We start from the raw sequence: 112,805 nt of genomic DNA, 5'->3' as shown, positions 1-112,805 counted from the left end.
CCCAGCAGGCCATAGGCCGGGCCCGTCAGGGTGATAAAGAGGTGGATCAGACCATAGACGCCATCCAGCAGGTGGCGGGCACCCTGATCGATACCCAGCAACTGGTGGACAGCCTGCATCAGGATACCGAGTCGGTCGGCGAGGCGCTCAACCTCATCAAGCAGATCTCGGATCGCACCAATTTGCTGGCCCTCAACGCCGCCATCGAAGCGGCCCGTGCCGGTGAGTCAGGCCGCGGTTTTGCGGTGGTGGCCGAAGAGGTGAGGGCGCTGGCGTCGCGCACCCAGCAGGCGGCGGATGACATAGCGCGTATGCTGGTCCGTTTGCGCCAGGGCGCCAATCAGGCGGTCACCGCCATGCACCTGGGCACAGAGCAGGCGGGCCTGAGTGTGACCGAGGCCAAGCGGGCGGGCAGTGAGCTGACCGACATAGTCAACGAGGTGCGCAAGGTGAGCGACATGACGGCCCAGGTGGCGACGGCCACCGAGGAGCAGCGCTACGTCACCGACGACATACAGCACAACGTGATGACCATACGCGAGGTGTACGAGGCCCATCGCCTGCACTCGGAAACCTTGCAGCAGAACAGCGCCGAGCTGGATCTGCTGGCTCGCGAGCTGGCGGGCCGCATCGCCAGTTTCAAGCTGATGGAGCGTCCTGCACCCCACTGAGTGGTTTGCCCTAAAGCTTGTCCTGCCCTTGCCGATACCTAACGTGAGATCGTGTGGAGGGCAGGCAGTTGAACGCTTGGATGTTAGGGTTGGTCAGCATATCCGTGAGTATGCAGTTACAGGCGGGCGTCACCGAGTTTGGTGCCGGCCTGGATCAATCCGTCTGGCGCCTGACCTCGGACACGCAAGTGGAGTGTCGCCTCGAACACCCTATTCCCAACTGGGGTACGGGGGCCTTCGTCAGCCGGGCCGGCCGCAAGATCAATCTGGATTTTGAACTCAAGGGGCTGCGCCAGCAGGCCCAGACCCAGACGGTCAGTCTGGGGATCATGCCACCAGTCTGGCGCCCCGGCATCGCCGGACGGGAAGTGAGCCAGCTGCGTTTCTATCAGCAGTTCGATGGCCTGGTGGAGGGACAGACCGCCTGGACCATGCTGGACGAGCTGGAGGGGGGGCGCATGCCGACCTTCCAGTACCGCGACTGGTATCGCCAGAACCGGCCGGTGCGGGTGTCGCTCTCCTCGGTCAACTTCCGGGTCAAGTATCAGGCTTTCGTGGATTGCCTGAACGGCCTGCTGCCATACAGCTTCAACGACATCGCCTTCAGCGTGCTCACCTATGACAAGAACAGCGACCAGCTGTCGCTCGCTTCCAAACGGCGGCTGGCGATGATCGGTGAGTATGTGAAGGTCGACAAGAGTATCGATGTGGTGGTGATCGACGCCTACAGCGACAGCTATGGTGGTCGCTGGCCGAACCAGAAACTCTCCGAGAAACGGGCCGATGCCATCAAGAAGGTGTTCGTGGATCTGGGTATTGAACCCGGCAAGGTCTCGGTCGAGGGGCATGGTGAGAAGCAGCACGTCGCCTCCAACGAAACCGAAGATGGCCGCGCCAGGAACCGGCGTGTGGTGATCAACATGGGCCGTAATGGCGCCATCTGATGGTCGGTTATCATTCAATGAAAAAGAGCGCCTTGGCGCTCTTTTTTTATGGGGATCTTGTCCTGACCATGCCTTAGAAGCTGTCACCCAGGCCTGTGCCTGCATCTTTCTTGGCGATCAGTTCAATCTTGTAACCATCCGGATCTTCCACGAAGGCGATGACCGTCTTGCCACCCTTGACCGGGCCCGGCTCGCGGGTGATCTTGGCGCCGGCGGCACGCAGCGCATCGCAGGTGCCATAGATGTCGTCCGCTTCCAGCGCGATGTGGCCGTAGGCCGATCCCAGCGCATACTCGCTCACGCCCCAGTTGTAGGTGAGCTCGATGACGGCCTCATCCTTCTCGTCGCCGTAACCGACGAAGGCCAGGGTGTACTTGTATTCGCTGTTCTCGCTCTTGCGCAGCAGCTTCATCCCCAGCACCCGGGTGTAGAAGTCGATGGAGCGTTGCAGATCGCCGACGCGCAGCATGGTGTGCAGAATTCTCATGGCTTAATTCTCCCCTTGGTATTCACGATTCTGTAATCAGGCAGGAGGAGGCAATGGTTGCCTAGCTCTCCGGGTAGATCTTCTCTTTGTACTCGCAAAGGTCCTCGATGATACAGGAACCACAGCGGGGTTTGCGAGCCAGACAGGTGTAGCGTCCATGCAGGATCAACCAGTGGTGCACGTCCAGCTTGAACTCGGCGGGCACCACCTTCAGCAGTTTCTCTTCCACCTGATCCACGTTCTTGCCCACCGCGAAGCCGGTGCGATTCGACACCCGAAAGATGTGGGTATCGACGGCTATGGTAGGCCAGCCGAAGGCGGTGTTGAGCACCACGTTGGCGGTCTTGCGACCGACGCCGGGCAGGGCTTCCAGTGCCTCGCGGTTCTCCGGCACCTCGCCACCGTGGCGCTCCAGCAGGATGGCGCAGGTCTTGATGACGTTCTCGGCCTTGGTGTTGAACAGGCCTATGGTCTTGATGTACTGCTTCACCCCGTCCACCCCGAGCGCCAGCATGGCCTGGGGCGTGTTGGCCACCGGATAGAGCTTGTCGGTGGCCTTGTTGACGCTCACGTCTGTGGCCTGGGCCGACAACAGCACGGCGATCAGCAGCTCGAACGGTGTCTTGAAGTTGAGCTCTGTGGTCGGGTGGGGATTGTCGTCCCGCAGCCGCTCCAGGATCTGCCTGCGTTTCTGGTTGTTCATGGCTCCCTCTTGTCTCAGAGCTGGGTCGCGCGGGCACCCGCCGCCGGCACGGCGCAGTGGGCCTTCTCGGCGGCCTGCTTGCGGCCCAGCCGGTCGTTGATGGCGTTCTTGCCGGCGATCATCAGGCCCAGACCGATGAAGCCGCCGGGAGGCAGGATCGCCAGCAGCAGGCTGGCGTCGGCGTGGAACAGCTCGATGCGCAAGGACTTGGCCCAGTCTCCCAGCAGCAGGTCGGCGCCGTCGAACAGGGTGCCCATGCCGATGATCTCCCGCAGCCCCCCCAGCACCAGCAGCACCAGAGTGAAGCCCAGCCCCATCATGAAGCCGTCGAGGGCCGCCAGCAGAGGCGGGTTCTTGGAGGCATAGGCCTCGGCCCGGCCTATGATGACGCAGTTGGTGACGATCAGGGCGATGAAGATGCCGAGCGCCTGATAGAGGCCATAGGTGTAGGCGTTCATCAGAAGCTGCACGCTGGTCACCAGGGCGGCGATGATCATCACGTAGACCGGGATGCGGATATCCTTGGGCACCAGGTTGCGCACCAGGGAGATGGCGAGGTTGGAGCTGACCAGTACCACCATGGTGGCCAATCCCAGCCCCAGCGCATTGGTGAAGGTGGAGGAGACCGCCAGGGTGGGGCAGAGCCCCAGCACCTGTACCAGGGAGGGGTTGTTCTTCCACAGCCCCTGCAGCATCAGCTCCTTGAGCTCTTCGCGGCGGCCATTGCCTTCGTTGGCGAGGCTCTGGCCGTCAATCACATCAACTTGTTCCATGGCTTGTGCTCCGGCGTTATGGGGTGGCGTCACAGGAGGGGGCATCCCGCAGCAATTCAGGGTGTTCCTGCTGCAACAGCAGCAGGTTCTTCACCGCCTTGACCACGGCGCGGGGTGTGATGGTGGCGCCGGTGAAGGCATCGAATTCACCACCGTCCTTCTTCACCGCCCAGTTGGCCTCGTTGTCGCGGTTGAGGAACTTGCCGACAAAACTGTTGATCCAGCTCGATTTCTTCAACTCTATCTTGTCACCCAGGCCCGGTGTCTCATTGTGGGCCAGCACCCGCACCGCACTGACGTTGCCCTTGGCATCTGTGCCGACGATGAGGCGGATGGCCCCACTGTAGCCGTCGGGGGCCACGGTTTCCAGCGCATAGCCTGTGGTCTCGCCCTGCAGGGTCGCGGTGTAGAGCGGCATGGCCTGATCGCTGCCCAGATAGGTCTTGCTCTGCACCAGCTTGCAGCTGGCCACCAGATCATTGTCATAGCTCCCCTCCGGCAACAGGGCCGAGAGGGTGCGCAGCTTCTCCAGCTGCTGCTGATGGGCGATCCTGTCGCGGGTCAGCTCATTGGTCAGCACCACGACGGCGGTGCAGGCCAGGGCAAACAGCGCCAGGGTGACGCCGTTCTTGCGCATGCTCTTTAACATTGAATCTTTCCTGAGAGTGAGGTGTGCGCCGGGGTCATTTGCGGCGTGCTCCATAGACCTTGGGACGTGTCAGGCTGTCGATCAGCGGTACACACAAGTTGGCCAGCAGCACGGCGAAGGCGAAGGCATCCGGGTAGCCGCCAAAGCGGCGGATGAGGTAGACCAGCACGCCGATCAGTACGCCATAGACCAGACGGCCACGGGGTGTGGTGCTGGCACTCACCGGATCGGTGGCGATGAAGAAGGCCCCCAGCATGGTGGCGCCGCTGAACAGGTGGAACATGGGGGTGGCGGTGGCATCCGGCGTCATCAGATAACCCAGGGTGGCCGCCAGCAGCAAGGCGCCCAGGATGGCTCCCGGAATGCGCCAGTTGATCACCTTCTGTTGCAGCAGGAACAGGCCGCCCAGCAGGTAGCCGAGGTTGACCCAGCTCCAGCCTATGCCGCCCCAGCCCTCGAACACGGCGTGGGTCATCACCTCGCCGGCGGTGAGGCCCTGGGTCAGCCCTGTTTTCAGGGTGTCGAGTGGGGTGGCCATGGTGAGGCCATCCACCCCCTGCTTGAGCTGCGCCATGCTGTAGCCGTCCAGGCTGAAGCCGGTGAAGATGACGGACGCCGCATCGCCAAAGCCGATGTCATAGGCGGCTATGCTCGACGGCGGCAGCCAGCTGGTCATCTGTACCGGGAAGGAGACCAGCAGCAGCACATAGGCCACCATGGCCGGGTTGAACAGGTTCTGGCCCAGCCCGCCGTAGAGGTGCTTGGCGATGATGATGGCAAAGGCGGTGCCGAGTACCAGCATCCACCAGGGCAGCAGGGGCGGCAGGGAGAGGCCGATCAGCACGGCGGTCAGCGCCGCGCTGCCATCCATCAGGGCGGGTTTGATGGGGCGGTGGCGCAACTTGAGTACCAAGGCTTCCGCCCCCAGCGCCGTCACCAGCGCCAGCAGGATCTGGATCAGGGTGCCCCAGCCGAAGAACCAGGTCTGCGCCAGAAAACCGGGCAGACATGCCAGGATCACCAGCAACATCAGGGTCTGGGTCTGTTTGCGGTTATGGGCAAACGGCGCACTCGCGATATTGAACATGGATCAGTGGCTCTTGTCAGTCGATGGAGAAGGGGAAGCCAGGGCAGCCGCCTCGGCCGCCAGTTTCCGGGCCTTGGCACGGGCCACGGCGGCGGCAATGGCTGCTTTCTTGGGGTCGGCGTCGGCAACGACTTGTACCGGTTCTGTGCTCTGCCGGGCATCCGCGTCAGCGACGACACCGGCGTCAGGTTCGGCGATGTTTCCATCCGCTGTTGCTTGCGCTGCCTTTTTGGCTTTGGCCCGGGCAATGGCGGCGGCAATGGCTGCCTTTTTGGGGTCGACCTCGGCGGCAGCCGGGGCGGATCCAACGGCCGGCTCGGCTTCGACAGCGGTAGTCTCGGGCTCGGCGACCTTGTCATCTGCCGCGTGCGCCGCCTTTTTGGCCTTGGCACGGGCGATGGCGGCGGCAATGGCCGCCTTTTTGGGGTCGACCTCGGCGGCAGCCGGGGCGGATCCGACGGTCGGCTCTGCTTCGACTGCGGTAGTCTCGGGCTCGGCGACCTTGTCATCCGCCGCGTGCGCCGCCTTTTTGGCCTTGGCACGGGCGATGGCGGCGGCAATGGCTGCCTTTTTGGGATCGGCCTCGGCGCTGGGCGTCGCTTCCGTCACAGGTGCCGCCGCTGCGGCTGATGTGTCAGCCGCTGCTTCGTCAGGGGCGGTTTGCGCCGCCTTCTTGGCCTTGGCTCGGGCCAAGGCAGCAGCGATGGCCGCTTTTTTCGGATCCTGTGCCGCGGATGTGGGTGCAATATCGGCTTGCTCATCGCTACCGGCCGTCTTGGCGGCGCGGCGGGCGATGGCCTCCTGCTTGCGCGCCTCGCGGGCGGCAATCATGGCGCTGTTGTCCGGCGCGAGTTCGCTGGCGCCGACCGGCGCAGCGTCCTGCTTGGCCTTGATGCGGGCCAGGGCGGCGGCGACCGGATCTTCGCCACCGGCGGCCGTCATGGCCTGGCGGCGCTGGGCCGCTGCTTCGGCGTGGCGAGCCTCGCGGGCCGCTTTTTCCCGCTCGAAGCGGGCCTGCTTGGCCTCGAAACGCTGCTTGGCACGCTCGGCCTTCTCGGCCTCGGCGCGGGCCTCGCGGATGTCATCCTTGGCAATCTTGTAGTACTGCACCAGGGGGATCTCGCTCGGGCAGACCCAGGCGCAGGCACCGCACTCGATGCAATCGAACAGGTTGAACCCTTCGGCCTTGTCGTACTCCTTGGCCCGGCTGTACCAGTAGAGCTCCTGGGGCAGCAGGTTGGCCGGGCAGGCGTCGGCGCAGGCGCTGCAGCGAATGCAGGCCTGTTCCGGGCCGGGGGGCGGCAGCTCGGCCCGGGTGGGGGAGAGCAGGCAGTTGGTGGCCTTGACCACGGGCACCATGGCATGGGGCAGGGTGAAGCCCATCATGGGGCCGCCCATTATCACCCGCTGATCCGCCTCGGGCTGCAGCTCGAAACGCTGCAACAACCAGCGCACCGGGGTGCCCAGCAGTACCCAGGCGTTGCCCGGTTTCTTGAAGGCGTCGCCGGTGAGGGTGACAATGCGGGAGATGAGCGGCTCGCCGTCTATGATGGCGCGCTTGATGGCAAACACTGTGGCCACGTTGAGCACCATGATGCCCATGTCCACGGCGCGGCCTCCCTTGGGGACCTGACGGCCGGTGAGCAGCTCTATGGTCTGCTTGGCGCCGCCCGAGGGGTACTTGGTCGGCACCGTCTTGACCAGCACGTCTTCGTCTGTGGCGTGACGGGTCAGCTCGCCGATGGCGGCCGGCTTGTTGTCTTCCACCCCGATCAGGGTCAGCTTGGGCTTGAGCAGATGCTTGAGCACCCGGATGCCGTCCATGATCTCGTCGGCATACTCCTGCATCAGCCGGTCATCGGTGCTGATGTAGGGCTCGCACTCCAGTCCGTTGACGATCAGGATCTCGGTCAACTGACCGCGACCGTCCAGCTTGCTGTGGGTCGGGAACACGGCGCCGCCGAGGCCCGCGATGCCCGCCTGCTGGATGCGTTCCAGCAGCTCGCCCCGCTCCAGGTTCCAGTAGTCGCTGCGGCCCAGGCGCTCACCCCAGGCATCTTCCCCATCCGGGGTGAGGGTAATGCAGAGATCATCGAGGCCGGAGGGGTGGGCCACCGTGTGGTGGCCGATGGCGGTGATGGTACCCGAGGTGGAGGCGTGCACCGGCACTATGCGACCCTTGTCGTAGCGGGTCAGCGGCTGACCCTTCTTGACCTTGTCGCCGACCTGCACCAGCAGATCGCCGGCCGGGCCCGCGTGCTGGCGCACCGGTATGATGAGCTGGGGCGGCAGGCCCGCGTCTACCACAGGGGTGAGGCTGGATTGATCTTTGTTCTCGGGAGGGTGAATGCCGCCGTGAAAATCCCACAGGGTGCCGGCTTTGATGCGTTCGAGTAAGGACTGCATGGTTACTCCACTATCTTGACCGGAATGGCGACGCTGGCCAGATCCCACTTCCAGTTGTCGACCGTGGTCGGCACAGGGATCATTTCGATACAGTCGGTTGGGCAGGGATCGACACAGAGATCGCAGCCGGTGCACTCGTCTTTGATCACGGTGTGCATCGCCTTGGTGGCACCGACGATGGCATCGACCGGACAGGCCTGGATGCACTTGGTGCAGCCAATGCATTGATCTTCATGGATGAAGGCGACTCTCTTTACCGGGACGGCGGCTTCACCACCGCCCAGCGGCTGGGGTTCTACCCCCATGAGGTCGGCAATCTTGCGCATGGTGGCGTCGCCACCGGGCACGCACTTGTTGATCTGATCGCCGTTGGCCAGGGCTTCGGCATAAGGCTTGCAGCCCGGGTAGCCGCATTGGCCGCACTGGGTCTGCGGCAGCAGGGCATCGAGCTGATCGACGATGGGATCGGCTTCCACATGAAACTTGACGGCGGCAAAGCCCAGAATGATGCCGAAGGCCAGGGCCAGCAAAGCCAACACCAGAACGGCAAAGAGTATGTGAGTCATAGCGCTATATCTTGATGAGGCCGGTAAAGCCCATAAAGGCCAGCGACATCAGGCCGGCGGTGATCATGGCGATGGAGACGCCGCGAAACGGAGTGGGGACGTCGGCCGCCACCAGGCGCTCACGCATGGCGGCAAACAGGATCAGCACCAGCGAGAAGCCACAGGCAGCCCCGAAGCCATAAATGATGCTCTGGATGAAGTTGTGGCGCTCGTTGATGCTCAGCAGCGCCACCCCCAGCACGGCACAGTTGGTGGTGATGAGCGGCAGGAAGATGCCCAGCAGGCGATAGAGGGTCGGGCTGCTCTTGCGGATAACCATCTCGGTGAACTGAACCACGACGGCGATCACAAGAATGAAGGCGAGCGTGCGCAGGTAGGCGATGTTCAACGGGATCAGGATATAGTGTTCCATCAGATAGGAACAGGCGCTGGCCAGCGTCATCACGAAGGTGGTGGCCAGCCCCATGCCGATGGCGGTCTCCAGCTTGCCAGAGACGCCCATGAAGGGGCACAGGCCGAGAAACTTCACCAGCACGAAGTTGTTAATCAGCACTGTGCCGACCAATAAAAGCAGGTACTCAGTCATTGAAGGTTGGTTATCCGGTTTGAGGGCGGCAGTATTATCTGATTTTAGGTGCCTTTAAACAACCGCAAGGCCGCATGGTTATTATTCAAATGGCCAATTTCATGGAGGAAATGTGCGCCCTTTACCTATCTTTACCCTCACCCTGGCGATGCTGCTCTGGTCCAGCTCCTTCATCGCGCTCAAGCACGTGCTGGGGATCTGGGGCTTCGGCCAGGTGCTCTTCATGCGCATGAGCGTGGCCGCGCTCTGCTGGCTGCTCTGCTACCGCTACCTGGGCAATTTTTGCTATCAAAAGGGAGACTGGCGCTGGCTGGCGCTGATGGGGGGACTGGAGCCCTGCCTCTATTTCCTGCTGGAGGTGAATGCTCTGCGCTACACCAGTGCCGGCCAGGCGGGCATGGTCTGCGCCTTGTTGCCGCTCATCGTGGCGCTGGTGGCTTTTGTGCTGCTCAGGGAGCGGGTGAGTCGCCGCCAGTTGCTCGGGTTTGCCATCGCCATCTTCGGCATAGCCCTGTTGGGGCTGGGCAGCGGGGTGGACGAGTTTGCCCCCAACGCCCTGCTCGGCAACAGCCTGGAGATGGCGGCCATGCTGTGCGCCGCCACCTATTCGGTGGTATTCAAGAAGCTCTCCAGTCGCTACAGCGTGCTCACCCTGACCGCCCTGCAGGCCTTCGTCGGCACCCTCTTCTTTGCCCCCTTCGCCGTCAGCGAACCCTGGCCGACGGCCTGGGCCTGGCAAGACATGGCGGTCATCGCCTTCCTCGGTGCTTTCGTGACGCTCGGGGCCTATTTGCTCTACAACTGGTCGGTGACCCAGGTCAAGGTGACGCTGGCGGCGGCCTATGTGAACCTCATTCCTGTCTTTACCCTGTTGCTGGCTTATCTGCTGTTGGGGGAAACCCTGACGTCGCTGCAGTGGCTCGCCTGTTGCGCCGTGCTGCTCGGCATAGTGGTGGGACAACTGCCCGCGCGGCGCAAGGTTCGCGCGCCTGTCATCGCCGACAGCTGATCTGTCCTGCACTACGCTGGCAGCATGGCTGGCGCCGAGCGGCTTATCGGCTACAGTCTGCACAGACAGGTCAGGCAGGATCCGGGAGCTCACAGATGAACGGCATGATGTTATTGACCAGGGCGCAGGCCCTGCTGGTGCACAATCCCTTTACCCTGGCTGATGCCAGGGCGCTGGAGGCTTTGGAGGAAGCGGCCGTGGGAGAGGAAGGACTCTTGATCGCCGAGCTGTGGGAAACGGCCCTGGTACTGGCCGATGAGGAGGCTCGCCGCTATATGGGCGAGGCCTGATGGCCGGGCTATGCCCGTGCTTAGCGCAATCTTGATGACGCCAGCTTCCTGCCCGCCATCTCCGCTGCCACTCCTTTTTGCTCCTCGCATTTATTTCCTTCACATCACGGCAGGCTGCAAGGCTGGCCGCGCTTTCACATCGGCAGAATGAAACAAGCGACGGACTGGGCCGTCGCTTGTTTCCTTGGTGCGCCCCTTCACTCCGAGTCAGATGGAGAGGCCCTTGACGGTGTCGGAGACCGAGTTGGCGTCTTCGATGATCTCCTTGATGACGGTGGCTATGATGCTGGCCTGCTCCTGTCCCGCCATCGCCTTGTCGGAGACCACGGAGACGGTCTGGGTGATCCTGGAGGTGATGTCGGAGTTGAGCTTGATGACGGAGACGATTTCCCCCGTGGAGGTGGAGGTTCTGGCGGCCAGTTGCCGTACTTCGTCCGCCACCACGGCAAAGCCGCGCCCCTGCTCGCCGGCCCGGGCTGCCTCTATGGCGGCATTGAGCGCCAGCAGATTGGTCTGATCCGCTATGCCACTGATGGTGGAGATGATGGACTCTATGTTCTTCGACTGCAGATTGAGATTTTCAATCTGCCGGGTCACCTCGTTGACCGAGCTGTTGATGTGGGACGAGGTCTCCAGCACCTTGTCGATCACCTCGCGTCCCTTGGCGGCGCTCGACACGGTTTCACCTGCGATGGCGCAGGCCTTTTGTGCCGCCTCGCGCACCGAGATGGATTTCTCGACCCGTTCAGTGATGTCGCTCGCCAGCTTGATGATTTTGATCACCTTGCCTTCGTGGTTGAAGATGGGGTTGTAGGTGGCCTCCAGCCAGATCTTTTCACCGTGGCGTATGGAGAGGCTGGACTTACCGATCTATGAGATAGAGGTTTAATGCTGGTTTAACGGGCTTATCAAACTCGGCGGTTCCTGTGCCACCAAGTTTGATAAAAGTACCAAGGGCACAGTTTTTCGTTTTAGGCAGAAAGATTTTTCATTTTTCGCGGCGGGCTACACCACGCCCTGCGGCGTGAACTGGATATAGGGCACCCGGGACTGAATGGCATGCTCGAAGGCGCCCAGTTCCGCCAGTGCAGCCTCTTGCTCATGTTTCTCATTGTCGTTTGCACGTTTCCAAAACATGGTGGAACTCCTCTTTGAGACCCTTGTGAGACTTCTCGTGGCAATAGTCGACCGGCTGAATACTAGTACAGAATATTTGGCCAATCGCGAAGATATGGGGGTAATTGTCTGTTTTTATTTTATTTATTCTGGCTGCCCCCTGGGGGACCAGACTCGGGTGTGCGGCTGGCACCTGCTTCATGCCCAGGCTTTTCCAACCGTCATTCCCCTGGCGCCGGCCCGGTTTTGGCGGTGCGGATACCGTGAATCTGTTCGTTTTCCCCGCAGTTCAACACATCAGAGCACCCTAGGGCGGCAAGATGAGGTATCTTATGCCCCGATTTCATCCATTTAACGGATCCGAGACCCCCATATGATTATCAAACCCAAGGTTCGCGGCTTTATCTGCACCACCACTCACCCGGTTGGCTGTGAGGCCAATGTTCGTCGCCAGATCGCTTACACCCAGGAGCAGGGCATGATTGCCAATGGCCCCAAGCGGGTGCTGGTGATCGGCGCTTCCACCGGTTATGGTCTGGCTTCCCGGATTGCCACTGCCTTCGGTAGCGGCGCTGCCACCATAGGCGTCTTCTTCGAGAAAGCCGGCAGCGAAACCAAGACGGCGACTGCGGGCTGGTACAACTCCGCCGCCTTCGACAAGGCTGCCAAAGAGGCGGGTCTGTATGCGAAAAGCGTCAACGGCGATGCCTTCTCCAACGAGTGCCGCGCCAAGGTCATCGAGCTCATCAAGGCCGATCTGGGCCAGATCGATCTGGTGGTCTACTCCCTGGCCTCGCCGGTACGTAAGATGCCGGAGACAGGTGAAGTGGTGCGCTCTGTCCTGAAACCCATCGGCGAGACCTACACCACCACCGCCATCGATACCAACAAGGATCAGATCATCACCGCCACCGTCGAGCCGGCGAACGAGGAAGAGATCCAGAACACCATCACCGTCATGGGCGGCCAGGATTGGGAACTGTGGATGGCTGCCCTGCGTGATGCGGGCGTGCTGGCTGACGGCGCCAAGTCCGTGGCTTACTCCTATATCGGCACCGACCTGACCTGGCCCATCTACTGGCATGGCACCCTGGGCCGCGCCAAGGAAGATCTGGACCGCGCCGCCACCGCCATCCGTGGCGATTTGGCTGCCAAGGGCGGCACCGCTCACGTGGCCGTGCTCAAATCCGTGGTGACCCAGGCCTCTTCTGCCATTCCTGTGATGCCGCTCTACATCTCCATGGCCTTCAAGATCATGAAGGAGAAGGGGATTCACGAAGGTTGCATGGAGCAGGTCTATCGTATGATGCGCACCCGCCTCTATGGCGAGGAGCTGGCGCTGGACGAGCAGGCCCGCATCCGCATGGACGACTGGGAACTGCGTGAAGACGTGCAGCAGACCTGCCGCGATCTCTGGCCTTCCATCACTACCGAGAACCTCTCCGAGTTGACCGACTACACCGGCTACAAGCAGGAGTTCCTGCGCCTGTTCGGTTTCGGTCTGGCTGAGGTGGATTACGAGGCGGATGTGAACCCGGACGTGAAATTCGACGTGGTCGAGCTCTGATCCTGACTCAAGTGAAAACAGGGCCCCGCGGGGCCCTGTTTTTTTATCAAAAACTCCGCCAAGTTGCGGAATTTTATTATCCGCGATCACCTTTTTCCCATATCAAACCCGCTAGTCTTGCGCTGATCGGATCACAGACGGCATTGCCGAGGAACGGAAGCTATGACCACTCCAAACGAGGCGCCCAAGAAGCGCCAACTCCCCACTGTCTATACCCTGCTTTTCATCATCATCGCCCTGATGGCTGCTCTCACCTGGGTGCTGCCGGCGGGCAAATACAACTATGTGACGGCCAAGACCCAGCAGCCTGTCGCGGCGGCGGCCGTGGCCGACTACAGCGGCGATGAGCGATTGCTGCCTGTGCCCGGCAGCTACACCGAGCTGCCCTCCCACCCGCAGGGGGTGTTCGAGGTGCTCAAGGCCCCCATCCAGGGCTTCCACAAGGCGGCTGACGTGGCGCTGTTCGTGCTCATCATAGGCGGCTTTCTGGCGGTGACCATGCACAGCGGGGCACTCGATGCCGGGGTCGGGGCCATAGTGCGCGCCTTCGCCGGCCGCGAGAGGCTGCTTATTCCCGTGTTGATCGCCCTGTTTGCCCTCGGAGGCTCCACCTTCGGCATGGCGGAGGAGACGGTGGCCTTCTGGGCGCTGATCGTGCCTGTCATGATGGCAGCGGGCTTCGATCGCATGGTGGCGGCGGGGATCATCCTGCTCGGCTCCGGCGTCGGTGTGCTCGCCTCCACCGTCAACCCCTTTGCCACCGGCATCGCCTCCGGTTTTGCCGGCATTCCCATCGGCGAGGGGATAGGTCTGCGGGTCATCCAGTGGCTGCTGCTGGTGATCTTCGCCTCCTGGTTCGTGATGCGTTATGCCAAGCAGGTGCAGCAGGACAAGTCCCGCTCCGTGCTGGCGGACATCGCCTATGACGACGAGTTCTCCCAGATGAAGCGCAGCGACTCGGCCTTCACTGGCAAGCAGAAGCTAACCATGCTGGTGTTCTTCGGCACCTTCCTGCTGATGATCTATGCGGTGGTGCCCTGGTCTGATCTGGGTATCGATTTTCTGCCAACCCTGGGCTGGTGGTTTGACGAGCTCTCCACCCTGTTCTTCAGCGCCTCCATCCTGATCGCGCTGATCAACCGGATGCCGGAGTCCAACTACGTAGCGACCTTCCTGAGCGGGGCGCGGGATCTCATCGGCGTGGCGCTGGTGGTGGCGGTGGCGCGCGGCATCTATGTGGTGATGGAGCATGGCGTCATCATAGACACCATCTTGCACTGGGCCGAGGGGCTGGTGACCGGCCTCTCCTCGTCGGTCTTCATCCTGATGGCCTATCTGGTGCACATCATCCTGAGCTTTTTTATTCCCTCCACCTCGGGGCTGGCGACCGTTTCCATGCCGCTGATGGGGCCACTGGCGGACTTCTCCGGCATCTCCCGGGATCTGGTGATCACCGCCTATCAATCCGCCTCCGGCTGGATCAACCTGTTCGCTCCCACCGCCGCCCATCTGGTGGCGGGGCTGGCGCTGGCCAGGATCCCTTACGACCGCTTCGTGCGCTGGGTGCTGCCCTTCATCGTCGGGGTGGCCCTCATCACCATGGCTGTGCTGGTGGCTGGAACCCTGTTGCACGGCTGATGGCTTAAGTACCAAACGACAGACAGCAAAAAGGCTCCCGAGGGAGCCTTTTTCATGAGCCGTGCTTACTGTTTGTAGCCCTTGAGGAAGCGGGCGAGACGACCTATGGCCTCTTCCAGCTCCTCTTCACGGGGCAGGAACACCAGCCGGAAGTGATCCGGCGCCGGCCAGTTGAAGCCTGTGCCCTGCACCAGCAGCAGTTTCTCTTGCTGCAACAGGTCGAACACCATCTTCTGGTCGTCGCGAATGTCGTACACCTTGGGATCCAGGCGCGGGAACATGTAGAGCGCCCCCTTGGGCTTGACGCAGGAGACGCCGGGGATCTCGTTCAAGAGCTCCCATGCCTTGTCCCGCTGCTTGCGCAGGCGGCCGCCCGGCAGGATCAGCTCGTTGATGCTCTGGTAACCGCCCAGCGCAGTCTGGATGGCGTGCTGCATCGGCACGTTGGCACACAGTCGCATGGAGGCCAGCATCTCCAGCCCCTCGATGTACCCCTTGGCGCGTCCCTTGGGCCCGGTGATGACCATCCAGCCCTGGCGGAAGCCGCAGGCGCGGTAGGCCTTTGAGAGGCCGTTGAAGGTCACCACCATCACATCGTCGCACAGGGTGCAGACGCTGGTGTGGGAGATGTCGTCGTAGAGGATCTTGTCGTAGATCTCGTCGGCGAAGATGATGAGGTTGTGCTGGCGGGCTATCTCGATCACCTCCAGCAGGAACTCGCTGCCGTAGACGGCGCCGGTCGGGTTGTTGGGGTTGATCAGCACCAGGCCGCGGGTGCGCGGTGTGATGCGGGCACGGATGTCGTCCAGATCCGGATACCAGTCGGCCCCTTCGTCGCAGCGATAGTGCACCGCATGGCCACCGGAGAGGGTGACGGCGGCGGTCCAGAGCGGATAGTCGGGGGAGGGCACCAGCATCTCGTCGCCGTTGTTGAGCAGCGCCTGCATGGCCATCACGATGAGCTCGCTGGCGCCATTGCCGATGTAGATGTCGTCGATGTCGACCTTGCGCATCCCTTTCTGCTGGTAATACTGCATCACCGCCTTGCGGGCCGAGAAGAGCCCCTTGGAGTCGCAGTAGCCCTGGCTCAGCGGCATGTTGAGGATCACGTCCTTGATGATCTCTTCCGGCGCATCGAAGCCGAACGGGGCCGGGTTGCCGATGTTGAGCTTGATGATGCGGTGGCCTTCGTCTTCGAGACGGCGAGCTTCTTTATGCACCGGGCCGCGGATGTCATAGCAGACATCGTCGAGCTTGTGCGACTTGTCGATAGTGAACATGGTGAGTGTGCTTCCTTCCCCGTGGGGACGCGTTGGCGAAAAAGGCGATTTTTAGTATCAAATTTCTTTTCCCCTATTCTTCACAGAATTGAATGCTATAACAATCTTCTTTTTAGTAGAATTCCCTGATTTTTAGCCCTAAAACAGGGTTGCTGAAACGTTAAATTCAGCACGATCGTTTGTGTGAACCGAGGTTCACCAGTGAAAGATGAGGGGCTGATTAACAAAGCTACCCGACTGTGTTGAAATATTCGCATCCAATGGCACGATTGGCTTGCGTAAAAAATCCTGGCCTGTCCCCCTTGCGGGGCCTTGGCACATCGTCGCCGGGCCCATTTTCATCATCTGTCGAGGTATCTCCATGCACGCACCCGCGCCCGGCCGTTATCGCCACTTCAAGGGAGGCTATTATCAGGTGCTCACCCTGGCCCTGCACACCGAAACCCAGGAGCAGCTGGTGATCTATCAATCCGAGCAGGATGGAGCCGTTTATGCCCGCCCTGTGGCCATGTTCATGGAGTGGATCGAGCATCAGGGCCAGGTGGTGAGCCGCTTCACCCCGACCGCGGGCTGAGCGGCGGTTTGCACCATAAAAAAAGGCGCCATCAGGCGCCTTTTTTCCATGCTAGGGAGCTTACTGGTAGAGACCCAGGTTCTCTTTGGCATAGGCTTCGAAATCGGTGCAGCCACCGATGTGCTGCTCGTCCAGGAAGATTTGCGGCACTGTGTTGACCGGCTTGCCGGCGCTCTTGGCCAGATCTTCCTTGGTGATGCCTTCGGCGTGGATGTCCACGTAGCGGAATTTGAAATCGTCACGCTGCTCAACCAGCTGCTCGGCGATCTGCTTGGCACGGACACAATAGGGGCAACCGGGACGACCAAAAATCACTGCAAACATGTTCTCTCTCCGTTGATATGAAGCAGGGCACAGCATAGCCCCGCCTCGTGGCTAGTCAAAGTGGAAATTGTCGATACGGCCGTTCGCCATATCCGATAAGCCACCTTGCTGGCAACGTGGCTCCCCACATTACTGCTCGATGATCTGGATGGGTTGTTGCTGGTAGATACTCTCCAGCACGCCCTTTTCGAACACTGTCCAGGGCCAGACAGCCTTGCTGGCACGGTAGCGCTCATGGGTGGCGGGATCCTGCGACAGGCCGCGCTGGAACATCACGAAGGCCTTGCGCTGCCCCCCGGCGGTATCGATGAAGCCGGCCAGGTTGGAGGTGCCCGTGATGGTACCTGTCTTGGCGTGCACCTTGTTTTTCATCATGGGGGCGGTGACGCTGCGCCGCCATGCCAGGGTGCCATCCACCTGAGAGCTGGGCAGCAGCTTGATGAAGCCGAGTTCGGCGTCGTTTTTCTGGATGAAGGTGAGCACAGACAGCATCTGGCGGGCACTGATGAGGTTGTGGGCCGAGAGACCCGAGCCATCGGCCAGGGTGGCGTTGCCCAAGTCTATGCCGTTCTTGGTCAGGATGGCGCGCACCGCCATGGTGCCGCTGCGATAGCTGCCCGGCTTGTTGTAGTAGTGGCGGCCCACCGTCTTCAGGAAGGTGTCGGCGTAGAGATTGTCGGATTTTTTGAGCATCTTGGAGAGCATGATGGGCAATGAGACTGAATAGTGGGTGCCCAGGGTCTCGGCCCCTTCCGGTGCCTTGTGGGTCACGCGCAGCAATCCCTCATGCTTGATGCCGGCTCTGTCCATGGCCCAGCGAATGTTGTCCCAGCCCCAGGCTTCCACGTCGTGAATGGCAAAACGCAGACCCTGCGGCTCCTTGTTCGGGGTGATACAGCCCTTGAGCTCGTAGAAGTTGCCCTTGGCCATGTCCACTTCCAGGGCGCAGAACTGGCGGGCCATGTCGCCATAGCTGATCACTTCCACGTTGTCGGCGCCGATGCCAATGGGCACGCCTGTGGCCACGTTGCCGGTGGCGGGTTTGCCAATCTGGGTGGCCGTGATGGTGCCATAGGCGCAGTTCTTGTCGATGATGACGGAGGAGACGGGGGCGGCGAAGCAGAGAGTCTGATCCCCCCACGACCAGCCGTTGCCGCGCTCATAGCCGTTGTAGGCGCCTGTGTTGACGTAGACGTTGCCCTGGATGCGGTTGACCCCGAGCTGCTTGAACAGGGCCAGCAGATCCATCCGTGACAGGGTGGGATCGCCGACGAAGTTGATCCAGATGTCGCCCTTGATGGCGTCACCCTGCTTGGCGCCAGGCTGGGCCTGGATGTCGGTAGCGAAGCGGAAGTCGGCGCCGAGCTCGAGGCGGGCGGCGAGCGCGGTCAGCACCTTCATGGTGGAGGCGGGCGCTATCATGTCATCGGCGTGGCGGGCAAACTCCACCCCGCCATTGCCCTGCACTATGATGGCGTACTGGCCCCCCTTGGGTGGGGTCAGCGGGGCAGCCTGAGCCACCATGGAAAACAGAGCACAAAAACCAATCAACAGCCGCTGCATAGAATCCTCTAACTTGACGAAGGGTGTCGGCAGTGCGATACCGACCCTGATAACAAACCATTCTCTCTTTCACCAACCGACCGCAGGGCCTGCCTCTAGCCAGAGGCGTTGGCGGTGCGATACCGGCCGTCATAATCAAAAATTTTCTCTTTCACCTGCCAAAAGCGCCCCGACTTGCGGGCGATGACAAAATCCGGGTGACGAAACTGGCTTGATACGGCCAGTACGCTCGCCAGAGTGGCAAATTCGGGCTCCAGGCCCGGGGCGGGCCAATGATGACGCACAAAGACCTGTTGAAACAAGCGCCGTGCGCCCTGGGAGTGAAAGCCGAAGTACTCCATCAGGGTGAGTCCGTCCTCGTCGTGGTAGGTCACCTCCAGCCGTTCCCCTTGTTTGCCACGACCCGGAGCCAGGGTGAGGCCGGCGCAGCGGATCACCATGCAATCCTTGAGATTGAGCGCCTCCTTGAGCTTGTCGTCCGGATCCACCAGCAGCTGATCGCAGCTCTGGCAGCGGCGGGCGGCGATGTCGTTTTCGGCGCCGCAGGCGGGGCAGATTTTTGACCGAAAGCGATAGTCACACTCCTCGCGGTTGCCCTCGTCATCTTCAAACAAGCCCTGACAGCGGCGACCGTAGTGCTCGATCACCTTGCCATCCTCGTCGGTCTTGCCCCAGAAGGTGTTGGCAAAGCCGCAGGCGGGGCAGGGCACCTGCACCGGCTCTGTGCCTGCGTGGGGTCTGGGTTCCCCCACCTCGGGAGCAAACAGATTGAAGTTGTTGCCCGCATAGTCGAGCACCAGACAATCGGCCTTGCCCGGCGAGAGGCGCAGGCCGCGGCCGACGATCTGCTGATAGAGGGAGACCGACTCGGTGGGGCGCAGCATGACGATGAGATCCACGTGGGGGGCGTCAAAGCCTGTGGTGAGCACGGCCACGTTGACCAGGAACTTGAGCTCCCGCGCCTTGAAGGCGCTGATAAGGGCATCGCGCTCCGGCCCCGGCGTCTCGCCCGTGATCAGGGCCGCCTTCTCTCCTTTGGCGCCGAGCAGGCCGTGGATCTCGCGGGCATGCTCGACTGTGGCGGCGAAGATCATCACTCCTTGCCGATCGGCGGCGTACTCCAGTACCTGGCTCAGGATATGGGGGGTGACCCTCTGCTGACGCTTGAGCTCGCCGTTGAGATCCGCCTCGCTGAACAGGCCGTTTTCGCGCGGCACCAGCTTGCTGAAGTCGTAGTGGACTATGGGGGCATCCACCAGCCTGGGCGGCGTCAGGTAGCCGTTCTTGACCATGAAGCGCAGCGGCAGCTCGAACACGCAGTCGCCAAACAGCCGCTCCCCGTGGCTCTTCACCATGCCGTGGTAGTGGCGCCGGTAGATCCAGCCAAGGCCCAGCCGATAGGGGGTGGCGGTGAGACCGAGGATCTTGAGCGCTGGATTGGCGGCCTTGAGGTGGGCTATTACCTGATGGTACTGGCTGTCATCCTCAAGCGACACTCGATGACACTCGTCTATGATGAGCAGCGAGAAGGCGCCATCAAAGGCGGCCAGATTGCGGGCCACCGATTGTACCGAGCCGAACACCACCTGGGCATTGGCCTCCTTGCGGGCAAGGCCGGCGGCGAAGATGTCCGCCTTGAGATCCCAGGCCTCGTACTTGGCGTGGTTCTGCTCCACCAGCTCCTTGACGTGAGCCAGCACCAGCACGCGGCCACGGGCCTTGCGGGCCAGCTCGGCGATCACCAGGCTCTTGCCGGCGCCGGTGGGCAGCACCACCACGGCGGGATCCGGGTGTTGGCGAAAGTGGCTGATCACGGCATTGACGGCGTCGGTTTGATAGGGTCTGAGAACGAACATGGGGAACGGCTGTGGTGCAGGATGGCGCCATTATAGGGATCTTGGTGCCACAAAAACAGCGGGCCGGCATGATGCCGGCCCGCTGGGACTCTTGCGTTGATTAATGGAAGGGGAAGACGTAGTTCATCCAGCTCGCCATGCGCAGCAGCACTTTGCGCATCACTGAGACGTGGTGGAAATGCTGGGTATAGATGGCAGCCTGGCCGCTGGCACCGGCGATCACCTGATATTTGGGCCACTCGGGATCCGTGATGGAGATGAGTACCGGCAGGCGACCCGGCCGCACGGCACTGGTCTGATCCAGCAAACCGGCGTTGGCCTGCACGTTGCCTGCGGCGATGGCCGGGATCACGGCGCTCACCTTGCCCTGGAAGATCTTGCCGGGGATGCCGTCGATCACCACTTCGGCCTCATCACCCACCGCCAGGCGCTGCATGCTGTTTTGCCAGAACCAGCCCACATAAGCGGTCTCATCCTCGTGAATGAAGGTCATCACCGGACGATACATGTAGGGAGTGGCTATCATGCCGGGACGCAGGGCCAGCTGCACCACATGACCGTCACTCGGGGCATAGACCACGGTCTGCTCGACCTGATACTTGGCCTCATCGAGCTGGGCCTGCAGATCTTCCAGCGTTGCATGTTGCTGCTCGAGCTGGGCCACGATGTCGTCCACATTGGCCTGGGTGACGTCTAGGTCGCGCTGCTTGCCGACGCCACGACGCATCAGATCGCTGGCGCGATCCCGGTCCAGCTTGGCAGAGCGCAACCTGGCCTCGATCGACTTGAGGTAGTTGCGGTTGGATTCAACCCGCGCCGCCAGGCTGTCCGCCTTCAGCTGGAAAGGGGCTGCATCGAGTCGAAACAGCACGTCGCCCTTTTTCACCGGCTGGTTGGCCTGTACCGGCACCTCGACCACGCGACCCTTCACCAGCGGCACTATCGGGGTGGAGATATAGTAGTTGCGCGCCATCTCGGAGTAGGGGTGGTTGTAGTTCATCAGCATGATCAGGGTACCTATGATGAGCACGCCGCCCAGCGCCGCCGTGGGCACTGTCCATTTGTTGAGAGGAATGCGGAAAATCTTGAACACGGCCACGCACAGTGCCGTGTAGGTCAGGATCAGTAGCAGGTCCATGAGTTATCCCTGTTGTTCAGTCTGTTCGATGGTATTGATGCGCGTCTTGAGGTCGGCGAGCTCCTGCTTGAGCAGTTGTATCTCGTCCTCATCCTGCTGCAGGCGCTGGTTGAAACCCCATCCCCGCTCGGGGCGATAGAGGGTGGCCCAGATCCAGAGGAAGGGCCAGAGCACGTGCAGGGTAAACAGACTGACCCATCCCGCCACGTGAATAGCGTCCTGATGGGGGTGCTGGCGGTGCTTGGCTATTTCATAAGGAATGTCATGGATCACTATGATCCCGTAGAACATGACCAGCCCGACGAAGAAGAGCAGGCCAAGGGCAAAATAATCAAGGAACATGGGGGTCTCCAGCGGTTTGATGTACAACCAATCATTGAGTTCAATTTTCTATAAAGCAATTGGGAATCACACATTTATCGTTTTTTAGCACGGCATCTTAAGCGATATTCTTGTACCGGAGCTTAAGTCAGCCTGAAGTCGTCAAAAATGATGGTATGCCATTCGTCACCAGTCCGAAAAGTCGTATCGATGACAAGGACTTACGGGGGAAGTATGGCATCACTGGCGTGAAATGAGCAGAGAAAAGGGAGCCGATGAGGCTCCCTTTTTCAATTTCTTGAGCAGATCAACTCTCGCTGGTGCTGCTCACCAGTGCCGGTCTGAATTTCACCAGGAAGGCCACCGTCGTCACCAGGGTGCAGGTGAGGCCTATGATGGTGGAGATGCCCATCTCCAACCCGAAACCTATGGGGGCGTTGGCGAGATAGGTGAACACCACGGCTGTCATGAAGATGGCGGGAATGGTGCAGACCCAGTGCAGCTTGCCCTCTTTGGCCAGATAGGCCGCTGCAGCCCACAGCATGATGACGGCCGTGGTCTGGTTGGCCCAGCCAAAATAGCGCCAGATGATGCCAAATTCCGCCTTGGAGATGAGGAAGCCGAGGATGAACATGGGCACGGCGATCAGCAGGCGTTTGGCCATGGGTTTCTGGGTCAGGTGCAGGAAGTCAGCCACGATCAGGCGGGCACTGCGAAACGCCGTATCACCGGAGGTGATGGGCAGGATCACCACGCCGAGAATGGCCAGTATGCCGCCGACCGTGCCGAGCAGGCTGGTGGAGACTTCGTGCACCACGGCCGCCGGCCCGCCGCTGGCCATGGTGGCGTTGAGCGCTTCCGTGCTGTCGTAGAAGGAGAGCCCCAGGGTGCACCAGATGAGGGCGATGACACCTTCACCTATCATGGCGCCGTAGAAGATGAAGCGACCGGACTTCTCGTTTTGCATGCAGCGCGCCATCAGCGGGGACTGGGTGGCGTGAAAACCCGACACTGCGCCACAGGCGATGGTGATGAACAAGAGCGGCCAGAGCGGCAGCTCGGTCGGGTGCAGGTTGGAGAAATCCATCCCCGTGTTGTAGAAGCCCTTGCCGGAGACGATGAGCCCTATGATGAGGCCGACCGACATGAATACCAGCAGGGCGCCGAAGATGGGGTAGAAACGGCCGATGATCTTGTCGATGGGCACTATGGTGGCGAGTATGTAGTAGGCAAAGATGGCCACTATCCAGTAGACCAGATCGATGGAGGTGAGGTTGGCCAAGAGGCCCGCCGGGCTCAGCACGAACACCACGCCCACCAGCATCAAGAGCACCACGGCGAACAGGTTCATGAAGTGTTTGGCGGCTGTGCCCAGGTGCTCGCCGACCACGGTCGGCACCGAGGCGCCCTTGGCGCGCACCGACAGCATGCCGGAGAAGTAGTCGTGTACTGCACCGGCGAAGATGCAGCCGAACACGATCCAGAGCATGGCGACCGGGCCGTAGAGGGCACCCAGTATGGGGCCGAAGATGGGGCCGACGCCGGCGATGTTGAGCAGTTGCACCAGGTAGACTTTCTTGTCCGACATGGGCACATAGTCCACCCCGTCAGCCATGGTGATGGCGGGGGTGGCGCGCTCGGGTTTCGGGCCGAATATCCGCTCGATGAACTTGCCGTAGATAAAGTAGCCGGCGATCAGCAAGCCGACACAGAGGAAGAACCAGATCATTGTTACGCTCCATCATTGTTATTTTATGGTGTGCGTAGCGAGTCTAGAGGGGGGGCCCCCGAAGGGCAGGTGAAACGTGGCGAGCGGCGCCATGGCGACCCGAGCGGTCGCCGGCTGTGATCCCGCGCACAATCTCGCGCCGTTATTCGAGCCCCAGTTCGTCTTTGAGCTCCTTGAGGTAGCGGCGGCTGACCGGCAACCGGGCATCGCTTGGCGTCACTATCTCCGCCAGCTGGTTTTCCAGCAGCTGGATCTCGAAGATGGCCCCCGGCGCCACCAGATATTGGCGGTGGCAGCGCAGCAGGGGCGTCTTCTCCTCCAATGATTTCAGGGTGAGCTGGGTGTGAAACAGCTCGCCCTGGCAGGCAACGTGCACCCCGCCGAGATCGGAGAAGGCGTACTCCACCTGCTCGATGGGCAGTAGCCGCACCCGGTTGTGCAGATAGCCGGGAATGTGGCGGATGGCCGGCGCCAGCGAGGCGATGGGCTGTGGGGTGAGATCCTGCTTGAGGCGAGCCAGCGTCTTGGCGAGGCGTGCCGGCTCCACCGGTTTGAGCAGGTAGTCGAAGGCGTTCTCCTCGAATGCCTGAATGGCGTAGTCGTCGAAGGCGGTGACAAACACGATGCGGGGCAGGGGATCGAGCATGGCCACCAGTTCCATGCCGCTCAGCTTGGGCATCTGGATATCGAGGAACACCACGTCCGGTTTGAGCCGCTGGATCAGAGGCAGCGCCTCGATGGCGTTGGCCGCCAGCCCCAGGATCTCGATGTCGGGATCGCCCACCAGGTGCTGGGCCAGCTCCTCGCGGGCATAGGGTTCGTCATCGACTATGAGTGTGCGGATCATGCGCTCTCCTGAATATCGTGATGGTGCGTGAACGGCGCGGAATGGGGATGCAAGGGGTCGGGCGGGCGGATCATCCGGGGCGAGGGGGCGCTTCTGGTCATGACGCCTCCCGGGGCAGGGTGAACGCGACCCGGGTCCAGCATTCGGGCTCGCAGCTGACGCGGATGCCATACCGGCTGCCGAAGGCGCTCTTGAGGCGCCGATCCACTATGGTCATGCCGAGCCCATCCCCCGCCGGTCCCTCCTGCCAGGTGCCGGCATTGTCCTCCACGCAGATGGTCACGCTCTCCTGGCTCTCTTCGGCATAAAGACGGATACGGCCCTGCTCCAGCAGGGTGGAGATGCCGTGCTTGATGGCATTCTCGATGAGGGGTTGCAGGGTAAAACTCGGCAGCGTCAGGCCGGCCAGATGGGGCGGGATATCGTTGATGACGGTCAGCCGATCGCCAAAGCGGGCCAGCTCTATCTCGAGATAGGATTGGCAGTGTTCCTGCTCCTCCTGCAGGCTGGCCAACCCGCTCTGGCGCTTGAGGTTCTTGCGAAAGAACAAGGAGAGGTGCAGCAGCAGCTGACGTGCCCGCTCGGGCTCCCGTCGGGTGATGGCGCTGATGGTGTTGAGGGTATTGAACAGGAAATGGGGGTTGATCTGGGCCTGGATGAGTTTGAGCTCGGATTGCACCAGCAGGCGCTGCTGCTGTTCCAGCCGGCCGGTCAGCAATTGCTGTGACAGCAGGTTGGCTATCCCTTCCCCCAGGGTGTGGTTGATCTTGAGGAACAAGCGCTTCTTGGGTTCATACAGCTTGATGGTGCCGATCACCCCCTCGTCGCCGTGCAGCGGGATCACCAGCACCGAGCCCAGCTGGCACTGGGGCGAGATGCTGCAGCGATAGGGCTGGCTGTTGCCATCGGCAAACAGCACCTTGTTGCGGGCGATGGCCCGCAGGGTGATGGCCGAGGTGATGGGGGTACCCGGCTTGTGGTGATCTTCTCCGGTGCCGATGAAGGCGAGGATCTTGTCGGTATCCGTGATGGCGACGGCGCCGACCCCCGTCTCTTCCTGAATGATGTGGGCAATCTTGTTGCTGGCCTCGGGGGTGAAGCCCTGGCTCATGATGCCGACGGTACGATTGGCGATGGTGAGCGCCTTGGCGGAGAAGACCCGGGAGAACTTCTCATACATCTGCTGCTGATCGCGGATCATGCTGATGAACAGGGCCGCGCCGCAGGAGTTGGCCAGGATCATGGGGGTGGCTATGGTGCGCACCAGCAGCAGGGACTGATCGAACGGGGTCGCCACCAGCAGTATGATGATCATCTGCAATATCTCGGCGTAGAGGGTGGTGAAGAAGGCGATCCTGGGTTCGAACAGGGCGTTCATTCTGCCAGAGCGCATCAGGCGCCAGTGCACCAGCCCACCCAGCAGCCCCTCGCAGGTGGTCGAGATGGCGCAGGCCAGATCGGTGAATCCCCCCAGGCTGTAGCGGTGCACACCACCGGTCAGTCCCACCAGAAATCCCACCAGCGGCCCCCCCAGCAGTCCCCCCAGCACGGCCCCGACGGCCCGGGTATTGGCGATGGCATCGTCGATATCCAGCCCCACGTAGGTACCCAGGATGCAAAAACAAGAAAAAATGATGTATATCAGTATCTTGTGAGGAAGTCTGACGGAGTAGTTGGCCAGGGGGCGCAGCAGCGGACTCTTGGAGAAGAGATAGGCGATCACCAGACTGACGCTCATCTGTTGAAGCAGAGAGAGGACCAACTGCATAAAAAACGTTCCTCAGAGTCCGAGCCGAAAAAAGCGGCAGCCATGAATAAGTGTGATCAGGATCTTGTTCTGTGAGCGACGTGCGCTCGATTGCGGGCGAAGTTTGCCAGAAACGCGCCATAAAACCATATCAAATCAGCATGTTAAATTGATATTTGTGTAATCGCCCAAGGGTTGGTATTGCTGGATGGAGCATGAATGTATCCGCTGGATACGCCACACGGAGGTGGCATGCTCCGCCCAGCCCCCTGGCTGGGCGTTTTTTATCCATGGTCGGCAGTGGACCGTTTTGAGGGTAATTGGACAATTATTCAGGTTTGTCCAATGAGTTATCCCCAGCTTCTGGGGATAACTCAGAAGGCAAAATAGTAACAGAAGCGCCGGGTCAGGTTGAAAAACAGCCGCTGTCCCTCATCCAGGTCTTCTTGCTTGATAAATGACTTGATGGTGCGCTCATCCTCCCGCAGATCCAGCATGGCCACCCCTTCCGGTCGCTGTGCCTTGATGTAGGGCAGCACCTTGGGTTTGAGGGGCATGGTGGGCTCGGTGGAGAGCACCAGCGCCACGGAGTCGTCGGAGAGCTGCACCAGGGAACCGGGGGGATAGACACCCAGGACCTTTATCAGCAGCTTGACCAGATCCTGATCGAACTTCTTCTGGGACAGCTTGTAGAGCTGGCTGATGGCCTGGCTCGGTGCGGCCGGGGTCGCGCTGCTGCGCGGGTGCAGCAGCTCGTCATAGTAGTCCACCAGTCCGATGATCCGTGCCAGTGGCGGGATCTCGCCGCCCTTGATGCCGAGGGGAAAGCCGCTGCCATCGAGCCGCTCGTGGTGCAGATGGGCCACTTGGCGGATCTTGGGCTCAAATGCCTGCAACTGGGTCAGCATCTCCAGCCCGTACTGGGGATGCATTTTGAGAAAGTTCTGCTCTGACTTGTTGAGATCCCCCCGTTTCTGGGTGATCTGGCTCGGGATCTTCAGCTCTCCGATATCGTGTACCAGGCCTGCCAGTCCCGTCTCCTCGATCTCGATGGGGTTCATGCCGAGTTCCCGGGCCATCAGCATGGCGATGAAGGCCACGTTCAGGCTGTGCTGCAGCAGGATGTCGGTGTGCGGGCTGCGAATGAGATGCAGGCCGAGCGGCCCCTCATGCTCACTGATGCGGGCGGCGGCGTTGCGCACTATCTGCGCCGTGTTGGCCAGCCCCTCGTCAGGCTTGAGGTTGAGGGCCCCCAGCGCATCGCGCAGCTCGGACATGGATTGACCAAAGGCCTTGTCGGCGGCGCGCAGGGAGCGGCGGAAGGCTTTCTCGTCGAAGGGGGTCGGGCCCGTGTCTATGACCTCGTCGATGATCGACAGATCGGGGCCGGCGGAGGGAATATCGCCGCGCAAGATGGGCTCTATGGGCAGGTCGCTCTTGTCCGGATCCACCATCAACAGATTGAGGTCGAGATGGCGAATGATGTCGAGTTGCTGCTGATCCTTGATCTTGAAGGCATTGAACATAAAAGGGTGACTGGTCCATCCCGTGGGGAGATGGATGTAGTGGCCGATCCGTAACTGCTCTATCGAGGCTTGTATCAGCGCCATGTGCTAACTCGCATTTCATGAATGCCTACCAACAAGCTAGCAAAATTAGAGAGATAGACAAACAAAAAAGCCCGCGCATGTGCGCGGGCTCTCTACTTCAAGTCCGATTATCAGGCCTTGGATTTTTTCTTGTTGTCCACCTTGGTCTCAACCTTGGCTTCCACCTTGGTTGCTACTCGGGCTTCCTCAGTAAAGGGGCGGCCGTAGTAGGTGTCCATCAGTATGGCTTTGAGCTCGGTGATCAGCGGGTAGCGCGGGTTGGCGCCGGTGCACTGGTCATCGAAGGCTTCCAGCGCCAGCTGGTCAACCTTGGCCAGGAAGTCGGCTTCGTTCACGCCGGCTTCACGGATGGAGGCCGGGATGCCCAGAGTGGCTTTCAGCTCGTCCAGCCAGGTAAGCAGCTTCTCGATCTTGGCTGCGGTACGGTCACCGGCAGCGCTCAGGCCCAGGTGGTCAGCCACTTCCGCATAACGACGGCGAGCTTGCGGACGGTCGTACTGGGAGAACGCAGTCTGCTTGGTCGGGTTGTCGTTGGCGTTGTAGCGGATCACGTTGCTGATCAGCAGGGCGTTGGCCAGACCGTGCGGAATGTGGAATTCAGCACCCAGTTTGTGCGCCATGGAGTGGCACACACCCAGGAAGGCGTTGGCGAACGCGATACCGGCGATGGTGGCCGCGTTGTGTACTTTCTCACGAGCAACCGGGTCGTTGGCACCGTTCTGGTAGCTGGACGGCAGGTACTCTTTCAGCAGTTTCAGGGCTTGCAGCGCCTGACCGTCGGAGTACTCGTTGGCCAGTACGGAAACGTAGGCTTCCATGGCGTGAGTGACCGCATCCACACCACCGAAGGCGCACAGGGACTTGGGCATGTTCATGACCAGGTTGGCATCGACGATGGCCATGTTCGGGGTCAGCTCGTAGTCGGCCAGCGGGTACTTCATGCCGGTGGCGTCGTCGGTCACGACCGCAAACGGGGTGACTTCAGAACCGGTACCGGACGTGGTGGTGATACAGACCAGTTCGGCCTTCACACCCATTTTCGGGAACTTGTAGATACGCTTGCGGATGTCCATGAAGCGCATGGCCAGGTCTTCGAACGCAGTATCCGGGTGCTCGTACATGACCCACATGATCTTGGCCGCATCCATGGGTGAACCACCACCCAGCGCGATGATGACATCAGGCTTGAAGGAGTTCGCCATCTCGGCGCCCTTGCGGACGATGGACAGAGTCGGGTCAGCTTCTACTTCGTAGAATACTTCCACTTCCATGTTCAGCTTCTTGAGCAGACGAACCACGTCGTCGGCATAGCCGTTGTTGAACAGGAAGCGGTCGGTGACGACCATTGCACGCTTTTTACCTTCCAGATCACCGAGGGCGATCGGCAGGGAGCCACGACGGAAATAGATGGATTTCGGAAGTTTGTGCCACAGCATATTTTCTGCCCGTTTTGCGACTGTCTTCTTGTTGATCAGGTGCTTGGGACCGACGTTCTCGGAGATGGAGTTACCACTCCAGGAGCCGCAACCCAGGGTCAGGGAAGGAGCAAGAGCGAAGTTGTACAGGTCACCGATACCACCCTGGGTGGAGGGGGTGTTGATCAGGATACGGGCGGTCTTCATCTTGTCGCCGAAGTATCTGATACGGTCCTGGTTGCGATCCTGGTCGGTGTACAGACCAGAGGTGTGACCAATACCACCGATGTTGACCATGGTGCAGGCCATCTCGACGGCTTCTTCGAAGTTCTTGGCACGGAACATACCCAGAGTCGGAGAGAGCTTCTCGTGAGCGAACTCATCTTCAGCGCACAGTTCCAGACCTTCACCGATCAGGATCTTGGTGGTGGCAGGCACAGTCACGCCAGCCATGGCGGCGATCTTGGTGGCCGGCTGGCCAACGATATCTGCGTTCAGCGCGCCGTTGATCAGCAGCACTTTACGTACCTTGTCCGCTTCATCTTTGGACAGGATGTAGCCATCGTGGTTGGAGAAACGCTCTTTCACCTGGTTGTAGATGGCGTCAACGACGATGACGGCTTGCTCGGAAGCACAGACTACACCGTTGTCGAAGGTCTTGGACATCAGAATGGAGGCAACGGCACGTTTCACATCGGCGGTTTCGTCGATGACGATAGGCACGTTACCAGCACCTACACCGATGGCAGGCTTGCCGGAGGAGTAAGCGGCTTTCACCATGCCCGGGCCACCGGTGGCCAGGATCAGGTTGATGTCGTTGTGTTTCATCAGCGCGTTGGACAGCTCAACGGACGGTTGATCGATCCAGCCGATGATGTCTTTCGGTGCACCGGCGGCAACGGCGGCATCCAGTACCAGCTTGGCAGCGGTATTGGTGGAGTTCTTGGCGCGTGGGTGCGGGGAGAAGATGATGGCGTTGCGGGTCTTCAGGGAGATCAACGATTTGAAGATCGCGGTAGCGGTCGGGTTGGTGGTCGGAACGATACCGCAAATGATACCAACCGGCTCGGCGATGATCATGGTGCCCATCTCGTCATCCTGGCTCAGGACGCCGCAGGTCTTCTCGTCTTTGTATGCGTTGTAGATGTATTCGGAGGCGAAGTGGTTCTTGATAACCTTGTCTTCGATGATACCCATGCCTGACTCTTCCACGGCCATCTGGGCCAGGGGGATACGGGCATTGCTGGCGGCCAGGGCGGCGGCACGGAAAACCTTGTCTACCTGCTCTTGCGAGAAGCTGGCGAATTCACGCTGTGCTTCTTTGACGCGGGCGACCAGTGCATCCAGTTCAGCCAAATTGGTTACTGCCATGTTTATCTCCTGATGATTTGAAAACTGTTTAGTAAGAGTTTGGCAATGCCCGGCAATTATAGTCGCCCTGTCAAGGCGAGAATCACTACAAGGGGGTATTTACATGCCTTACTAAATTGCTTTCTGAGTCGATTATAGAGCGGGGCTGACTCAGAAAAACTTGATCTGGATCATGTGTAACAAAAGAACAAAAGAAATTTTGTTTCACAATACATGTTTTCCGGATGTTACACGAATGTAGAGTGGAGCAAAAGCGGGCTGAATAGTGCGTGAACAGGGCGCCACGCACCATTTTTCAAGCAGTTAGCACTATCACGTCCCAGTGTCCCCGTGTCGGGGCCAGGGGCAGTATGGGGGCCGCATTGTGATAGAAACGACGATCATCCAGGATCAGATACCCACCAGCGTTTAATTCTTGTTGAAAAAATGGTTGTTCTTTTAATCCATGATAGAGCTGAAGTGCGCCGCCACTGACGCCCTCGCTGCCGCAAAAGAACACGCCGATGAAGTCGAAACCATCCTGATGGACGCCTTCCGGTGCGGGGGGCACGCTCTCGCCCTGGCTCGTGGTGATCCGCATCTGGTGAATGCCGATCGCCTTGCCATCCGCCAACCGGATATGGCGGGCAAAGCGGGTCAGCATCAGCTGGAAGGCGGGGTGGGCGACGAAGGCGGGGTCCAGCTCGGCATAGGTTCTGGGCACATCCCCGAGGAACTTGTTGATGGCGGCGGCCTGAAAGAAGACGCCATTGTCGAGAGGGAAGAAGCGTGCACCCTCTTTCTCTACGCGGCCATAGCGACGCTCCCGAAAGGTGCCCTGGATATAGGGATCGAGCGGCAGCCGGTCAAAAAAGCCGAGCAGGGGGTCGACCGTGCCTGCCGGCAGCGAATCCAGGTGCCATTGCAGTTTGATGTCCGTATCAATCATTACAAAATCCTTGTTTGCTGAGAGGAAATGTTGCGCCCAAACTCCGTGGCCGCATAAAACTCGAAGCGATTTTACCAGAGTGTTAAATCGTGACAATGTTTATTAACAAATCAATGTGTTGAATTTTGGCGATACATTAGAGGAACTAACTGAAAAGCCACGGAAAGGGTGAGATTATTTGATTGGTGAAGGTTGAGGGCATGGTGTAAATTTACGCTCGGTTAATCGGGGTGGCCCGTGTGGCCTTGCTTACTTCTGGATGGCGCCTATGGCAGCAATTGACGTCTCTTTATATCTGAAGTTTTTCATCGGTTTGTTCGCGATCATCAATCCGTTGGGATTGCTGCCGGTTTTTGTCAGTCTGACCGGCCATCAAACGCCGGAAGAGCGGATGAAAACCAACACCACTGCCAATATTGCGGTGATGATCATCCTGCTGGTCTCCATGTACATGGGGCAGCTGATCCTAGACGGTTTTGGCATCTCGCTGGCGTCGTTTCGCATCGCCGGCGGCTCGCTCATCACCCTGATCGCCTGGTCCATGCTGCAGGGCAAGCTGGGGGAGGTGAAGCATAACAAGCAGGAGAAAGGGGAACTGGCCGCGCGGGAATCTGTCGCTGTGGTGCCGCTGGCACTGCCGCTGATGGCGGGCCCGGGAGCCATCTCTTCTTCTATTGTCTACGCCAGCCAGAGCACCTGGTCCCAGATGCTGGGCATGTCGCTGGTGGTGATGGTGTTTGCCTTCTGCTCCTGGCTCATCTTCCGCGCCGCCCCCTTGCTGTTCAAGCTGATGGGCAATACCGGCATCAACGTGGTCACCCGGATCATGGGTCTCATCATGATGTCGCTCGGCATCGAGATCATGGTGGCGGGGATCAAGGGGGTCTTCCCCGGATTGATGTGATTCAGGTCTGTTTTGTCGGAGCCGGTCCTCGTGACCGGCTTTTTATTGTTTCTTTTTTGTTGGTCATTTCCTAGAATCGAGCGGGTTTGTATAAAAAACGTCCGCAACGCTATATTTAAATGCTGAATAATTGGCTAAAAGCTGTTTTTTTAACCATGAAGCCCAGCCTCGCCTGACAATATCTATTGCATTATCAGAAATGTCAGGGAATTATGCTGGCAGCGGGGTACTTATCTCGTTGATGGACAAATGCATGGAATGTTCTTGTTGGAGTATGGAAATGACTCATAAAAAAACAATGATTAATACCCTCTTGGTGGCAGCTCTGTTTGGCGGTGTCAATGTGGCGCAAGCCGCTGATGTTCCCGCAGGCACCAAGCTGGCTGATGTTCAGCAGTTGGTGAAAGGCAATGGCTCCGAGCCGGCAACGCTCGATCCCCACAAAACCGAAGGAACGGTTGAATCCAATATTCTGCGTGACCTGTTCGAAGGTCTCGTGAGTTCAGGTCCCAAGGGGGAAGTGCTCCCTGCCGTGGCCGAGTCTTGGGAAACCAAGGACAACAAACACTTCGTGTTCCACCTGCGCAAAGATGCCAAGTGGTCCAACGGGGATCCCGTGACAGCCCACGATTTCGAGTTCGCCTTCAAGCGGGCCGTGGATCCCAAGACTGCGTCGCCCTACTCCTGGTATCTGGAGATCCCGACCATAGTCAATGCCAGCGAGATCATCGCCGGTAAGAAGCCGTCTGACACCCTGGGTGTGAAGGCGGTCGACGACTACACCTTCGAAGTGCAGCTGGAAAAAGCGATCCCTTACTTCGTCAGCATGCTCTCCCACACCACCACCTACCCTGTGCCCAAGAAAGTGGTAGAGAAGTTTGGTGACAAGTGGACCCAGCCCGGCAACATGGTATCCAACGGTGCCTATCAGCTGAAAGACTGGGTGGTGAACGAGCGCGTCGACATCGAGCGCAACCCCAACTACTGGAACAACGCCAAGACGGTGATCAATACCGTCACCTACCTGCCGATCCAGTCCACCAACGCCGAGCTGAACCGCTATCTGGCGGGCGAAGTGGATCTCACCTACAACATGCCCATCGAACGCTTCAAGCAGATGAAGAAAGAGAAGCCCGATGAGCTGAAGGTGAGTGGTTACGTCGGTACCTACTACTACCAGTACAACTTCAAGAAGAAGCCGTTTGATGACGTGCGCGTGCGGACCGCACTCTCCTACGCCATCGACCGCAACGTGATCGCCGAGAAGGTGATGGGCAAGGGTGAGCTGCCAGGCTACACGCTCGTGCCTGACTTCGTGGACGGTTTCAAGCCGGTTGCCCCCGAGTGGTCCAAGATGACCCAGGCGGAGCGTGACACCAAGGCCAAAGCCCTGTTGGAAGAGGCCGGTTTCGATGCCAGCAAGCCGCTGAAATTCGAGCTGCTCTACAACACAGATGACAACCACAAGAAGGTGGCGGTCGCCGTTGCTTCCATGTGGAAGAAGCTGGGCGTGCAGGTGAGCCTGGTAAACCAGGAGTGGAAAACCTACCTGGAAACCAAGAAGCAGGGTCAGTTTGACGTGGGCCGTGCCGGCTGGATCGCCGACTACAACGAAGCCTCTTCCATGCTGGATCTGATGCAGACCACTCACGGCAACAACGACGGCAAGTACTCCAACCCGGTGTTTGACAAGCTGATGACAGAGTCTCGCGATCAGGTGGATGAAGCCTCCCGCAACAAGCTCTATGTCCAGGCCGAAGAGATCCTGGCCAAGGACATGCCGATTGCCCCCATCTACCAGTACGTGACCTCCCGCATGGTCAAGTCCTACGTGGGCGGCTACCCGGCCAACCCGCTGGACAACCTCTACAGCAAAGACATGTATATCATTGCTCACTGAGTAAAATAACAAGTCGCATAACAAGCAGGCCCGCCGGACGGCGGGCCTTTATTACAACCGCGACCCTTTGGAAGCAGTACAGGACAGGAATTGTCTATGTTGAAATTCATTCTTAAACGTCTACTGGAAGCGATCCCGACTCTGCTGGTCTTGATCACAGTCTCCTTCTTCATGATGCGTTTCGCACCGGGTAACCCCTTCACCAGCGAACGTTCCCTGCCGCCGGAAGTGTTGGCCAACATCGAGGCCAAGTACGGCCTGGACAAGCCCATCGGCGTGCAATACCTCACCTATCTTGGCAACCTGGTGCAGGGCGATCTGGGGCCTTCCTTCAAATACAAGGACTTCAGCGTCAATGATCTGGTGAGCCAGGCGTTGCCTGTTTCCGCCAAGATCGGGAGCGCGGCTTTCGTCTTTGCCGTCTTGCTGGGGGTGACCTTTGGCACCATAGCGGCCTTGAAACAGAACACCCTCATCGACTATCTCTTGATGTCGTCGGCCATGGCCGGGGTGGTGATCCCGGGCTTTGTGCTGGCACCCTTGCTGGTGCTCTTCTTCAGCATCTATCTGGGCTGGTTCCCGGCCGGTGGCTGGCAGGGGGGCGGGGTGCAATTCATGGTACTGCCGGTATTTGGCATGATGATGTATTACATCTCCGCCATCTCGCGCATCATGCGCGGCAGCATGATCGAGACCATGAACTCCAACTTCATCCGTACCGCCCGCGCCAAGGGCCTGCCGCTGCGTCACATCATTCTCAAGCACGCGCTGCGCCCGGCCATGCTGCCGGTGGTCTCCTATCTGGGCCCGGCCTTCGTCGGCATCATCACGGGGTCCGTGGTGATCGAGACCATCTTCGGCCTGCCGGGGATAGGCCAGCTGTTCGTCAACGGTGCCCTCAACCGTGATTACTCCATGGTGCTCGGGCTGACCATTCTGGTCGGCGCCCTCACCATCACCTTTAACGCCGTGGTCGATATTCTCTATGCCTTTATCGATCCCAAGATCCGTTACTAAGTCGGGAGTACATCATGGTTGTCACAACTGAGAAACGCGAAGCCATAGCGGCGTTCGCACAGCAAGTGGAAGTGGTGGAAGGACGCTCCCTGTGGAAGGATGCCCGTCGCCGTTTCCTGCGCAACAAGGCGGCGCTGACCAGCCTCATCATACTGACCATTATCGGTCTGGCGGTGATAGTGGGGCCGCACCTGTCCCAATACACCTTCGACGATCCGGACTGGGGCGCCATGCAGGCTGCGCCTGACATGGAAACCGGCCACTGGTTCGGCACCGACAGCCTGGGGCGCGATCTGTTCGTGCGCACCCTGCTGGGCGGCCGCATCTCGCTGATGGTCGGCATCATGGGTGCCATGGTGGCCGTGGTCATCGGCACCCTCTACGGCGCAGCCTCCGGCTTCATCGGCGGGCGGATCGACAGCCTGATGATGCGCGTGCTGGAGATCCTCAACGCCTTCCCCTTCATGTTCTTCGTGATCATGCTGGTGACCTTCTTCGGCCGCAATCTGGCGCTCATCTTCATCGCCATCGGTGCGGTGAGCTGGCTCGACATGGCGCGGATCGTGCGAGGCCAGACCCTGAGCCTCAAGAGCAAGGAGTTTATCGAGGCGGCCCACGTCTGTGGCGTCTCCAAGTGGAAGATCATCACCCGTCACATAGTACCGAACGTGCTCGGTATCGTGGCCGTCTACGCCACCTTGCTGGTGCCGGGCATGATCATGTTTGAATCCTTCCTGAGTTTTCTGGGCCTCGGCGTCCAGGAACCCATGACCAGCTGGGGTGCCCTGCTGGATGAAGGCTCCAAGTCGATGGAAGTGGCCATCTGGCAACTCTTGTTCCCCGCCGGTTTCATGGTGGTGACCCTGTTTTGCTTCAACTTCCTCGGGGATGGTCTGCGTGACGCACTCGATCCGAAGGATCGATAACAAGAGCGGCTAAGGATCGATAAGGAGTTTTTATGAAATTACTGGATGTAAAAGATCTGCGGGTCGAGTTCAAGACCCCGGACGGCAATGTGGTGGCGGTCAACGACCTCAACTTCTCTCTCGCTGCTGGCGAGACCCTGGGGATCGTCGGCGAGTCCGGCTCCGGCAAGTCCCAGACGGCCTTTGCCATTATGGGGCTGCTGGCCAAGAACGGCATCATCACGGGCTCGGCCAAGTTTCAGGGCGACGAGATCCTGAATCTGCCGGAGCACAAGCTCAACAAGATCCGCTCCGAGAAGATCGCCATGATCTTCCAGGACCCCATGACGTCGCTGAACCCCTACATGAAGGTGAAGGATCAGCTGATGGAAGTGCTGATGCTGCACAAGGGGGTGAGCAAGGCCGAGGCGTTCGAAGAGTCGGTGCGCATGCTGGATGCGGTCAAGATCCCCGAGTCGCGCAAGCGGATGAACATGTACCCCCACGAGTTCTCCGGTGGCATGCGTCAGCGGGTGATGATCGCCATGGCCCTCTTGTGCCGGCCACAGCTGCTCATCGCCGATGAGCCGACCACGGCGCTGGACGTGACGGTGCAGGCCCAGATCATGACGCTGATGAGCGAGCTCAAGCGCGAGTTCAACACCTCCATCATCATGATCACCCACGACTTGGGCGTGGTGGCTGGCATCTGTGACAAGGTGCTGGTGATGTACGCCGGTCGGACCATGGAGTACGGCCGGGTGAACGACATCTTCTATCGTCCGAGCCATCCCTATACCGAAGGCTTGCTGCGCGCCATTCCCCGCCTCGACACCGAAGGGGAAGAGCTGCCCACCATTCCGGGCAATCCGCCCAACCTGCTGCGTCTGCCCACCGGCTGCCCCTTCCAGGAGCGCTGCCACCGGGTACACGAGATTTGCGGCCAGCAGTCACCTGTTCTGACGCCGTTCAACGATGGCCGTGAGCGGGCTTGTCATTGGGTATCTGATGCCATCAATGCCAAGGAGGTGAGCGTATGAATGCTGTTATATGCGGCCAGCAATCCTCCATGCTCCTGACGCCGTTCAACGACGGCCGTGAGCGGGCTTGCCATTGGGTATCGGATGCCATGATCAAGGGGGCGAATTAAATGGGTACTGACAAGAAACTGCTGCTGGAAGTGTCCGACCTCAAGGTCCACTTCAGCATCAAGAGTGACAGGGCCTGGCCCTGGGCCAAGCCCTCGGCGTTGAAGGCGGTAGACGGTGTGACCCTGCGTCTGTATGAAGGGGAGACCCTGGGTGTGGTGGGGGAGTCCGGCTGTGGCAAGTCCACCTTCGCCCGTGCCCTCATCGGCCTGGTGCCTGCCACCGACGGCAAGGTGGTGTGGCTTGGCAACGATCTGACCAAGCTCGACCAGAAGGCGCTGCGGGAGAAACGCAAGGAGATCCAGATGATCTTCCAGGATCCGCTGGCCTCCCTGAATCCGCGCATGACCATAGGCGACATCATCGCCGAGCCGCTCATCACCTTCTATCCGAACCTCTCCAAAGAGCAGGTGAAGGAGAAGGTGCGCACCATGATGACCAAGGTGGGCCTCTTGCCCAACCTGGTGAACCGCTACCCGCACGAGTTTTCCGGCGGTCAGTGCCAGCGTATCGGCATCGCCCGGGCGCTGATCCTGGAGCCCAAGATGATCATCTGCGACGAGCCTGTCTCGGCGCTGGATGTCTCCATCCAGGCTCAGGTGGTGAACCTGCTCAAGGCTATCCAGAAGGAGATGGGGCTGTCGCTCATCTTCATCGCCCACGACTTGTCCGTGGTCAAGCACATCTCGGATCGGGTGCTGGTGATGTATCTGGGCAACGCGGTGGAGCTGGGCACGCGCAAGGAGATCTTTGCGAATCCCCTGCATCCCTATACCAAGGCGCTGATGTCGGCCGTGCCCATTCCGGATCCGGATCTGGAGCGCAGCAAGGTCATCCAGATCCTGGAAGGGGACTTGCCATCGCCGATGAACCCGCCGTCCGGCTGCGTGTTTCGCACCCGCTGCCCGGTGGCAGGCCCCGAGTGTGCCAAGACCCGTCCCATGCTTGAGGGCAACTTCGACCATGCGGTCTCCTGCCTCAAGGCCGATCCGCTTTGATGCCGGTTTGTTGAATGCGTTTGCGGGGCACCCTGATGGTGCCCCGATTAATTTGGGCCAGAGGTGAAGATGTCTCTTGGCGTTATCTTTGGCCGCTGTTACTATCCGCCCAACAAGGGGAGTAACTTCTCGCTGGTTTGTCGTCATTACGGTGCACCCATATCCTGCAGTGCACCCGGCAGCCGGGCAGTTGATGCAAATCAGCTGTAAGTGAGACCTTGCCGAGAGGCAAGGTGTATCTGCTCCAAACGCAAACCCACGCCTCTCGGTCGTGGGTTTTGTCGTTTTTGGGAGAAGTGAAAATGGGTGAATGGTGGATGTGGACCGGTTTCTTCAGCATAGTGCTGGTCCTGTTATGGATTGACATACGCTTTGTCGGGGGGGGCAAGGCGCACAAGGTGTCCCTCAAAGAGGCGGGCATCTGGTCCCTTATCTGGATCAGCGTGGCGCTCTTGTTCAACCTGGCCATCTGGTTCTGGCTGGATCACAGCGCAGGCCGCGAGATCGCCAACCAGAAGGGACTGGAGTTCCTCACCGGCTACCTCATCGAGAAGGCGCTGGCGGTGGACAACGTCTTCGTCTGGCTGATGCTGTTCGGCTACTTTGCCATACCGGCCGAGTTGCAGCGCCGGGTGCTGCTGTACGGGGTGCTGGGTGCCATCGTCATGCGTGCCGGCATGGTGTTCGCGGGCAGCTGGCTCATCGAGCAGTTCCACTGGATCCTCTACCTGTTCGGCGCCTTCCTGTTGCTGACCGGGGTCAAGATGCTGTGGGCGGCCGACAAGGAGCCGGATCTGGCCAACAACCCGCTGCTGGGCTGGATGCGTCGTCGCTTCAAGGTGACGGAGACCCTGGAGGGGGAGAAGTTCTTCGTCTGGCGTGACGGTGTGCGCTATGCCACCCCGCTGCTGCTCATTCTGGTGCTGGTGGAGGTGAGCGATCTCATCTTCGCGGTGGACAGTATCCCGGCCATCTTCGCGGTGACCACGGATCCCTTCATAGTGCTGACCTCCAACATCTTCGCCATCATGGGTCTGCGCGCCATGTACTTCCTGCTGGCGGGGGTGGCCGAGCGCTTCGCCCTGCTGAAATACGGTCTGGCGCTGATCCTGATGTTCATCGGGGTCAAGATGCTGTTGCTGGATGTGTTCAAGATCCCGACCGGCATTGCATTGGGCGTCGTAGCGCTGATCCTGCTGGCGTCCATGGGGCTGAGCCTCTGGGTGACCCGCAAAAAAGCCGTTTGAAGGCGCTGTAAATAATCTCGGCGGGATCTGTTCAAGAACCCCCTGAGTGACATAGCGCTGGGTGTGGTGGCGCTGATCCTGCTGGCCTCCATGAGGCTGAGCCTCTGGGTGACCCGTAAAAAGGCCGCTTGAACGCGGCAGACCATAAAGCACTGACAACAAGGGCTCCCGCGGGAGCCCTTTTTCATAGCAGAGATTTGCTTAGCGCTTGATCTTCTTGGGGTTGGTGTAGCCCCAGATGGTGTACATGTCCGCCAGCAGGGCGCCGTTGTACTCCTCCAGATCCGCCTGCTTCACCTCGGCCTCACCCTGACGGCCAAACAGCACCACCTCGTCGCCGGGTTTCACCCCTTTCAGATCGGTCACGTCCACCATGATGGTGTTCATGGAGGTCTTGCCGACCACGGGCACCTTCTGGCCCTGGATCAGCACATAGGCCTTGTTGCTGAGCGCACGGCGGTAGCCGTCGGAGTAACCCAGCGGCAGGTTGGCGAGCCAGGAGTCGCGCTTGAGGGTGAAGGTGCGGTCATAGCCGACCGTATTGCCGGCCGGGTAGTGGTTGACCGAGGCCACCTGGGTCTTGAACGCCATGACCCGCTTGTATTCGGTGTAGGAGGGGATGGAGTCGCCGTAGAGCAGGCCACCCGGACGCACCATGTCGAAGTAGGCGTCCGGCACTTCCAGGGTGGCGAAGGAGTTGGCGGCGTGGATGGTGAGCTTGCTGCGATCCAGCTTGCCCGCCTCGATCAGCCACTGGGAGTCCAGCTTGAACTGGGCCAGCCCCAGCTTCACGTCCTCTTTCTCTTCCACCGGGAAGTGGGTCATGATGCCGACCGGGGTGATCCCCTTGAGCTTGAGCATGGCCAGTGCATCGGCCTTGGAGTCCGCCAGACGCAGGTCTATGCCGTTGCGGCTCATGCCGGCGGAGTTGAGACCTATGTGCACCGGGATATTGGTATGGTGACGCTGGGCGATGTCGGCTATGCCCTGGGCGCTCACCAGGCTGCCGATCAGCTCTTCCATCTTGTAGGGCAGGGCCTGTTCGACTTCGTCCGGGGTGGCCGAGCGCACCCGCATCAGGCGGCCGGTAAAGCCCTTCTCGCGGGCCACGCGGGCCTCTTCGTTGCTGGCGATGCCGATGCAGGGGATGTTGGCCTTGACCACGGAGGGCACCAGCAGGTCGATGCCGTGCCCATAGGCGTCCGCCTTCATGATGGCGCAGATCTGCGGGCCCTTGTCACCGAGGCGATCCTTGAGGGTCTGGATGTTGTGCTCGAAGGCGCCGAGATCGACTTCCAGCCAGGCATTGCTGGCGGTCTGCACTTCGCCGTTGCGATGATCGCTGGCCAGCGGCAGGTAAGGGGCCGCGACGGCCTGACCGGCCAGCAGGCCCAGGATCAGCGTGGCCAGCAGTGTCTTCTTGTGCATGGGGTGGTTCCTTTTTTATTGTTTGGGTTGAGGTGCATGACGGCCGCTAGGGGGCCGTTTTCACGCAGATGGGATAGAGTGTAGCCAAGGCATTGTTATTGTTATGAACTTTGACAATTTTCCAGGGCGCTATTCCCGTCGGGAAGTGTAACGCAAGGTGTCGATTGTGGCACCTGTCATGGGAGTCAATAGATGATAGATCTAGAGTGTCGTGTGCCGCCCGTGCTGTTGTTCGGCATAGTGGCGCTGGGCATGATGGCGTGGGGCGGAACCGGGGAGGGGTGGCCCGTCCCGGCGCTGTTGCTGGTGCTGCTGGGAGGAGTGTTCGGGTTTGGCGCCCTGCTGCGTTTTCGCCGCCAGGGCACCACCGTCAATCCGATGCGGCCCGAGCAGGCCAGTGCGCTGGTGACGGGCGGGCTATACCGTCTCAGCCGCAACCCCATGTACCTGGGGCTGGTCTGCTGGATGATGGCGCTGGCCTGCTATCTGGGGGGATCGGGCGTCTGGCTTGGGCCACTGCTGCTGTGGGGCTGGCTGGATCGCTTCCAAATCGTGCCGGAAGAGCGGGCACTGCGGGCCCGTTTCGGCGAGGCGTATGCAGAGTACTGCCGGCGGGTACGCCGCTGGTGCTGAACTCGTCCTAAGGGGCAGGCACAAGCCAAAAAAATGGCCCGCATCTGCGGGCCGTTTTGTATCTTGCTGGCGGGATAAATCACGCCTTGGCGGTATCCGCCTCACCCAGCGGCTCGGTTTCACCCAGGCTGTCTTCGGTCTTGGCCACCACGCTGGCGGCGATGGCGTTGCCCAGCACGTTGGTGGCGGAGCGACCCATGTCGAGGAAGTGGTCTATGCCGAGCAGCAGCAGGATGCCGGCTTCCGGAATATGGAACTGGTTCAGGGTGGCGGCTATGACCACCAGAGAGGCGCGCGGCACGCCGGCCATCCCCTTGGAGGTGACCATGAGCAACAGCAGCATGGTGATCTGCTGGGCCAGGGAGAGCTCTATGCCATAGGCCTGGGCGATGAACATGACCGCGAAGGTGCAGTACATCATGGAGCCGTCCAGGTTGAAGGAGTAGCCCATGGGCAGCACGAAGCTGGCGATGCGCTTGTCACAGCCGAACTTCTCCAGCCGATCCAGGGTCTTGGGATAGGCGGCCTCGGAGCTGGCGGTGGAGAAGGCCAGCAGTATGGGCTCGCGGATCATGGCCAGCAGGGTCAGCACGCGGCGGCGAATGAACAGGCTGCCCATGGCGATGAGCAGCAGCCAGAGGCAGGCCAGGGCCAGATAGAACTGGGCCATGAAGGTGCCGTAGGTGGCGAGTATGCCGAGCCCTTCCTTGGCTACCATGGCGGCGATGGCACCGAACACGGCGAACGGCGCGAAGTTCATCACGTAGCCGGTCACCTTCAGCATGATCTCGGCGGCGCTTGCCATCAGCTTGACCACGGGTTTGGCGGCATCGCCCAGCGCGGCGGCGGCCAGCCCGAAGAAGAGGGAGAACACCACTATCTGCAGGATCTCGTTGGTGGCCATGGCCTCAACCACGCTTTTCGGAATGGCGTGGGTGACGAAGTCCTTGAGGGAGATGGCACCGGCGACCACGCCAGAACTGGCGGCATCATCCGGCAGGGAGAGGGAGAGTCCCACGCCCGGTTGCATCAGGGTGACCATCACCAGACCCAGGGTCAGGGAGAGCAGGGAGGCCAGCATGAACCAGCCCAGGGTCTTGGCACCGATGCGGCCCACGGTGCGGGTATCGCCCATCTTGGCGATGCCGACCACCAGGGTGGTGAAGACAAGGGGAGCGATGATCATCTTGATCAGGCGCAGGAAGATGTCGGTCAGTATGGTGATGTCACTGGCAAAGCCAGCGGCCTGATCCGGGGCAAACATGCGATAGCCCTGACCAGTCAGGATGCCAACCAGCATCGCGATGAGGATGGCAGCCGTCAATTTATTCATTTTCATGGGGGGGGTCCCAGTTTTGATAAGTGCAAAGCGTTTAGGGTGGCAGGGGTGCCACTTCAGTCCGTTTTTGTGATCCGGGCCGTAGATTCCTGACAGCCGGTGTGCTGGCAGCATGCCTAATCCGGGGGGGTAAATCCAGAGCCTTGTAGCAGAATTTTATGTTGTCATTAGTTGTATGTGATATGGATCTTGCATTTAACCTATATTAATCGCCGTTTATTTTAATGTTTGCAAGATAATCAGCTTTCATGGTTCGGTCGTTTTTTGCGCTGCGGGTGAGGGTAAATATGAGCAATGCCGAGATGCGATGCTCCACGGTGTGCTGATCCAGAAAGGGATCGGGCTCGTCGTCATCGAACCCGAACAGGGGGCGGCTTGGGGTCACCCTGACCGCATCCCGCTGCAGGGTCAATTCATTGACCTCAAGCCACTGATAACCTTCGGTTTGCGCCACTTCGCCCGCCCGTTTCAGCACATACTTGCGGGCGGTTTCCCGGCTCACCAGATCGTTGCCAATAAATTCCAGCTGCCATTTGTCGGGCGCAAGCCGGGTCTGGGAGAAGCCGGTCTGGCCGTTCCAGAAGGATGGCTTGCTGTGATAGGGGGTGGCGCAGCCGAGCAGCAGGGCTGCGCCGAGGCCGAGCAACAGCAGACGATGGCAAAAGACGCGGGGAGGGGGCATCTCGAACACCGGTTGGCAAAACACGGCATCACTACAGCACAAACAGATCGGCGACACAATGCGAGCAGCGTTGTGCCGCGGCGCGCCAAAAAGAAAAGGCCTTGTCGTTTGACAAGGCCTTTCTCGGGGAATTTGGTCGGTGTGAGAGGATTCGAACCTCCGACCCTCTACACCCCATGCAGATGCGCTACCTGGCTGCGCTACACACCGACGGAGTCAGCTCGGCTGACGGGGGCTGAGTTTATGGAGATGCCCCGACCCTGTCAACAGGGGAAATCCCACTCTGAGACTGTTTGCCTGCTTTGCGAGCAATTGGCGCTCAAAGTACCGCCAAAGCGGCTAAATCAGGCCAGCGAGGGCCCATGTCAGGGGCCTTTTTCAACCTACTGTTCAACCCACCATGCAAACGGCCGCCCGGAGGCGGCCGTTTGCATCGGCGATGAAGCGATCAGCGGTTGAAGGTCAGCCGCTTGCCCAGCACCTGATCGGTGACCTGACCGTTTTGCCAGGCGATCTGGCCGTTGACCAGGGTCATCTCCACAGTGCTGTGGAAGCGGTAGCCGTTGAAGGGTGACCAGCCGCACAGGTAGAGCAGGTTGCTGTCGTTGACCACATAGGGCTTGCCCAGGTCCAGCAGCACCAGATCCGCGAAGTAGCCCTCGCGAATGTAGCCGCGATCCTGCACCTGGAAGCGCTCGGCCACCGCGTGGGAGGTTTTCTTGACGATGGTTTCCAGGCTGAAAACGCCGTTGTGGTAGAGCTCCAGCAGGGCCAGCATGGAGTGCTGCACCAGCGGGATGCCGGACGGCGCCTTGAAGTAGCTGTTCTGCTTCTCCTCCCAGGTGTGGGGGGCGTGGTCTGTGGCTATGATGTCCAGCACGTCGTTGCGTACCGCATCCAGCAGGGCGTGCTGGTCGGCGGCTGTCTTCACCGCCGGGTTGCACTTGATCTGGCTGCCCAGGGTGTCGTAATCCGCCTCGTTGAAGAAGAGGTGGTGGACGCATACCTCGGCGGTGATGTTCTTGTCTTTCAGCTCGCTGAGATCATGGCTGGCGGTAAACAGCGACAGCTCCTTGGCGGAGGTGAGGTGCAGCACGTGCAGCTTGGCACCGTACTTTTTCGCCAGACCCACCGCCATGCTGGAGGACTTGTAGCAGGCCTCGTCATTGCGAATGCGGCCGTGCTCGCGCATCGGCACATCCTCGCCCCACTTGGCGCGGGCCTCGTCTTCCAGCACCTTGATGGAGGGGGTGTCCTCGCAGTGGGTCACTATCATCACCGGGCTCTCGCGGAAAATCGCCGCCAGAGTCTCCTGGTTGTCCACCAGCATGTTGCCGGTAGAGGAACCCATGAACACCTTGACCCCGCAGGACTGCTTGGGATCGAGGCGCTTGATCTCGTCGAGGTTGTCGTTGGTGGCGCCGAGATAGAAGCTGTAGTTGGCGGCGGAGGAGTTGGCGGCTATCTGGTATTTGGCTTCGAGGGCATCGAGGGTGGTGGTCTGGGGATTGACGTTGGGCATTTCCATGAAGCTGGTGGTGCCTCCTGCCACGGCGGCCCGGGATTCACTGGCGATGGTCCCCTTGTGGGTCAGGCCGGGTTCCCGGAAATGGACCTGATCATCGATCATTCCCGGGATGAGGTGACGACCTGCTGCATCTATCACCACGGCATCGGGCGCCTCTATGTGAGGGGCGATCCGGGCGATCCGTTCCCCTTCAATCAATACATCCGAGGCATAGATGCGGCCTTCATTGACCAGGGTGGCATTCTTGATTAGCAATTTGTTCATGGGGGAGTCCGGTTCCTTTGTCAGTGATCGCGGGTCATAATATCGCAAACTGCACTTTCTCTGTAGCAAGGCCTGACTGATGAAGTTATTTGTAAGAGATTTGACCGTGATCGATTCCAGCTACCTGTGTGAACGCCGTGGCATGGTGGGGGAGAGCTGGCTGGTGGATGTCGAGATGAGCGGCGAGCTCAACGAGATGAGCATGCTGCTGGACTTTGGTCGGGTGAAAAAACTGATCAAGTCGATCATCGATGAAGAGGTGGATCACAAGCTGCTGGTGCCGGCCGAGTGCGCACTGGTCCATGTGGCCCAGCTGGAGGGGGAGGAGAGCACGGTCGATCTGCTGCGCCCGGGTCGCTCCATTCACCTGCGTTGCCCCACTCAGGGTTTTGCCTTCATCCCGGCGCCCCAGATAGACAAGGAGTCCGTTACCCGCTATCTGCTGGCTGTGCTGGCCCAGCGGCTGCCCGGCAACATCAAGGATCTGTCGCTGACCCTGCGCCAGGAGCAGATCGATGGCGCCTTCTACCACTACAGCCACGGCCTGAAAAAGCACGATGGCAACTGCCAGCGCATCGCCCACGGCCATCGCTCTCCCATCGAGATCCACCTGGACGGTGAGCGCGACGCTGAGCTGGAGCTGAACTGGGCCGAGCGCTGGGCCGACATCTACCTCGGTACCGAAGAGGACAAGGTGGCCCTGTCCGAACTCTCCCTGAGCGAGCTGGCCGAGGCGACCCTGAAGGATGCCGGCGAGCAGTATCTCGGCTTCAAGTACGTGGCGCCCCAGGGGTTGTTCCAGCTTGCCATGCCGGCGGGAGAGGTGGAGATGATCGACACCGATACCACCATAGAGCTGCTGGCCTGCTACATAGCCCGCGAGGTGAAGAAGCAGGTGGGCGACAAGTTCGTGAAAATCGTGGCCTATGAAGGGGTGGGCAAGGGCGCCATCGCCTACGCCTGATACAGCGCCGCTTGCCGGCACAAAACAAGGCCCCGCATCTGCGGGGCCTTGTCGTGTCAGGGCAATGGAAAAACAGACGCCCTCATCAGGCGCTGAGCCGGAAGCGCTTGACCAGGCTCTCCTGCTGCTCGGCCAGGGAGTCGAGCTGCTGGCTGGTCTCGGCCACCCGGGCTATGCCCTGATAGTTGAGATCCGAGATATCCGAGATGCGATTGAGGTTGGTGGCGATGTCGGCGCTGGTGGCCTGCTGCTGCTCGGCGGCGGAGGCTATCTGGCTCGACATGTCGCTGATCAGCACCACTATCCCCTGCACCTCCTCCATGGCGTTGTTGGCGTGGGAACTCTGGTCCACGCAGCTGTCCATCTCGCGGGAGCACTCCTGCATCACAGTCACCGCCTTGGCGACCCCCTGCTGCAGGTTCTCGATCATGGTCTGGATCTCGCTGGTGGACTGGGCGGTGCGCCCCGCCAGGCTGCGCACCTCGTCGGCCACCACCGCAAAGCCGCGGCCCTGCTCGCCGGCGCGGGCCGCCTCGATGGCGGCGTTGAGCGCCAGCAGGTTGGTCTGCTCGGCGATGCCGCGGATGACGTCGAGTATGTTGCCTATCTGGTTGCTCATGGTGCTCACATCACCGATCACCTTGCCGGTCTGCTGCAACTTGCCCGCCAGCTGATGGGTGGTGGTGATGTTGCCGGCCATCACCTTGCGACCGGTCTCGGAGGCTTTCTCCACGTCCTGCACCCGCTCCAGGGTCTGGTTGGCGGCCTGGGCCACTTCACGCACCGAGGCTTCCATCTGGGTCATGGCAGCGGCGACCGAGGCGGTCTCCTGACGTTGTTTCTCCAGATCCGCCCGCACCGATTCGGTGGTGTGACGGTTGTCGTGGGCGGCATCGTTGAGCTGGGTCGAGGCCTGGGAGAGCTGGGTCAGCACGTCCCCCATCTGCTGGATCAGCAGGTTGATCTGGCTGCCGAGCTGGCCAAACTCGTTCTTGCTGCGAAAACCGATGCGCTGGGTCATGTCGCCCTGGGTCACCTCGGTCAGCACCCGCAGCAGTTCCTTGAGCGGGCGGCGAATGGCCTTGCCCAGGGTGTAGGCCACCAGAATGGCCACCAGGATGGCGATGGCGATGCTGATCCCCTGGGTGAGCGTGCTTTGGGCCTGCACCTTGCCGGAGGCGCGTATGCTGGCGTTCATCAGCTGCTGGCTCTGGTCGGTGATCCCCTCCAGCTTGCTCTGGATGCTGACGATGAGCTTGCTGGCCTGCTTGCTCTGCTCGCGCATTTGCTCCTGCTGCTGCATCAGCGCCAGGTACTGGGAGAGCACCCCCTCGCTGGCGGTCGTGTCGCGCACGAAGCCATGCACGTAGTGGCCCATGTCATTGTCGAAGTTTTTGAGCTCTCCCTGCAGATCCTTGATGGTGCTGTTGAACCCCTCGATCTGCATCTTGTTGCGCTTGAGCGCCCCCTCGATGGGGGCGGGTATGCTCTGGTTGAGCGCATCCATGGTGGAGAGCTCGATGGCGGAGAGCTTGGTGGTCAGGGTCTCGGACAGCATCTTGATGAAGCTGTCGTCTATGGTGACCATCATGTCGCCGAGGTTTTTCTTGAACTGGGGCAGGCTGACCTGGAACTGCCCCTTGGCCTGGTTCACCTTGTGCAAGCGGGTGAGCAGGGCCTGATGTTCGGTGGGCAGGGTGCCGGTCAGCTGCAGATAGTCGCCGACCAGCTTGCTCAGTGCCGCCATTTCACCCTGCAGCTCAGGGTGCGCCGCCGCCTGCTGGCTGAGGGTGGCGAGCGTCTTGTCGACCTGGGCCTTGGCCTGTTGCAGCTCGGCCACTTCGGCCGGGATCTGCTTGGGATCCTGCTCGGTCAGCACGTCGGTGAGCCACTTGTTGGCGCTGAGCAGGCTGATCTGGGTCTGACTGCTGGCGATCACCAGCGGCATGGATTGCCGGGTGACCTGATCCAGCGCCTGATTGAGCTCGCTCTGGCTGCGAAAGGTGAGTACCGAGGTGGCCGCCATCACGGCCACCAGAATGGCAAAGCCTAAATAGACCCTCTGCAAGATGGAGAGGTCTGACATTGTTTGTTTCATTATTGTCCCGCTGTATATGCAAAAGTCCCTTGCCTGAATACCCCGTCCATTTGATACCCTGCTACCACCCTGGGCGAGCGACGCCATCTGACGTCTTCCGGCTATCGGTATTTTTAACAATAACTGAAGAGAATGGGACAACGGCTGTGTCAAATGTCGGCTTGTGTCACACTTGGCGGGCCCTGATGGCCACCTCGGGAGCCGCTTGAGGTTGGTGTTGAATTTTCTTTTTCATATAAAGGAGTTATCCATGGCGCAAGAAACCATTTTCAGCAAAATCATCCGTAAAGAGATCCCCGCCGACATCCTTTATCAAGACGATCTGGTGACCGCATTCCGGGACATCCAGCCCAAGGCCAAGACCCATATCCTGATCATTCCCAACGTGCTGATCCCCACGGTCAACGACGTGGAAGCCGAACATGAGCTGGCCCTGGGTCGCATGTTCACAGTGGCCCGCAAGCTGGCCAGCGAGGCGGGGATCGCCGAGGATGGTTATCGCCTGATCATGAACTGCAATCGCCACGGCGGGCAGGAGGTCTATCACATCCACATGCATCTGGTAGGGGGTCAATCCCTGGGGCCGCTGCTCTGCCTGTGATGCACCGCTTCCCCCGTCTGGCCGGCCTCCTGCTGGCCAGTGCCCTGCTGGGGGGCTGTGCCTCCCACTGGCAGGACATGTTCGTCTCCTATTCCGATCAGATGGTGCCGCTGCGCAACCAGCTGCTGCTGGGGCACGCCGCCGAGGCGCTGCCCGAGGTGCGTGAGTCCACCCTGGGGGACGACACCTATGTGCTGGACCGGCTCGAGCAGGGCCGCATCGCCTGGCTGGCCGGTCAGGATGCGGGCAGCAAGCAGGCCTTCGCCGCCGCCGACAGCCGCCTCGAGTGGGAAGACAATCAGGCCGAATACCGCCTGAGCCAGGGGCTGGGTCAGGCGGGCAGCCTGCTCACCAACGATCAGAGCATGGCTTACCTGACGCCGGATTATGAGCGCACCATGCTGCATCACTATCTGGCCCTCAACTACCTGCAGCGGGGAGACGCCGACGGCGCCCTGGTGGAGGTGCGCCGGGCCAACCAGGTGCAGGAGCGTGCCCTCAAGGCGCGGGCGGGGGAGGTAAGCAAGGCCAGAGAGAAAGGGGCCGAAGCCAGTACAGAGCGGGAGATGCGCCAGCTGATGTCGCGCGGGGCACCGGATCTCGACCGGCTGATAGGTCAGGTGAAAAACGGTTTCCAGAACGCCTACACCTTCTATTTCTCCGGCGTGCTCTATGAGGCGGCCGGGGATCTCAACGATGCCTGGGTCGACTATCAGCGTGGCTACCAGATAGCGCCGGACAACCAGAGCCTGCAGGATGCCTTGCTGCGCCTGGCACGGCTGCGCGGCTCCCCCGATGAGCTCAAGGAGACCGAGAAGACGCTGGGTCGCAAGGCGCCGCCTTTAACCAAAAATCAGGGGCAGCTGGTGGTGCTGTTTGAAGATGGGCTGATCCCGGCGCGGCGCGAGCTGTTCCTGCCGCTGCCCATCTCCACCTCCAGCGGCGATTTTCGTACCTTTACCGTGGCAGTGCCCTATTACGACAACCGGGCCAGCAACACGGGCCCGCTGACGGTATCGGTGGGCAAGCGGGTTGAGCAGACCAGCGAGCTGGTGCGGCTGGAGGCGCTGGCCGCCAAGGATCTGCAGGAGCGGTTGCCGGGCATGCTGACCCGTCAGGCGCTGCGGCTGGTGACCAAGGAGCAGCTGAGGCGCACCGCCGCCAAGGAGGGGGGCGATGTGGGCAATATTCTGGTCGGCATCTTCAATACCCTCTCGGAGCGGGCCGATACCCGCAGCTGGCTGACGTTGCCGGCCCAGGCGTCCAGCTGGCAGAGCATGCTGCCGGCTGGCGAGGTGCAGCTCACCCTGGGGGCGGGCAGCGCCATGCGCACCCTGCCGCTCACCGTTCACGGCGGGCGTACCACCCTGGTGTGGGTGCAGCGGCTCGGTGCCGGCCTGACGACCCGGGTGATGCCGCTCTAAGCGCACGCCCGGGACCATGACACCCATGACTGACGGGCGGGCCCAGATGGCCTGCCGGCTAAGGAGATCAAGATGAAAGCATACGGTTTGGCCCTGGTGATGCTGCTGACCGGCTGCGCCACCAATACCTCCGGCGTGGCGCTCTATGGCGCGGCGGGCGCTGCGGCGGTGGCGGAGCAACATCAAAACGTCAATGTGACCCTGACCGAGCTGAGCCGGCGCGAGCAAAACGGCCTGCTGCAGGTCAATGTGGCGGCGGCCAGCACCCAGCGCGGTGACAACAAGCTGCAATACCTGTTCTATTGGTATGATGAGGCGGGGCAGGAGGTGGCCAGCGATGGTCGCGGCTGGACCCCTATCAAGCTGCACGGCTATCAGACCCGCACCCTCTCTGCCCTGGCGCCGAGCCCGGCCGCCCGGGGATACCGGATTTACGTACGCGAAGTGATTGAGGAATCCTACTGATGAAAATGAATCATGCCCTGCTGATATTGACCGGCGCCCTGCTGCTTGGCGGCTGTTCCAGCACCACAGTCAGCTATGGCGATCCGACCGAAACCGAGACGGTGACAGTGGACTACGGTTCGTCGGATCTGCAGGCCATTGCCGACAAGATGGCGGACTCCATGCTCGCCTCGCCGGCGACCAGCGAGATCACCGCAGGCGGTCGTCCGGTGATGTTCATGGACTCCATCCGCAACAAGACCTCGGAGCACATCGACACCGAGGCCATCACGGACACCATTCGCACCAAGCTGCTGCGGGCCGGCAAGTTCCGCTTCGTCGACATGAGCAAGGTCGCCGCCGTCAAGCAGCAGCTTGAATACCAGCAGAGCAGCGGCATGGTGGATCCCGCCTCCATGGTGCGTCTGGGCAAGCAGACAGGTGCCCGCTACATGGTCTATGGCAACCTCGCCAGCATCGTCAAGGACAACGGCAAGGTGAAGGATGTCTACTACCAGATGACCATGAACCTGATGGATCTGCAAAACGGCGAACTGTTGTGGGCCGATCAGAAAGAGATCCGCAAACAGGCGAAGAAATCCACCTTTGGCTGGTGATCTGGCGGAGCTGGAGCTGCTGGCCAGCCTGCCGGCCCCCTGGTGTTCGGGGCGGCTGGAAGCGCTGGCCAGCGGCCTGACCAACTGCAACTATCGACTGCGCCTCCCCTCGGGGCGCAGTCATTTTTTGCGGCTCGGTCATCCGGATCCCTGTCGGCTCGGTATCGACAGGGCGACCGAGTGGCAGCTCTATCGGGGGGCCATGGGGCAGGGGCTGGCGCTGCCCTGTCATCACAGCGACCCCGCCAGCGGCCTGATGCTGCTGGATTGGTGCGATGAACCCAACTGGGCCGAGGCGCCCCCGTCCCCCGCCGAGCAGCCCCGTCTGCTGGCCGAGGTGCTGGTGCGGCTGCACCGGCTGCCGGTGCCCGCCGTGGTGATGGCGGTGCGGGCTCATGCCGCCGGTTATCGCGGCCGTCTGGCCCGGATCCCTGACTGGCTGCCTGCGCTGGAGCGGGGACTGCTGGCCAGTCGCGAGCCGGCCGATTGCTGGCACCCTTGCCATCATGATCTCAATCCGGCTAACTTGTTGGGAACCCGGCCCTGGGTCATCGACTGGGAGTATGGCGCCGCCGGTCATCCAGGTTTCGAGGTGGCCAGCATACAGCGCACCCACGGCTGGGACGACGGCCAGCGAGAGGCGCTGGAGAGCGGCTATCTTGAGCGGGCAGGGGCGCGTTTGGGAAGCCGGGGCTTTCAGAGCCAGGCCTTCCTGCCCTGGGTCGACTACATAGGCTTGTTGTGGGCGCTGCTGATGGCCGAGCACACTCCCGGGCCCGATTACCAGGCCCTGATAGACACGAATCGTCAACGGCTGGAGTAGGGCCGGTGGCGGGGGGCAGGTGTTGCTCGACACGAATCGCTGCGTATCAACGCTGGCATAGGCAGGATCAGATCGATATGAATCATCAACTCGTCAATCTTTGGAGTAGTGCATGGTGACCTCCTTTTCCTGGCGTCAACCCCGCAGCTGGAGCCTGCTGCTGATCTGTCTGCTGCTGGTGGGCTGCTCCACCCGGGTGGTCTATTACTGGCTGGACGTGGCCATCGTCTGGCAGCTGGATGACTATTTCTCGCTGGATCGCAGCCAGAAGCGGCTGTTGGACAACGAAGTGAAGGGGCTGATGGCCTGGCACCGCCAGTACGAGGTACCCCGTTACGCCGATGATCTGGATGCGCTGGCCAGGGCGGTGGCGAGCCCCATGAGCCCGGCCCAGGTCTCGCTTCATCTGAATGCGGCCCAGCAGAGCCTGACCCGCACCCTGGAGAACACGGTTCCCCGCGCCGTGCGGCTGGCCCGTACCCTGACCGAGGAGCAGGTGGCCATGTTCATGAAGGACAGGCTCAGCCGGCAGACCGAGCGGGAGCAGGATTTTGCCCGCCAGCCCAAGGCCGAGCTGCTCAAGGAGTTCACCGGCAAGATGAACGAGCGGCTGGTGTTCTGGATTGGGGAGGTGAAGCCGGCCCAGGCGCCGCTGGTGGCCCAGTGGGTGGAGTGGCAATACGAGCTGCAGGCCCCCTGGCTGGAGTTTCAGACCGCCTGGACCAGGGAGCTGGACAGGCTGATGCAGCAGCGCCAGAGCCCGGACTTCGGTGCCCAGCTCACCGCCCTGTTGCAGCAGGGGGATGGACTCATGGATGGCCGTTTCACCGGCTACACGGATCAATCCCGCCAGCGCACCGTCAACTGGCTGAGTGCCCTGAGCCAGTCGCTGGACATCTCCCAGCGCGCCCATCTCTACACTCTGCTCAAGGGCTATGCCCGCGATTTCAGGCAGATGTCACAGGGGTGAGTTTCGTTTTCGGCAGGGCGCCGTGCGAGGCTTGACGGCCCTGCCGCCCTTGTCCTTGTTGGGTGCCTGTGGTAGTTTGCCCTTTCTATTATTTGGGAATTAACTTTTTGAGCCTGCTGGACAAAGTGAAACTGGCGTTGATGACACTGCTCATCTCGCTCACTCTGTTGCTCTCTACCGTCTCGGTGGAGGGGCTCAAGGTATCCGCGCCTCAGGCCGCTTCCCAGCCTGGCCAGGTGATGAGCGATGCCGGCACGGGCGATCAGTCCGATACCCTGCTGGTGATCCACAGCGCCAGCGACAGCGACGACGGTGTCGTCAAGTTTGTCGGCTCCCATCAGAATCATCTGCTGCGGCTCGAACACTCCCTGCGCAGCGATCACCAGCCCGGCAGCGTCGTCTACGAGCTGATCATGAGCTGGTCACAGCAGGCGATCCTGCTGCTGCTGTGCGGCCTGCTGCTCTATGCGGCGCTCTTCTACCCCAAAAACAGCTTCCGCGACCGCTTTGCCACCATTCACCGGCACAGGTTGCAACGCCAACACCTGCAATACCGCTTCTCCCAGAGTTATCTCGCCTGATCCCGATGGGGTCCGGCCTCGCTGCACTGCCTCATCGTCTCCTGTAAAGCCTGCTCACCGCGCGTGAACGGGCGCCCAGTCTCATTTGTATTTTCTTGCGTGCCGCTCCCGCCATGGGGGGCGAGTGCGCCGCCTTCTCCTGACAGAGGCTTTTGCCATGAGAAAAAAGAGTCGTACCACCCTGAATCGCATGAGCATGTGGCAGTATGCCCTGCTGCTGCTCATGCTGTTCACCTTCGCGTTTTACTCCCTGCCCACCTTCTTCGGTGAGCAGCCTTCCCTTGGCCTGCACGGCCAGACCAGCCTGACCGAGGCACAGCGCACCCTGCTGGCCGACAACCAGATAGCGCCGGTCAAACAGGTGCAACAGAAAGAGCGGGTCGAACTGGTGTTCAACAGCCAGTCCGAACAGCAGAGGGCCAAGCAGCTGCTGGAGCAGCAGGGCCATGACAGCGCGGCCCTGACCCTGGAGTTCTACTCCAATGCCCCGACCTGGATCAGCCAGCTCGGCGCCGCCCCCATCAAGCTCGGGCTGGACCTGCGCGGCGGCTCCCAGCTGCTGATCGGGGTCGATCTCAGCTTCGTGGTGGACAACCAGACCAGAAACCTGGTGGACATGCTGCGCACCCAGTTCCGCGAGGCGCGCCTGCGGGGCGCCAACGTGGCCCGGGTGAGCGAAGGGGAGGTGAGAGTCACCCTGCCAGAGGTGGCCGATCAGGCGCCCTGGCTCACCATCATCAAGGATTCCGCCGGCACCCGGCAGGATCAGTGGCAACTCAATCGCAGCGGCAACGAGCTGCGGCTGGTGATGAGCGAGGCCGAGCGCACCCTGCTGGCCAACAACGCCGTGACCCAGAACCTGTCAATCCTGAAAAAGCGGATCAACGAGCTCGGCATAGTCGAGGCCTCGGTCCAGCGTCAGGGCCAGGATGGCATCCGCATCGAGCTGCCCGGGGTGCACAATCCCAAGCAGGCCAAGGAAGTGATAGGTGCGACCGCATCGCTGGCCTTCTACGAGGCCCAGGCCGACAGCCGCTTCTTCATGGCGGATCGCAGCGGTCAGGCCGTCGGTCTGGCCCGCAAGCCGGTGCTGAGCGGTGAGCACATCGTCGATGCGCGCGCCAATATGGGCGAGATGGGCCAACCCCAGGTCAATATCGTGCTCGACAGCCTGGGTGGCAGCAAGATGAACCAGTTCAGCCGCCAGCACGTGGGCAAGCCGATGGCCACCGTCTTCACCGAATACAAGACCAACGCCCAGGGCAAGCTGCGCGCCCAGAGCGAGGTGATCAACGTCGCCACCATACAGACGGCGCTCGGCAACCAGTTCCGCATCACGGGTATTGGCAGTCTGCCAGAGGCCCAGGAGCTGGCCATGCTGCTGCGGGCCGGTGCCCTCACCGCCCCCCTCAAGATCCTCGAGGAGCGCTCAATCGGCCCGACCCTGGGCCTTCAGAACATAGAGGCGGGCTTCACCGCGCTGGCGTTCGGCATGGCGGGCATGATGCTGTTCATGATGGCCTGGTATCGCAAGTTCGGCTGGGTCGCCATCACGGCGCTCATCGCCAACCTGCTGATGCAGGTGGGCATGCTGGCGGTGCTGCCGGGGGCCGTGCTGACCCTGCCGGGGATCGCCGGTCTGGTGCTCACGGTCGGCATGGCGGTGGATACCCATGTGCTCATCTTTGAGCGGATCAAGGACCGCCTGCGGGAAGGGGGGAGTCTCGCCAACGCCATCGACTTTGGCTATCGCTCGGCGTTTCGCACCATCTTCGATGCCAACATCACCACCCTGATCTGCGCCGTGGTGCTCTACTCCATCGGCTCGGGCCCGCTGCAGGGCTTCTCCATCACCCTGATCCTGGGTCTCATCTCCAGCATGGTGACCGGCATCTGGGGCACCCGCGCCATCATCAACCCCCTGTGGGGCAAGAGCAGCGACAAGCTGCTGAGGGTGTGACCGTGACCCCTGCATTCACTCTGTGCCATAGCGCCGCGCGTTCGAGCCTGCTCCGCGCCTGCGCCACGCGCTTCCCGGCGGGAAGCCCGAGTCAGCTGTTGTCGAGGATAAAACTATGTTGAGAATGATCGTTGCCATGGGCCTGACCCGCTGGCGTTACATCGGGTTGTGGATCTCCGTGCTGCTGACGGTGGCGAGCATAGCCGTGCTGGCCATCAACGGACTGTCGCTCGGGCTCGACTTCACCGGCGGCATTCTGCTGGAGTTTCGCATCCAGACCCTGAAAGAGGCCCATGAACTGAACGCCCTGCTGAGCGCCCCGCTGGCAGGGGCGGTCGAGCTGAGCGGCGCCGGCATCCCGGGGGAGTGGCTCATCAAGCTGCCGCCCCACGAGCTGCCCTGGCCGGCCGAGGAGCTGGCAGTCATGCTGGGTCAACAGCTCAACTTGCCGGTGGAGCTGCTGCGTACCACCATAGTCGGCCCTCAGGTGGGTGCCGAGCTGTTCCAGCAGGGGATGCTGGCGGTGCTGGTGGCCTCCTTGGCCATCTCCGCCTACCTGGCGGTGCGCTTCGAGTGGCGTCAGGCCATCGGCATCCTGGTGTCTGTGCTGCACGACGGCCTGGTGGCCATGGGGCTGCTGGCGCTGTTCAACATCGAGTTTGACCTCAACGTGATCGCCGGCCTGATGGCGGTGATCGGCTATTCCCTCAACGACAGCATCGTCATCTCGGACCGGTTGCGGGACATCTTGAGCTCACGCACCAAGCTCTCCATCCACGACTGCTCGGATGTGGCGATCAAGGCGACCTTCAGCCGCACCATGATCACCTCGGGCACCACCCTCTTTACCGTGGGCGCCCTGCTGCTGTTCGGCGGCGATGCCCTCTACGGCTTCGCCTTCACCCTGTTCGCCGGCATCCTGGTGGGGACCATCTCCTCCATCACGGTCGCCTCCACAGTGCAGGAGCTGCTGGGTCTCTCGCCCCAGGCCTACCAGAAGAAAGAGGAGGAGCTGGCAGAGGCGGCGTGATGCCCCTGGTCCACTACCTGCATGCAAAACGGGCCCGTCGGGCCCGTTTTTTTGTCTCTGCGGCTGGCCTAGAAGCCGGAGCCTGGTTGCTGCAAAAATTCGGTCTCCTCCGGTGTGCTGGTGCGACCAAGTATGGCGTTGCGGTGGGGGAAGCGGCCAAAGCGTTCGATGATCACCTGATGGCGGCGGGCAAAATCGGCGAAGCCCTCGAAGGTGGCCTGCGCCGGGCTGCCGGCCTGCTCGGCCGCCAGCGCCTCGAACAGGGTCACGCTGCGGACTTGCTGCTCGCGCGATTCTGCGTGTTCCAGCGGCAGGTAGAAGAAGACCCGCGCCAGCGGCGAGAGCGCCTTGTCTGCCCCCAGCGACAAGCCCTTCAGACAGAGATCCCGGGCCAGCGGGTCCTGGGCAACGGCGCCGGGCGTGGCGCGATGTATGTTGCGTGGCAGTTGATCCAGCAGCAGGATCAGCGCCAGCCGGCCGACGGGTACCTCCGCCCAGTGGGCCAGAGAGCCGGTGGCGGCGGCTTCGGCCAGCGCCCCAAAGCGGCTGGCTATCAGCGCATCGGTCTCGCTGCTTTTTCCCCACCAGAGCGGGGCTTGCCGTTTGGCGCGGGTGGCGTCGTCGGCGTCATCGCCAAACCAGAAATCGAGCAGAGATTGCCAGGGTTGCATGGGAACTCCTTGAGCCGGGGGACTCGGGGTGAAACAAGGCCAATTGACCCTGATGTGGTTGCTGCCTAACGGGCGGCTTCTCGTTACACTGTGCCATCTTTTGCCTGAAATAAGGACCCCCCTCTGCTCGGCACTCGCCTGTGGCGCCTGCCCGGCGATATGGCCTGCGTGCCCGGGGGATGTTTCCACTGAGATGAGGAATGCCTGATATGGCCGGAACCAGTTTGTTGGCCCTGCTCGATGATATAGCCAGCGTGCTCGATGACGTGGCCCTGATGACCAAGGTGGCGGCCAAGAAGACCGCCGGCGTGCTGGGGGACGATCTCGCCCTCAACGCCGAGCAGGTCTCCGGCGTGCGGGCCGAGCGGGAGCTGCCGGTGGTGTGGGCCGTGGCCAAGGGGTCGTTTCGCAACAAGCTCATTCTGGTGCCCGCCGCCATCGCCATCAGCGCCCTGGTGCCCTGGCTCATCACCCCCTTGCTGATGCTGGGGGGCGCCTACCTCTGCTTCGAGGGGGCGGAGAAGCTGGCCCACAAGTTTCTGCCCCACGAGGCGGCAGAGAGCGAGCAACACAGGAGCCCGGTGCCAGACGATCTGGTGGCCTTCGAGCAGCAGAAGATAAAGGGGGCCATTCGCACCGACTTTATCCTCTCCGCCGAGATCATCGTCATCGCGCTCGGCACAGTGCAGGGCAGTAGCCTGGGCCTGCAGATCTCTGTGGTGGCGGGCATAGCCCTGCTGATGACGGTAGGGGTCTATGGCCTGGTGGGCCTTATCGTCAAGCTCGACGATATCGGCCTGCACCTGCTGCAAAAGCCCGATGGCGGCCCCTTGCGCCGGGCCGTGGGGCGGGGCCTGCTGGTGACGGCGCCCCGTCTGATGCACCTGCTGGCACTGGTGGGGACCATCGCCATGTTCATGGTGGGTGGCGGCATTCTGGTGCATGGCTGGCCCTTCGCCCATCACCTGGTTGAAGGTGCGGCCGCAGCCCTTGCCACCTTGCCGTCCGTGGGCGCCGTGCTGGCCGCGGTGACGCCGACCCTGCTCAACGCCGTGGCCGGTGTGGTGGCGGGCATGGTGCTGGTGCTGGCCATGACCCTGGTGAGCAAACTCAAACCCGCCAAATAACGGCGGCCTGTCCACTGTTTGTGCACGGCCGACAGCGGCCGTCGCAGATGTGATTGTTCGTCTTGTTTGTTGACTCGGATGGGGGCTGGGCAAGTGCCGGTCCCCTTCGTACTATCCGAACTGGCACCAGCCCACAGAGGCGGGGCCACCCCACATGGATGCAAACAAACAAGGACTATCATGAACCCACCCGTTTGGCTGGATGATCACATCTATGCCGCCCCCGATTGCCCGGCGATCGACGCCGATTTCCAGCGTGCCCGCGAGACCCTGAACAGCCTGCAGCACTTGCTGGATGAACTGCCCAAGACCACCGACATCAATGCCTTGCGCCACCTGCTGCGGGTCATCAGATCCTGCTGGACCGACGTTTGCCGGCTGGCCTGGAACAGCCAGACCTATGCCTATAACCGGCTCAGTCGCAATGGTCGCGACGAAGCGGCGCGTGCGCTGCTCTCCCGTGGTCAGCAGTTGCAGGCGACCCTGGCCCAGCTCAGCAAACCTGTGGCCCTGTTCTGGGCAAGCGCCCCCGAGGGACAGGTGCGGGCCCTGTTGCAGGATCCCGAGCTGTTCGAGCTGGCCTATGCCATCCGTCACGACAGGCGTCAGCAGGATCAACGGCTCTCCTTGGAGAGCGAACAGCTGATCGCGGGGCTGGGGGTGGATGGACTGCAAGGCTGGGGGGATCTCTACGACAACCTGGTGGGGCGGCTCAGGCCGGTCGTGGAGGGGCAGCCCATGGGGCTGGCCCAGGCAGACAACCTGCTGGCCCACCCGGATCGGGCGCGCCGTGCCAGCGCCTGGCACGGCATTCAGGCCGCCTGGCAGGCAGAGCAGGAGACGGTGGCCGCCATCCTCAACGCCATCAACGGCTGGCGAAACGAACTCGCCACCCAGCGTGGCAAGGTGCACAGGCTAGATGCGCTGGATGTCTCCTGTCATCAGAGCCATATCGAGCGCGCCACCCTGGATACCCTGATGGCCGAGGCTGACACCCACAAGACGCTGGGACGGCGAGCTCTGCGCGCCATGGCCAGCGCCCGGCAGATCAGCGATTTTGCCCCCTGGGATCTCTATGCCCCGGCGCCCGCTGCGACTCCGGCCTCGCTCAGCTTCGAGCAGGCGCTGACCCTGGTGGCCGATGCCTTCGCCGGCTTTGACCCCGAGATGGGGGCCTTTGCCCGCATGATGGCCGACAAGGGCTGGATTGACGCGGCCCCCAGCGCAAACCGGCGCAGCGGTGCCTACAGCACCGAATATGCCGATCCCCCCGAGCCTCGGGTGTTTCTCACCTTCGAGGGCACCATGGACAACCTCATCACCCTGGCTCACGAGCTTGGGCACGCCTGGCACAGCTGGCTGCTGCGGGACTTGCCGCTGGAGCAGCGCGACTACCCCAAGACGCTGGCCGAGACCGCCTCCCTGTTTGCCGAGGCCCTGGTGCGTGATGCCCTGTTGGCCGCCACCGACAAGATGGAGCCGCGCCGGGCCATCGCCTGGCTGGACGGGGAGCGGGCCGCCAGCCTGCTGCTCGACATCCCCGCCCGTTTCACCTTCGAGCGGGCGCTGGTGGCGGCGCGGGAGCAGGGCTATGTGGGGGCAAGCCAGCTGCGGCAGATGATGAAATCCGCGCAGCAGCAGTGGTATGGTGACACCCTCAGCCAGTACGACGAGCTGTTCTGGGCCAGCAAGTGCCACTTCTCCATCGCCGATCTCGGGTTTTACAACTACCCCTACCTGTTCGGTTATCTGTTCAGTCTGGGGCTCTATGCCCAGAAGGAGCGGGCCGGGGGCGAGTTTGCCCAGGCCTATCGCGCGCTGCTCACCGACACGGGCCGCATGAGCGCCGAGGATCTGGTGGAGAAACACCTGGGGGTCGACATTCGCGAACCCGCCTTCTGGCAGGAGAGCCTGCGCTATGTGGAGGAGGCGGTCGACCGCCTCGAGCGACTGGTGTGACGGGCTGGCCCAGCTGATCGCATCGGCTGATCAGACCGGCCGTTCGGGGTCGCCCGGCGGCCTCTGTTTCTTTTGTGGCGGGCCCGCAGCGGCCCGGCCACGCGCATTTCACCCAGGGCAGCCTCTGCCCCCTGATATTGATGACGAGCGTTTGATACAGCAACGAATCTACCCACAACAGTGGCACAACCAGCATATCTATCCCGCTCTCGACTGCCCCGAGCTGGACGCGGACATGAGCCTGGCCCGAGCCAACCTCGCCGAGCTTGCCGGTTTTATCGACGGTCTTGAGCAGGTGTTGGGCAACGCCGACGCCTTGCCCGATTTTTTGCGCGAAGTGCGTCTGCGGGCCCAGCGGATCCGCAATATCGGCTGGAATGTCGCCATACTGGCGGCCTGCAAGGGCAGTCAGGACGCCCGCGATGTGCTCGCCAAGCAGCTGGCTTCCCGCGCCCGCGCCCTCAACGCCGATCTGTTCAAGACCCTGGCCCCGGTGGAAGATCTGATGCTGGGGCTGCCCGAACCCGAGTTTGAGCGGCTGATGCAGGATCCCTTGCTCGGAGAAGAGGATTACCGGCTGCGCCATGAGCGCCGGCTGCAGGATCAGCGCCTGCCGGTGGAGGCAGAGCAGCTGGTGATAGGGCTTGGCACCGACGGGCTGCACGCCTGGGGCAACCTCTACAACGATCTGGTGGGCAAGATCCGCCTCGTGATCGACGGCCGCGAGATGGGGCTGGCCGAGGCGAGCAACCTGCTTTCCAGCCCGGTACGGGCCCTGCGCCGGGAAGCCTTCGACGCCATCAGTGCCGGCTGGGAAGGGGAGCAGGAGACGGTGGCGGCCATCCTCAATGCCCTCAATGGCTGGCGGCTGGAGCTTTCGCGCCAGCGCGGCAAGCAGCGAATGCTGGATGCGCTGGAACTCTCCTGCCATCAGAGCCACATAGAGCGCACCACCCTGGATACCCTCATGGCCGAAACCTATCACGCCCGGGGTCTGGGCCAGCGGGCGCTGGGGCTGATGGCGAAGCGGCTCGGCATCGACGATCTGGGGCCGGAGGACTTGTTTGCACCGCCCCCGGCCGCCAGCAGCCGCGAGATCCCGTTCGAGGAGGCCATCGACATCATCGCCGAGGCCTTCGCCCGCTTCGATCCCGAGATGGGGGAGTTTGCCCGCATGATGGCCGAGAAGGGCTGGATCGATGCGGCGCCCACCCCGAACCGGCGTACCGGTGCCTACTGCACCAAGTTTGCCGATCCGGTGGAGCCGCGGGTCTTCATCACCTATGCCGGTACCATGGACAACGTCATCACGCTCGCCCACGAGCTGGGGCACGCCTGGCACAACTGGCTCATTCGCGATCTGCCCATGAGCCAGCGCAGCTACCCCATGACGCTGGCGGAGACCGCCTCCATCTTCGCCGAGACCCTGGTGCGCAGCGCCCTGTTCGAACAGGCGCAGACACCGGAGCAGCAGCAGGCCATCGCCTGGGCCGAGGCCGACGGCGCAGCCACCTTCCTGGTCAACATTCCGGCCCGCTTCGACTTCGAGCAGGCGCTGGTGACTGCCCGCGGACAGGGCTATGTGTCGGCTGAGCGGCTCAAGAGCCTGACCGACGAGGCGTGGGGCCGCTGGTATGAGGGGAGTCTGACTCGCTATCACCCCCTGTTCTGGGCGGCCAAGGCGCACTTCTCCATCGCCGGGCTCGGCTTTTACAACTACCCCTATCTGTTTGGCTATCTGTTCAGCCTGGGGGTCTATCAGCAGTTGATGAGCCGTCAGGCGGCGGGGGAAACGAACGTGGCCGGGGCGTATCGCGCCCTGCTGCGTGATACCGGCCGCATGAGCGCCGAAGATCTGGTGGCAAAACACCTGGGTCAGGATATCCGCGAGGCTGCCTTCTGGCAGGGCAGCATGGCGCTGGTGGCGGCGGCGGTGGATCGCTTCGAGCAGACCTGCGGCTGAGGGGACTCTGGCACGTGAAGGCGCCGCCGGGCAGTGTATCTGCCCGGCGGCTTTTTTATGGCTGGGGGTCGACTGGCCGAACCGGGCCCACCAGCAGGGGGCGAGGCTGGTGGCTGAGATCCGGCTGGTAGCCGTTGAAGAAGAGATTCAGCAGCACCGAGCTCAGGGTCGCCAGCAGGATACCGCTGTGCAGCAGCGGCTGCAGTGCGGCGGGAAAGTGTTGAAAGAAGTGGCCGGAGACGGTGGGGATCATGCCTATTCCCAAGCTGATGGCGACTATGTAGAGGTTGTGACGGTTGCTGTTGTAATCGGCCCGCGCCAGGATGCGAATGCCGGTGGCCAGCACCATGCCGAACATGACGATGCCGGCGCCGCCGAGCACGAAGGGGGGAATGGAGGCGACCATCAGCGACATCTTGGGGATCAGGCCAAAGGCGAGCAGTATCCCCCCCGACATGACGCAGACCCAGCGGCTCGACACCCCGGTCACGCTCACCAGCCCGATATTCTGGGAAAACGAGGTGTGGGGGAAGCTGTTGAAGATGCCGCCAATCACGGTTCCTATGCCGTCCACCCGCAGCCCCCGCACTATGTCGCCCCGGCTGGCCGGGTGACCGACTATGTCGCCGAGGGCCAGAAACATCCCCATGGATTCGATGAAGGTGATCAGCATGATGACGGTGAGGGTGGCGATGGAGATGGGATCGAAGGTGGGCCAGCCGAAGGCGAAGGGGACTATGGGGGCAAACCAGGCCGCCTCATCCAGGCCGGTCAGGTTCACCTCGCCCATGCCGATGGCGATGACGAAGCCGAACAGTATGCCGAGCAGCACAGAGATGTTGCTGAAAAAGCCCTTGGTGAAGCGGGTCACCAGCAAGATGAAGGCGAGCACCAGGAAGCTGGTGCCTATGTAGCGCAGGCTGCCGTACTCGGGATTGCCCTTGCCCCCCGCCATCCAGTCGATCCCCACCTGCATGATGCTGATCCCGATGGAGGTGATCACCACACCCGTCACCACGGTCGGGAAGAGCGGCATCAGGCGACCGACCAGGGGCACCAGCAGGGTGGAGAGGATCCCGGCGGCTATGGTGGCACCGAAGATGCCGGTCAGCCCCAGATCCGGGTTGGCGCCTATGGCCAGCATGGGCATGACGGCGGCGAAGGTGACCGACATGATGACCGGCAGCCGGATCCCGGCAAACCGGCCTATTCCCAGACACTGCAGCAGGGTGACGATGCCGCAGCAGAACAGATCCGAGCTGATGAGATAAGAGATTTGATCCTTGGGCAGCCCCAGGCTGCCGCCTATCACCAGCGGCACCGCCACGGCGCCGGCGTACATCACCAGCACATGTTGCAAACCCAGGGTAAAGAGCTGGCCGGGGGGGAGCATGCGTTCCACTTCATCGACGGGACTGTGGGTGGTCCTCCCGGGGGGATTGGTCTGGTTCATGAATACCTCACTCCTTGCGGCCCGACCGGCAGGGCCGGGCAAGATGGGGCTGGCTGCCCCGCTCAGGGACCCGGGATGGGTTGGACAGGGGGACGGGCGCCGATCCTGTGCGTGCAGGTATGATCGGCGTGGATGGCCAGCCCGGCTGCGCACCCATGGTGGCGGGTACTGCACAAAACGTGCGCATTGGCTTGGTAGTGATGCGCCTGCCGGTGGTTTTGTGGACGGGATCACAGGGTTGGCAAGCTATGAAGGGCAATCGTTTGCCGGCCTGCGGGACGGGGTCTCACATTGGTAGCCGGCGTATCATTTCTGCCTGGCGGGCTCTCACTTTGATACTCGCGCGGGGGAAAGGCCCCCTCAATCTGGTTTCATCCGCAACCGGAGGCGTGATCCAAAGCAAGAAAGTGGGATGTTTTGGTGGCGCAGGGCCCCGCCGCTGGGGTAGGTTCGATAGAACCGACACAGTTTTTGAGGTCTTGTCCATGATCATCTATCTGCATGGTTTTGATGCCACCAGCCCCGGCAATCATGAAAAAGTGCTGCAGTTGCAGTTTATCGATGATGATGTGCGTTTCGTGCACTACAGCACGGTTCATCCCCGTCATGACATGAGCCACCTGCTCAAGGAAGTGAAGAAGCAGCTCGACATGAGCACGGACCCCAAGCCCCTCATCTGCGGAGTGGGGCTGGGAGGCTACTGGAGCGAGCGGATCGGCTTCCTGTGCGGCATCAAGCAGGTGATCTTCAATCCCAACCTGCACCCCGAGATCACCATGCAGGGCAAGATAGACAGACCGGAAGAGTACGAGGATATAGGCACCAAATGTGTGTCTGAATTTCGTAGTAAAAATTCAGGAAATTGCCTCTGCATCCTTTCCGTTCAGGATGAAATCCGCGATAATGGCGAAACTGAGCGTGAATTGAAGAATTATTACAACATCGTGTGGGATGAGCGAGAGACTCACAAGTTCAGGAACATCTCTCATCACCTGCAACAGATGAAGGCTTTCAAGGAAGCCTGATTGATCGTCACGTCATGGATTCAACTATCAAGGGAGCCGATGGCTCCCTTCGCTTTAATGGAACCGAGGTAATTAACCATGACCAATATTGTTGTCGTCGGCGGCGGGGCCGGCGGTCTGGAGCTGGCCACCAGCCTGGGTCGCAAGCTGGGCAAGAAGAACAAGGCGAAGATCACCCTGGTCGATCGCAACCGTACCCACCTGTGGAAACCCCTGCTGCACGAAGTGGCCACCGGCTCCATGGATGCGGGCATCGATGCCCTGAGCTACCAGTCCCATGCCAAGAACCATGGTTTCGATTTCCAGCTGGGCAGCCTGACCGACATCAAGCGCGACGAAAAGCGCATCGTACTGGCGAAGATCGTCGACGATAACGGTGACATAGTGGTCAACGAGCGGGAACTGCCCTACGACATCCTGGTGATGGCGATCGGTTCCGTGTCCAACGACTTCAACACCAAGGGCATCAAGGATCACTGCATCTTCCTGGACAGCCCCTCCCAGGCACACCGCTTCCACAACAGCATGATGAACCGCTTCCTGCAGTTCGCCACCGAATACCAGCCCGGTGACAAGGTGAAGATCGCCATCGTCGGCGGTGGTGCTACCGGCGTCGAGCTCTCTGCCGAGCTCTACAACGCGGTGGAGCAGCTCTATGCCTACGGCTTCAAGAACCTCACCACCGACAGCCTGAAGGTGAGCCTGGTGGAAGCGGGCCCCCGCATCCTGCCGGCGCTGCCGGAGCGCATCAGTGGCGCCGCCCATCAGGAGCTGGTGAAGCTGGGGGTGGATGTGCGTACCGCCACCATGATCACCGAAGCGACCAGCGAGGGTCTGCACACCAAGGATGGCGAGCTCATCGAAGCGGATCTGATGGTGTGGGCCGCTGGTATCAAGGCGCCGGACTTCATGAAGGATATCGCCGGGCTCGAGACCAACCGCATCAACCAGCTGGTGGTGAAAGAGACGCTGCAGACCAGCCGTGACGAGAACATCTTCGTCATCGGTGACTGCGCCGCCTGCCCGCAGCCGGATGGCAAGTTCGTGCCGCCGCGCGCCCAGTCCGCCCACCAGATGGCGACCCAGGCGTGCAAGAACATCCTGGCCAAGCTGGAAGGGGGCGAGATGAAGCCCTACCTCTACCACGATCACGGCTCGCTGGTCTCTTTGAGCCGCTTCTCCACCGTGGGCAGCCTGATGGGCAACCTGATGCGTGGCTCCATGATGGTGGAAGGCTACATAGCCCGCATGGTGTACATCTCGCTCTATCGGATGCACCAGGTCGCCCTGCACGGCTACGTCAAGACCGGCCTCATCATGCTGGTGGGCCGTATCAACCGGGTGCTGCGCCCGACCCTGAAGCTGCACTAAGCCGCTTGGGGCAAACGTGCCGAGGCGGCAATGGCCCCGCGCACCATGAAAAAGGAGAGGCCAAGGCCTCTCCTTTTTTGTTTCAGGGATATCAGGAGGCGTCCACCTGCAGGGTGCGAACCTCGGTGAGGGCGGCGGTGAAGAAGAGCCGCGCCAGCTCAGGATCCCCTTGCCCGGCATCGCGGGCGACGTTGGCAATATCGCCGCCGAGCAGGGTGATGGTGTTGCCGACCTTGCTCACCCGATCGATGAGGGAACCGAATTGCTGGGAGAAGGCCGTCGTCTGGCCGAGAAAGCCTTGCTGACGCTGGATCTGCCCCTCAATCTGGTTCATCTGTCCCTCCAGACTGTTCACCTTGTTCTGGGTTTGCGTCAGGGTGACGGCCAGGGCGATGAGGCCCGGCAGCCCCAGCAATCCCAGCCCCAGCAGGTAGAGCTTTTTCTTGTTGAGGGAGTCCAGCTCCTGACGGGCCCCGGCCAGGTTGGATTGTAGTCCGGCTATGGTGGCTTGCAGCTCCACGCCGATCCGTTGCAACGCTATGTTGTCTTGCGTGATGCGATCGTTGGCCGTCTGGCTGGCGGTCAGGGTCTGGGCGGTCAGCGTCTGGATGGGGGCGATCTCCTGCTGGACCAGATCGACGAATGCCTTGAGCGCCTCTGGGTTGAAGGGGCCGGTATTGGCCAGCTGTTGCGTCAGTTGCACCTCCAGGCGCGCACCAAACGCCAGGACCTGCTGCTGCATGGTTTGCACCTGGGGCAGCAGCGCCGCGACCACCTCCTCGACGTTCTGCTGGATGTTGACGGCGTTTTGCGGCAGACCGGTGAAGGACTGAATGACGGCTTCGGCCTGCTGCATGTTGGCAATGGATTGAGAAAGAATACCGTTGCTCATGGGCTCTCCTTGATAGAAGAGGGCGGTCTGGCCGCCCTCCCTTGGTTTAGGCGGCCAGACGGCCGACGAAATCGGCTATGGTGGCGGTCGCGGGCACTTGCATGGGGCTGACGCCGGCCATCTGGGCCTTGATGGTGTTCACGTCGACGAGCACCGTCTTCACTGTGGTGTCGGCGGCGGTCAACCAGAGCTGGCGGATGTCGTCGCCGCTGGTGATGCCCTTGTCCAGATCCGTGATCAGGCTGCCGAGATCCGAGGTCAGGGCGTCCCAGGCATTGCTCATCTGGGTCGCGGCATTGACCGCGTTTTGAGCCTGTACCTGGAGCCCTTTATAACCATTGCCGATCTGGGTGGCGATCAGTACCTCGCTGTTGAGGTTGCTGCGCTTCTGGTACAGATCCTGGCGGGCGCCCAGCGAGTTGTGCAGCACTATGGAGCCTGCCGTGATACCGGCGGCGCCTGCCACCATCATGGCGACCCCACCTATTACCACAGGTGTCGAGGTGCCGGCGGTGACGAAGTCGGCCACTGCGCCTATGGCAGTGACGAAGGCGCCGCCAATCACCAGCAAGCCCCCAACCACTATGCCGGCGATGGCGCCGTCGATGGCCGCGTTGACCTTGTCGATGTCACCGTTGAGCTGAGCCAGCACCCCGTTGTCACCCTGCACCTTGCTGTTGAGGTTCACCACTATGCCCTGGAAGTTGCGGGAGTCGGTGATCAGGTTGTTGTTGAGATCCAGGATAATAAGGCGGGTGTCGGAGGATACCTTGTGGTACTCGGTGGCCTGTTCCTTGATGACGTTCAACTGCCTGAGCCACTGGGCCTTGGTGGAACCGGGAGGAAGCACGGTCGGGATGGCATTTTGCAGGGCGTAGTAGTTGGAGATGTTGCTGATATTGGTGATGATCTGCGGCTGGATCTGGTTGAGGTACAGGTCCGCATGCCCTTTGGCGACGTCCAGTCCCTGGTTGATCTGGGTCTGGTTGTCCTTGAGGTTCGGGAACTGGCTGAAATCCACGGACACCTGTTGCTTGACGCTGTTGCAATAGGTCTGGATCTGCAGCGCCTGACCGGCCTGACCGGCCATGCTCTGATCCATGGAAATGGTTGCATTTATCATGTCTATCGTCCTTTTGTGGTGGGGTTAAGCATCGGGCAGGACGCCGTTGCCGGCGTAGGCGGTCTTGATGTCATTCACCTGATCGGAGAGCAGTTGCCAGGATTGGGTATCCAGCGCCAGGGTGCGCCTGAGCAGACGCACATCGCCGTCGTTGCTGAGGTCGGCCACTATGGGAACGGCGCTCTGATAGGCGTCGGCCACCTTCTGCCAGCCCGAGGGCAGGCCGGTGATCGCCCTGGCTACCGTCTCGTAGGTGCTGACAAACAGCTGGTTCTGGGCCTGCACCGACTTTGCGACTGTCAGCATGGCGTTGGTCTCTGCCAGCGCCTGATAGGCCTGAGCCAGTTTCTGGGTATTGGCCTTGAGCTCCTTGGCCGCCAGGCTGGCACCGGCTATGCCGGATGACAGGGCCTGGATACCGGCGATCATGTATTGGGTCTGCTGGTCTGATCCCTTGGCCGTGCCTTGGCTAGCGGCAGGCTTGGCGGCGGGTTTTTCCTCCAGCGCCAGCGAGGTCACGATAGCGTGGCCCAGTTGGCTGACACCCTCACCGGCCTTGCCACCCTCATCGACAATGGCCTGAATGTTTGCCGCTATGGCCTGGTTCAGTGCGTCTATGGCCTTGGCCTGGCGCTGGGCATCGGCGATCAGATCCTGCTCGAGCTGAGTGATCACCCCCAGGAAGTTGTCCATCAGGGGACGCAGCGAACCCCAGGCGACCTGAACCCGGGTGTTGAGCGTCTGGGCCAAGAGCCGGTAACTCAGGGCCTGATCGGCCAGCGAGGTCAGCTGCTCTGCCAGCTTGGCTCGCCCGGCCGCATCGTCATCCTGGCCGAGCAAGCGGTTGAAGGCCGCGACCAGGGCGTAGAAATTCGAGCCATAGCTCATCAGATGGATAAGGCCAGGCAGGTTGTCTTGCTGGTAGTAGCGCGCCTGGTTGAGCATCTGGGCCTGGTAGGCCTCAATCTTGACTGCCAGGGATGAGTCGAGCTCACTCCTGGCCAGGGACTGCTGCATCAGCAGCAGATTGGCATAGCTCTGGTTGAGCAGGGCCGGTGAGGCCGCAGACAGGTAGGCTGCCAGCAGGCCTTGATCCCCAAGATCCAGTGTGGTGATTGTGGTCATGGTGTGGCCTCCGCACGGGCTTCGGCGAGGTGGCTTGCGTGGAAAGGTACCCGTGTTGAAGGGGTGGGATGAGGTGGTCGGGTGTCGAGCTGCATCATGATGCTGTCCTCGTGACGAAGTGGGTCAGTCTCCGGCGTCGGGCCGGGACAGACTCACCCTATGGAAAGGCGAAATGGGCCACAACTGACACTTCTATCACTTGATGTTTGGGCCAGATCGGCTATTGAGGGGGCGCCTGGGTGCTTATCGTGCAGCTTGCTCAGCCTTGTCTCCCGTTGCTTGATGCCGCAGGATCCAACTGGTCGACTCTCTACGGAACCTGCCCCTCCAAACACAGACAGCACTGATCCACAGACACGCATCGAGTCTGTTTTCTTGCCTGGAAACTATCGCTGCTTTAGGCTGTCTACCCAGTGAATCGATAAGGAAACCAAGATGATCCTCTCAACCACCCCCACCCTGGAAGGCAAGACCATTCGTGAATATCGCGGCATAGTCGTGGGTGAAGCCATCCTCGGCGCCAACATCTTCAAGGATCTGTTTGCCGGGATCCGCGACATCATAGGCGGCCGCTCCGGCGCCTACGAAAAAGAGCTGGCCCGTGCCCGCGAGATTGCCTTCGATGAGCTCAAAGAACGTGCCTCCGCCCTGGGTGCCAATGCCGTGGTTGGCATCGACATCGACTACGAGGTGGTGGGGCAAAACGGCAGCATGCTGATGGTCAGCATCAGCGGAACCGCCGTGCTGGTCTGATCCCTTGAATACACTGAAAAACCGGCAACCTTCTGCCGGTTTTTCAGTTTCTGCGTCCCGGCGTGGCGGGATGGCAGCCGATCCGCCGCCTGTGCTTGACGGTCAGCCGCTATACGCAGTACGGCTTATGCCCGCCATACTTGACACAAGAGAGGACGGTCTGGAGGTCAATCATGTTCCATATTCGCTGGTTATTGTTGTGGTGCTGGCTGGGCAGTGCCGTGGGGGCGAGCATTCAGGCGGTGACAGAGGAGCTTCCCCCTTACAACTACCGGGATAGGGATGGTCAGGTCACAGGGCTCTCGGTGGATATGCTGCACCGAATGCTGGAGGTCAGCGGCATCACGCTCGACAGCAAGGGCATACAACTCCTGCCCTGGGCGCGGGCCTACCAGATGGCGCAGTATGATCCCGATACCGTCATCTTCAGCATGATACGGCTCCCGGAGCGGGAGGCGCTCTTCCATTGGATTGGCCCAATCGGTCCTCGCGTCATCTGGTTTTATCGCCTGGCAAACCGTGACGATCTGGTGGCCAGCCAGCTAGCCGAGCTGGCTCCCTGGCGGATTGCCGTGGTGCGCGACTCGGCGATGGCCCGTGAGCTGTCGGGAAAAGGGCTCAATCTGGTATTGGTACACGACGAGGATGACAAGTTTCGCATGATGTTGCGCGGGAGGGCAGACGTGGCCCCTGCCATGCAGATGGGGGCCGCCTATCACATAGAGACATTGGGGCATCACTACTCGGATTTTGTCCCCATGTTCCAGTTCCAGGAGACAATGTTGTTCTACTTCGCCTTCAGCCGCAACACGGATGACGCCACCATACAGCAGCTTCAGAAGGCATTCGATCAGATGCGCAAGGATGGCTCCTACGAGAAGATCACCCAGAAATGGGTGCGCCGTTTCTGGGTTAAACCGACCAGCGAGTGAATCACTCCGCGTGCCCGTGCCCGGCCTCAATCCCCTGATCATCAACCGGCTGGAGCCGGGCAGCACCTTGGCACTGCCATCTTTTCCTGGTGTCTTTAGGGCCATGACATGGCTATTATGAGTCCTTTCTTGTGGGCGGCTATGCCCTGGATGGCCATAATCGGAACAGGACGTCTTGCGATGACATCACTCAAGCCGCCAGGGCTCAAACCTGGCGACACCATAGGTTTTTTCTCCCCCTCCAGCGCGGCCACGGCCTGGGCGCCACAGCGCTTTGCTCGCGCCAGGGCATTTTTGGAGGCACAGGGCTTCAGGCTCAAGGCGGGCAGCCTGACCGGCCAGCAGGATCACTGGCGATCCGGCTCCATAGCCGCGCGGGCAGCCGAGCTCAATGCACTCATTCGCGATCCAGAGGTGCGTTGCATCATGTCGGTGATCGGCGGCAGCAATTCCAACTCCCTGCTGCCGTATCTCGATTACGAGGCGCTGAAACGGGACCCCAAGATCATCATCGGCTACTCGGACGTGACGGCCCTGTTGCTCGGGATTTATGCCAAAACCGGCCTGGTTACCTTCTACGGGCCGGCGCTGGTGGCCTCGTTCGGTGAATTGCCGCCGCTGGTGGACGAGACCCTGTCGGGCTTTCGCCAGATCTGCCAGGCCGGTGGCGCCGTCGTGCCTCATACCTTGCCGACCCCGGCGCAATGGACCGACGAGCGGCTGGATTGGGAAAACCAGACCCGGGCCAAGCAGTGCCTGCCCAACCGGCTGATCTCGGTGGGATCGGGCAAGGTGCGGGGCAGGCTGATCGGCGGCAACCTCAATACCCTGGCGGGGATCTGGGGCTCCCCTTACATGCCGCCGATTGAAAACGGGGATATTCTGTTGCTGGAAGACAGCCTGCTGTCCGCCGAAACCGTTGAGCGATCCTTTGCCCACCTCAAGCTGTGCGGGGTGTTCGAGCGCATCGGTGCTCTGGTGCTCGGCAAGCACGAGCTCTTCAACCAACAGGGCAGTGGCAAGCGGCCGCTCGATATTCTGCTGGAAGTAGTGGGGGAGCCGGCCTTTCCCATACTGGCGGAGTTTGACTGCGCCCACACCCACCCCATGCTGACCCTGCCTCTTGGCATAGAGGCTGAGCTAGATCTCGATGCCCAGACTCTCACCCTGTGCGAGCCCTGGCTGCGTTAGCGGCCGTGTCAGCTCAGGCTCGGCGTAGTAGCCGATCGCAATCCAGACCAGAATGCAAAGAGGCCGCAACAGCGGCCTCTTTTACGTTCTCAGATCCGGGATCAGGGCAGGGCATCCGGCCGGAAGCTGGCCCGGATCTGCGGCACCAGGGGCGAGACGTCGAATCCCTTCTCTTCACCCAGTACAGGGTGGAGCAGGGCCAGATCCGGGATCGGGGTCAGATCCCCCGCCAGCAGCTGGCGGGTGGCCTGGCCCATCTGGTAGAGCTGGCGCACCGGGGCAAACTGGGTCGCGAGGTTGAGGGCACCATCATCGCGGGCAAAGGCCATCATGGGGATCTGGTAGGTGGCATCGCGAGGCGGCTTGTCACCGTGAATCCCCTTGCCCGCCGACATCAGAAACGGCTGGTGATCGCCAAAGGCCACCACCAGATAGCGCTTGCCGGACTGGTCCAGGGTCTTGAGCAGTCGCTCCAGCGAAGCCATGGCATCCACCACCCCGGTGTAGTAGGTGTTGAGCAGCTGGCGCTCTGCCGCGCTCTGATCAGGACAGGCCTTGTCGAGTTGCTGGGCCTGATAGCGATCCCCGTCGAAGGGGCCGTGGCCCTGCATGGTGACCGCATAGGCAAACAGGGGCTGGCTATCCTGTTCGCTGCGCCTGAGCAGGTGATCGATCAGTGCATCATCCGAGATATAGAGCCCTTTATGTTCGAGCGTGGTGAAGCGGGTATCGAACCAGCGCTCCTCGTAGCCAAGGGCCGGGATCGCCTTGGCGCGGCCCCAGAACTTCTCCACATAGGGGTGGGCAAACAGGGTCTTGTAGCCACTTTGCCTGGCGCTTTGCGCAAGGCCGGGCACCTGCTCCGAGAGGTAGTAGTAGGGCACGACCCCCTGCTTGAGCAGGCCCACCGGCAGGCCCGTGTTCATCTCGAACTCGGCCAGTACCGTCATGCCGCCCGTGGTGGGGGAGTGGATGGTCTTGTGCCACTGCTGCACGCTGGCGGGCAGGCTAAGGGTCGGGGGCGGGGCGCAGATCTTGCCTTGCCAGCCGAGCCAGAGCGACTCGTACTGCAGCACTATCACCAGATCGAAGCGGGGGGCTTGCCCCTGGCTTGCATGGCTGAGCTGGGGAGTGAGCTCGTTGATCTGCAAGGGGTAGCGAAACACGCTGCCGTTTTGCAGCATCTCGTCCACCAGGTTGAACAGATAGAGGCCGGGGCCGGCCCGTATGATGTCCCTGTGATAGTTGACCACCCTGTCCACGTAGCGAATGTTGGCCCCCAGTAGCTTGTTGCCGGTCTGGGTGGCGAATACGCACAGGGCAAAGAAGGCGGCGGTGGCGGCCAGGGTGCGCAGGATCCAGCGCGACAGGGCGAAGCGCCAGCAGAGAAACAGCAGCAGGCCGGCGCCCAGCACTGGCAACACTGGATGTTGTTCCAGCAGGATGCGCAGCAGCGCCAGCAGGTTGCCGAGATCGTCCCCCCCCAGCGGCACCCCGTAGATGGCGATCTTCATGAAGTTGGCGAGCAGGCCTATGCCGGAGAGGGCGGTGAACACCAGCCCCATGTAGAGGTTGAAACCCGCCAGCGCGCAGAGGCTCCAGCCCAGCACCATGCTGCCCCAGGCGAGGTAGTAGTGCTCGGGCCTGAAACCGGACCAGAGCAGAAACTCCCCCAGTTTGAACACCACGAAGCCGTGCAGCAGCACGAAGGTGAGGTTGCCGAGCAGCAGGCTGCCGATGACTCGCCAGCGCAGGCTGCGTCTGAGGCGGGGCAGCACGGTTCTGAGCACGGCGGCGCTCAGGGCCAGCACCAGCACCAGGCTGGTGAAGAGGTAGCTGAGGTTGAAACCCTGTTCCGGCAGGGTCTGCAGGATCTGGCTGAACTCGGCGCTCTCGGGTCTCTCCTTGAGCAGCAGGCCGATCCGCAGCTGATAGCGGCTGGCGAGGGCATCGTCGGGCGCCCGCAGTGTGCTGTTGAGATCCAGGGTACAGCGGGTTTTGCGGCACACCTGGCGCTTGTCTACCGGCTGATTCAGTTGATCGATCCGCTCACCCCGTTCGTTGAGCAACTCCACCCGTACCTTGTCCCCCTCCTGCAACGGCTTGAGCAGTTGCCACTGGCTGCGCACCACCAGGTAGAGGCCACGGCTGTCGCTCTTGTAGAGCAGGGCATGACGGGTGAGGGTGGCGATCGGCTGATCGGCAGGCCCCAGTACCAGCGGCTGGGCCCGGCCGAGCCAGCTGCCAGGATTGATCTGCGGCAGTATCAGGGTCAGCAGCAGCAGCGCGGCCAGCAAGCCAAGCAGCAGGGAGGGCAGACTGGGTACCCTGGCTGACAAGCGTGCTGAAGAGGGGACTTTCATATGAGCTCATCCTTTGAGCGAGTGATGACGGCGACTGGTTGCTGCATTTAATTTGACCCGATGGTGAGGGGCTTGTTCCTTGTTGTCAATTTAATGACCAGACAATGAATATTTCATGACCATGGATCCATGCAAACTGTGATCCGGATCGGACGGCCACACTCATTCTGTGATGAAAGCGTCATCATGACGCTTTGCCTCTGGTCTGCGCCTGCCTTGCTGCTTAGTCTCTCAATAATGATGGAGGTGCATGTATGAATCCCAAAGTAGCGGCACGTCAGGCAAGATTGCTCCGCATGCTGGAGAGCAAGGAGGAGATCCGGATCGGACGCGAGCGGGATTGCCCCTTGCCACTGGCGCAGCTGGTGAGACTCAAGGAGGATCATCCCGCCGTGATCAAGGTGTATCGTCACGGCCTCACCGCCGAGGTGTTTCACCTCAAGGTGGAGGGACATCACTGGTGCCTGAAACGGCGCCGGCACGACTCCCTGGTGGCCAACGTCGACGGCAAGACTGCCTTCCTGACCGAGCTGGAGCGGCGGCGCGAGATAGAGGCCCTGCGCGAGCTGCACCCCACCATTCTCTCCAATGTGGTCTGTACCTGCTTCGGCTCGGCCCGGGCCGGGGTGCTCATCTCCCCCTGGCTGCGGGGCGTGCCTGTGCATGATCTCAACGAGCGCAATCTGGCGCAGATGCTGGCGGTGCAGGCCGAGCTTGCCCACTGGGGCTGGTTTGACTGGGATCCGAGCCCGGGCAACCTGCTCGACGATGGCCAGCAGATCGCCGTGTTCGACTTTGGTTACATGTGGCCGTTCGATCCCCGTCATGAATTCAACTCCAACGGCCTCTCCGATCCCCAGTTTCATGTGCCCGAGCGGCTGGAGACCCGCACCCTCTCCGGCCTCTGGCTCGATGAGCCGGATCCCCTTCCGCAGTTTCGCTACTGGCGCGGTCTGTGCCTGGCCTGGGTGCAGCGCGAGCTGCAATACCTGGCCCGGGAGGGTGCCAGCGCCCCCGTGCTGGCCCGCTTGCAGGGCTTGCAGGGGGAGTGGCGCTCGGCACTGGCCAGCGACGCGGCGCTGGCCGCCAACTGGTGGCGCGACATGTATCGCAGCCACAGGCTCGACATCCAGGATGATCTCAGCGGCAAGAGCTGCGGTCCGCTCACCCTGCGCCGGCTCGACTGGCTGGAGCGGGCTGTGACCGAGCACTTCGCCGAGCTGGCGGACAACCTGGGACCGGACGAAGCCGGGCTTGACCAGGCGGCGCTGCTGGCCCGACTCGCTGGCCTGCGCGAGGCGATCCGCGCCTGTCTGCTGCCGGTGCCCACTTTGGCGGGCTAGGCTGGCGCGGCTATCTGCGTCTATGACCTTGGCTGCAACGAAAAGAGGGGCACCCTGGGTGCCCCTCTTTCATGCAGTGTCAAACCTCGACTGGCTCAGTCGAGCAGCTCCTGGTGGAGGCGGTTGACTATGTGGCCCGCCTCCTCTTCCTTGACCAGGAAGCAGAGGTTATGGGCGCTGGCGCCGTAACAGATCATGCGGATGTTGTGCTCGCGGATGGCGTCAAAGACCTGACTGCCCACCCCGGCCGCCTCGCTCATGCGGTTGCCGATGAGCGCCACCAGCGCCAGCCCTGTCTCCACCTTCACCTTGCACAGCTGACCCAGCTCGGCCAGCACCTTGTCGCTCAAGATGGGCTCGCCGTTGCTCTGGCTGCCGGTGTGATCCAGGGTCAGCGACACGCTCACCTCCGAGGTGGTGATGAGATCCACCGAGATGCGGTGACGGGCCAGGATGCCGAACACCTCGGCCAGGAAGCCATAGGCGTGGAACATGTTGAGGCTGTGGAGGGTGACCAGCACCTGCTGGCGGCGCAGCGCCACGGCGCGAAACAGCGGGCTGGTGCGGGTGCTGGCGCGGATCCAGGTGCCGCCGGCCGCCGGATCCTTGCTGGAGCCGACAAACACGGGTATGTCCTGGCGTACCGCCGGCTGCAGGGTGGCCGGGTGCAGCACCTTGGCGCCGAAGGTGGCCATCTCGGCCGCCTCGACGAAGCTGATTTCGGGGATGGGGCGGGCGCGGGTGACTAGGCGCGGATCCGTGGTGTAGATGCCGGGCACGTCGGTCCAGATCTCTATGCTGCCCGCATCCAGCGCCTCGGCAAGCAGGGCGGCGCTGTAATCGGAGCCGCCCCGACCGAGCGTGGTGGTGCGGCCATCGGCATCCGAGCCGATGAAGCCCTGGGTGATGATGAGGCTGTCGCCGAGCAGGGGGCCCAGTGCCTGCTGGCAGAGGATGCGGGTGGCGGCGAGATCCACGGTCGCCTTGCCAAAGCGGCTGTCGGTGCGCATCAGCTGACGCACATCCTGCCAGTGGGCCTTGACGCCGCGCTGGCGCAGCAGCTCGGTAAAGAGGCGGGTGGACATCAGCTCGCCGCAGGCGATGAGGCGATCGGCCAGCTCGGCATCCGTATGCTGACTGGCCTGGCGCGCCATGGTGCGGATCTCGCCGAGGGTGGCATGGATCAGGGTGCTCAGATCGCTTGGGTCACCCAGCGCCGTCAGTATGGCCTGCTGGATCTCGGCCAGTTTGGCCAGCTGCGCCTCCTGGCCCGTCTCGTCCAGATCGCCTTGGGCCAAGGCCACCAGCAGGTTGGTGACGCCGGCACTGGCGCTCAGCACCACCACCCGGGTCGCCGGGTTGGCCAGCACCACATCGGCGCAGTTGTTCATGGCCGCAGCCGTGGCGACACTGGTTCCGCCAAACTTGGCGACATTGATCGGGCTCATTGCTTACTCCTGTCTTAATTTAAAAATCCGGATCCATCGGGCAAAAAGAGAGGAGGAGGCTGAAAATGGCAGGAATGAGAGAGGCTATCCCGGCCAGAAGCACTCCACCCGCAGAGCCCATCCCGTACCAGCCCCTTGTGGGGCTCGGTGGGGGATGACCACTACCGATGACAACCCGGGGGATTCAGCCCCCGCAGCCGACGTTGAGGTATCCAGTTGCCTCACTCGTCTCGGCGCTGCTCCCCCTGACCCAAGTTCATCGGACTCTGGCGTCCTCCCTCGGGCTGCCTGGGCAGCGCTCCTCTTCTGGCTCCACCGCAGGCGGTGGAGTGCAATTAGAAATACCCTGCGCTGGATTGCACTGTCAATCGAGATTGTGAAAAACTTAACAATCGGCGACAACCAGACACAAGATCAATAACTTACGAAATGGTTTTTGACAAAACCTTGGAGCGGCGCTGCCAGTTGTAGAAGCGCTGCCGTTCCACCGGCAGGTCTTCCACCTCCAGCGGCTCGAAGCCCCGCTCCCGGAACCAGTGAATGGAGCGGGTGGTGAGCACGAACAGGCGGCGAATGCCGAGCCGCCTGGCCCGCTCGGCCACCTTGGCCACCAGCTGATCCCCCCGGTTGGAGTTGCGATACTCGGGGTGAATGGCGACGCAGGCCATTTCCGCCATTGCCTCTTCCATGAAGCAGTAGAGCGCCGCGCAGCCGATGATGAGACCGTCGCGCTCTATGATGGTGAACTTGTCTATTTCCATCTCCAGCTGCTCGCGGGAGCGGCGCACCAGTATGCCTTCCTCCTCCAGCGGGCGGATGAGATCCAGAATGCCGCCGATATCTTCTATGGTGGCTGCGCGGGCCTGTTCGGCACTTTCCCGCACTATCTGGGTGCCGAGACCATCGCGGCTGAACAGCTCCTGCAGCATGGCGCCGTCATCCTGATAGCTCACCAGGTGGGAGCGGGGCACGCCGCCGCGGCAGGAGGCAATGGCCGCACGCAGGTAGCGGGCGGTGCCGGACATCTCTTCCCCCGCCTGCTCCAGCTCCACCAGCAGTTCCTCGGCCTGCTCGGGGAAGAGCTCGGAGATGGCTTCGCCCTGTCTGTCCATCACCCCCTGGGTGCTGCTGAAGCAGATGAGCTTGTCCGCTTTCAGATCCACCGCCACCCGGCGGGCCACCTCTTCCGAGCTCAGGTTGAAGCTCTCGCCGGTGACCGAGCAGCCGATGGGGGAGATGAGCACCAGGCTCTTCTGATCCAGCTGGCGAGTGATCCCCTCCACGTCGATGCGGCGTACCCGACCGCTGTGGCAAAAGTCGATGCCGTCATCCACCCCGAGCGGCTGGGCGGTGACGAAGTTGCCGCTCACCACGCTGATGCGCGCCCCCTGCATGGGCGTATTGGCCAGCCCCATGGAGAGCTGAGCCGTGATGTCGTACTGCAGGCCGCCACACACCTGTTTGATGAGGGCGAAGCTGGCATCATCAGTGACCCGGATCCGTCTGTGGTATTGCGCCTCGATGCCGGCGCGGGCCAGCGCCTCGTCGTTTTGCGGACGTGAGCCGAACACCAGCACCAGGCGTATCCCCAAGGTCTGCAGCAGGGCGATATCGCTGACGATATTGGCAAAATTGGGGTGGCAGAGGGCTTCCCCGCCCATCATCAGCACGAAGGTGGCGCCTCTGTGCACGTTGACATAGGGGGTAGACTGCCGAAAGGCATAGACCAGGCTGGGTTCGCGTTCACGCACTTGTGGCTTCTTCCATAAAAAAACAGCAATGGGCTCAATATATGAAAATAAATTCACAAATCAAGACTAAATATTGATTTTGCCGTTTTATGCCGCCATTTGGGCTGACGGGGGATGAGGGACTCCCGCCGGACGATGGTCGGACGCTGGAGGATGTCGCCATCCCAGCGTGGCTGCGGCCTTGGTTGATCCCGGCCCATAAACTGTTATCTTCGAGACTCCTTTTCGTCAGCTGTGCGATCGCACAGGTTTTTATACAAGGACAGGGTTCATGGAACAGATTATTTCACCGGCAGACGCGCTGCCGGGACGCCGCGAGACTATGGTGATTGGCCAGCAGCATGCGGTCAATGGCCACCCGACCCAGGGTCCCTGGCCTGAAGAGATGGCGGTAGCCTGGTTTGGCATGGGCTGTTTCTGGGGCGTGGAGCGCCTGTTCTGGCAACAGCCAGGGGTTTACTCCACCGCCGCCGGCTATCAGGGCGGGGTGACCCAGAATCCGACCTACAAGGAGGTGTGCAGCGGGCTGACCGGCCATGCCGAGACGGTGCAGGTGGTGTTTGATCCCAAGGTGATCGGCTACGGCGATCTGCTCAAGCTGTTCTGGGAGCAGCACGATCCGGCCCAGGGCATGCGCCAGGGCGGTGATGTCGGCACCCAGTACCGCTCGGTGATCTTCTATGCCGACGAGAGCCAGCAGGTCATCGCCCAGCAGAGCATGGCGGCCTATCAGCAGGCCATGATGGCCAGTGGCGACAGCCGCGCCATCAGCACCCGCATCCTGCCGCTGGCGCCCTTCTATTACGCCGAGGATTACCATCAGCAATATCTGGAGAAGAATCCGGAAGGGTATTGCGGACTGGGTGGCATAGGTGTCTGCCTGCCGCCGAGTCTCAATCGCTAAGCGGCCGTGCCGCGTTTGGCGACTCCCTGTTTGCACATGAAAAAGAGCCGCAGTTGCGGCTCTTTTTGACGGTCAGCATGCTGCTGAACAAGCTGAGTGTCAGCGTGATGAAAAAAATCGTAAAAAAATGTGTCATGGCCGGGAACTAAACCGGATCGACCTTGCCTAACTTGGTAGCTTCCAAGGATGGGAGCCAAGACCAGACACATTTCTTGCCTCGATATTCATTAAAAGTCATTGAAAAGCTTGATGAGTTGAAATGATAGCAAGCAGGGCTGCCCGTTGAAGGCGGCCCTTTTCATGTGTGTTGTTTGCGGGAATATTCGGACGCTCGGGTCTGCGCCACGGCGACAAGCTGTCTCGATGGGTTAGCTGATGGCGCCGTCAAACAGATTCTTGATGAGATCGATGAACTCTTCGAGGAAGGCTTGCTGGGCCGGGGTCGGGGCGCGCAGCCAGACGGCGGAGAGCACCTCTTCCAGATCGGCGACCACGGCATCGGCTTCTTGCATGATCATGAAGCGCAACTTGGGATCGAGCTGCGGGTTCTGTTCGCAGATGGCCATCAGGTTGCCGGCCACCCGGCCGCTCACCAGATCTTCGATGGTCTGTTCACCACTGCTCTGTTGCTGGGTTTCAAACAGTCCCAGACTCTCCACCAGATACTCAATCAGGGCGATATAGCCTTCGCTTTCTACAACCATGGCGGCCTCAATCCTCAACAATACGGAAAAACTGTGCGTATTTTAGTGGCTGGACCTAGCTTGGCAAGCGCCAGTGCAGACGATAGCGGATAAAACCGACCCCGCCGCGCTCCACGCTTTCCAATCCGGTCAGCTCAAAGCCATACCGTAAAAATAGCCCATAGCTGAAGGCACTGGCCTCCGTTGTCAGGGTCTCGATGCCGAGCCGACCGGCCTGGCTGAGGGCGGTGGCGAGCAAGAGGCCGCCAAGCCCCTGCCGTTGATGGTCGGCGCTCACATAAAGCAGGCTCAGGTGACCATCGTCGCTGAGGGTGACGAAGCCGAGCACGGCGCTGGCTTGCTCCAGCACCCAGCCGTGATGCTCACGCAACTGGCTGACAAAGCCGGGATGATGGGCGCCGAGGGCCCACTGCTCTACCTGCGCCTCGCTGTAATGCTCGGGGCCGCGTTGGCGCACCGACTGCTCGAACAGGGCGATGAGGGCGGGGATATGCTGTTCGCACAGCGGGACTATATCGGGCTGCTCTGGCATGGGATGGCTCACAGTGTCGGCGCTTGCGGCCGTTTGGCCTTGGGCAGACCGGCGACCACTCGCTCATAGGAGTGGTGCACCCAGCCTTGCCAAAGATCGCTGGCCAGGGTGTCGCTCAGGGTAACCGTGTTCCAGTGCTGCTTGTTCATGTGTACAATCTGCAAGTCAGATTCTCTCAGGTAAAAAACTAATGAAAGCATGGCTTTACGCTCGATTTTCATCAAGTCAGCAAGCGGATGGCGACAGTATAAACCGCCAGGTCAAAGCAGCCCAGCAATGGTGCGGTGCAAACGGGGTCGAGCTTCAAGAGACGAGCTTTCGTGATCTAGGTGTGAGTGGCTGGAAGTCGATCAAGCGTCCTATGTTCGAGCAGCTAATCAAAGCTATGTCAGAGGGCAAGATTCCGCGTGGTAGCTATGTGCTGTTCGAGAGTACCGACCGTCTTAGCCGTCGTGGCTGGCGTCACACGCAAGAGCTGATACGCACAATCACATGCGTCTATGACTGCAAGTTAGTGATCCTCGACAAGGGACAGGTCTACACGAAAGAGAACGTGAATGACGTTGTTCAAAACATCTTGCTGATGGTCGCGGCAGACATGGCCGAGAAGGAGAGCCAGCGAAAATCAGATCTGGTTTCAGCGGCTTACAAGAGCAAGAGACAAGATGGTGATGTTAGCCGCTGGCCGTTCTGGATAGACAAGACGGATAGCGGGTTTGTTCTGAATGAGAATGCCGAGACTATCAGGCTGATTATCGCACTGCGATTGAAGGGGGTAGGGGCTCTGGGAATTGCGTCTGAGCTGAATAGACGAGGCATCAAGTCTTCTCGCGGTGGGAATTGGGGTCATACGTCGATCCGAGTGGTGCTGTCTAACAGTGCTCTGTATGGCACGAAAGACTTCTATTCAATGAAGACGATCAAGCTGTACGACGACAACGGAGACGAAATCAGAGTCACGGACAATCAGCTTGTTAGCAGTATGCCGGATGTGTTCCCTCCGCTATGCGATTTCACGACATGGCAGCAGATTCAAATCAATGGTGAAAGGCCGGGCAGAAAAGGGAAGTCGAGTCCGTTTCATAACATGCTGTTCTGCAAATGTGGTGCTGGGCTGTCAGTTCAGCTTGGCTCTGCTGGTGAACGTTATCGGAAATGCTCAAGAGCAAAGGTTGGTGCTTGTGATCAAGTAGCAATTCGGAACTTTGATGAAACGCTCATAGATTGTTTGGGCCGAATTACGTATGAGAGCAGCGATACACAAAAGGACGAACTGCCGGAACTACAGGCAAGACTGGCGAAGCTGGAAGGTGTGAAAGATGCTCTTATGGCTGCTGGTGCTGTGGATGCGCTGGTAGATCTCTACAAAGACATAGCTAAAGCAAAAGATGCGGTAGCTAACGCGCAAAAAATAGCCGTTGTTCCGACTACGCAGATAAAAGAAGTTTTTTCTGGGACAGTGGATGAACAGCGGGTCGCGTTGAAGAGGGTTATTAACAGAGTCGTTGTTAATAGAATTAAAAATACTGCGAGTGTAAAAATCTATCTAACGAACGGGCACATCAAAATATTTGGTTTGAATATTGGGGTTAAAAAGCAGTCAGGGGCGAATGAAATATCATCAATTACAGATACGAAATCGTTTTTAGGTGAGCTTAAAATGCTCATTTCAGATGGCGATAATACGGTTTATTGTGACGATGAATAAACGGATTGGAGTAATAACCCTAAGTGAGTAGTATGCCGCGCTTTCAGGCTGCTAGAGAATAAAAATGAATAATGCAAAAGTCCACGATTTCAAAGATGAAAATTCAGCCTGCTTTGTTGTTAAAACAACGGCAGTAGTTGAAGGGGTGGATATATTAAATGGTAAAGAGGAAGTTCATATAACTGTTACCGGTAATACCATTCACATTGAAGCCGTAAGAATGATAAACGATACCGAAAGCAAAAAAGAACTAGTATTCGCTGCATCAAATGGCCAGTTGATTGTCTGTGATATCCATGACGCGGAAGCAGAAAAACGAATGCTAGCCAAAATCATGGAAATGAAGATGGCGAAGAAGTATAAGCGTTAACAGTTAAAAGGCATTCGAATGAGTGCCTTTTTTCTTTACAGAAACTTGGCTCCTGTTAGTATCCATATTGAAAAAGTCAAAGGAGTTTATCATGGAACAAAAAGTGTTAAGTGAAATGCTGATTACTAAAGATGATTTGGTGACTCATTTTTGCGAGTCAAACGATACGTTAGCTAACTTTCTCAGTACCGTAAATGAAGCTTACAAAGAAGCAGAAGCAACAAGAAACGCGAATCTGATTAAAAAGCTTGAATTGTTCGCTAAAGAAAACAACATGAGCTTGGATCAAGTAAAAGAGTTGTTTTCTCCTAAAGTGAAATCTGGTAAGGCAGAGAAGGGCAATGCAACTAAGCCAGCCCCAGAACGCGACCTATACATTTACGAACTCGATGGTAAGAAGTACGGCATCATGCGCGGCTCTAAGGGGAAAGCGTCTGATGAAATGAGTCGAGCGATAGCTTCTGGGCAGACAAAAGAAGAAATGAAAGCTCGAGGTGAAGCCGCGTCAGAAGAAGTAAAAGCAAGAGTTGGCGAATCAACAGCCCCCGTTGACATTACAGATCTTCCAGAGTCAGCGTGAACATAAACGAGTGAAAAGAAACCGACCATCGTGTCGGTTTTTTGTTATATGCAATAAGATAACCCGTTTGTTTTTACACAAACGGGATTTAACGGGGTTATAGCCCGAGACGCTGCACAACTCGTTGGCATGTTGTCACGCTGAACTCAGATCCTCTAGCCGTCTTGATACCACGAGCATTCAGACTTTCAGACATGCGCTTGAGGCTATAGCCATTTCTACGCATTTCAGCGAACTCCGCTCTTAAACTCTCGGCTCTATCGTCTGCGGCTGCTTTGATGCCGTCTGTCTGCAAGTTGTCACGAATGCCGCCTAGCTTAACTCCACGCGCTTTGGCCGATTGTAATGCGGCTTTGATGCGCTGAGATATGAATTCTCGTTCTTGTTCTGCTAGAGCGGCGTATAGATGTACCTGGAACTTATCAGCAAACGGCAGACAAGCGATACGAACGTCCACCAGCTTGATGATATGAGCCACACATTCCACGTCTCGGCCAAGTCTATCTACTTTAGCCACAAGCAATGTTGCGCCTGTCTGCTTGCATAGTTCGACGGCTGCTTTCAAAGTCGGCCTGTCAGCTAATGAGCCTTTACCGGAACGAACGTCAACGAACGTTTCAAGCACTTCTGGATCTGTTGCATAGTGAGACAGGAACAAATCGGTATCTCGTTGTTGCGCTTCTAATCCGAGTCCGCTTTCACCTTGCTTTTTTGTACTCACTCGGTGATAGATAACAAGTTTCATTGTCAAGTTATTCCGTTCTGTTACTGTTTCGCGACAAGTCACTTTCACTCAATAAGAGCATGGTAACAGGAGGCCATAGGCATTCAACAAAAGCCGTCAGGTGGATGTTTTGTGTATGACATGCTTTTTGTGTATGAGTTGACAGGCAATAGGAGTCCTGTTTAGCGTTTTCGGTGATAGGTGAGAGATAACAGATAAATGTTTTTGCTTAGTTGTCTACTTGCACCAATGAAAAAGCAGGATCATGATGATCCTGCTTTTTTGTTTTTATTGAAAACAGATTTCTTCAATACCGTTTAAGCGAACAGCCTCATGGTGTCCGCAGCACGGACATTTAACTGCTACGTCCATAACAAGATGTGGCATGTTATTCACAAACTCGAACATAAGTGTTATTTCTTCCGGTGAAATATATTCATTCAGCTCAAGCAATTCCTCAAGTTTGATATCAATACCGACTTTCATAATCTGATTATTGAAATGCACCTCCTCAACGAGACGCCAGCAGAGATCAAAGAAATCTGCCTCATTAGTGAGATCAAAGAAAGCTTGTTCAATCTTGTTTGGATAGCGCATTTTAACGGAGATATTGCTATTCAGCTTAATCAATGTCTCTGGATCACGGCTTAAAGCAACATTGTTCAAGTTACAGTCCACCTTGATATCTGTTCCGCACTCTTTACCGTCTACCTCGTTCTTACACACAAACGGAACGCTGATATTTGGATCAGTCCTTGCAAGCTTCCAGATCTCGAAACTAAGTTTTTCAAAGTCGAAAATAGTAAGGGTATCAATGTTGATCTTTTCTTGGATACAACTCTTAATAACTTCCGTCATGAACTCTTCCGGCTCTTTCTTATTCTCTAGGCCATATACGAGGATCTTAAGCTCTTTCGTTAGCATAGGACGAATTGTAACTTTTTTGCCGTCCGAAAGGGTAACTACCTTTTTCTTAATCGATGCCATTAGCACCGCTTTTAAATCTTCTTTCATTTTATTTCTCCGGTTGTCTGAAACGGATTCGATTTCAGACTTATTCTGTTATCTCTATTTAACAAGCACTGAAAAAGTTTTGTTTTCAGACGGAAACAAAAAAGGCACCCGAAGGTGCCTAGTTTGATCGAATACAATAGGAACTGTGCTAACATTTTCACAAGATATTCGATTTTTTCAAGGAGAATACAATAGAAGCTAAGGGAGATATCACTGTATTCATATAATTATTTAGATGATCATTGCATGACGGATAAAGAAAAAGCCGTGAACGATTAAGAACACGGCTTTAAAATCTTTTGAAATGTCGCGGCAACAACATTTCGTTTTCAATATAGGATACATATATTATATAGCTGGTGGCAGTAGAGTAAACATTTGCGACACTATTTCATTGGAGAAGCGCGTGGCATTGAGCCGCACCATAATAAAACCTGAAACTATTTCGGTAAAACCTGAAACTATTTCATTGGAGAAGCGCGTGGCCATTGAGCCGCACCATAATAAAACAAATACAGTCGCGCTGGCGCGCTCCGATTCGTGGCTAGTTCGCGAGTAGAAAGGCTGTTTGTAAGTAGCGATATGAAAAGGCAGATAACAAAACGAAGAAGACGCGAAGCGTCGCGGCGTCAGCCGCTAGACATTGCTACTTGAAGGTAAGTAGTAATGGGTCATTAACTGAAACGAGTAGCAAGGTGATAGTTCGCTACGCTCACAGACGCTGGCGCGTCTTGCGTTTATTTTAGATAGCGATTAAAGATCAATGATAGAAATACCGGAAACGAGCGCAGCGAGTTGAGGCGCAGCCTCTTAACATTGCTACTTGAAGGTAAGTTATAGAAACGAGTAGCAAGGTGATAGTGAACTGCACGACTTCGCCTTCGGCTCGTCGCTTGTTCACAGCGCAAGCGCGAAAGATAATTTAGATCCTCATTATAGTATTATAAGAGATTTTATTTTATCTCTACTGACTACTTTCTGACCATTCGTGAGGCGCGCCAGCGTCGAACAACATTGCTACTTGCCAGCTCTGCTCACCAGACCGTTTACGAGCCAGCCTTATCACTGCTACCTGCCAAAACGAGCCAGGACGAGCCACCAGCGATACTTACCTGCCTTAGCTACTTGCCTACTCGTTTACCAGCCAAAACGAAGCCATGAGCGCGCCAGCGCGTCTAGCCACGAGTGGCATTCGATTGCTACCAAAAATAGATACTTTTTATTCTCTCTAAATAACCATGTAGCAGAGAGCAACTGCTAATCGTTAATCAAACCGGAGAAATAAAATGAAACTTGAAACTTCCAATCTACTTACCGAAACTCTTGCATTCCTGGCGTCTAAGCCATTTCATTACGGTGAAGAAGATATTTTCCAATTAACTGAGAGTGCCGAACACGGCACTTTTCAAAAACATGGTAACAGCTACTCTTTGTCACTTGGTGGTATAAGAGTCGAACTAAAGCCGCAGCCTGCTAAACGTATGTGGGATCGCTACTCAAAAAAGTCTGAGTCCGAAGTTAGCGAAGAACAGGCAAAAAAGATTGCCACTCGTCGCCAAGCGCTTATTAACGTCCGTAAACTTTACAAGATCAACAAAGAAAAAGAACAGATGATCATTGCTTGTGGCGATTTCTCTAATAATAAACAAGAACTCTATGTAATGATTTTTGAAACACCGACTCATGGAAATGTTCTGGCTGCACTGCACATAGACTACCGAGGGGATAAACAAATTAAATCCCAGATGTTTTATTCTCAACTGGAAGAACTCAGTAACTACGCGATTAAACGCGATGTTGTACTGGACAAACGATTGGATAAACGCGGCTCTGGCTCTAAAGATAACGTTGGCCGTAATAAAAAAGAAGTTGAAGAGTAAAAATAGATTACTTTTAATTCACTAAATAGTATTAAGAAAGAGAGTTAGTTAACTCTCGCCACAATCCAGTTCGCTTAAAGGTGTGCTTTCATTCATACCGAAATCCTTAATGAGTTATTTCGTGTTCATTGTTGCCGCGATGAACACACCTTTAAGCGAACTGACAACGCGGCAAACGTTGAGTGGTAATAACCTCATTATAGGACAATAATAAATGAAATCGAACAGCCTTCAGTTTTTCTATAACACTACTCCCACAGATTGCTTTTCAAATAACGGCACCAGAAAAACACACTGGGTCGAGCACAAGTTAAGCAGTATCAAATTCCGCTCTACCGAAGACAATAAAGTTAACACTCTTTCAGAAATGACTGTTAAAGAGTTCTTTAAGCATTTGACTAAATGCGGCTTTGGTGCAGACACAACTATCGGTAAAACAATCCGAAATGCAATCAAACTTTCTTTAGCACAACTTATTACCACCGAGTTTACTGAAACTCTTATGAATGATAAGTTTTATTTCTATCTCGATGCCGCTACTTCCGACGTTATTATGCTTAAAGCTAAGGAAGTCGAACACCAAAACAATATTATCCATGAGGCTTTCATTATCACACGCAAAGAAGACAAAGCGGGTGTTTCCGTATACATGTCTCTTGGCAAGCAATTTAACTCTATTTCAAAGGACAGAAAAAGCATGATGATCAAAACAGATTTCTCAAAAGTTGAAACTCGTGGCCGTAAAGCTCGCAAAGTTGAAGCAGTTATTACCGTTAACTCTACTCTGGAAGAAAACAACGCCGCTACTGTTGAGCATATCGAGAAATTTAACGAAGTTGTTGAGATCGTTAACGTTGTCGTGGATGAAGTTGCCGATCTGAAAGCAGAAATTGCGGCCATGAAAGCAGAGCGCGAAGCAGAAAAGGCCGAGCTTGCACAACTGAAAGTAGCTATGAACCCAACCCAAGAGTTGATTAAAGCTATGCAGCCGCGCACAGGAAGTATCTTTGCTCGTCCAGTTGCTACTGCAAAACAAGAAGCAATGTTGGATCTGGAAGCGATTAAAGCAGTGCCTTTTACCTTTGACTCAACAGAGATAGAGCGGCTATAAGCCGCTTATCATAGGAAACAATCATGCCAATCAAAAGAGAGGGTAACAAACAATCTGAATCATTCATTATTGATCACATTTCATTAGAAGCCGGTTCAAAGTATTACCAGGTTGAAGACGTTTTAGAAAGCCTCACTATAACAGAAAGTTTAGACGGACTGATGTCAGGGAAACTTGTTATCGGTAACAAGATCGGATTCTTTGATCAACGCGACTTTATGGGCAACGATAATATCTTGCGGATCAAAATGAAGTCCACCAGCAAGCACAAAGCAGAAGGTAAGCTATTCGAAAAAGTGTTCAGGGTGTACCAGTACAGTGATACATTCAGCCATCAAAGTGCAACTGGCTACGCGCAGATTCTTTTCAAATCTATTGGTGCTGTGAACAACAATTTCAAGCGGGTATCTAAATCATATAAAAACGTCGGTACTCATATCATTGTATCCGACATGCTTAAACTAATCGGCTATGAAGAAAAAGATCTTAATATTGAGCCGACCATGTATAACAGAGACATTGTTATTCCAAATATTACACCACTTGACGCAATAGACTTTATCAAAAATCACTCTGTTTCCGGCGAGACAAAGCACAAAGGAGACAGTGCTTTCTATTTGTTTGAATCAAGAGACAAAGTTAACTTTGTCAGCCGTTCGGCACTAATCAGCAAAGCCCCAATTGCCAAGTATGCTGTGGGATTAGACGCTACAGGCCAGAATCAAAACGTTGCTATCAATTTCTCACTAGACAGGGGTTTCAACATTGAAAGCCAGGTAAGCGATGGTGCTTATGGACTAACTGTCGTTTCTCATAGTCTGTTAGACAAGAGCATTAATCACACCAGAATGACTCCAACGACGATTGACGGTGTTTATTCAAAACTGAATGAGCAATCGGCTACTAACATTGAATACAGTCCCAGCAATCGGATAGTTATCGCGTCTGAGGATCAGATGTATAAGTTTCAAAACTTAGGTGCCAACGGTAACACGATTGCGATCAGGGAAATGAACAAGTCTAGGATTAAAGAGAAACGCGCTTTGATGCGGGTAGGCGCAGACTCAGATATGACGGTAGGGGAAGTGATTGATATCGCATTCGACGGCAATGGTGGACAGTCTAAGAACTCGTCCAAGTGGCTAATCGGCTCTGTTGTTCACCAAATCACAAAGCAAGAGTGGATCACAGATCTTGAGTTGTTCTCGGACGGCTCACCGCGTCCGATTGTGGCTGATAAGCCTAAGCCGAAAGAAGAGAAGAAAGACAAGTAAGCCGGAATTATCCGGCTTTTCTTTTACAAGCACTGAAAAAAGATTGTTTTCAGTGCTCACTAAATACGTGTAGCAGAGAGCAACTGCTATTAGTTTTAACTCGGAGAAATAAAATGAAAACTCTTAAATCCCATATCTGGCACCCAGTAAAGAAACAGTTTGTTCCACTTATAGAATGGCTAGAAGATAGTATTACCGATGAACGCTTAACGCTTAAACAAGAGCCACCGTTTGTTGTTCAGCTCGGAGCACTATCATGCAAGAGATAATGACATACGGATTTGAATACATGATCCAATCTCTACTTGCTGGCATGTGTCTCACAATGCCTTTCTATCTAACTACTAAATTGGAGAAATAAAATGGAATACATTCTGATTGGTACTTTTGGTGCCGCGCTTTACATTCTCGGCTACATTAAAGGCCGTATGGATCAAAAGAAAGAACAGATTGCTATCGTCTCTAACTATGTTGGAGGTGATAAAAAATGCTCGTAATCGCCGGTATCGCATTCACTATTTTCATGCTTGGATTCTGTTGTGGAAAAGAGTCTGAACAAGATAAAGAGAAAGCGCGCAACAAAAAAGAAGAGTGGATCAAGAGCATTGTTATAAAGACTATGAAGGAGAAGGCTGAATGAGTTTCGAAGAATCCATGCCGTACATTATCGGCTTTATCGTTTGGGTCATTTACGCAATTGGGTATCACCGAGGTGTTAAGGCTGAACGCGCTAAACAAGACTCTCTAATCCGTCGTCTCACCATTGATAAAATGGGTGGTGATAAATGAAAACTATCAAGCCTAGATTTTATGCAGGTGCATTCATATTACCGGATATGAGCTTTTCAAACGCATACCTTATTGTAAGCGATCTAGTTAATCCAGCTACTATGTTAGAAGAACTCGAAGAACACACCGGACAGAAGTGGAAGCACCAGCCGATTTGCAATGAAGAACTTGATGCAAAAAACGAGAAACAGAAAATCATGATGCGTCGAATGGTAGCGCTGGTGGAAGTTCGGAATTCTATTGAAGAGGACGAGTTCAACTTTATCCGCTTTGGCTGATACAAGCACTGAAAACGATAATGTTTCAGTGTTAGCTAAATACATTTGTAAAAACAATATTGTATTAGTCGTTTCTAAAAGAGAGTGACAGGAGTGGTTCCCTGTCACTTTAAAATGTTTTCAGCACGACTCTGATCGGCCGTGTATCTGTTGTGGATTCGGTACTTCTCTTTATAGAGCAGTGCTGAAAACATTTTAAAGACTTTGTTATCCGCTTGCTCAAGTCGCCGGTAACAGGAGTGTGGATGTTGCCATTCATTGGCCACTCCGGCTCCACGCTATTCAAAGCCAGATACCTGGCTTTTATTTCACAAGCACTGAAAACAATCCTTTTTCAGTGTTCACTAAATACATTCAGAACAGATTCAGGAGAACATTATGTCAAAACAAGACGAAAACAAAACTTACTATGAGGCAAATCGCGAACGTATTCTGGAAAAAGCAAAACAACGCTATTCCGAGAAATCAATGTTTAAAAGCTTTGCACAGTGGGAAGCAGACAGCGAAACAGCTATCAAAGAAGGTAACAAAATCGCGTTTGATCGCATTACTACCGAGACAGTAAACAAGCTTGGACTTAATCGAGTTGATTTCGTTAAAGGCTACAGCCAATTCATGTTCAGCGGCATTCTGAAAGAGCAACAGACTATGCCTGAGCTGTACCAGAATAAAGTGCTTTGGGCTCTGTTCATGCGCTTCCTGGCAAAGCTAGAAACGTTCCAAGATGAACGAGTTAAGAAATCAATGGATCGCTATATCACCGATTTGGGACTGACTACAAAAGAGCGTATCGCTAAAGCACAGGCCGTAATCGACAGCTATAAAAAGTAACTTGTCAACAGAGAGATAAGTTAGACACAGTTACGGCTTCTGTAAAAAGCCACAAACAAACCGGAGAAATAAAATGAATGAAGTTAAAGAAATTCAATATCGCAGCAGCATTGGTGATAAAGCCACCAAAGAAACAGATGCATACAAGTTTGTAAAAGAGTTGAGCGAAGCACTTGGCATTCCACTTATGAAGAATGGCAGCAAACACGAGGCCACGTTCTACTACATTCAAGAAAACGGACTTAGCGTGTTTACATTGCACCATAAAGTGTCAGTCGTATATCAGCCAAGTGATGAATCAGAGGCGATTACCAATCAGATGTTCCCTGATAAAGATCTGAAACTGGCTATTCTGAGTGCCTATAAAGATGCTCGTATGGAGATCCAGAAACACAAGGAACAGTTTTAATGAACTTCTATCCACAAAAAGGAAAAGTCAATCCGAGTATTGATCGAGTTCTGAGAGAGCTAACTAAAGTTGCTTTTGAGGCTGGATATGAAGACTTGAAATGGATTGATAGAGTTAAAACAAAAGGCGGAATCATTCATGTGAATGTTATGCTTGGTGTCACACGCGAAGATTGCAATGCCGTGATATTGGACGAACTAACAAACATAGCTAACAAGATCCGAAGAGCGCAGGATCTAAAAGATACGCAAAGTGCAAAATTCTAAAGGGCTCCCAATGACGGGGGCCTTTTTCATAAGGAAGAAGAAATGAAAATCGTAAGCCAATTAACTCAATCCCGTCATGGTGGCATTGTGTTCATTAACAGCGAAGCCGCAAGCCGTAGAGATATGACTTTAGCAATCGCTATCATGAGTGAGGATCAATCCGAGATTGCTATTCTAGGGTGTGAGGCCCCGGAAGTACAAAAGATTAAAGCATTGCTGGATGCTGGCTTTAAGCCTAGTTATGCAAAGCTGCCAAGCGGTAACTATTTTGTTTGTCAGCAGTCTGCGGCAAAGAGCATTACCGAATCAGAAGTAGAAGTGTTTGATGCGGACAGCATGAACGAGGCCAACGTTAGCACGGATCTGCCGAATAACAGTGTTACAGACCCCGCACCTGGCTTAGCTAATAAGCGTCCTGTTATCTATAAGCGCAAAGTTATTGGCTTGTATAACGAAGCGACGGATGAACTTGAAATCGATGATGAATATCACGTTGAGGATCATGATTATCTGCTACTTGAGCCGTGTGATGACATGCCTTATTGGGAAATCGAAGATGGCTCATTGGATAGCATTATGGCTATGAAAGATAAGACGGTGAAAGAGCCTGCGCGAGTAACAGAAGCGTGTGAAATGGCAATCGCTGCCAGCCAATTCCTTAACTACTAATCAGAGGTAATAAATGAAACCCTATTATCAAAGTGCCGTTGTTGCTATTGACGGCAAGACAAAGATTTATCAAACGTCTCGGGTGATCGAGATTTTCAAACTAGCTATCGAGCCGAAACACAATGCCTTTTATGGCAACATTATTGGATTCGGTGACACTTGCACGGAAGAGCAAATAGATATTGCTACCGCAGCTCATGAAGCTATGGAACAACGTGCCGAGAAACAGGATCTGATTAAGCGTAAGCAACAGGAAGAACTCGATTTGATTCAGTCTTATAAAGAATCGCTAATCGACGTCCGCGAATGCTTGGTGAACAGTAACAACGGCAAAGTTTTCTTGTTGCCAGAAAATCATGGCCTTATGGGCATGTATCAATCATTCCTCGATATCGAGATTCTGCCAGAAGCTGAATTTGACTTTATCGAAAAGCATAGTAACCCGCTGATGGACACGTTTGTTCTTGAGCCAGTATCACAATTAACAGCTAGTCGGATTATGGAGTTAGAAGATGATAGCCAATAAAACAAGTTTTAATAGTCAGTCTGCTTCCGATGCAGGTAAGAAAAGTGGTGAAGTGAGACGCCAGAACAAACTGATCCGTAACGCTTATCGTCATGCTTTCGCGGATCATGCGGACGCGATTGTAAGTTCTTTCGTGAACGGCTCTAACGAAATGCTCGGAGCAAAGATTCCGCAAGACATGCGCGGGCGTATCGTTGAGCAAGTGGTAACACAGACAGTCATTGCGGCATTGACTACCGCGATTAAGCAAGGATCAGATATCGATGTGCTACTTGCCAAGTGTGACGCCAAAGCTCTTGAATCGATGCCTCCTGAATCTGATGACGGTAGCGAGTACATGACTCCAGTTGAACTCATGCGACGCGAGGGAACACAGTCAGAAGCGGACAGCGCTAACGTTCAGTCCGAGTTATCAACATTCGGCTACTGGTATAACGATCTGCAAGACGATATCAAGAGTGATGTTATGTCAGAATATTTTCATAGTAGCCTGAATGAACTATTCGAACATTGCGACAAGCCTGCCGCTGATGTAATCAAGCAGTTCAATATCAAAATCGGGGTGTGATATGGCTACTACTTTTATTGAAACAGTTAAAAACGCTGTTGGTAAGTTCATGCCAGAGGACATGCAGAAGCAAGACAACGGCATTCAAGTTATGACTTATCCAATGTCAATGAAAAATCTTGACGGTACTTGGAAATCAGTGCCGTGTTTGGCATTCACTTTTTTTAAATCAAGTAAGTTTACGCCGTCTGCTTTACAGAAATCGGCCGAAACGATGTCGAAAATGAACTTTAAAACAGAAGGATTGCTTTTCATGCGTATGCCGGATAACGGCATAACTAACAATTTACAGTTTGATATTGCTGGCGCCGATGATGGCTTTCTGGAAGAGTTTTTACGTGGTGCTATTGGTGGCTATAACAGCGGCGGCGTAGTAGGTGCAGTTAAAGGTGGTGTTCAAGCTGGTATTAACGAGTTTGATTTAAATCTTTCTAAAAAGGGTGGGGCATACGCGACTAACTTGGGTTCAAATACCACTATTTCCTCAAACAAAGGTGTTCATGGCTTTAATGGCGTGCAGCCTCGCAGTTGGACATTTATTTGGAGAATCACACCAAAAAACTATGCCGAGTTAAAAGAATACGGTGACATTGAAAAGTTCCTTGAGAAAGCCTCGAACATCGATGTTAAGGGTAATCCCCAGAACTATACCGAGATGCAAGTGCCAATGATGGTGCGAGTTGAGGAGCGAATTCTTGGCTCAAAAGAAGATGTGATCCGACACACAAGCAGACTTGTTAGTGGCTGGTGTCACATTTCTAATTGGCGCACTTATATTCCAGGTGAAAATGGCTATGGCACGTTTTCAGGAACTGCCGGTGATGCACTTTATAGAGAACTTGAAATCACACTCAAAGAAATCACATTGCCTACAGTACAGCTTTTCGAGAATGCAAGAAAAGACGGAAACTGGAAGCACTTGGATATCAATGGCTCAGACATTTTTGGAGATAACTAATGGCTTTTTACGACAGTATGCTAAACAGCGCTAAATCCTTGACGTCGTTTGATAGTATAACAGGTTCAATAAAGTCAGGTGTTACTGGTGCTATTGATTCGGCACTTGCGGCGAATGAGTTTGATACTCCTGATTATGCTCGTTTCATGCGAACAATTGAAAAGTATGATCTGGCTCGTTCTAACATGTTCTTAGTCCGCTTTCAGGATTTCAGAAGCGCTATTAACTTTGACGGAATTGTTGGGCCTGCTGGAAGCATTCTTAACGATGTGAGTAATGCCACAGGTATCATGGGGAAGGGGAAAGCGCTGTTTGGTGGGATAACAAATAATGTTAACTGGCACCGTGCGCAAGACATTGCCTATAATCAGTTAGGGAAATATGTTCCGGGTGTCAAGAATGCTATCGGTATGCTTGATCCAACGCTTGTTAGAATGATTCCAGGTGCTGGAGAGTTTTTAGACGGACTACTTGATACAAACTATGATCCGAATAAAGACTTAGCAATTATGGTGAAGAACGTCAATCTTCCTGGCACTAGCTTTGACACTCAGAAAAACATTTATAACAGAAAGCCTTTTGTTGAAGTTCTGGGAAGAAGTTTCAGCAATTTGAAAATGACTTTTTACAGCACACCTGGCTATCAAGAGCGAGAATGGTTTTTGCGTTGGATGCGTGACATTCATGATCCGAATACAAACACATTTGGGTTTCATGATACATACGCCAAAATGATTGATGTTGCGGTATTAGATAGAAGAGGTGATGTTCGCTCAATCGTTCATTGTGATGGATGTTTTCCGATCAACGTTAGCGATGTTCAGTTGGATTATGAAAGCAATAATCAAATCGCTACTTTTGAGGTGGAGTTTGCGTTGAGCACAGTCACTCAAGCCAAATATAAAGGCAAGTCAGGCAATGTTATTAGTAACATGGAAAGCATTTATAACAGAGGCAAAGCGATGGTATCGGCATTTAAGTAATAGCCGCATGTTGCGACTATAAGAGGAGGCAGTAATGCCATAGGGTAAGGTATGAGTGAAGTAAATGAGTCCATGATTCTTATGGGCGATAATAACAATAATAATACCAATAAGATCAATGTGTTCGGTATGTCAATACAAACGGCTATTTTGGTCGGTGCTCTACTGTTAAACATTGGAGTAACGTGGAACAGGATTGATGAAACGAATACGTTATCAAGAGAGCTGGCTGCTAAAGTTCAGGTGCTTGAAACGAAAGTGGCTCAACAAGACACACTGATTCAAACGATTGTACCTCGTATGGAGAAGATCGATGGTAATATCGAGAAGCTTACAGATAGTATTATCGGACTTAGTGGAAGAATTGGATCGAAGTAAGTAAAAGCGACTTATCATTTTGGTGAGTCGCTTTTTTATTGGTAATACTTATTGCCTTACGGCAAAGTGCTAACGCACAAACTGATAAAATCATTATACCAACTGATAACAAGTCGGTAAACATTATTGATCAAATAAAAATGTCGCGTAGCGACTGCGAAGCTAACTCATTGATATATAATAAGAAGACAATTTAGATCCTCATATAAGTTATATAAGAGATTTTATTTTGTCTCGTTCAATAAGTGAGCGGCTATGCCGCAGTCTGACGACAACTTGCTATATGCTATAGGAAGCGATACCACGCATTGCTACCTGAACGTGATATGACTACTGCTATACCGTGAGAAATGCGGCCTAGAGCGTCCTATCGCTTGTGTGAGCTGACGTGTGATCTCAGGTGTGATCTAAATAAGTTCACACGTCAGCTCACACCGGAGATCACACTATGAACTTGAACGAACATGCTATCCAGATTTCACAGCAAACAGGCAAAGACAGAGGTAACTGCTATAAAGCGTTGAAGACTTTGCTTGCCAAGATTGACAATGAACATATTGAAAGCCTGAGTTATAACTCGGACTTTAGCCACGTTACACTAAACGGAGTCGATTTCTTTCAGGATGCTAGAAAGCACTGGAAACAGAAAGACGTCCACCAGCCAATTCCTGTTGCTAAGATAGTCGAATCTAAATCATTGATTGTTACAGAGCCGGAAGTCGATCCGAGTATCGCGCTTGCAATGTCAATGATGAGTTTTACCACTGAAAGTACAAAGCACGTTGAAAAGTCGGAGTCGTATCTCCTAGGCATTCATAGAAAAGCTGATAACGAGAGTGAAGCGGATTATAAAACTCATGTCCTTGTTGAACATGCTCCTGATTCCTGTGTGGATGATCCCACCGAGATTGATACTAAAGCTTGTGTATCTACTCTCGGTGGCTATAAGCAAAAGCTAATCAGTTTGTACCTGTCTAATGGCTATTCACAATACGATGCCGAGGTATCAGCAAACGCACAAATGAATGCTTTTGCGACGAAACATGATCCTGATCTAACCGGTACTTATGAACGTGTGTCGGATGATAGTTTCTTATTCAACGGTAAAGAAACAGTTCTTTTTGATGAGGAAGAACAAGAGTTTCAAAAACAATAAAGCCACCTCTCGGTGGCTTTTTTTATTCCAATAGAACTCTACACAACGCGGTGTAAGGACTGCTATTAGCAAGTTTATTCCAATCAGTTTCAAGTACCTTGCCACCATCTACGCTATCAAGATCAATTGCTGATAGAGCGTAACGAATGTTTGCACCGTATGAAGGCTGGAAGTTGAGCATTTCGCGGGTGAATAGCATTGTGATGTCCTGTTCTTCTTCCACAAGCGGGCTGTAATACAGTGAGCAAGGTGTTAGTCGTTCGTCGGATGCACAGCCAACAAGCAGGTAATCAGCCGGTGTTTTAACGTCAACAACGATTTCGAGTTCAAGGCCGTCGATTATGTTACCTGTTACTTGTCCACTGGCTTTTAGTTGTGCCTCAACTTTCGGGGTACAAAGCACAAAGGTGGGCGTACCTTTATTTTTCTTGATATCTGCTACCAGTTCAGCGGCTTTGATAATCAGTTCGCGGCCTCGATAATATGAGGTTTCATAGTTAATCAGACTCAAATCCTTTTCTTTCTTGGCTAGTGAAATCAACTTGAGAATGATCTCACTGTTGACTTGTTCAGATACCACATTGCCGATAACGTTATAAACAACGTCTTGACTATCCTCGAACTGAGACTCCAAGTCCTGTAGCATTTCCATAGAAGCGTCAAAACGAATCAATCTTGATCCAACTTTAGTTCGCCACCGACTGATTTCAATATCGCTTTCTTGAATAACTGCCTGTTCAGGTATTTCATTCAGAACACGAACTTTTCCAGAAAGTAGCAGACTCCACACGGATGACATATCGGCATTCTCAGAGTTAAACGGAACAAGTGCTTCCACTACAATTCCGCTTTCGTCTTTAATCTTATCACCTGGCATAAATGATCCGGTATCTGTTAACTCAATGGCTCCGGCAATGTGTTCTTGCATATGCACAACAAATGGATCTTTACCTGCTACCTTCTGCTTGATGCCAAATACAGTAGCAATTGGCTGAGTTGTTGGCTGTTGGCACACTAGATTTTTATAAATCTTTTCACTTACTTTAGCAGAGATAGCCACCAGCTCGTCGCGTCCAGTTTCAATATCCACGCTTTCTTTCACAAGCTTATCTAGGTATTTCATTTTCTATTCCTTATGCAGTTATTAACTTATTTAATAGTCTGAAAACAAAACTTTTTCAGTGCTTGTTAAATAAGCAGGGGAGACGTCCCTTTAACTATTCCTAGGAAACAAAATGAAAGAAGCAATCAATAAAGTCCGTCCGAAAGACGACAGATTAGAAGACAATACCGCCGCGTTAGAACTATCGGCAGAAGTGGCAGAGGATTTGCGAAATAGCGTGGAAAAGAACACCACTGCTACAGATCGAAATACCGAGCGTATGAATCAGTTGGAGAAACGATTGGCTGATATGGGACAACCGGTTCACCGTTTCTCAGAAGACAAGCCTGAGCAGGTACAGAGCGTTAGGAGTGTGATTGAGTCAATCAATGCACCCGTTTCAAACTCCGATGTTCCGAACAATAAGCCAGATGACAAACAGCCGAAGATTGAGCCTAAGATTAAGAGAAAAGATGATTCGTTCGGAATGTCGATTACTAATGCAGGTAAGACATTTGCTGCCTCAGTTTTTAAAGCTGGTGCTGATTTCGGCAAGAGCATGACGGATCAAATTGGCTCAGAACTACTTCCGTTCTATAGCGATATGAAAGCGGCAGCGAGCAAAGTTACTGGTGGTGCTTTAGAAGCGGGTAAGATTGTTAAATCTCGTTTTGAAAGAAAGGCAGAAGAGAAGAAAGAAAAGCGAACTGGTATTATTCCACAAGCAGCTATTGAGAAAACGGAAAAGCTTGAGAAGGTAAAAGAGCTTAGAGAAAAGATTGTTGAAAGAAAGCGGGAACATGCGGATCATAAGATTTATAAAAAATTAGATGACATTCACGATCTAATGAGAAACATGATGATCGTGAACTTGTTGAAGTCGCTTGTTCCTGACTTTGGATCATTCGGCGGTGCAATTGGCAGATTTGCAGGCATGTTTGCTAAAGGCGGATTAGTTACGGCTTTCTTCCTTGGGATGAAGAACTGGGCTGTTAAGTTCGGTGCAGAGGCATTAAAGGGAATCAAATCGGCTTTTACAAGTATCACGTCTGGGATCACAGAGACATTCACAAAAACAGTTGATTCAATAAAAGACGGCTGGAAAAAGATGTTCCCTGATAAGCCGAAAGCCGAAACGGCTAGTCCGAAATCAAAATCGAGAATCAATCCTGCCGAAACGAAAACGCCTGTATTAGACAAAGACGGTAAACCTGTATTAGATAAAGATGGTAAGCCGAAGTTTGAAACAAAAGCAGTTAATACCGTTGAACGGAATGTTGAAAAGAGTTCATTCGAAAAGATGACTACTAAAGCAGTCGTGGCAGAAGGTGGTGAAGTCGCAGCCGAGAAGGTGGGCAAGGATCAACTGCTTAAACGAATGGCTTCTAAAGCGGGTGGGAGAGTCGTTGCTGGTGCTGCTGGCGGGCCAGTTGGTGAGATCGTCGCGGCTTTGTTGTTAGTGAAAGATGCTATTGAACTTGGGTTCGATATGCTCGGTATCAAACTTGATCCAGCGAAGTGGATAGACGAGAAATTGGGCACTGATAGCGAATCAGCCAAGAGAGCTGGACTAGGTAAGCCACTTGAGTTTAAAGCCGCTAATCCATACGAAAGTAATAAACTAGAAGAACTCGAACAAGAAGCAAAGCAAGCCGTGGCACAAGCAAAAGAGCGAGACATGCAAAGGCAAGCGGCTATCATAGGCAAAACAGTTGGAAACAGCGTGAATACAACTAACGTTGTTAACAATAAAGGTAACAGTTCACCAGTACCTTCTCCGTTTGCTACTGATGCTAATGTTTCTGCAATGTCGCAAGCATTTAGCAGCGCTTTTAAAAGAAACTGATAATTGATAAGTAAAAAGGCCGGCATCATGCTGGCCTATCTTTTACATTAAAGTATTGCATAGACTTTTTTCAATCTTTCCTTCTCATTATCAAACGCTTCTTGATAGTCGGTTTCGTCGTTATGTTCACGTCTGATTTTTTCTAGTATCTGCAATATTGACCATGCGCTATAATGTATAAATGGGTTTAGCCCTATCACGTTTCCTGCTGTTAGGTCATTAGCTCGACCTATTCCTAGTATTTTATTAAACTTTGTACTGGCTGCTTCAAAGTCCCATTCCGAAACGAATAGGAGCAGAGAGGCTAATGCCATAAGAGGATTGTTTCTAAACGTTGAACTTTTAGACAATGCTCTACTGAGAGTGTCTTCGGACTCTCTTATCTTGCTTGCAAGTCTGAAGGTAAGGATGACTTTATCAGATAGCTCTAGTCGATTAAATGAAAGCTCACCGTTGTTGAGTTTTATAATCTGCATAGCTTTCTTGCGTACCTCAGAAAGCCTGGCATCATTGAGCCAACGTTTATCTTGAGCTTCAATGTTATTAAATCGATAGTGGGGGTGTTTGAATACTAAAGAGGTATAAACTTCTTCGTCTAAATCAAAATCACGACTAATGCTTTTGGTTCTATTCTCTACGTATTTGTTGAGGTCTGGCTTTTTAAAATGTAAACGGAAAGCAGTGTTAGCCATGTTGACTAGATGGTGACTAATCTCAAATTTGGTTGTAGCATTGGTTCTGAGATTGATATACCACTCTCGCATATCACGAATATCTTGTTGCGAAAAAATGTTGTTCTCAATTCCTATGCAAACCATTGTTTTTATTTTTTCTGTTATAGGACTATTTGATTTTCTAAAGTCGAATAGGGCATCATTATCCGCGCTCTTTACTTTGTCTGAATCAGTATAATGATCACAATACTTTTGATGTGGATCTCCACCAGAAGCATCTCTAAATGCAAAGTGTTCCTGTTTAACGACTCTTCCACTTGTGTCCTTTCCCTCTCTTACTACGATTGCTCCTCTTGCAAGACAGGATGAACACTCTACATCGGCTTTAACAAAATCTTTGAAATCACCTGAAATGGTCGGTTTGCTATTCTCGAACAGCTCCTTTAACTGTGATACTTGAAGTTCTCTCTTAAACATCCTTGAGTAAGCAGTTAATGACATTCAAGTTCTCCATGTTATGGTTCAGTCAATATATTTCATTAATGAGCTTCGACAGTTTCAGTGCTTTTCCTCTTTTAATCTATGACATTCATCAATTGATATGGCATAGACTTGATAAGAGTTCCAACGAGACACCCGCTTTAGATCCTGACACTCTACATAATTTTCAGCTTTAGCATTTAATTTCATTTTTGTTGCAAAAGTTAAGATAGGTGCTATGACGAAAATGACAATTAGCACGCCACGTTGAAAAAGCTTGTCTGGATTTCCAATCTTTGCTACTGACATTAACACATGAACAATCAACACAATGCCAACTAACGGTGCACAGTAAGACGCCCAAATGTTGGCAATGCCACTAACCCTGAACGATGCTGATCCATTAGATAACGTTGCGTACAAATCCTCTGATACCTGTTCAAAACCAAACCAGATAAAAGCTGATGCAATGATTAGTCTGATGATATGGATCATTCAGCCAACCTTTTAAGCGAGTTGCCGATCTCATTTGAGAATCCGTAACGCTCGTCTAATGCGTCAAGTTCGCGTCCCATGAAGAAGGAACCAAACGCAAAGAGTGCACCAGTAGCCAAAATCCCTGATACAGGTAGTGTTGCGACAACGAGAGACATGGTTACAAGCGTCGTCATGCCTTTGATGATGTCGCCAGAGCTATTGCCCACGACCTCGGCTAAAGTCGCTTCATCACGTAAGATGTAATCAGCAGCATTGACTCCGACAGCAAAGGCCACTTCTATCCCTGCATTTACCTTGACCCATCGAGCAGCCCCTTTGACATCATTCAGACCGATACCGATTTGAACAACACGTGGATTACTCGATTTCCATTTGTTCCCTTTCATCAAGGTCTGAGCGTGGCGGCGATAGTTCTTGATGATCACATAATCAATGCCCTTGATGTTCTTGGTGTAAGACATAACACCTAATCCACCCAGTCCTTTGGCTGTCTGTGCCGCTGTTTTAACGCCGTCTACCAAGTCGTGGTAACTCTTTGTCGTACCGACTGCATCTTTACCCCCCATCTCAGAGTAAAGCGTCTGTAGCAGCTCTTTAGCTTCTTCCAGTGACAAGACCGCAATATCAGTTGGTGCTGTTGTGTATACAACCTCTAGCGTTTTGCCCTGGGCGAAGTCATAGGGAGGCCAATATGCATTCTTAGCCGGGATCTCTACCGGTGCAGCAGGTTGTGGAGCTGCGGCTGCTCTTGCTGCTGGTGCTTGATCTCCAATCACTACTGTTCCCGAGCCGATGATCACACCGCCACAATCAACAGCACCACCAGTTAATGCAGCGGGTTTTCCATTGATAAAGACGGTAGAGGAGCCTGATGCAATTGATCTGGGGTGTGGTGGGTTGTTTGGTTTGTCATGTGGGGCGAGGGGATCACCAACACGGGCAGCGGGGATACCGTCAATGAATACATCCGGTGAACCAGCAATGATGGCCGTGGGATGAAACCCATCATGATCTGTTCCAATATCCCCAACTTTCGCGGCGTTCTTGCTCAAACCGTGCTCCTTGTTATCAATGATAAAGCTGACAAGAAGGGGATTTTATCATCAATGCACCAATCGAGACCATAAAGACGTTTTCTGGAAGCGACATTGCCTGTCGGCTCACGGTTTATGAGGGCGATAATGAGTCTCTTTCTTGCTTGAAAAATAATCTTAATGATACATCAATCGTTTTTCTTGATCGTCTCAATCGGATCAGGTATCTTTTTGCTGTCTGTATATACAGCACCATATGTAGTGTCTAAATCCAAAAACCAATACAGGATATAGTAATGGCTACGAACAATAAAACTACCTCTGATAAGGTTGCAACGCTTGCCTCACAAGTGCTCAATGATGCTTCCTCTTCTGTAACTGCACGTTCTCTTGCCGCTTCTGCGCTGTCTCAAGCGAAAGCCGGAAAGCAAACTGGTGCGGAAATGGAGTCTTTTGCATCAATGGTGCTGCAAAGCAGCAAGTACAGTGAAGATACAAAGACTCTGGCCGCTAGTATCTTGGCTCAGGCTAACAAAGAACGATAAGTTCGGAGGGGCTTAATTGCCCCTTCTAGACTAAAGGATTAGTACATGCACGATTATGCGGTTTTTGGTCACAGTAGAGCAACGATCGGTCGGTATCTTGGTACTTCGTCAGTTATTCTTACTGGCTTCATCTCAAGTATTATGCTCTGGCTTAGCCAGTTTAATGGCTTGGTATTTATGGCTACAGCTACCGTTTCGACAGCAGCTTTGTATTTTATATTGCACTGGTTGTTCAATAATCTTGCATGGAAAATACCATTTTTTAAAATCCCCGATCTCAATGGTGTCTGGTTAGTCAGGGGAGAAACGCTTTCCGAAGAAGATGGAGTAGTTAAGTATAACTGGGAAGCTGAAATTGATATTGAGCAAACGTGGGAAAAAATCAGTATCAATTTAAAGACTAAACAAAGCTCTAGTGAAAGTTATACCGCTACTCTTGCTAAAAAATCAGGAACACGTGGCGGTTGGATTCTTCATTATAGCTATAGTAATTCACCTGATGCGTCTCAGTTCCATGAGCTGAATTCACATAGAGGGTACTGTGAGGTTCTTTTTGATAAAGGTCTGACTTCTGGTGAGGCCGCATATTTTAATAGTAATGGAAGACGTACTTTCGGGAAAATGTATCTGACACGGGGTGAAAAATGATCAATTTCAGTAACCGCTTACAAAAGCTCAAAGATAGACGCCAAGGTTCTGCTCAACGGATTGCACTTGAAAGCGGTCAATCACTTGCATTCGATATTGATCTTCGCCCGACTGAAAATTACGAAAAAGTTAAAGAAAGTGATGCGGTAAAATATGTGATTGGTGCAATGGCCCCTGTGAGTGAGACATCTACAAAGGTGTCAATTCAAGAAGGGGAGAGAGTTGCAACTACATTAGTTGGCCTACTTGATACTGATGGCATTATGACAGAGTATCGGCTACAAGGTTCAGTCGCTCTTGATATCCACATTGAGGGGCATTCAGATGTGGATATGTTGATTTTAATAAGAAATACTTTGCAGGCCCAACAGCCATATTTATCATCATCAAACTACATCCCTGCTTCCGATACCCGAGATATGATTCTTCAAGTGCAGGAACTTCGCCTAGTCTCAGAAGAAAAGCTTACAAATCGTTATCATCAAGCTAATGTAGATTGTGACAATAGAAAATCAATCTCACTCAGTGGTGGTAGTCTTACTCGAAAAGTAGATATCGTACCTGGCTCTTGGTTTGATACACATGATTATCAGCGCTCACGTCAGCAATATGACCGGATCGTAAAAATTTATGATAAAGAAGATCATAAATTCATAGAAAACAGACCTTTTCTTCATATTAAAAAGGTTGATGATAAAGACCAGTTGTATGATGGAAATCTAAAAAAAGTTGTCAGGTTAATGAAAAATATCGTGGCCGACATGCCTGACGGCAAAAAGAAAATAGCTAAAAAGCTATCAAGTTTTGATTTGACCAGTATCGCATACCATATGAATGAACGGCTTTCTTGTTCCATTTATTTTCCACTGCAATTGGTTGGGAAGCTTAATGACTGGCTTCTTTTATTAAAGGACGATGCGGGCCTTCGTGAGTCACTTTTAGTTCCTGATACTACAAGAACAGTCTTTGATTCTGATGAAAAAAATGATGCTCTTGATATATTAAGTAATGAAGTGAATGACTTGGTGTTATCGATCTATAAAGATATATTCCCTGATGATGTAATAAAAGACATTAACAAGTTAAGGACGAAAGCTGTTATTGTTTGATTATGATGGGCGGATTAAATATCCGCCTATTCTGTATTTATAATCTGATAAAAAATTTTTGTTCAGCAGCAATTGGCTGGACGTTGTCTGCCCTTTCTGGCATCCTCATCCGACGCCTTCAAGCTGTGATGAGGATTTCTGTGGGTATCGAACAGTATGCAATTGATAGAAGAACTGCCGCGAAACAACTCGGTAAGCCGATTCTACCTGAGCATTATTATGGGGTAACTAAAGAAAAGATTCTGTCTGTTCTTTCACGTATAGATCAAGGTAAGGAAAACATTGTCGATGCAGTTTTCGCAATGTTGTGTGATGAACCTCATTGGTCAAATTCTGCGGCCAAGCATGGCTTCAAGTTTAAAGATGGTGCAACTAATGCACAAATCGCAACACACGTCGGTATCTTACAGCGTGGCCGAGACATCAAACTAGATCGCGAAGGCCGAGACTATTGGTTGAAACCTCTGTGGCAGATTGGCGCGGTTCAAAAAGTCACTTACGATGCATCGTCAAAAACTTTTCAACCCGGACATAAAGCCAAGTCCAGTGCATGTGGATACCGATTGGCCGATGACTTTATTGATATCTTAATATCTGCTGAAGGTGAATGGCAGCAGAAGCTTGATGAGTGGATTCGTGAAGATAAATGCCGTGAGCGTCTTGCCTTCCAAGCTGAACAGGCCGAGGGAGGTTTTCAAAGTGATCATAGCGACCTTATAGAAGCCAGTCATGCTGTGTATGCACCTCGTTTTTTACCTGGGTATCAGGTCGTCTATATAGATGATGGTGACGGAGACCGAATCTCAAAGGAACAGCTTGAGATCTTGCAAATGGCAGGCTTGAAAATAACCCTAGAAGATTCTATGCCTGATGTTTTGTTATGGAACCCAGATGATGATTCGCTGTGGGTCATAGAGGCTGTAACTAGCGATGGTGAGGTTGACCTTCACAAGATGGAATCACTAACGGCTTTCGCTGTCAGAAATAAAAAGCCTTCGATTGGATTTACAACTACCTATCCGACATGGAAGAAGGTATATGAAAGACAGAGTAAAAATAAAAATCTCGCTGTCGGATCATATCTTTGGATTCGTGAAGATGCTTCAAAAAACATCTTCATAGGAGGGTAAAAAAAAGCGGCTTCTAGCCGCTTTTTTTACATGCTTTTTTGTAAGAGGTCATCGTAGTTATGAGAATTGCCCTCGACTAAAGATGATCCCATTTTAACCAATTGTTCGTGACTTGGGTAACGTAGGCTTCTTAAATCGGTAGCGTTTACTTGGGTGTGGCCATTGAACTGTCTAAAGTATTGATCTATCACGCTGCTATTCAGGTATGCAAGTAAGCCTTTCGCTAGGTTAGTGTCTAATGGATTTCCACCGTTATGAAAATAGTTTGTCTTATTTTCAAAGCCAACATAAGCAGTTTTAGCTATCTTATCCGTGTACAAGGATGCAACGACTCGTCTATTCTCTTCTTTAGCCGTAAGGCGTTTTGTTAGCACGTATGTCCCATTGGGAACCATAAGAGACATTGTCTCATCATTTAACGCGATGGCATTCGGTTTCTTACTACCTGAGATTGGAAACTCGATTTCGGAGTCATTGAAATGCATAGGGTAAATCAATGGTACTGAATCACAGTCCAATTCCATCCTAAGATTTTCTTTAGTTCTAAAATCTACAACCTTACCTGTACTTACTTGGATTTCGAGGTCATCGAGTGAACATGGCATGTTACCAACAAACTTGGCTATTTCTGCCTCTTCATCGCTTGTGACAATATGAATGAATCTCTCAGGATTTCCTGGCTGTACAACTTCATCAAAAGAAGCGGTTCTAACTCTGATGTCATCATCATCTGCACATGAACTTGATGAGATATCAACGCTCTGTTGCTGTTGACCTTTTTTAATGTGAAAAATCACATTTTCTTGAAGAACTTTATCACCTTTGAATGCTTTGTTTCTGCTGTCAAAGACGTGAATTTTGCAAAGTGCGTTGCCATCTAAAAGCACTCGCCTGAAATCTTTAAAGTATGGGCCATTACAAAAACTTCTTGGCGTAATTGCAACCAGCTCTCCACCATCGTCCAAAAGCATTAATGCCAAGCTCACAAAGCATGAGTAGAGATTTCCTGTTTCAACACCAACGCTTCGCAACGCCGCTCTTTCGTCACCATTCGCAGCAATTTTAAGGTACGGGGGATTGAGGATCGCTTTGTTAAATTTAAGCGTATCTTGTCCTCGTGATCTTGCATTGATTATGCTCACAGCAGCGGAGATAAAGTCTTCTTTATGAATTTGCCAATCCAGTTCTACGTTTTGATTTTGACAATCACTAGCACATTCAGAGATAGAAAGCTTTTGATGTTCAACTAAAACGTCTTCAATTTCCCAAGCATGTGCAGTAATTGAAGACGGTTGAAATTTTTCGATAGCACGTTCGATCAGCGCGGCACTAAGTGAGCCGACGCCAGCTCCAGCATCTAAGACGTGTAGCTCACCATCCAGGTTAGAAAACATCGAGGTCAGAAGACGAGCCACGGAGGCAGGGGTCATGAACTGCCCTTTCTCTCCTCTAGTTGACTCGTCGAGCAAGGGGTTCGCTTTAAGTCGGATATCATCGACTCGATTGGATAGTGATTCTTTTGACATTGATGTGGACTGGTGACGATTTGGCATCGAACTAAGAAACCTGTATGGATAGACAGTGTCGCACTTTCTACACTATTTTCCTCTAAATGGCGAATGATTCGAGAGGTGAGATCCTTGTCGCGCATTATTGACACTGTAACTTGTTCATGTGCCAGCCGGGTTTGACCTCGGGGTGGATCTCTCGCAGCAGCAGGGCGAGGTCGGGCTCGCATTTGAGGTTGATGGTGAGCGGCGCTGCCTGCCAATCCACCAGTGCGAACATCTTGCCGGCGATGCGATAGACCAGGATCTCCGGGCCGAAAGGGGTGTCCTCCTGAGCGCCCGGCAGGGTCAGCAGAAAGGCTCTCAAACTCGTCAACTCCATGGTCACGCTCCTCGCCAGTTGCCATGCAAACGTATTTTTTAGGTGAAAATATCTGCTAAGATGCGCGCCTACTATACCCCAATGCCGTCGATGAGGGAGTCGCAAGATGCTGTATCACAAGACGTTCGAGCTTGGCCCCGACAGGGATTGGGTGGTATTCGTGCACGGTGCCGGTGGCAGCTCCTCCATCTGGTTCAAGCAGCTGCGCGCCTATCGCGAGCACTTCAACGTGCTGCTGCTGGACCTGCGTGGCCACGGTCAGTCCCACCAGTTGCAGCAGGTGGTCAAGGGTCACTACAGCTTCCGGGCCGTGACCGAAGACATAGTGCGCCTGCTCGATCACCTGCGCATTTCCTCCGCCCACTTCGTCGGCATCTCCCTTGGCACCATCCTCATTCGCCATCTGGCGGAGCTCTGCCCGGAGCGGGTCAAGAGCATGGTCTTGGGCGGCGCCATACTGCGGCTGGACATCCGCTCCCGGGTATTGGTGCAGCTGGGGCGCCTCGGCCAGCACATCCTGCCCTACATGTGGCTCTACCGGCTGTTCGCCTTCATCATAATGCCGCGCCAGCACCATCAGGAGTCGCGCAACCTGTTTGTGCGCGAGGCGCGCAAATTGTGCCAGAAGGAGTTCAAACGCTGGTTCCGCCTCGCCACTGAGGTCAACCCCCTGATGCGCTACTTCAAGGAGCGCGCCCTGCCGATCCCGACCCTCTACGTGATGGGGGAGGAGGATCATATGTTCCTGGCGCCGGTGCGCGAGCAGGTGGCCCGCGATGCCAGCTCCTCTCTGGCGGTGATCGAACAGTGTGGCCATGTCTGCAATGTGGAGCAGCCTGAGCAGTTCAACCGCCGTACCCTGGCATTTATTAAATCGCAGGGGGGCGGGAGGAGGTAATCTATTGCCACTTCGATATGGCCTAAGCCTGCATGTTGGCATTACCGTTATAAAACTTTCTACTTTGAGTGGCTAGGTGAGAAATGAAAAAACTCCAGCAGAACAAAGACTGCTGGAGTTTTCATATAACTAGAAAAGAGTATCTCAAGCCTGTTAGGTCAGGGGGCTTTATGGTTTAAACCTTAAACCCATACTTCATTTCTCTTTCTTTGAAGGCAGATACACCACCTTCTAAAATTTCACATACATGTTGGCGTATGCCTTTATTTTTTAAAGAGGCAAGGTCATTTATTTCAAAGGAACATTCTAAGCTTCCACTGCAGTATTCAAACTTGAATTCGTCGTTTTCAACACTTTCGTGTTGTCCCGATTGATTTGCGACAATTATACATTCAGAGTCCGCTGCAACAACCAGGTTAGCGTTGTGAGTTACCATAATAATTTGCCTTTTGGTTTTTCTTGAACGTACAAAATTGTTTAGCTGATCGTAGATAGTCCGGTTGTCGAGATTGTCTTCGGGCTGGTCTATTAAAATTGGATGAGAGGAGTTACTAAGATGTAATATCAAATTGAGAAGTACTAAACCTCGTTTACCTGGAGACATTCTGACTATATCATCATTTTTATATTGTACTATAAAATTAATATAGAAGCAGTCAGAGTATAATTTTTTCAAAATATCAATATCATCGAGTCCTTTTCTGGTGGATGGGATATCCTTTCCAGAAGTTATTTTATCGTGTATTGCTGCGATTCGTGTAGAGTGCAGGTCTATGTTATAGTTAAACTCACCTGTAGATGTTGATAAATCACCAAGTAGTGTCTGTATATTCCCTCGCCTATCAAAGGCACCTACAAACTCATTAAACTTATCTTGGTAAAAAGCAACTTCTGCGAAAATCTTTATATCTTCTTCAAAGAGGTATTCTGGTTTTACAATCTCTGTAACATAATCTTTGTAAAGGCTAATTAAATCATCGTAGAGCTGTTTTAATTCAATTTTGCAATCTGCACCTTCTTGAAAAATAGATGCTTTCTTCTTTTCTATTTCCTCAATGGATCTAAGGTTTACTTCTTCAAGTAGTAATTTTTTATTGGCTGAAATCAAAGCTTCTCTATCAGTGATTTTTTCAAGCAACGGTGCAATAGATTTTCCTACATCCTTAATTTTTAAGTTTATTAGATCTATTTTTACCTGTAATGATTTGTCATTTGTTAATAAATTTTCATTAAATTCATGTACTACACTACTCAATCGTTTATTTAGAGTGGACAGTAATGATTGTAGATATGTGGAGTTATTTGGCATATCCAATTCAGAAACGACACTGTCTCTAAAGGTAGTGAAGGTTGTATTGGAATTTTTAATTAATGATGCAACTAGCTGTTTGTTGCATTCGGAAATTTGGTTAAGTGTATTGAGGCGATTTTCTAATGAGGTTTTTCTTGTAGATAGTTTTTTGTATTTAGCTTCTTCTATTATTGTAAAGCCTGATTTTTCTCTCAACTGAGCTATGGCCTGTGTAAGTTTTGCTATCTCACCTTGAACTGCAGGCTTTGTTCCAATAGAGCCGGCCTCTTTATTTAATGAGCTGTATTTATTTCTCAGATCAAAAAGGTAGTCAATTTTAGCAATGATGTTTTTGTTGGTTGATGCGATATTTTTTTCTTGCTCAGTATAGAAAACCTTAAATTTTTCATTTTGGCTAAGAATATCTTTGACGAGAGTGTTTAATTGATTTTTACCATCTTCTTCTGCTAGATGATTAATATATAGTTGAGGGATATATGTGATTGGTTTTGAATTATCAGGCGTTGCAGTTGAACTGATTTCACCATTGGACCATTCAACTTCAAATTCCACATTCTTCAAATCTTTGTATGAAGCTGATTTAGCTAGGCTAACCTTATGATTCACTTCATCTGAATTAATGGCTTTAGCTATATGGAATAGGAGTAGAGATTTCCCTGATGACTTTCCACCAATAATAGTGTTTAAGTCCGGATTTAAAAGTTGCCACTCACCGCTAAAAAATTTTTTTATATTGTGATCAATGAATCGAACTTTGTTTATTGTTTGATAACTGCTCTTTTGTTGTGGACTTAATTCTTGAATGGCTACACGAGAGTTAGGGTCGTATATTACATTTTTTAAGCCATCAAAAGTAACATCAGATTTTATCCATGTATGTCTATTCTCTGCTGGCTTAAATAAATCTTCTGCTCGGTGTGCATCCGATCCCCAAAGGCAGGGTTTGATTGAACCGAACTCGGCTGTAAATGCCTCTTTATTGTTTCCTCCGAGAAGAAATTTTTTAGTATTTAGGTTTGATGAGAAAATGAAGTGTGCCTGCTTAATTAAGTTCTTACGGATGTTATGTCCTTGCGAATTCCAACTTACATCACTTAAGTCTTCATCGCATGGTAAAGCTAATAAATATTTATCTCGGAAGATAGAGTTGCCATTTAATATTTTAATTAAACTATTTTCATCAACGGAGGCATTTAACATACCAACAAAAAGTGCTCCTCCGCTCTTAGAGAAGTTGGGGTGTTCTTTAATTAACCTCTGCCCTAGCTCTTCTAGATTTGCTTTTGTCAATGGTCTGTTTTCTACAGGTGAGCCTGTTGATGCGTCAAAGCAGACTTGAACTTGTGAAATAAAGTCACTTTCAATTTTATCTATTGGTATTTCGTCAGATAATACTACATGGTAGTTTACTTTTCGGTTCCAAGATAAATCCTTTTCTTTGCCCAATACGAGCTTGGTTATTCTAAATTCTATATTTGGAAAGATCTTTATTCTTTTAATGGCATCTATTTCCTCTTTAGTAAATAGACTCATTAGTTTGCTAGGGTTTTCAAGATATTCTGTTTTCAGTATCTTGTATCCTTCAGGAAGATAGTAATCAGTAATGCCTATTGCGGAGATATCATTTTCAATTGCCTTTTTAAATAGAGCTAAAACGTATTCATCCCAATTACTTCCATATTCATTCCTTAATACAGATGCTGGGGTATGAACGTGTAAATCCCATTTTCTCCATTCAGAGCCTCTTGGATATAGATACATTATTAACTCCATTAATATTGAGGGGAAAATATATCGGTCGCTTATAAACCGCTCCGAGCCCACGGGACGCGACGAT

105 protein-coding genes, 1 tRNA gene, 4 pseudogenes and 1 riboswitch (1 of these 111 running past the window's edge) are annotated in these 112,805 nt (G+C 55.9%); of the genes and pseudogenes, 62 read left to right on the top strand and 48 right to left on the bottom strand.

Annotated elements, in window-relative coordinates:
- Together AACQ95_RS03905 and AACQ95_RS03900 are read left to right on the top strand one after the other, a co-directional pair.
- A protein-coding gene (locus AACQ95_RS03905; RefSeq protein ID WP_241280657.1) for a methyl-accepting chemotaxis protein crosses the window boundary here: on the top strand, positions 1 to 671 show its final stretch. Its footprint begins 1,303 nt before the window's first position; the window shows 671 of its 1,974 coding nt (coding positions 1,304-1,974); its start codon lies beyond the left edge, outside the window; the stop codon is at positions 669 to 671.
- Between the two features lie 68 nt (positions 672 to 739).
- Entirely contained in the window at positions 740 to 1,615 is an 876-nt protein-coding gene (locus tag AACQ95_RS03900) for a flagellar protein MotY (RefSeq protein WP_043141282.1), read from the top strand.
- Positions 1,616 to 1,688: 73 nt separating this feature from the next.
- On the opposite strand, the gene gloA is transcribed toward AACQ95_RS03900, so the two are convergent.
- From gloA to rsxA, 8 genes are all read right to left on the bottom strand, one after another.
- Entirely contained in the window at positions 1,689 to 2,102 is a 414-nt protein-coding gene (gloA, locus tag AACQ95_RS03895; protein WP_241280656.1) for a lactoylglutathione lyase, read from the bottom strand.
- 61 nt (positions 2,103 to 2,163) lie between these two features.
- Positions 2,164 to 2,805 (bottom strand): endonuclease III, encoded by a 642-nt coding sequence (gene nth, locus AACQ95_RS03890; RefSeq protein ID WP_241280655.1) that lies wholly within the window; start codon positions 2,803 to 2,805, stop codon positions 2,164 to 2,166.
- Between the two features lie 14 nt (positions 2,806 to 2,819).
- Positions 2,820 to 3,578 (bottom strand): electron transport complex subunit E, encoded by a 759-nt coding sequence (locus AACQ95_RS03885; RefSeq protein ID WP_172955321.1) that lies wholly within the window; start codon positions 3,576 to 3,578, stop codon positions 2,820 to 2,822.
- Between the two features lie 16 nt (positions 3,579 to 3,594).
- The gene (rsxG, locus tag AACQ95_RS03880; protein ID WP_241280654.1) at positions 3,595 to 4,227 is read right to left on the bottom strand and encodes an electron transport complex subunit RsxG; all 633 of its coding nucleotides are present in this window, start codon (positions 4,225 to 4,227) and stop codon (positions 3,595 to 3,597) included.
- 34 nt (positions 4,228 to 4,261) lie between these two features.
- Positions 4,262 to 5,314 carry an electron transport complex subunit RsxD gene (gene rsxD, locus AACQ95_RS03875; protein WP_043556435.1) on the bottom strand — a complete coding sequence of 351 codons (1,053 nt, stop codon included), beginning with the start codon at positions 5,312 to 5,314 and terminating at the stop codon, positions 4,262 to 4,264.
- 3 nt (positions 5,315 to 5,317) lie between these two features.
- On the bottom strand, positions 5,318 to 7,720 hold the full coding sequence (gene rsxC, locus AACQ95_RS03870) for an electron transport complex subunit RsxC (protein ID WP_241280653.1): 2,403 nt from the start codon (positions 7,718 to 7,720) through the stop codon (positions 5,318 to 5,320).
- A gap of 2 nt (positions 7,721 to 7,722) precedes the next feature.
- The gene (gene rsxB, locus AACQ95_RS03865) at positions 7,723 to 8,286 is read right to left on the bottom strand and encodes an electron transport complex subunit RsxB (protein WP_043141265.1); all 564 of its coding nucleotides are present in this window, start codon (positions 8,284 to 8,286) and stop codon (positions 7,723 to 7,725) included.
- Between the two features lie 4 nt (positions 8,287 to 8,290).
- Positions 8,291 to 8,872: an electron transport complex subunit RsxA gene (gene rsxA, locus AACQ95_RS03860; protein WP_042869638.1), complete on the bottom strand. Its 582-nt coding sequence runs from the start codon at positions 8,870 to 8,872 to the stop codon at positions 8,291 to 8,293.
- A 112-nt stretch (positions 8,873 to 8,984) separates the two neighbouring features.
- Here rsxA and AACQ95_RS03855 point away from each other — a divergent pair, with 112 nt between their 5' ends.
- On the top strand, positions 8,985 to 9,881 hold the full coding sequence (locus tag AACQ95_RS03855) for a DMT family transporter (RefSeq protein WP_241280652.1): 897 nt from the start codon (positions 8,985 to 8,987) through the stop codon (positions 9,879 to 9,881).
- A 95-nt stretch (positions 9,882 to 9,976) separates the two neighbouring features.
- Complete coding sequence (locus AACQ95_RS03850) at positions 9,977 to 10,171, top strand: hypothetical protein (RefSeq protein WP_241280651.1); 195 nt, start codon at positions 9,977 to 9,979, stop codon at positions 10,169 to 10,171.
- A 207-nt stretch (positions 10,172 to 10,378) separates the two neighbouring features.
- On the opposite strand, the pseudogene AACQ95_RS03845 reads toward AACQ95_RS03850, so the two are convergent.
- Positions 10,379 to 11,014 (bottom strand): annotated as a pseudogene (locus AACQ95_RS03845) (methyl-accepting chemotaxis protein); the annotation flags it as partial.
- 162 nt (positions 11,015 to 11,176) lie between these two features.
- Complete coding sequence (locus tag AACQ95_RS03840; RefSeq protein ID WP_277604548.1) at positions 11,177 to 11,308, bottom strand: hypothetical protein; 132 nt, start codon at positions 11,306 to 11,308, stop codon at positions 11,177 to 11,179.
- A 352-nt stretch (positions 11,309 to 11,660) separates the two neighbouring features.
- Between AACQ95_RS03840 and fabV the strand changes: the two genes are divergently transcribed.
- Both fabV and AACQ95_RS03830 read left to right on the top strand, forming a co-directional pair.
- The gene (gene fabV / locus AACQ95_RS03835; protein ID WP_241280650.1) at positions 11,661 to 12,854 is read left to right on the top strand and encodes an enoyl-ACP reductase FabV; all 1,194 of its coding nucleotides are present in this window, start codon (positions 11,661 to 11,663) and stop codon (positions 12,852 to 12,854) included.
- A 162-nt stretch (positions 12,855 to 13,016) separates the two neighbouring features.
- On the top strand, positions 13,017 to 14,492 hold the full coding sequence (locus AACQ95_RS03830; protein WP_241280648.1) for a YfcC family protein: 1,476 nt from the start codon (positions 13,017 to 13,019) through the stop codon (positions 14,490 to 14,492).
- Positions 14,493 to 14,557: 65 nt separating this feature from the next.
- On the opposite strand, the gene AACQ95_RS03825 is transcribed toward AACQ95_RS03830, so the two are convergent.
- Entirely contained in the window at positions 14,558 to 15,772 is a 1,215-nt protein-coding gene (locus AACQ95_RS03825) for a pyridoxal phosphate-dependent aminotransferase (RefSeq protein WP_005314784.1), read from the bottom strand.
- 361 nt (positions 15,773 to 16,133) lie between these two features.
- Here AACQ95_RS03825 and AACQ95_RS03820 point away from each other — a divergent pair, with 361 nt between their 5' ends.
- The gene (locus AACQ95_RS03820) at positions 16,134 to 16,346 is read left to right on the top strand and encodes a DUF1653 domain-containing protein (RefSeq protein WP_043556427.1); all 213 of its coding nucleotides are present in this window, start codon (positions 16,134 to 16,136) and stop codon (positions 16,344 to 16,346) included.
- A gap of 60 nt (positions 16,347 to 16,406) precedes the next feature.
- On the opposite strand, the gene AACQ95_RS03815 is transcribed toward AACQ95_RS03820, so the two are convergent.
- The 11 genes from AACQ95_RS03815 to AACQ95_RS03765 all read right to left on the bottom strand — a co-directional run bounded on the left by AACQ95_RS03815 (position 16,407) and on the right by AACQ95_RS03765 (position 31,195).
- Entirely contained in the window at positions 16,407 to 16,670 is a 264-nt protein-coding gene (locus AACQ95_RS03815; protein WP_010633640.1) for a GrxA family glutaredoxin, read from the bottom strand.
- A 129-nt stretch (positions 16,671 to 16,799) separates the two neighbouring features.
- Positions 16,800 to 18,233 (bottom strand): D-alanyl-D-alanine carboxypeptidase/D-alanyl-D-alanine endopeptidase, encoded by a 1,434-nt coding sequence (dacB, locus tag AACQ95_RS03810; protein WP_241280646.1) that lies wholly within the window; start codon positions 18,231 to 18,233, stop codon positions 16,800 to 16,802.
- Between the two features lie 95 nt (positions 18,234 to 18,328).
- A complete protein-coding gene (locus AACQ95_RS03805; protein WP_241280645.1) occupies positions 18,329 to 20,089 on the bottom strand; it encodes a DEAD/DEAH box helicase in 1,761 nt (586 codons plus the stop codon).
- A 100-nt stretch (positions 20,090 to 20,189) separates the two neighbouring features.
- Positions 20,190 to 21,227 (bottom strand): HlyD family secretion protein, encoded by a 1,038-nt coding sequence (locus AACQ95_RS03800; RefSeq protein WP_241280644.1) that lies wholly within the window; start codon positions 21,225 to 21,227, stop codon positions 20,190 to 20,192.
- Between the two features lie 3 nt (positions 21,228 to 21,230).
- Complete coding sequence (locus AACQ95_RS03795) at positions 21,231 to 21,569, bottom strand: DUF3302 domain-containing protein (RefSeq protein ID WP_042869880.1); 339 nt, start codon at positions 21,567 to 21,569, stop codon at positions 21,231 to 21,233.
- Between the two features lie 286 nt (positions 21,570 to 21,855).
- On the bottom strand, positions 21,856 to 23,277 hold the full coding sequence (locus tag AACQ95_RS03790) for a carbon starvation CstA family protein (protein ID WP_241280643.1): 1,422 nt from the start codon (positions 23,275 to 23,277) through the stop codon (positions 21,856 to 21,858).
- Between the two features lie 142 nt (positions 23,278 to 23,419).
- Positions 23,420 to 24,124: a two-component system response regulator BtsR gene (gene btsR / locus AACQ95_RS03785; RefSeq protein WP_241280642.1), complete on the bottom strand. Its 705-nt coding sequence runs from the start codon at positions 24,122 to 24,124 to the stop codon at positions 23,420 to 23,422.
- Positions 24,125 to 24,221: 97 nt separating this feature from the next.
- Positions 24,222 to 25,892, bottom strand: a complete 1,671-nt coding sequence (locus AACQ95_RS03780) for a sensor histidine kinase (protein WP_241280641.1) — start codon at positions 25,890 to 25,892, stop codon at positions 24,222 to 24,224.
- A 353-nt stretch (positions 25,893 to 26,245) separates the two neighbouring features.
- Positions 26,246 to 27,481, bottom strand: a complete 1,236-nt coding sequence (locus AACQ95_RS03775) for an HD-GYP domain-containing protein (RefSeq protein WP_098983806.1) — start codon at positions 27,479 to 27,481, stop codon at positions 26,246 to 26,248.
- A 110-nt stretch (positions 27,482 to 27,591) separates the two neighbouring features.
- Positions 27,592 to 30,267, bottom strand: coding sequence for a bifunctional acetaldehyde-CoA/alcohol dehydrogenase (adhE, locus tag AACQ95_RS03770; protein ID WP_043141234.1), 2,676 nt, complete (start codon positions 30,265 to 30,267; stop codon positions 27,592 to 27,594).
- A 295-nt stretch (positions 30,268 to 30,562) separates the two neighbouring features.
- A complete protein-coding gene (locus tag AACQ95_RS03765) occupies positions 30,563 to 31,195 on the bottom strand; it encodes a 2OG-Fe dioxygenase family protein (RefSeq protein WP_241280640.1) in 633 nt (210 codons plus the stop codon).
- Between the two features lie 268 nt (positions 31,196 to 31,463).
- On the opposite strand from AACQ95_RS03765, the gene AACQ95_RS03760 reads away from it, so the two are divergent.
- The 8 genes from AACQ95_RS03760 to AACQ95_RS03725 all read left to right on the top strand — a co-directional run bounded on the left by AACQ95_RS03760 (position 31,464) and on the right by AACQ95_RS03725 (position 39,314).
- Entirely contained in the window at positions 31,464 to 32,099 is a 636-nt protein-coding gene (locus AACQ95_RS03760) for a YchE family NAAT transporter (protein WP_005314822.1), read from the top strand.
- A 280-nt stretch (positions 32,100 to 32,379) separates the two neighbouring features.
- A complete protein-coding gene (locus AACQ95_RS03755) occupies positions 32,380 to 33,999 on the top strand; it encodes an ABC transporter substrate-binding protein (RefSeq protein WP_103470532.1) in 1,620 nt (539 codons plus the stop codon).
- A 96-nt stretch (positions 34,000 to 34,095) separates the two neighbouring features.
- Positions 34,096 to 35,016: an oligopeptide ABC transporter permease OppB gene (gene oppB, locus AACQ95_RS03750; protein ID WP_043141229.1), complete on the top strand. Its 921-nt coding sequence runs from the start codon at positions 34,096 to 34,098 to the stop codon at positions 35,014 to 35,016.
- Between the two features lie 14 nt (positions 35,017 to 35,030).
- Positions 35,031 to 35,942 (top strand): oligopeptide ABC transporter permease OppC, encoded by a 912-nt coding sequence (oppC, locus tag AACQ95_RS03745; RefSeq protein WP_043141227.1) that lies wholly within the window; start codon positions 35,031 to 35,033, stop codon positions 35,940 to 35,942.
- A gap of 32 nt (positions 35,943 to 35,974) precedes the next feature.
- Positions 35,975 to 36,961, top strand: coding sequence for an ABC transporter ATP-binding protein (locus AACQ95_RS03740; protein ID WP_241280639.1), 987 nt, complete (start codon positions 35,975 to 35,977; stop codon positions 36,959 to 36,961).
- Positions 36,958 to 37,071 carry an oligopeptide transporter ATP-binding component gene (locus AACQ95_RS03735; protein ID WP_098983810.1) on the top strand — a complete coding sequence of 38 codons (114 nt, stop codon included), beginning with the start codon at positions 36,958 to 36,960 and terminating at the stop codon, positions 37,069 to 37,071. Before AACQ95_RS03740 ends, AACQ95_RS03735 begins: the two co-directional genes overlap by 4 nt.
- Positions 37,072 to 38,067, top strand: a complete 996-nt coding sequence (gene oppF / locus AACQ95_RS03730) for a murein tripeptide/oligopeptide ABC transporter ATP binding protein OppF (RefSeq protein WP_043141223.1) — start codon at positions 37,072 to 37,074, stop codon at positions 38,065 to 38,067.
- Positions 38,068 to 38,369: 302 nt separating this feature from the next.
- The gene (locus AACQ95_RS03725) at positions 38,370 to 39,314 is read left to right on the top strand and encodes a TerC family protein (RefSeq protein ID WP_043141221.1); all 945 of its coding nucleotides are present in this window, start codon (positions 38,370 to 38,372) and stop codon (positions 39,312 to 39,314) included.
- 201 nt (positions 39,315 to 39,515) lie between these two features.
- Here AACQ95_RS03725 and alr read toward each other — a convergent pair whose 3' ends face one another.
- Positions 39,516 to 40,742: an alanine racemase gene (gene alr / locus AACQ95_RS03720; RefSeq protein WP_043141219.1), complete on the bottom strand. Its 1,227-nt coding sequence runs from the start codon at positions 40,740 to 40,742 to the stop codon at positions 39,516 to 39,518.
- 192 nt (positions 40,743 to 40,934) lie between these two features.
- On the opposite strand from alr, the gene AACQ95_RS03715 reads away from it, so the two are divergent.
- Complete coding sequence (locus AACQ95_RS03715) at positions 40,935 to 41,375, top strand: methyltransferase family protein (protein ID WP_241280636.1); 441 nt, start codon at positions 40,935 to 40,937, stop codon at positions 41,373 to 41,375.
- A 79-nt stretch (positions 41,376 to 41,454) separates the two neighbouring features.
- Here the strand turns inward: AACQ95_RS03715 and AACQ95_RS03710 are convergent, their stop codons facing one another.
- From AACQ95_RS03710 to AACQ95_RS03695, 4 genes are all read right to left on the bottom strand, one after another.
- The gene (locus AACQ95_RS03710; protein ID WP_043141217.1) at positions 41,455 to 42,714 is read right to left on the bottom strand and encodes a dicarboxylate/amino acid:cation symporter; all 1,260 of its coding nucleotides are present in this window, start codon (positions 42,712 to 42,714) and stop codon (positions 41,455 to 41,457) included.
- A gap of 205 nt (positions 42,715 to 42,919) precedes the next feature.
- A complete protein-coding gene (locus AACQ95_RS03705) occupies positions 42,920 to 43,396 on the bottom strand; it encodes a CC0125/CC1285 family lipoprotein (RefSeq protein WP_241280635.1) in 477 nt (158 codons plus the stop codon).
- A gap of 133 nt (positions 43,397 to 43,529) precedes the next feature.
- Positions 43,530 to 43,606: transfer RNA gene (locus AACQ95_RS03700), tRNA-Pro, on the bottom strand.
- Positions 43,607 to 43,844: 238 nt separating this feature from the next.
- The gene (locus AACQ95_RS03695; protein ID WP_005314854.1) at positions 43,845 to 45,188 is read right to left on the bottom strand and encodes a dihydroorotase; all 1,344 of its coding nucleotides are present in this window, start codon (positions 45,186 to 45,188) and stop codon (positions 43,845 to 43,847) included.
- A gap of 79 nt (positions 45,189 to 45,267) precedes the next feature.
- Between AACQ95_RS03695 and AACQ95_RS03690 the strand changes: the two genes are divergently transcribed.
- On the top strand, positions 45,268 to 46,152 hold the full coding sequence (locus AACQ95_RS03690) for a 6-pyruvoyl trahydropterin synthase family protein (RefSeq protein WP_241280633.1): 885 nt from the start codon (positions 45,268 to 45,270) through the stop codon (positions 46,150 to 46,152).
- 85 nt (positions 46,153 to 46,237) lie between these two features.
- On the opposite strand, the gene AACQ95_RS03685 is transcribed toward AACQ95_RS03690, so the two are convergent.
- Positions 46,238 to 48,250: a methyl-accepting chemotaxis protein gene (locus AACQ95_RS03685; RefSeq protein WP_241280631.1), complete on the bottom strand. Its 2,013-nt coding sequence runs from the start codon at positions 48,248 to 48,250 to the stop codon at positions 46,238 to 46,240.
- Between the two features lie 250 nt (positions 48,251 to 48,500).
- On the opposite strand from AACQ95_RS03685, the gene hinT reads away from it, so the two are divergent.
- The 9 genes from hinT to secF all read left to right on the top strand — a co-directional run bounded on the left by hinT (position 48,501) and on the right by secF (position 56,700).
- On the top strand, positions 48,501 to 48,851 hold the full coding sequence (gene hinT / locus AACQ95_RS03680; protein WP_042869695.1) for a purine nucleoside phosphoramidase: 351 nt from the start codon (positions 48,501 to 48,503) through the stop codon (positions 48,849 to 48,851).
- Positions 48,851 to 50,275, top strand: coding sequence for a COG3014 family protein (locus tag AACQ95_RS03675; RefSeq protein WP_241280628.1), 1,425 nt, complete (start codon positions 48,851 to 48,853; stop codon positions 50,273 to 50,275). Before hinT ends, AACQ95_RS03675 begins: the two co-directional genes overlap by 1 nt.
- Positions 50,276 to 50,347: 72 nt before the next feature.
- Positions 50,348 to 50,740 (top strand): YcfL family protein, encoded by a 393-nt coding sequence (locus AACQ95_RS03670; RefSeq protein WP_043141200.1) that lies wholly within the window; start codon positions 50,348 to 50,350, stop codon positions 50,738 to 50,740.
- Positions 50,740 to 51,336, top strand: a complete 597-nt coding sequence (lpoB, locus tag AACQ95_RS03665) for a penicillin-binding protein activator LpoB (RefSeq protein ID WP_005302153.1) — start codon at positions 50,740 to 50,742, stop codon at positions 51,334 to 51,336. The genes AACQ95_RS03670 and lpoB overlap by 1 nt, the downstream gene beginning before the upstream one ends.
- Complete coding sequence (locus AACQ95_RS03660) at positions 51,326 to 52,159, top strand: choline kinase family protein (RefSeq protein ID WP_241280626.1); 834 nt, start codon at positions 51,326 to 51,328, stop codon at positions 52,157 to 52,159. The genes lpoB and AACQ95_RS03660 overlap by 11 nt, the downstream gene beginning before the upstream one ends.
- Before the next feature lie 112 nt (positions 52,160 to 52,271).
- On the top strand, positions 52,272 to 53,129 hold the full coding sequence (locus tag AACQ95_RS03655) for a DUF6279 family lipoprotein (RefSeq protein ID WP_043141194.1): 858 nt from the start codon (positions 52,272 to 52,274) through the stop codon (positions 53,127 to 53,129).
- Between the two features lie 107 nt (positions 53,130 to 53,236).
- Complete coding sequence (locus AACQ95_RS03650; RefSeq protein WP_052449190.1) at positions 53,237 to 53,710, top strand: hypothetical protein; 474 nt, start codon at positions 53,237 to 53,239, stop codon at positions 53,708 to 53,710.
- A 157-nt stretch (positions 53,711 to 53,867) separates the two neighbouring features.
- Positions 53,868 to 55,670, top strand: coding sequence for a protein translocase subunit SecD (gene secD, locus AACQ95_RS03645; RefSeq protein WP_241280624.1), 1,803 nt, complete (start codon positions 53,868 to 53,870; stop codon positions 55,668 to 55,670).
- A gap of 115 nt (positions 55,671 to 55,785) precedes the next feature.
- A complete protein-coding gene (gene secF / locus AACQ95_RS03640) occupies positions 55,786 to 56,700 on the top strand; it encodes a protein translocase subunit SecF (protein WP_172955328.1) in 915 nt (304 codons plus the stop codon).
- Positions 56,701 to 56,768: 68 nt separating this feature from the next.
- Here secF and AACQ95_RS03635 read toward each other — a convergent pair whose 3' ends face one another.
- On the bottom strand, positions 56,769 to 57,371 hold the full coding sequence (locus AACQ95_RS03635; RefSeq protein ID WP_241280622.1) for a DUF924 family protein: 603 nt from the start codon (positions 57,369 to 57,371) through the stop codon (positions 56,769 to 56,771).
- 209 nt (positions 57,372 to 57,580) lie between these two features.
- Between AACQ95_RS03635 and AACQ95_RS03630 the strand changes: the two genes are divergently transcribed.
- The 3 genes from AACQ95_RS03630 (at position 57,581) to AACQ95_RS03620 (ending at position 62,420) form a co-directional block, all read left to right on the top strand.
- Complete coding sequence (locus AACQ95_RS03630) at positions 57,581 to 58,498, top strand: DUF808 domain-containing protein (RefSeq protein ID WP_241280621.1); 918 nt, start codon at positions 57,581 to 57,583, stop codon at positions 58,496 to 58,498.
- Positions 58,499 to 58,678: 180 nt separating this feature from the next.
- Positions 58,679 to 60,457, top strand: coding sequence for a M3 family oligoendopeptidase (locus AACQ95_RS03625; protein WP_241280619.1), 1,779 nt, complete (start codon positions 58,679 to 58,681; stop codon positions 60,455 to 60,457).
- 154 nt (positions 60,458 to 60,611) lie between these two features.
- Positions 60,612 to 62,420: a M3 family oligoendopeptidase gene (locus AACQ95_RS03620; RefSeq protein WP_241280663.1), complete on the top strand. Its 1,809-nt coding sequence runs from the start codon at positions 60,612 to 60,614 to the stop codon at positions 62,418 to 62,420.
- A gap of 55 nt (positions 62,421 to 62,475) precedes the next feature.
- Here the strand turns inward: AACQ95_RS03620 and AACQ95_RS03615 are convergent, their stop codons facing one another.
- Positions 62,476 to 63,873 (bottom strand): nucleobase:cation symporter-2 family protein, encoded by a 1,398-nt coding sequence (locus AACQ95_RS03615; RefSeq protein WP_241280618.1) that lies wholly within the window; start codon positions 63,871 to 63,873, stop codon positions 62,476 to 62,478.
- Between the two features lie 485 nt (positions 63,874 to 64,358).
- Between AACQ95_RS03615 and ycfP the strand changes: the two genes are divergently transcribed.
- Together ycfP and AACQ95_RS03605 are read left to right on the top strand one after the other, a co-directional pair.
- Positions 64,359 to 64,898 (top strand): alpha/beta hydrolase YcfP, encoded by a 540-nt coding sequence (gene ycfP, locus AACQ95_RS03610; protein WP_043556158.1) that lies wholly within the window; start codon positions 64,359 to 64,361, stop codon positions 64,896 to 64,898.
- A 78-nt stretch (positions 64,899 to 64,976) separates the two neighbouring features.
- Positions 64,977 to 66,269: an NAD(P)/FAD-dependent oxidoreductase gene (locus AACQ95_RS03605; protein WP_098983822.1), complete on the top strand. Its 1,293-nt coding sequence runs from the start codon at positions 64,977 to 64,979 to the stop codon at positions 66,267 to 66,269.
- A 91-nt stretch (positions 66,270 to 66,360) separates the two neighbouring features.
- On the opposite strand, the gene AACQ95_RS03600 is transcribed toward AACQ95_RS03605, so the two are convergent.
- The 3 genes from AACQ95_RS03600 to AACQ95_RS03590 are packed head-to-tail and all read right to left on the bottom strand — an operon-like array spanning position 66,361 to position 69,409.
- A complete protein-coding gene (locus AACQ95_RS03600; RefSeq protein WP_241280615.1) occupies positions 66,361 to 67,161 on the bottom strand; it encodes a hypothetical protein in 801 nt (266 codons plus the stop codon).
- A gap of 46 nt (positions 67,162 to 67,207) precedes the next feature.
- A complete protein-coding gene (locus AACQ95_RS03595) occupies positions 67,208 to 68,284 on the bottom strand; it encodes an HBL/NHE enterotoxin family protein (RefSeq protein ID WP_043141162.1) in 1,077 nt (358 codons plus the stop codon).
- Positions 68,285 to 68,308: 24 nt separating this feature from the next.
- On the bottom strand, positions 68,309 to 69,409 hold the full coding sequence (locus tag AACQ95_RS03590) for an HBL/NHE enterotoxin family protein (RefSeq protein ID WP_241280613.1): 1,101 nt from the start codon (positions 69,407 to 69,409) through the stop codon (positions 68,309 to 68,311).
- Between the two features lie 435 nt (positions 69,410 to 69,844).
- Here AACQ95_RS03590 and AACQ95_RS03585 point away from each other — a divergent pair, with 435 nt between their 5' ends.
- The 3 genes from AACQ95_RS03585 (at position 69,845) to AACQ95_RS03575 (ending at position 72,285) form a co-directional block, all read left to right on the top strand.
- The gene (locus AACQ95_RS03585; RefSeq protein WP_043556151.1) at positions 69,845 to 70,162 is read left to right on the top strand and encodes a heavy metal-binding domain-containing protein; all 318 of its coding nucleotides are present in this window, start codon (positions 69,845 to 69,847) and stop codon (positions 70,160 to 70,162) included.
- Positions 70,163 to 70,335: 173 nt separating this feature from the next.
- Complete coding sequence (locus AACQ95_RS03580) at positions 70,336 to 71,094, top strand: substrate-binding periplasmic protein (protein ID WP_103470551.1); 759 nt, start codon at positions 70,336 to 70,338, stop codon at positions 71,092 to 71,094.
- Positions 71,095 to 71,274: 180 nt separating this feature from the next.
- Positions 71,275 to 72,285, top strand: coding sequence for a S66 family peptidase (locus AACQ95_RS03575; RefSeq protein WP_241280611.1), 1,011 nt, complete (start codon positions 71,275 to 71,277; stop codon positions 72,283 to 72,285).
- Positions 72,286 to 72,386: 101 nt separating this feature from the next.
- Here the strand turns inward: AACQ95_RS03575 and AACQ95_RS03570 are convergent, their stop codons facing one another.
- Complete coding sequence (locus AACQ95_RS03570) at positions 72,387 to 74,648, bottom strand: LTA synthase family protein (protein ID WP_098983827.1); 2,262 nt, start codon at positions 74,646 to 74,648, stop codon at positions 72,387 to 72,389.
- Positions 74,649 to 74,902: 254 nt separating this feature from the next.
- On the opposite strand from AACQ95_RS03570, the gene AACQ95_RS03565 reads away from it, so the two are divergent.
- Positions 74,903 to 75,991 (top strand): hypothetical protein, encoded by a 1,089-nt coding sequence (locus tag AACQ95_RS03565; RefSeq protein ID WP_098983828.1) that lies wholly within the window; start codon positions 74,903 to 74,905, stop codon positions 75,989 to 75,991.
- 95 nt (positions 75,992 to 76,086) lie between these two features.
- Here AACQ95_RS03565 and lysC read toward each other — a convergent pair whose 3' ends face one another.
- On the bottom strand, positions 76,087 to 77,439 hold the full coding sequence (lysC, locus tag AACQ95_RS03560) for a lysine-sensitive aspartokinase 3 (RefSeq protein ID WP_098983829.1): 1,353 nt from the start codon (positions 77,437 to 77,439) through the stop codon (positions 76,087 to 76,089).
- 89 nt (positions 77,440 to 77,528) lie between these two features.
- Positions 77,529 to 77,753, bottom strand: a riboswitch (Lysine riboswitch).
- A gap of 108 nt (positions 77,754 to 77,861) precedes the next feature.
- Positions 77,862 to 79,190 (bottom strand): amino-acid N-acetyltransferase, encoded by a 1,329-nt coding sequence (gene argA, locus AACQ95_RS03555; protein WP_241280609.1) that lies wholly within the window; start codon positions 79,188 to 79,190, stop codon positions 77,862 to 77,864.
- A 271-nt stretch (positions 79,191 to 79,461) separates the two neighbouring features.
- On the opposite strand from argA, the gene msrA reads away from it, so the two are divergent.
- Entirely contained in the window at positions 79,462 to 80,094 is a 633-nt protein-coding gene (gene msrA / locus AACQ95_RS03550) for a peptide-methionine (S)-S-oxide reductase MsrA (protein ID WP_043556141.1), read from the top strand.
- A gap of 368 nt (positions 80,095 to 80,462) precedes the next feature.
- Here the strand turns inward: msrA and AACQ95_RS03545 are convergent, their stop codons facing one another.
- From AACQ95_RS03545 to AACQ95_RS03535, 3 genes and pseudogenes are all read right to left on the bottom strand, one after another.
- The gene (locus tag AACQ95_RS03545) at positions 80,463 to 80,798 is read right to left on the bottom strand and encodes a DUF3802 family protein (protein ID WP_042869761.1); all 336 of its coding nucleotides are present in this window, start codon (positions 80,796 to 80,798) and stop codon (positions 80,463 to 80,465) included.
- A gap of 55 nt (positions 80,799 to 80,853) precedes the next feature.
- On the bottom strand, positions 80,854 to 81,330 hold the full coding sequence (locus AACQ95_RS03540) for a GNAT family N-acetyltransferase (protein ID WP_241280607.1): 477 nt from the start codon (positions 81,328 to 81,330) through the stop codon (positions 80,854 to 80,856).
- Between the two features lie 8 nt (positions 81,331 to 81,338).
- Positions 81,339 to 81,482: pseudogene (locus AACQ95_RS03535) on the bottom strand (MmcQ/YjbR family DNA-binding protein); the annotation flags it as partial.
- A 38-nt stretch (positions 81,483 to 81,520) separates the two neighbouring features.
- Here AACQ95_RS03535 and AACQ95_RS03530 point away from each other — a divergent pair.
- The 3 genes from AACQ95_RS03530 to AACQ95_RS03520 all read left to right on the top strand — a co-directional run bounded on the left by AACQ95_RS03530 (position 81,521) and on the right by AACQ95_RS03520 (position 83,988).
- Complete coding sequence (locus AACQ95_RS03530) at positions 81,521 to 83,038, top strand: recombinase family protein (RefSeq protein WP_241280606.1); 1,518 nt, start codon at positions 81,521 to 81,523, stop codon at positions 83,036 to 83,038.
- Between the two features lie 64 nt (positions 83,039 to 83,102).
- Positions 83,103 to 83,408 carry a hypothetical protein gene (locus AACQ95_RS03525; RefSeq protein ID WP_241280605.1) on the top strand — a complete coding sequence of 102 codons (306 nt, stop codon included), beginning with the start codon at positions 83,103 to 83,105 and terminating at the stop codon, positions 83,406 to 83,408.
- 91 nt (positions 83,409 to 83,499) lie between these two features.
- Positions 83,500 to 83,988, top strand: coding sequence for a hypothetical protein (locus tag AACQ95_RS03520; protein WP_241280604.1), 489 nt, complete (start codon positions 83,500 to 83,502; stop codon positions 83,986 to 83,988).
- Positions 83,989 to 84,085: 97 nt separating this feature from the next.
- Here the strand turns inward: AACQ95_RS03520 and AACQ95_RS03515 are convergent, their stop codons facing one another.
- Positions 84,086 to 84,733: a recombinase family protein gene (locus tag AACQ95_RS03515; protein ID WP_241280603.1), complete on the bottom strand. Its 648-nt coding sequence runs from the start codon at positions 84,731 to 84,733 to the stop codon at positions 84,086 to 84,088.
- A 267-nt stretch (positions 84,734 to 85,000) separates the two neighbouring features.
- Positions 85,001 to 85,726, bottom strand: a complete 726-nt coding sequence (locus tag AACQ95_RS03510; RefSeq protein ID WP_241280602.1) for a gp26 family baseplate hub assembly chaperone — start codon at positions 85,724 to 85,726, stop codon at positions 85,001 to 85,003.
- Positions 85,727 to 87,012: 1,286 nt separating this feature from the next.
- Between AACQ95_RS03510 and AACQ95_RS03505 the strand changes: the two genes are divergently transcribed.
- From AACQ95_RS03505 to AACQ95_RS03425, 17 genes are all read left to right on the top strand, one after another.
- Positions 87,013 to 87,606, top strand: coding sequence for a hypothetical protein (locus AACQ95_RS03505; RefSeq protein ID WP_241280601.1), 594 nt, complete (start codon positions 87,013 to 87,015; stop codon positions 87,604 to 87,606).
- A 214-nt stretch (positions 87,607 to 87,820) separates the two neighbouring features.
- Positions 87,821 to 88,717 carry a hypothetical protein gene (locus tag AACQ95_RS03500; protein WP_241280600.1) on the top strand — a complete coding sequence of 299 codons (897 nt, stop codon included), beginning with the start codon at positions 87,821 to 87,823 and terminating at the stop codon, positions 88,715 to 88,717.
- Between the two features lie 23 nt (positions 88,718 to 88,740).
- Positions 88,741 to 89,991: a hypothetical protein gene (locus AACQ95_RS03495; protein ID WP_241280599.1), complete on the top strand. Its 1,251-nt coding sequence runs from the start codon at positions 88,741 to 88,743 to the stop codon at positions 89,989 to 89,991.
- A 362-nt stretch (positions 89,992 to 90,353) separates the two neighbouring features.
- Complete coding sequence (locus tag AACQ95_RS03490; RefSeq protein ID WP_277604536.1) at positions 90,354 to 90,488, top strand: hypothetical protein; 135 nt, start codon at positions 90,354 to 90,356, stop codon at positions 90,486 to 90,488.
- The gene (locus AACQ95_RS03485) at positions 90,479 to 90,631 is read left to right on the top strand and encodes a hypothetical protein (RefSeq protein ID WP_241280598.1); all 153 of its coding nucleotides are present in this window, start codon (positions 90,479 to 90,481) and stop codon (positions 90,629 to 90,631) included. Before AACQ95_RS03490 ends, AACQ95_RS03485 begins: the two co-directional genes overlap by 10 nt.
- Entirely contained in the window at positions 90,628 to 90,780 is a 153-nt protein-coding gene (locus AACQ95_RS03480; protein ID WP_241280597.1) for a hypothetical protein, read from the top strand. Before AACQ95_RS03485 ends, AACQ95_RS03480 begins: the two co-directional genes overlap by 4 nt.
- The gene (locus AACQ95_RS03475; RefSeq protein ID WP_241280596.1) at positions 90,777 to 91,058 is read left to right on the top strand and encodes a hypothetical protein; all 282 of its coding nucleotides are present in this window, start codon (positions 90,777 to 90,779) and stop codon (positions 91,056 to 91,058) included. The genes AACQ95_RS03480 and AACQ95_RS03475 overlap by 4 nt, the downstream gene beginning before the upstream one ends.
- A 378-nt stretch (positions 91,059 to 91,436) precedes the next feature.
- Positions 91,437 to 91,889: a hypothetical protein gene (locus AACQ95_RS03470; protein ID WP_241280595.1), complete on the top strand. Its 453-nt coding sequence runs from the start codon at positions 91,437 to 91,439 to the stop codon at positions 91,887 to 91,889.
- 73 nt (positions 91,890 to 91,962) lie between these two features.
- Positions 91,963 to 92,298, top strand: coding sequence for a hypothetical protein (locus AACQ95_RS03465; protein WP_241280594.1), 336 nt, complete (start codon positions 91,963 to 91,965; stop codon positions 92,296 to 92,298).
- A complete protein-coding gene (locus tag AACQ95_RS03460; RefSeq protein WP_241280593.1) occupies positions 92,298 to 92,564 on the top strand; it encodes a hypothetical protein in 267 nt (88 codons plus the stop codon). Before AACQ95_RS03465 ends, AACQ95_RS03460 begins: the two co-directional genes overlap by 1 nt.
- Positions 92,565 to 92,606: 42 nt before the next feature.
- Positions 92,607 to 93,233: a hypothetical protein gene (locus tag AACQ95_RS03455; RefSeq protein ID WP_241280592.1), complete on the top strand. Its 627-nt coding sequence runs from the start codon at positions 92,607 to 92,609 to the stop codon at positions 93,231 to 93,233.
- Between the two features lie 13 nt (positions 93,234 to 93,246).
- Positions 93,247 to 93,759, top strand: a complete 513-nt coding sequence (locus AACQ95_RS03450; RefSeq protein WP_241280591.1) for a hypothetical protein — start codon at positions 93,247 to 93,249, stop codon at positions 93,757 to 93,759.
- Complete coding sequence (locus AACQ95_RS03445; RefSeq protein WP_241280590.1) at positions 93,746 to 94,327, top strand: hypothetical protein; 582 nt, start codon at positions 93,746 to 93,748, stop codon at positions 94,325 to 94,327. Before AACQ95_RS03450 ends, AACQ95_RS03445 begins: the two co-directional genes overlap by 14 nt.
- Before the next feature lies 1 nt (position 94,328).
- The gene (locus AACQ95_RS03440; RefSeq protein WP_241280589.1) at positions 94,329 to 95,285 is read left to right on the top strand and encodes a baseplate tail-tube junction protein; all 957 of its coding nucleotides are present in this window, start codon (positions 94,329 to 94,331) and stop codon (positions 95,283 to 95,285) included.
- Positions 95,285 to 96,268: a hypothetical protein gene (locus tag AACQ95_RS03435; protein WP_241280588.1), complete on the top strand. Its 984-nt coding sequence runs from the start codon at positions 95,285 to 95,287 to the stop codon at positions 96,266 to 96,268. Before AACQ95_RS03440 ends, AACQ95_RS03435 begins: the two co-directional genes overlap by 1 nt.
- Before the next feature lie 51 nt (positions 96,269 to 96,319).
- Positions 96,320 to 96,646 carry a hypothetical protein gene (locus tag AACQ95_RS03430; RefSeq protein ID WP_241280587.1) on the top strand — a complete coding sequence of 109 codons (327 nt, stop codon included), beginning with the start codon at positions 96,320 to 96,322 and terminating at the stop codon, positions 96,644 to 96,646.
- Positions 96,647 to 97,094: 448 nt separating this feature from the next.
- Complete coding sequence (locus tag AACQ95_RS03425) at positions 97,095 to 97,802, top strand: hypothetical protein (protein WP_241280586.1); 708 nt, start codon at positions 97,095 to 97,097, stop codon at positions 97,800 to 97,802.
- A gap of 22 nt (positions 97,803 to 97,824) precedes the next feature.
- Here AACQ95_RS03425 and AACQ95_RS03420 read toward each other — a convergent pair whose 3' ends face one another.
- Positions 97,825 to 98,925 (bottom strand): hypothetical protein, encoded by a 1,101-nt coding sequence (locus AACQ95_RS03420; protein ID WP_241280585.1) that lies wholly within the window; start codon positions 98,923 to 98,925, stop codon positions 97,825 to 97,827.
- Between the two features lie 112 nt (positions 98,926 to 99,037).
- On the opposite strand from AACQ95_RS03420, the gene AACQ95_RS03415 reads away from it, so the two are divergent.
- Complete coding sequence (locus AACQ95_RS03415; protein WP_241280584.1) at positions 99,038 to 100,750, top strand: hypothetical protein; 1,713 nt, start codon at positions 99,038 to 99,040, stop codon at positions 100,748 to 100,750.
- A gap of 47 nt (positions 100,751 to 100,797) precedes the next feature.
- On the opposite strand, the gene AACQ95_RS03410 is transcribed toward AACQ95_RS03415, so the two are convergent.
- From AACQ95_RS03410 to AACQ95_RS03400, 3 genes and pseudogenes are all read right to left on the bottom strand, one after another.
- The gene (locus AACQ95_RS03410; protein WP_241280583.1) at positions 100,798 to 101,925 is read right to left on the bottom strand and encodes a hypothetical protein; all 1,128 of its coding nucleotides are present in this window, start codon (positions 101,923 to 101,925) and stop codon (positions 100,798 to 100,800) included.
- 57 nt (positions 101,926 to 101,982) lie between these two features.
- Complete coding sequence (locus AACQ95_RS03405) at positions 101,983 to 102,399, bottom strand: DUF1420 family protein (RefSeq protein WP_241280582.1); 417 nt, start codon at positions 102,397 to 102,399, stop codon at positions 101,983 to 101,985.
- Between the two features lie 782 nt (positions 102,400 to 103,181).
- Positions 103,182 to 103,454: pseudogene (locus tag AACQ95_RS03400) on the bottom strand (type VI secretion system PAAR protein); the annotation flags it as partial.
- A gap of 278 nt (positions 103,455 to 103,732) precedes the next feature.
- Between AACQ95_RS03400 and AACQ95_RS03395 the strand changes: the two are divergent.
- The 4 genes from AACQ95_RS03395 to AACQ95_RS03380 are packed head-to-tail and all read left to right on the top strand — an operon-like array spanning position 103,733 to position 106,868.
- A complete protein-coding gene (locus tag AACQ95_RS03395; RefSeq protein ID WP_081304673.1) occupies positions 103,733 to 103,981 on the top strand; it encodes a hypothetical protein in 249 nt (82 codons plus the stop codon).
- 45 nt (positions 103,982 to 104,026) lie between these two features.
- Entirely contained in the window at positions 104,027 to 104,629 is a 603-nt protein-coding gene (locus AACQ95_RS03390) for a Cap15 family cyclic dinucleotide receptor domain-containing protein (protein ID WP_241280580.1), read from the top strand.
- Positions 104,626 to 105,738: a hypothetical protein gene (locus AACQ95_RS03385; protein WP_241280579.1), complete on the top strand. Its 1,113-nt coding sequence runs from the start codon at positions 104,626 to 104,628 to the stop codon at positions 105,736 to 105,738. The genes AACQ95_RS03390 and AACQ95_RS03385 overlap by 4 nt, the downstream gene beginning before the upstream one ends.
- Positions 105,739 to 105,740: 2 nt before the next feature.
- The gene (locus AACQ95_RS03380; protein WP_241280578.1) at positions 105,741 to 106,868 is read left to right on the top strand and encodes a BsuBI/PstI family type II restriction endonuclease; all 1,128 of its coding nucleotides are present in this window, start codon (positions 105,741 to 105,743) and stop codon (positions 106,866 to 106,868) included.
- Between the two features lie 26 nt (positions 106,869 to 106,894).
- On the opposite strand, the gene AACQ95_RS03375 is transcribed toward AACQ95_RS03380, so the two are convergent.
- Complete coding sequence (locus AACQ95_RS03375) at positions 106,895 to 108,298, bottom strand: Eco57I restriction-modification methylase domain-containing protein (protein WP_241280577.1); 1,404 nt, start codon at positions 108,296 to 108,298, stop codon at positions 106,895 to 106,897.
- 235 nt (positions 108,299 to 108,533) lie between these two features.
- Positions 108,534 to 108,758, bottom strand: a pseudogene (locus tag AACQ95_RS03370) (MmcQ/YjbR family DNA-binding protein); the annotation flags it as partial.
- A 106-nt stretch (positions 108,759 to 108,864) separates the two neighbouring features.
- Here AACQ95_RS03370 and AACQ95_RS03365 point away from each other — a divergent pair.
- Complete coding sequence (locus AACQ95_RS03365) at positions 108,865 to 109,656, top strand: alpha/beta fold hydrolase (protein WP_241280576.1); 792 nt, start codon at positions 108,865 to 108,867, stop codon at positions 109,654 to 109,656.
- A 175-nt stretch (positions 109,657 to 109,831) separates the two neighbouring features.
- Here the strand turns inward: AACQ95_RS03365 and AACQ95_RS03360 are convergent, their stop codons facing one another.
- Positions 109,832 to 112,729, bottom strand: coding sequence for a TrlF family AAA-like ATPase (locus AACQ95_RS03360; protein ID WP_241280575.1), 2,898 nt, complete (start codon positions 112,727 to 112,729; stop codon positions 109,832 to 109,834).
- Between the last annotated feature and the right edge of the window lie 76 nt (positions 112,730 to 112,805).

This window comes from Aeromonas sp. MR19 (assembly GCF_963899305.1).
In the GTDB taxonomy this organism is placed as follows: Bacteria; Pseudomonadota; Gammaproteobacteria; order Enterobacterales; family Aeromonadaceae; genus Aeromonas; species Aeromonas bestiarum.
This window is presented reverse-complemented; position numbering and strand designations above follow the sequence as displayed.

What these genes read in the sequence shown, in the direction of transcription:
- AACQ95_RS03820 (WP_043556427.1), top strand. Translation starts at nt 16,134, where the DNA reads ATGCACGCACCCGCGCCCGGCCGTTATCGCCACTTCAAGGGAGGCTAT.
- AACQ95_RS03440 (WP_241280589.1), top strand. Translation starts at nt 94,329, where the DNA reads ATGGCTACTACTTTTATTGAAACAGTTAAAAACGCTGTTGGTAAGTTC.
- AACQ95_RS03395 (WP_081304673.1), top strand. Translation starts at nt 103,733, where the DNA reads ATGGCTACGAACAATAAAACTACCTCTGATAAGGTTGCAACGCTTGCC.
- AACQ95_RS03365 (WP_241280576.1), top strand. Translation starts at nt 108,865, where the DNA reads ATGCTGTATCACAAGACGTTCGAGCTTGGCCCCGACAGGGATTGGGTG.
- AACQ95_RS03800 (WP_241280644.1), bottom strand. Translation starts at nt 21,227, where the DNA reads ATGGACCTGCTACTGATCCTGACCTACACGGCACTGTGCGTGGCCGTG.
- AACQ95_RS03360 (WP_241280575.1), bottom strand. Translation starts at nt 112,729, where the DNA reads ATGTATCTATATCCAAGAGGCTCTGAATGGAGAAAATGGGATTTACAC.
- AACQ95_RS03670 (WP_043141200.1), top strand. Translation starts at nt 50,348, where the DNA reads ATGAAAGCATACGGTTTGGCCCTGGTGATGCTGCTGACCGGCTGCGCC.
- AACQ95_RS03635 (WP_241280622.1), bottom strand. Translation starts at nt 57,371, where the DNA reads ATGCAACCCTGGCAATCTCTGCTCGATTTCTGGTTTGGCGATGACGCC.
- AACQ95_RS03445 (WP_241280590.1), top strand. Translation starts at nt 93,746, where the DNA reads ATGATAGCCAATAAAACAAGTTTTAATAGTCAGTCTGCTTCCGATGCA.
- rsxB (WP_043141265.1), bottom strand. Translation starts at nt 8,286, where the DNA reads ATGACTCACATACTCTTTGCCGTTCTGGTGTTGGCTTTGCTGGCCCTG.
- gloA (WP_241280656.1), bottom strand. Translation starts at nt 2,102, where the DNA reads ATGAGAATTCTGCACACCATGCTGCGCGTCGGCGATCTGCAACGCTCC.
- msrA (WP_043556141.1), top strand. Translation starts at nt 79,462, where the DNA reads ATGGAACAGATTATTTCACCGGCAGACGCGCTGCCGGGACGCCGCGAG.
- AACQ95_RS03515 (WP_241280603.1), bottom strand. Translation starts at nt 84,733, where the DNA reads ATGAAACTTGTTATCTATCACCGAGTGAGTACAAAAAAGCAAGGTGAA.
- AACQ95_RS03600 (WP_241280615.1), bottom strand. Translation starts at nt 67,161, where the DNA reads ATGAGCAACGGTATTCTTTCTCAATCCATTGCCAACATGCAGCAGGCC.
- AACQ95_RS03425 (WP_241280586.1), top strand. Translation starts at nt 97,095, where the DNA reads ATGAACTTGAACGAACATGCTATCCAGATTTCACAGCAAACAGGCAAA.
- hinT (WP_042869695.1), top strand. Translation starts at nt 48,501, where the DNA reads ATGGCGCAAGAAACCATTTTCAGCAAAATCATCCGTAAAGAGATCCCC.
- AACQ95_RS03690 (WP_241280633.1), top strand. Translation starts at nt 45,268, where the DNA reads ATGAAGTTATTTGTAAGAGATTTGACCGTGATCGATTCCAGCTACCTG.
- secD (WP_241280624.1), top strand. Translation starts at nt 53,868, where the DNA reads ATGAGAAAAAAGAGTCGTACCACCCTGAATCGCATGAGCATGTGGCAG.
- AACQ95_RS03790 (WP_241280643.1), bottom strand. Translation starts at nt 23,277, where the DNA reads ATGATCTGGTTCTTCCTCTGTGTCGGCTTGCTGATCGCCGGCTACTTT.
- AACQ95_RS03485 (WP_241280598.1), top strand. Translation starts at nt 90,479, where the DNA reads ATGCTCGTAATCGCCGGTATCGCATTCACTATTTTCATGCTTGGATTC.
- AACQ95_RS03570 (WP_098983827.1), bottom strand. Translation starts at nt 74,648, where the DNA reads ATGAAAGTCCCCTCTTCAGCACGCTTGTCAGCCAGGGTACCCAGTCTG.
- AACQ95_RS03520 (WP_241280604.1), top strand. Translation starts at nt 83,500, where the DNA reads ATGGAACAAAAAGTGTTAAGTGAAATGCTGATTACTAAAGATGATTTG.
- AACQ95_RS03505 (WP_241280601.1), top strand. Translation starts at nt 87,013, where the DNA reads ATGAAACTTGAAACTTCCAATCTACTTACCGAAACTCTTGCATTCCTG.
- fabV (WP_241280650.1), top strand. Translation starts at nt 11,661, where the DNA reads ATGATTATCAAACCCAAGGTTCGCGGCTTTATCTGCACCACCACTCAC.
- AACQ95_RS03500 (WP_241280600.1), top strand. Translation starts at nt 87,821, where the DNA reads ATGAAATCGAACAGCCTTCAGTTTTTCTATAACACTACTCCCACAGAT.
- AACQ95_RS03695 (WP_005314854.1), bottom strand. Translation starts at nt 45,188, where the DNA reads ATGAACAAATTGCTAATCAAGAATGCCACCCTGGTCAATGAAGGCCGC.
- AACQ95_RS03675 (WP_241280628.1), top strand. Translation starts at nt 48,851, where the DNA reads ATGCACCGCTTCCCCCGTCTGGCCGGCCTCCTGCTGGCCAGTGCCCTG.
- AACQ95_RS03575 (WP_241280611.1), top strand. Translation starts at nt 71,275, where the DNA reads ATGACATCACTCAAGCCGCCAGGGCTCAAACCTGGCGACACCATAGGT.
- AACQ95_RS03540 (WP_241280607.1), bottom strand. Translation starts at nt 81,330, where the DNA reads ATGCCAGAGCAGCCCGATATAGTCCCGCTGTGCGAACAGCATATCCCC.
- AACQ95_RS03755 (WP_103470532.1), top strand. Translation starts at nt 32,380, where the DNA reads ATGACTCATAAAAAAACAATGATTAATACCCTCTTGGTGGCAGCTCTG.
- AACQ95_RS03625 (WP_241280619.1), top strand. Translation starts at nt 58,679, where the DNA reads ATGAACCCACCCGTTTGGCTGGATGATCACATCTATGCCGCCCCCGAT.
- AACQ95_RS03815 (WP_010633640.1), bottom strand. Translation starts at nt 16,670, where the DNA reads ATGTTTGCAGTGATTTTTGGTCGTCCCGGTTGCCCCTATTGTGTCCGT.
- AACQ95_RS03825 (WP_005314784.1), bottom strand. Translation starts at nt 15,772, where the DNA reads ATGTTCACTATCGACAAGTCGCACAAGCTCGACGATGTCTGCTATGAC.
- AACQ95_RS03795 (WP_042869880.1), bottom strand. Translation starts at nt 21,569, where the DNA reads ATGTTCCTTGATTATTTTGCCCTTGGCCTGCTCTTCTTCGTCGGGCTG.
- AACQ95_RS03590 (WP_241280613.1), bottom strand. Translation starts at nt 69,409, where the DNA reads ATGACCACAATCACCACACTGGATCTTGGGGATCAAGGCCTGCTGGCA.
- oppC (WP_043141227.1), top strand. Translation starts at nt 35,031, where the DNA reads ATGGTTGTCACAACTGAGAAACGCGAAGCCATAGCGGCGTTCGCACAG.
- AACQ95_RS03405 (WP_241280582.1), bottom strand. Translation starts at nt 102,399, where the DNA reads ATGATCCATATCATCAGACTAATCATTGCATCAGCTTTTATCTGGTTT.
- AACQ95_RS03780 (WP_241280641.1), bottom strand. Translation starts at nt 25,892, where the DNA reads ATGCAGTTGGTCCTCTCTCTGCTTCAACAGATGAGCGTCAGTCTGGTG.
- AACQ95_RS03410 (WP_241280583.1), bottom strand. Translation starts at nt 101,925, where the DNA reads ATGTCATTAACTGCTTACTCAAGGATGTTTAAGAGAGAACTTCAAGTA.
- rsxD (WP_043556435.1), bottom strand. Translation starts at nt 5,314, where the DNA reads ATGTTCAATATCGCGAGTGCGCCGTTTGCCCATAACCGCAAACAGACC.
- AACQ95_RS03435 (WP_241280588.1), top strand. Translation starts at nt 95,285, where the DNA reads ATGGCTTTTTACGACAGTATGCTAAACAGCGCTAAATCCTTGACGTCG.
- AACQ95_RS03830 (WP_241280648.1), top strand. Translation starts at nt 13,017, where the DNA reads ATGACCACTCCAAACGAGGCGCCCAAGAAGCGCCAACTCCCCACTGTC.
- AACQ95_RS03470 (WP_241280595.1), top strand. Translation starts at nt 91,437, where the DNA reads ATGTCAAAACAAGACGAAAACAAAACTTACTATGAGGCAAATCGCGAA.
- lysC (WP_098983829.1), bottom strand. Translation starts at nt 77,439, where the DNA reads ATGAGCCCGATCAATGTCGCCAAGTTTGGCGGAACCAGTGTCGCCACG.
- rsxG (WP_241280654.1), bottom strand. Translation starts at nt 4,227, where the DNA reads ATGTTAAAGAGCATGCGCAAGAACGGCGTCACCCTGGCGCTGTTTGCC.
- AACQ95_RS03420 (WP_241280585.1), bottom strand. Translation starts at nt 98,925, where the DNA reads ATGAAATACCTAGATAAGCTTGTGAAAGAAAGCGTGGATATTGAAACT.
- AACQ95_RS03710 (WP_043141217.1), bottom strand. Translation starts at nt 42,714, where the DNA reads ATGAAAATGAATAAATTGACGGCTGCCATCCTCATCGCGATGCTGGTT.
- AACQ95_RS03480 (WP_241280597.1), top strand. Translation starts at nt 90,628, where the DNA reads ATGAGTTTCGAAGAATCCATGCCGTACATTATCGGCTTTATCGTTTGG.
- AACQ95_RS03430 (WP_241280587.1), top strand. Translation starts at nt 96,320, where the DNA reads ATGAGTGAAGTAAATGAGTCCATGATTCTTATGGGCGATAATAACAAT.
- AACQ95_RS03685 (WP_241280631.1), bottom strand. Translation starts at nt 48,250, where the DNA reads ATGAAACAAACAATGTCAGACCTCTCCATCTTGCAGAGGGTCTATTTA.
- rsxA (WP_042869638.1), bottom strand. Translation starts at nt 8,872, where the DNA reads ATGACTGAGTACCTGCTTTTATTGGTCGGCACAGTGCTGATTAACAAC.
- AACQ95_RS03885 (WP_172955321.1), bottom strand. Translation starts at nt 3,578, where the DNA reads ATGGAACAAGTTGATGTGATTGACGGCCAGAGCCTCGCCAACGAAGGC.
- AACQ95_RS03735 (WP_098983810.1), top strand. Translation starts at nt 36,958, where the DNA reads ATGAATGCTGTTATATGCGGCCAGCAATCCTCCATGCTCCTGACGCCG.
- oppF (WP_043141223.1), top strand. Translation starts at nt 37,072, where the DNA reads ATGGGTACTGACAAGAAACTGCTGCTGGAAGTGTCCGACCTCAAGGTC.
- AACQ95_RS03725 (WP_043141221.1), top strand. Translation starts at nt 38,370, where the DNA reads ATGGGTGAATGGTGGATGTGGACCGGTTTCTTCAGCATAGTGCTGGTC.
- dacB (WP_241280646.1), bottom strand. Translation starts at nt 18,233, where the DNA reads ATGCAGCGGCTGTTGATTGGTTTTTGTGCTCTGTTTTCCATGGTGGCT.
- AACQ95_RS03850 (WP_241280651.1), top strand. Translation starts at nt 9,977, where the DNA reads ATGAACGGCATGATGTTATTGACCAGGGCGCAGGCCCTGCTGGTGCAC.
- AACQ95_RS03580 (WP_103470551.1), top strand. Translation starts at nt 70,336, where the DNA reads ATGTTCCATATTCGCTGGTTATTGTTGTGGTGCTGGCTGGGCAGTGCC.
- oppB (WP_043141229.1), top strand. Translation starts at nt 34,096, where the DNA reads ATGTTGAAATTCATTCTTAAACGTCTACTGGAAGCGATCCCGACTCTG.
- secF (WP_172955328.1), top strand. Translation starts at nt 55,786, where the DNA reads ATGTTGAGAATGATCGTTGCCATGGGCCTGACCCGCTGGCGTTACATC.
- AACQ95_RS03390 (WP_241280580.1), top strand. Translation starts at nt 104,027, where the DNA reads ATGCACGATTATGCGGTTTTTGGTCACAGTAGAGCAACGATCGGTCGG.
- rsxC (WP_241280653.1), bottom strand. Translation starts at nt 7,720, where the DNA reads ATGCAGTCCTTACTCGAACGCATCAAAGCCGGCACCCTGTGGGATTTT.
- nth (WP_241280655.1), bottom strand. Translation starts at nt 2,805, where the DNA reads ATGAACAACCAGAAACGCAGGCAGATCCTGGAGCGGCTGCGGGACGAC.
- AACQ95_RS03655 (WP_043141194.1), top strand. Translation starts at nt 52,272, where the DNA reads ATGGTGACCTCCTTTTCCTGGCGTCAACCCCGCAGCTGGAGCCTGCTG.
- AACQ95_RS03545 (WP_042869761.1), bottom strand. Translation starts at nt 80,798, where the DNA reads ATGGTTGTAGAAAGCGAAGGCTATATCGCCCTGATTGAGTATCTGGTG.
- AACQ95_RS03455 (WP_241280592.1), top strand. Translation starts at nt 92,607, where the DNA reads ATGAAAATCGTAAGCCAATTAACTCAATCCCGTCATGGTGGCATTGTG.
- AACQ95_RS03840 (WP_277604548.1), bottom strand. Translation starts at nt 11,308, where the DNA reads ATGTTTTGGAAACGTGCAAACGACAATGAGAAACATGAGCAAGAGGCT.
- AACQ95_RS03765 (WP_241280640.1), bottom strand. Translation starts at nt 31,195, where the DNA reads ATGATTGATACGGACATCAAACTGCAATGGCACCTGGATTCGCTGCCG.
- AACQ95_RS03585 (WP_043556151.1), top strand. Translation starts at nt 69,845, where the DNA reads ATGATCCTCTCAACCACCCCCACCCTGGAAGGCAAGACCATTCGTGAA.
- lpoB (WP_005302153.1), top strand. Translation starts at nt 50,740, where the DNA reads ATGAAAATGAATCATGCCCTGCTGATATTGACCGGCGCCCTGCTGCTT.
- AACQ95_RS03525 (WP_241280605.1), top strand. Translation starts at nt 83,103, where the DNA reads ATGAATAATGCAAAAGTCCACGATTTCAAAGATGAAAATTCAGCCTGC.
- adhE (WP_043141234.1), bottom strand. Translation starts at nt 30,267, where the DNA reads ATGGCAGTAACCAATTTGGCTGAACTGGATGCACTGGTCGCCCGCGTC.
- AACQ95_RS03495 (WP_241280599.1), top strand. Translation starts at nt 88,741, where the DNA reads ATGCCAATCAAAAGAGAGGGTAACAAACAATCTGAATCATTCATTATT.
- AACQ95_RS03385 (WP_241280579.1), top strand. Translation starts at nt 104,626, where the DNA reads ATGATCAATTTCAGTAACCGCTTACAAAAGCTCAAAGATAGACGCCAA.
- AACQ95_RS03460 (WP_241280593.1), top strand. Translation starts at nt 92,298, where the DNA reads ATGAACTTCTATCCACAAAAAGGAAAAGTCAATCCGAGTATTGATCGA.
- AACQ95_RS03490 (WP_277604536.1), top strand. Translation starts at nt 90,354, where the DNA reads ATGGAATACATTCTGATTGGTACTTTTGGTGCCGCGCTTTACATTCTC.
- AACQ95_RS03805 (WP_241280645.1), bottom strand. Translation starts at nt 20,089, where the DNA reads ATGTTCGTTCTCAGACCCTATCAAACCGACGCCGTCAATGCCGTGATC.
- ycfP (WP_043556158.1), top strand. Translation starts at nt 64,359, where the DNA reads ATGATCATCTATCTGCATGGTTTTGATGCCACCAGCCCCGGCAATCAT.
- AACQ95_RS03630 (WP_241280621.1), top strand. Translation starts at nt 57,581, where the DNA reads ATGGCCGGAACCAGTTTGTTGGCCCTGCTCGATGATATAGCCAGCGTG.
- AACQ95_RS03475 (WP_241280596.1), top strand. Translation starts at nt 90,777, where the DNA reads ATGAAAACTATCAAGCCTAGATTTTATGCAGGTGCATTCATATTACCG.
- AACQ95_RS03415 (WP_241280584.1), top strand. Translation starts at nt 99,038, where the DNA reads ATGAAAGAAGCAATCAATAAAGTCCGTCCGAAAGACGACAGATTAGAA.
- btsR (WP_241280642.1), bottom strand. Translation starts at nt 24,124, where the DNA reads ATGATCCGCACACTCATAGTCGATGACGAACCCTATGCCCGCGAGGAG.
- AACQ95_RS03530 (WP_241280606.1), top strand. Translation starts at nt 81,521, where the DNA reads ATGAAAGCATGGCTTTACGCTCGATTTTCATCAAGTCAGCAAGCGGAT.
- AACQ95_RS03465 (WP_241280594.1), top strand. Translation starts at nt 91,963, where the DNA reads ATGAATGAAGTTAAAGAAATTCAATATCGCAGCAGCATTGGTGATAAA.
- AACQ95_RS03705 (WP_241280635.1), bottom strand. Translation starts at nt 43,396, where the DNA reads ATGCCCCCTCCCCGCGTCTTTTGCCATCGTCTGCTGTTGCTCGGCCTC.
- AACQ95_RS03565 (WP_098983828.1), top strand. Translation starts at nt 74,903, where the DNA reads ATGAATCCCAAAGTAGCGGCACGTCAGGCAAGATTGCTCCGCATGCTG.
- AACQ95_RS03450 (WP_241280591.1), top strand. Translation starts at nt 93,247, where the DNA reads ATGAAACCCTATTATCAAAGTGCCGTTGTTGCTATTGACGGCAAGACA.
- AACQ95_RS03740 (WP_241280639.1), top strand. Translation starts at nt 35,975, where the DNA reads ATGAAATTACTGGATGTAAAAGATCTGCGGGTCGAGTTCAAGACCCCG.
- AACQ95_RS03775 (WP_098983806.1), bottom strand. Translation starts at nt 27,481, where the DNA reads ATGGCGCTGATACAAGCCTCGATAGAGCAGTTACGGATCGGCCACTAC.
- AACQ95_RS03615 (WP_241280618.1), bottom strand. Translation starts at nt 63,873, where the DNA reads ATGAACCAGACCAATCCCCCCGGGAGGACCACCCACAGTCCCGTCGAT.
- AACQ95_RS03760 (WP_005314822.1), top strand. Translation starts at nt 31,464, where the DNA reads ATGGCAGCAATTGACGTCTCTTTATATCTGAAGTTTTTCATCGGTTTG.
- AACQ95_RS03375 (WP_241280577.1), bottom strand. Translation starts at nt 108,298, where the DNA reads ATGACCCCTGCCTCCGTGGCTCGTCTTCTGACCTCGATGTTTTCTAAC.
- AACQ95_RS03605 (WP_098983822.1), top strand. Translation starts at nt 64,977, where the DNA reads ATGACCAATATTGTTGTCGTCGGCGGCGGGGCCGGCGGTCTGGAGCTG.
- alr (WP_043141219.1), bottom strand. Translation starts at nt 40,742, where the DNA reads ATGCACAAGAAGACACTGCTGGCCACGCTGATCCTGGGCCTGCTGGCC.
- AACQ95_RS03715 (WP_241280636.1), top strand. Translation starts at nt 40,935, where the DNA reads ATGATAGATCTAGAGTGTCGTGTGCCGCCCGTGCTGTTGTTCGGCATA.
- AACQ95_RS03380 (WP_241280578.1), top strand. Translation starts at nt 105,741, where the DNA reads ATGATGGGCGGATTAAATATCCGCCTATTCTGTATTTATAATCTGATA.
- AACQ95_RS03595 (WP_043141162.1), bottom strand. Translation starts at nt 68,284, where the DNA reads ATGATAAATGCAACCATTTCCATGGATCAGAGCATGGCCGGTCAGGCC.
- AACQ95_RS03510 (WP_241280602.1), bottom strand. Translation starts at nt 85,726, where the DNA reads ATGAAAGAAGATTTAAAAGCGGTGCTAATGGCATCGATTAAGAAAAAG.